Annotated in this window: 97 protein-coding genes and 1 riboswitch (1 of these 98 running past the window's edge); of the genes, 33 read left to right on the top strand and 64 right to left on the bottom strand. The window is 75.7% G+C overall.

Annotated features, from left to right (window positions below; all coding sequences use genetic code 11):
* Positions 1 to 24: the final stretch of a family 78 glycoside hydrolase catalytic domain gene (locus tag SH587_RS02670; RefSeq protein ID WP_320669010.1), read on the top strand. The gene continues 2460 nt to the left of window position 1, outside the view; 24 of the gene's 2484 nt are visible here — the last part of the coding sequence; the start codon falls outside the window, past its left edge; it ends in the stop codon at positions 22 to 24.
* On the opposite strand, the gene SH587_RS02665 is transcribed toward SH587_RS02670, so the two are convergent.
* Entirely contained in the window at positions 14 to 1237 is a 1224-nt protein-coding gene (locus SH587_RS02665; RefSeq protein ID WP_320669009.1) for a cytochrome P450, read from the bottom strand. The two genes, SH587_RS02670 and SH587_RS02665, sit on opposite strands and share 11 nt — an antisense overlap.
* Before the next feature lie 61 nt (positions 1238 to 1298).
* Here SH587_RS02665 and SH587_RS02660 point away from each other — a divergent pair, with 61 nt between their 5' ends.
* Complete coding sequence (locus SH587_RS02660) at positions 1299 to 2273, top strand: helix-turn-helix transcriptional regulator (protein WP_320669008.1); 975 nt, start codon at positions 1299 to 1301, stop codon at positions 2271 to 2273.
* Positions 2274 to 2283: 10 nt separating this feature from the next.
* Here SH587_RS02660 and SH587_RS02655 read toward each other — a convergent pair whose 3' ends face one another.
* The 11 genes from SH587_RS02655 to SH587_RS02605 are packed head-to-tail and all read right to left on the bottom strand — an operon-like array spanning position 2284 to position 18006.
* Positions 2284 to 3495 carry a cytochrome P450 gene (locus SH587_RS02655; RefSeq protein WP_320669007.1) on the bottom strand — a complete coding sequence of 404 codons (1212 nt, stop codon included), beginning with the start codon at positions 3493 to 3495 and terminating at the stop codon, positions 2284 to 2286.
* A 7-nt stretch (positions 3496 to 3502) separates the two neighbouring features.
* The gene (locus tag SH587_RS02650; protein ID WP_320669006.1) at positions 3503 to 4465 is read right to left on the bottom strand and encodes an NHL repeat-containing protein; all 963 of its coding nucleotides are present in this window, start codon (positions 4463 to 4465) and stop codon (positions 3503 to 3505) included.
* Between the two features lie 2 nt (positions 4466 to 4467).
* Positions 4468 to 5685, bottom strand: a complete 1218-nt coding sequence (gene fdhA, locus SH587_RS02645; RefSeq protein ID WP_320669005.1) for a formaldehyde dehydrogenase, glutathione-independent — start codon at positions 5683 to 5685, stop codon at positions 4468 to 4470.
* Positions 5675 to 6871, bottom strand: a complete 1197-nt coding sequence (locus SH587_RS02640; RefSeq protein ID WP_320669004.1) for an ABC transporter ATP-binding protein — start codon at positions 6869 to 6871, stop codon at positions 5675 to 5677. The genes fdhA and SH587_RS02640 overlap by 11 nt, the downstream gene beginning before the upstream one ends.
* Positions 6872 to 6908: 37 nt before the next feature.
* Positions 6909 to 7790 (bottom strand): carbohydrate ABC transporter permease, encoded by an 882-nt coding sequence (locus SH587_RS02635; protein WP_320669003.1) that lies wholly within the window; start codon positions 7788 to 7790, stop codon positions 6909 to 6911.
* A complete protein-coding gene (locus SH587_RS02630) occupies positions 7787 to 8734 on the bottom strand; it encodes a carbohydrate ABC transporter permease (RefSeq protein ID WP_320669002.1) in 948 nt (315 codons plus the stop codon). The genes SH587_RS02635 and SH587_RS02630 overlap by 4 nt, the downstream gene beginning before the upstream one ends.
* Before the next feature lie 22 nt (positions 8735 to 8756).
* Positions 8757 to 10085, bottom strand: a complete 1329-nt coding sequence (locus SH587_RS02625; RefSeq protein ID WP_320669001.1) for an ABC transporter substrate-binding protein — start codon at positions 10083 to 10085, stop codon at positions 8757 to 8759.
* Positions 10086 to 10110: 25 nt separating this feature from the next.
* The gene (locus SH587_RS02620; RefSeq protein ID WP_320669000.1) at positions 10111 to 11547 is read right to left on the bottom strand and encodes an L-fucose/L-arabinose isomerase family protein; all 1437 of its coding nucleotides are present in this window, start codon (positions 11545 to 11547) and stop codon (positions 10111 to 10113) included.
* Positions 11544 to 15500 carry a glycosyl hydrolase family 2 protein gene (locus SH587_RS02615; protein ID WP_320668999.1) on the bottom strand — a complete coding sequence of 1319 codons (3957 nt, stop codon included), beginning with the start codon at positions 15498 to 15500 and terminating at the stop codon, positions 11544 to 11546. The genes SH587_RS02620 and SH587_RS02615 overlap by 4 nt, the downstream gene beginning before the upstream one ends.
* Complete coding sequence (locus SH587_RS02610) at positions 15497 to 16735, bottom strand: cytochrome P450 (RefSeq protein WP_320668998.1); 1239 nt, start codon at positions 16733 to 16735, stop codon at positions 15497 to 15499. The genes SH587_RS02615 and SH587_RS02610 overlap by 4 nt, the downstream gene beginning before the upstream one ends.
* A gap of 29 nt (positions 16736 to 16764) precedes the next feature.
* Complete coding sequence (locus SH587_RS02605; RefSeq protein ID WP_320668997.1) at positions 16765 to 18006, bottom strand: cytochrome P450; 1242 nt, start codon at positions 18004 to 18006, stop codon at positions 16765 to 16767.
* A 184-nt stretch (positions 18007 to 18190) separates the two neighbouring features.
* Between SH587_RS02605 and SH587_RS02600 the strand changes: the two genes are divergently transcribed.
* The 3 genes from SH587_RS02600 to SH587_RS02590 all read left to right on the top strand — a co-directional run bounded on the left by SH587_RS02600 (position 18191) and on the right by SH587_RS02590 (position 21182).
* Positions 18191 to 18769: a TetR/AcrR family transcriptional regulator gene (locus SH587_RS02600; protein ID WP_320668996.1), complete on the top strand. Its 579-nt coding sequence runs from the start codon at positions 18191 to 18193 to the stop codon at positions 18767 to 18769.
* Positions 18770 to 18933: 164 nt separating this feature from the next.
* Positions 18934 to 20199, top strand: a complete 1266-nt coding sequence (locus SH587_RS02595; RefSeq protein WP_320668995.1) for an NADH:flavin oxidoreductase/NADH oxidase family protein — start codon at positions 18934 to 18936, stop codon at positions 20197 to 20199.
* A gap of 8 nt (positions 20200 to 20207) precedes the next feature.
* Positions 20208 to 21182: a PPOX class F420-dependent oxidoreductase gene (locus tag SH587_RS02590; RefSeq protein WP_320668994.1), complete on the top strand. Its 975-nt coding sequence runs from the start codon at positions 20208 to 20210 to the stop codon at positions 21180 to 21182.
* On the opposite strand, the gene SH587_RS02585 is transcribed toward SH587_RS02590, so the two are convergent.
* Entirely contained in the window at positions 21183 to 22580 is a 1398-nt protein-coding gene (locus SH587_RS02585) for an MFS transporter (RefSeq protein WP_320668993.1), read from the bottom strand.
* 69 nt (positions 22581 to 22649) lie between these two features.
* Here SH587_RS02585 and SH587_RS02580 point away from each other — a divergent pair, with 69 nt between their 5' ends.
* Entirely contained in the window at positions 22650 to 23552 is a 903-nt protein-coding gene (locus SH587_RS02580) for a LysR family transcriptional regulator (RefSeq protein ID WP_320668992.1), read from the top strand.
* A 6-nt stretch (positions 23553 to 23558) separates the two neighbouring features.
* On the opposite strand, the gene SH587_RS02575 is transcribed toward SH587_RS02580, so the two are convergent.
* From SH587_RS02575 to SH587_RS02555, 5 genes are all read right to left on the bottom strand, one after another.
* Positions 23559 to 24077 (bottom strand): GNAT family N-acetyltransferase, encoded by a 519-nt coding sequence (locus tag SH587_RS02575; RefSeq protein WP_320668991.1) that lies wholly within the window; start codon positions 24075 to 24077, stop codon positions 23559 to 23561.
* 81 nt (positions 24078 to 24158) lie between these two features.
* Positions 24159 to 25358, bottom strand: a complete 1200-nt coding sequence (locus SH587_RS02570) for a glycerophosphodiester phosphodiesterase (protein WP_320668990.1) — start codon at positions 25356 to 25358, stop codon at positions 24159 to 24161.
* Between the two features lie 72 nt (positions 25359 to 25430).
* The gene (locus tag SH587_RS02565) at positions 25431 to 26696 is read right to left on the bottom strand and encodes a hypothetical protein (RefSeq protein ID WP_320668989.1); all 1266 of its coding nucleotides are present in this window, start codon (positions 26694 to 26696) and stop codon (positions 25431 to 25433) included.
* A gap of 456 nt (positions 26697 to 27152) precedes the next feature.
* Positions 27153 to 27476, bottom strand: a complete 324-nt coding sequence (locus SH587_RS02560) for a DMT family transporter (RefSeq protein WP_320668988.1) — start codon at positions 27474 to 27476, stop codon at positions 27153 to 27155.
* A gap of 15 nt (positions 27477 to 27491) precedes the next feature.
* Positions 27492 to 27560, bottom strand: a riboswitch (guanidine-III (ykkC-III) riboswitch).
* Positions 27557 to 30553, bottom strand: coding sequence for a hypothetical protein (locus tag SH587_RS02555; RefSeq protein WP_320668987.1), 2997 nt, complete (start codon positions 30551 to 30553; stop codon positions 27557 to 27559). Its footprint overlaps the riboswitch before it by 4 nt.
* A gap of 87 nt (positions 30554 to 30640) precedes the next feature.
* On the opposite strand from SH587_RS02555, the gene ettA reads away from it, so the two are divergent.
* The 3 genes from ettA to SH587_RS02540 all read left to right on the top strand — a co-directional run bounded on the left by ettA (position 30641) and on the right by SH587_RS02540 (position 33821).
* Positions 30641 to 32293 carry an energy-dependent translational throttle protein EttA gene (ettA, locus tag SH587_RS02550; protein ID WP_320668986.1) on the top strand — a complete coding sequence of 551 codons (1653 nt, stop codon included), beginning with the start codon at positions 30641 to 30643 and terminating at the stop codon, positions 32291 to 32293.
* A gap of 88 nt (positions 32294 to 32381) precedes the next feature.
* Positions 32382 to 33395 carry a phosphotriesterase family protein gene (locus tag SH587_RS02545; RefSeq protein WP_320668985.1) on the top strand — a complete coding sequence of 338 codons (1014 nt, stop codon included), beginning with the start codon at positions 32382 to 32384 and terminating at the stop codon, positions 33393 to 33395.
* A gap of 33 nt (positions 33396 to 33428) precedes the next feature.
* Complete coding sequence (locus SH587_RS02540) at positions 33429 to 33821, top strand: Rid family detoxifying hydrolase (RefSeq protein WP_320668984.1); 393 nt, start codon at positions 33429 to 33431, stop codon at positions 33819 to 33821.
* Positions 33822 to 33873: 52 nt separating this feature from the next.
* On the opposite strand, the gene SH587_RS02535 is transcribed toward SH587_RS02540, so the two are convergent.
* Genes SH587_RS02535 through SH587_RS02525 form a run of 3 tightly spaced genes read right to left on the bottom strand, consistent with a single transcriptional unit; the run spans position 33874 to position 37857 of the window.
* Positions 33874 to 35139: an MFS transporter gene (locus SH587_RS02535; protein ID WP_320669283.1), complete on the bottom strand. Its 1266-nt coding sequence runs from the start codon at positions 35137 to 35139 to the stop codon at positions 33874 to 33876.
* A 40-nt stretch (positions 35140 to 35179) separates the two neighbouring features.
* Entirely contained in the window at positions 35180 to 35815 is a 636-nt protein-coding gene (locus tag SH587_RS02530; RefSeq protein WP_320668983.1) for a cysteine hydrolase family protein, read from the bottom strand.
* Positions 35816 to 35859: 44 nt separating this feature from the next.
* Positions 35860 to 37857 carry a primary-amine oxidase gene (locus SH587_RS02525; RefSeq protein WP_320668982.1) on the bottom strand — a complete coding sequence of 666 codons (1998 nt, stop codon included), beginning with the start codon at positions 37855 to 37857 and terminating at the stop codon, positions 35860 to 35862.
* A 188-nt stretch (positions 37858 to 38045) separates the two neighbouring features.
* On the opposite strand from SH587_RS02525, the gene SH587_RS02520 reads away from it, so the two are divergent.
* A complete protein-coding gene (locus SH587_RS02520) occupies positions 38046 to 39041 on the top strand; it encodes a LacI family DNA-binding transcriptional regulator (RefSeq protein ID WP_320668981.1) in 996 nt (331 codons plus the stop codon).
* 16 nt (positions 39042 to 39057) lie between these two features.
* On the opposite strand, the gene SH587_RS02515 is transcribed toward SH587_RS02520, so the two are convergent.
* Both SH587_RS02515 and SH587_RS02510 read right to left on the bottom strand, forming a co-directional pair.
* Positions 39058 to 40545: a gamma-glutamyltransferase gene (locus SH587_RS02515; protein ID WP_320668980.1), complete on the bottom strand. Its 1488-nt coding sequence runs from the start codon at positions 40543 to 40545 to the stop codon at positions 39058 to 39060.
* Positions 40546 to 40561: 16 nt separating this feature from the next.
* Positions 40562 to 41839, bottom strand: coding sequence for a cyclase family protein (locus SH587_RS02510; RefSeq protein WP_320668979.1), 1278 nt, complete (start codon positions 41837 to 41839; stop codon positions 40562 to 40564).
* Between the two features lie 137 nt (positions 41840 to 41976).
* Here SH587_RS02510 and SH587_RS02505 point away from each other — a divergent pair, with 137 nt between their 5' ends.
* Positions 41977 to 42681 carry a GntR family transcriptional regulator gene (locus tag SH587_RS02505; protein ID WP_320668978.1) on the top strand — a complete coding sequence of 235 codons (705 nt, stop codon included), beginning with the start codon at positions 41977 to 41979 and terminating at the stop codon, positions 42679 to 42681.
* 51 nt (positions 42682 to 42732) lie between these two features.
* Here the strand turns inward: SH587_RS02505 and SH587_RS02500 are convergent, their stop codons facing one another.
* Entirely contained in the window at positions 42733 to 44214 is a 1482-nt protein-coding gene (locus SH587_RS02500) for a glutamine synthetase family protein (protein ID WP_375341722.1), read from the bottom strand.
* A 73-nt stretch (positions 44215 to 44287) separates the two neighbouring features.
* The gene (locus tag SH587_RS02495) at positions 44288 to 45613 is read right to left on the bottom strand and encodes a Rieske 2Fe-2S domain-containing protein (RefSeq protein ID WP_375341721.1); all 1326 of its coding nucleotides are present in this window, start codon (positions 45611 to 45613) and stop codon (positions 44288 to 44290) included.
* A gap of 143 nt (positions 45614 to 45756) precedes the next feature.
* On the opposite strand from SH587_RS02495, the gene SH587_RS02490 reads away from it, so the two are divergent.
* Both SH587_RS02490 and SH587_RS02485 read left to right on the top strand, forming a co-directional pair.
* Entirely contained in the window at positions 45757 to 47325 is a 1569-nt protein-coding gene (locus SH587_RS02490; protein ID WP_320668975.1) for a GMC family oxidoreductase, read from the top strand.
* Entirely contained in the window at positions 47322 to 48749 is a 1428-nt protein-coding gene (locus SH587_RS02485) for an amidase (protein WP_320668974.1), read from the top strand. Before SH587_RS02490 ends, SH587_RS02485 begins: the two co-directional genes overlap by 4 nt.
* 138 nt (positions 48750 to 48887) lie before the next feature.
* Here the strand turns inward: SH587_RS02485 and SH587_RS02480 are convergent, their stop codons facing one another.
* A complete protein-coding gene (locus tag SH587_RS02480; RefSeq protein WP_320668973.1) occupies positions 48888 to 51329 on the bottom strand; it encodes an aminotransferase class V-fold PLP-dependent enzyme in 2442 nt (813 codons plus the stop codon).
* Between the two features lie 221 nt (positions 51330 to 51550).
* On the opposite strand from SH587_RS02480, the gene SH587_RS02475 reads away from it, so the two are divergent.
* Entirely contained in the window at positions 51551 to 52834 is a 1284-nt protein-coding gene (locus tag SH587_RS02475; RefSeq protein WP_320668972.1) for an MFS transporter, read from the top strand.
* On the opposite strand, the gene SH587_RS02470 is transcribed toward SH587_RS02475, so the two are convergent.
* The 4 genes from SH587_RS02470 to SH587_RS02455 are packed head-to-tail and all read right to left on the bottom strand — an operon-like array spanning position 52806 to position 56614.
* Positions 52806 to 53816: a phosphotriesterase family protein gene (locus SH587_RS02470; protein ID WP_320668971.1), complete on the bottom strand. Its 1011-nt coding sequence runs from the start codon at positions 53814 to 53816 to the stop codon at positions 52806 to 52808. The two genes, SH587_RS02475 and SH587_RS02470, sit on opposite strands and share 29 nt — an antisense overlap.
* On the bottom strand, positions 53813 to 54889 hold the full coding sequence (locus tag SH587_RS02465; protein ID WP_320668970.1) for an ABC transporter ATP-binding protein: 1077 nt from the start codon (positions 54887 to 54889) through the stop codon (positions 53813 to 53815). Before SH587_RS02465 ends, SH587_RS02470 begins: the two co-directional genes overlap by 4 nt.
* Positions 54886 to 55722 (bottom strand): ABC transporter permease, encoded by an 837-nt coding sequence (locus SH587_RS02460; RefSeq protein WP_320669282.1) that lies wholly within the window; start codon positions 55720 to 55722, stop codon positions 54886 to 54888. Before SH587_RS02460 ends, SH587_RS02465 begins: the two co-directional genes overlap by 4 nt.
* Before the next feature lies 1 nt (position 55723).
* Positions 55724 to 56614, bottom strand: coding sequence for an ABC transporter permease (locus SH587_RS02455; RefSeq protein WP_320668969.1), 891 nt, complete (start codon positions 56612 to 56614; stop codon positions 55724 to 55726).
* Between the two features lie 208 nt (positions 56615 to 56822).
* Between SH587_RS02455 and SH587_RS02450 the strand changes: the two genes are divergently transcribed.
* Positions 56823 to 58439: an amidohydrolase gene (locus SH587_RS02450; RefSeq protein WP_320668968.1), complete on the top strand. Its 1617-nt coding sequence runs from the start codon at positions 56823 to 56825 to the stop codon at positions 58437 to 58439.
* Between the two features lie 12 nt (positions 58440 to 58451).
* Here SH587_RS02450 and SH587_RS02445 read toward each other — a convergent pair whose 3' ends face one another.
* From SH587_RS02445 to SH587_RS02415, 7 genes are all read right to left on the bottom strand, one after another.
* Entirely contained in the window at positions 58452 to 60008 is a 1557-nt protein-coding gene (locus tag SH587_RS02445; protein WP_320668967.1) for a GMC oxidoreductase, read from the bottom strand.
* Positions 60005 to 60781, bottom strand: coding sequence for an amidohydrolase family protein (locus SH587_RS02440; RefSeq protein ID WP_320668966.1), 777 nt, complete (start codon positions 60779 to 60781; stop codon positions 60005 to 60007). The genes SH587_RS02445 and SH587_RS02440 overlap by 4 nt, the downstream gene beginning before the upstream one ends.
* A gap of 66 nt (positions 60782 to 60847) precedes the next feature.
* The gene (locus SH587_RS02435; protein WP_320668965.1) at positions 60848 to 62053 is read right to left on the bottom strand and encodes a M24 family metallopeptidase; all 1206 of its coding nucleotides are present in this window, start codon (positions 62051 to 62053) and stop codon (positions 60848 to 60850) included.
* Positions 62054 to 62136: 83 nt separating this feature from the next.
* Positions 62137 to 63294: an extracellular solute-binding protein gene (locus SH587_RS02430; protein WP_320668964.1), complete on the bottom strand. Its 1158-nt coding sequence runs from the start codon at positions 63292 to 63294 to the stop codon at positions 62137 to 62139.
* Positions 63295 to 63399: 105 nt separating this feature from the next.
* Complete coding sequence (locus SH587_RS02425; RefSeq protein WP_320668963.1) at positions 63400 to 64419, bottom strand: phosphotriesterase family protein; 1020 nt, start codon at positions 64417 to 64419, stop codon at positions 63400 to 63402.
* A gap of 59 nt (positions 64420 to 64478) precedes the next feature.
* Entirely contained in the window at positions 64479 to 65930 is a 1452-nt protein-coding gene (locus tag SH587_RS02420) for an aldehyde dehydrogenase family protein (RefSeq protein ID WP_320668962.1), read from the bottom strand.
* Between the two features lie 105 nt (positions 65931 to 66035).
* Positions 66036 to 66479, bottom strand: coding sequence for a cytidine/deoxycytidylate deaminase family protein (locus tag SH587_RS02415; RefSeq protein WP_320668961.1), 444 nt, complete (start codon positions 66477 to 66479; stop codon positions 66036 to 66038).
* Positions 66480 to 66526: 47 nt separating this feature from the next.
* On the opposite strand from SH587_RS02415, the gene SH587_RS02410 reads away from it, so the two are divergent.
* The 7 genes from SH587_RS02410 (at position 66527) to SH587_RS02380 (ending at position 71545) form a co-directional block, all read left to right on the top strand.
* On the top strand, positions 66527 to 67330 hold the full coding sequence (locus SH587_RS02410) for an N-acyl homoserine lactonase family protein (RefSeq protein WP_320668960.1): 804 nt from the start codon (positions 66527 to 66529) through the stop codon (positions 67328 to 67330).
* 74 nt (positions 67331 to 67404) lie between these two features.
* Complete coding sequence (locus SH587_RS02405; RefSeq protein ID WP_320668959.1) at positions 67405 to 67629, top strand: hypothetical protein; 225 nt, start codon at positions 67405 to 67407, stop codon at positions 67627 to 67629.
* Between the two features lie 152 nt (positions 67630 to 67781).
* Positions 67782 to 68789 carry a phosphotriesterase family protein gene (locus SH587_RS02400; protein WP_320668958.1) on the top strand — a complete coding sequence of 336 codons (1008 nt, stop codon included), beginning with the start codon at positions 67782 to 67784 and terminating at the stop codon, positions 68787 to 68789.
* 24 nt (positions 68790 to 68813) lie between these two features.
* A complete protein-coding gene (pcaH, locus tag SH587_RS02395) occupies positions 68814 to 69572 on the top strand; it encodes a protocatechuate 3,4-dioxygenase subunit beta (RefSeq protein ID WP_320668957.1) in 759 nt (252 codons plus the stop codon).
* Positions 69573 to 69588: 16 nt separating this feature from the next.
* Complete coding sequence (pcaG, locus tag SH587_RS02390) at positions 69589 to 70176, top strand: protocatechuate 3,4-dioxygenase subunit alpha (RefSeq protein ID WP_320668956.1); 588 nt, start codon at positions 69589 to 69591, stop codon at positions 70174 to 70176.
* Positions 70176 to 70361 (top strand): hypothetical protein, encoded by a 186-nt coding sequence (locus SH587_RS02385; RefSeq protein WP_320668955.1) that lies wholly within the window; start codon positions 70176 to 70178, stop codon positions 70359 to 70361. Before pcaG ends, SH587_RS02385 begins: the two co-directional genes overlap by 1 nt.
* Positions 70362 to 70372: 11 nt before the next feature.
* A complete protein-coding gene (locus SH587_RS02380) occupies positions 70373 to 71545 on the top strand; it encodes a serine hydrolase domain-containing protein (RefSeq protein ID WP_320668954.1) in 1173 nt (390 codons plus the stop codon).
* 12 nt (positions 71546 to 71557) lie between these two features.
* Here SH587_RS02380 and SH587_RS02375 read toward each other — a convergent pair whose 3' ends face one another.
* A complete protein-coding gene (locus SH587_RS02375; RefSeq protein ID WP_320668953.1) occupies positions 71558 to 72772 on the bottom strand; it encodes a M24 family metallopeptidase in 1215 nt (404 codons plus the stop codon).
* A 124-nt stretch (positions 72773 to 72896) separates the two neighbouring features.
* On the opposite strand from SH587_RS02375, the gene SH587_RS02370 reads away from it, so the two are divergent.
* Both SH587_RS02370 and SH587_RS02365 read left to right on the top strand, forming a co-directional pair.
* Complete coding sequence (locus tag SH587_RS02370) at positions 72897 to 73781, top strand: DsbA family protein (RefSeq protein ID WP_320668952.1); 885 nt, start codon at positions 72897 to 72899, stop codon at positions 73779 to 73781.
* Positions 73778 to 74743: a D-2-hydroxyacid dehydrogenase family protein gene (locus tag SH587_RS02365; protein WP_320668951.1), complete on the top strand. Its 966-nt coding sequence runs from the start codon at positions 73778 to 73780 to the stop codon at positions 74741 to 74743. The genes SH587_RS02370 and SH587_RS02365 overlap by 4 nt, the downstream gene beginning before the upstream one ends.
* Here SH587_RS02365 and SH587_RS02360 read toward each other — a convergent pair.
* The 7 genes from SH587_RS02360 to SH587_RS02330 form a co-directional block, all read right to left on the bottom strand.
* Complete coding sequence (locus SH587_RS02360) at positions 74740 to 76059, bottom strand: M20/M25/M40 family metallo-hydrolase (RefSeq protein ID WP_320668950.1); 1320 nt, start codon at positions 76057 to 76059, stop codon at positions 74740 to 74742. The two genes, SH587_RS02365 and SH587_RS02360, sit on opposite strands and share 4 nt — an antisense overlap.
* On the bottom strand, positions 76056 to 76844 hold the full coding sequence (locus tag SH587_RS02355) for an HAD family hydrolase (protein ID WP_320668949.1): 789 nt from the start codon (positions 76842 to 76844) through the stop codon (positions 76056 to 76058). Before SH587_RS02355 ends, SH587_RS02360 begins: the two co-directional genes overlap by 4 nt.
* Complete coding sequence (locus SH587_RS02350; RefSeq protein WP_320668948.1) at positions 76841 to 77899, bottom strand: M20/M25/M40 family metallo-hydrolase; 1059 nt, start codon at positions 77897 to 77899, stop codon at positions 76841 to 76843. Before SH587_RS02350 ends, SH587_RS02355 begins: the two co-directional genes overlap by 4 nt.
* A 64-nt stretch (positions 77900 to 77963) precedes the next feature.
* Positions 77964 to 78563, bottom strand: coding sequence for a CAP domain-containing protein (locus SH587_RS02345; protein ID WP_320668947.1), 600 nt, complete (start codon positions 78561 to 78563; stop codon positions 77964 to 77966).
* A gap of 96 nt (positions 78564 to 78659) precedes the next feature.
* Complete coding sequence (locus tag SH587_RS02340) at positions 78660 to 79565, bottom strand: SDR family NAD(P)-dependent oxidoreductase (RefSeq protein WP_320668946.1); 906 nt, start codon at positions 79563 to 79565, stop codon at positions 78660 to 78662.
* A 228-nt stretch (positions 79566 to 79793) separates the two neighbouring features.
* Entirely contained in the window at positions 79794 to 81269 is a 1476-nt protein-coding gene (locus tag SH587_RS02335) for an APC family permease (RefSeq protein WP_320668945.1), read from the bottom strand.
* A 113-nt stretch (positions 81270 to 81382) separates the two neighbouring features.
* Positions 81383 to 82255, bottom strand: coding sequence for a GntR family transcriptional regulator (locus tag SH587_RS02330; RefSeq protein ID WP_320668944.1), 873 nt, complete (start codon positions 82253 to 82255; stop codon positions 81383 to 81385).
* 36 nt (positions 82256 to 82291) lie between these two features.
* On the opposite strand from SH587_RS02330, the gene SH587_RS02325 reads away from it, so the two are divergent.
* Genes SH587_RS02325 through atzF form a run of 4 tightly spaced genes read left to right on the top strand, consistent with a single transcriptional unit; the run spans position 82292 to position 87745 of the window.
* Positions 82292 to 83056, top strand: coding sequence for an urea amidolyase associated protein UAAP1 (locus SH587_RS02325; RefSeq protein ID WP_320668943.1), 765 nt, complete (start codon positions 82292 to 82294; stop codon positions 83054 to 83056).
* Complete coding sequence (locus SH587_RS02320; protein WP_320668942.1) at positions 83053 to 83832, top strand: urea amidolyase associated protein UAAP2; 780 nt, start codon at positions 83053 to 83055, stop codon at positions 83830 to 83832. Before SH587_RS02325 ends, SH587_RS02320 begins: the two co-directional genes overlap by 4 nt.
* A complete protein-coding gene (locus SH587_RS02315; RefSeq protein ID WP_320668941.1) occupies positions 83829 to 85853 on the top strand; it encodes a 5-oxoprolinase/urea amidolyase family protein in 2025 nt (674 codons plus the stop codon). Before SH587_RS02320 ends, SH587_RS02315 begins: the two co-directional genes overlap by 4 nt.
* Entirely contained in the window at positions 85853 to 87745 is a 1893-nt protein-coding gene (atzF, locus tag SH587_RS02310; RefSeq protein ID WP_320668940.1) for an allophanate hydrolase, read from the top strand. Before SH587_RS02315 ends, atzF begins: the two co-directional genes overlap by 1 nt.
* Here the strand turns inward: atzF and SH587_RS02305 are convergent.
* On the bottom strand, positions 87676 to 88263 hold the full coding sequence (locus tag SH587_RS02305; protein WP_320668939.1) for a DNA-3-methyladenine glycosylase I: 588 nt from the start codon (positions 88261 to 88263) through the stop codon (positions 87676 to 87678). The genes atzF and SH587_RS02305 overlap by 70 nt on opposite strands.
* Positions 88256 to 89371: a M20/M25/M40 family metallo-hydrolase gene (locus tag SH587_RS02300; protein ID WP_320668938.1), complete on the bottom strand. Its 1116-nt coding sequence runs from the start codon at positions 89369 to 89371 to the stop codon at positions 88256 to 88258. The genes SH587_RS02305 and SH587_RS02300 overlap by 8 nt, the downstream gene beginning before the upstream one ends.
* A 161-nt stretch (positions 89372 to 89532) precedes the next feature.
* On the opposite strand from SH587_RS02300, the gene SH587_RS02295 reads away from it, so the two are divergent.
* On the top strand, positions 89533 to 90636 hold the full coding sequence (locus SH587_RS02295) for an HtaA domain-containing protein (RefSeq protein ID WP_320668937.1): 1104 nt from the start codon (positions 89533 to 89535) through the stop codon (positions 90634 to 90636).
* A 49-nt stretch (positions 90637 to 90685) separates the two neighbouring features.
* Here the strand turns inward: SH587_RS02295 and SH587_RS02290 are convergent, their stop codons facing one another.
* The 9 genes from SH587_RS02290 to SH587_RS02250 form a co-directional block, all read right to left on the bottom strand.
* Positions 90686 to 93499 (bottom strand): aconitate hydratase, encoded by a 2814-nt coding sequence (locus tag SH587_RS02290; RefSeq protein WP_320668936.1) that lies wholly within the window; start codon positions 93497 to 93499, stop codon positions 90686 to 90688.
* Positions 93500 to 93542: 43 nt separating this feature from the next.
* A complete protein-coding gene (locus SH587_RS02285; RefSeq protein WP_320668935.1) occupies positions 93543 to 93956 on the bottom strand; it encodes a PIN domain-containing protein in 414 nt (137 codons plus the stop codon).
* On the bottom strand, positions 93953 to 94177 hold the full coding sequence (locus SH587_RS02280; protein WP_320668934.1) for a ribbon-helix-helix protein, CopG family: 225 nt from the start codon (positions 94175 to 94177) through the stop codon (positions 93953 to 93955). Before SH587_RS02280 ends, SH587_RS02285 begins: the two co-directional genes overlap by 4 nt.
* Positions 94178 to 94230: 53 nt before the next feature.
* A complete protein-coding gene (locus SH587_RS02275) occupies positions 94231 to 94977 on the bottom strand; it encodes a DsbA family protein (RefSeq protein WP_320668933.1) in 747 nt (248 codons plus the stop codon).
* Complete coding sequence (locus tag SH587_RS02270) at positions 94974 to 95459, bottom strand: vitamin K epoxide reductase family protein (RefSeq protein ID WP_320668932.1); 486 nt, start codon at positions 95457 to 95459, stop codon at positions 94974 to 94976. Before SH587_RS02270 ends, SH587_RS02275 begins: the two co-directional genes overlap by 4 nt.
* A gap of 6 nt (positions 95460 to 95465) precedes the next feature.
* Complete coding sequence (locus SH587_RS02265) at positions 95466 to 96287, bottom strand: DsbA family protein (RefSeq protein ID WP_320668931.1); 822 nt, start codon at positions 96285 to 96287, stop codon at positions 95466 to 95468.
* Between the two features lie 127 nt (positions 96288 to 96414).
* A complete protein-coding gene (locus tag SH587_RS02260; RefSeq protein ID WP_320668930.1) occupies positions 96415 to 98169 on the bottom strand; it encodes a copper resistance CopC/CopD family protein in 1755 nt (584 codons plus the stop codon).
* The gene (locus SH587_RS02255) at positions 98166 to 98843 is read right to left on the bottom strand and encodes a hypothetical protein (RefSeq protein ID WP_320668929.1); all 678 of its coding nucleotides are present in this window, start codon (positions 98841 to 98843) and stop codon (positions 98166 to 98168) included. Before SH587_RS02255 ends, SH587_RS02260 begins: the two co-directional genes overlap by 4 nt.
* 134 nt (positions 98844 to 98977) lie before the next feature.
* A complete protein-coding gene (locus SH587_RS02250; RefSeq protein WP_320668928.1) occupies positions 98978 to 99214 on the bottom strand; it encodes a hypothetical protein in 237 nt (78 codons plus the stop codon).
* A 132-nt stretch (positions 99215 to 99346) separates the two neighbouring features.
* Between SH587_RS02250 and SH587_RS02245 the strand changes: the two genes are divergently transcribed.
* Positions 99347 to 100150, top strand: coding sequence for an NlpC/P60 family protein (locus tag SH587_RS02245; protein WP_320668927.1), 804 nt, complete (start codon positions 99347 to 99349; stop codon positions 100148 to 100150).
* Here the strand turns inward: SH587_RS02245 and SH587_RS02240 are convergent.
* Together SH587_RS02240 and murD are read right to left on the bottom strand one after the other, a co-directional pair.
* On the bottom strand, positions 100147 to 101310 hold the full coding sequence (locus SH587_RS02240) for a PQQ-dependent sugar dehydrogenase (protein WP_320668926.1): 1164 nt from the start codon (positions 101308 to 101310) through the stop codon (positions 100147 to 100149). The two genes, SH587_RS02245 and SH587_RS02240, sit on opposite strands and share 4 nt — an antisense overlap.
* Positions 101311 to 101361: 51 nt before the next feature.
* Positions 101362 to 102834, bottom strand: coding sequence for a UDP-N-acetylmuramoyl-L-alanine--D-glutamate ligase (gene murD, locus SH587_RS02235; RefSeq protein ID WP_320668925.1), 1473 nt, complete (start codon positions 102832 to 102834; stop codon positions 101362 to 101364).
* Between the two features lie 125 nt (positions 102835 to 102959).
* On the opposite strand from murD, the gene SH587_RS02230 reads away from it, so the two are divergent.
* Complete coding sequence (locus SH587_RS02230) at positions 102960 to 103733, top strand: hypothetical protein (protein ID WP_320668924.1); 774 nt, start codon at positions 102960 to 102962, stop codon at positions 103731 to 103733.
* Here SH587_RS02230 and SH587_RS02225 read toward each other — a convergent pair.
* The 4 genes from SH587_RS02225 to SH587_RS02210 all read right to left on the bottom strand — a co-directional run bounded on the left by SH587_RS02225 (position 103727) and on the right by SH587_RS02210 (position 109454).
* The gene (locus SH587_RS02225) at positions 103727 to 104224 is read right to left on the bottom strand and encodes an RNA polymerase sigma factor (protein WP_320668923.1); all 498 of its coding nucleotides are present in this window, start codon (positions 104222 to 104224) and stop codon (positions 103727 to 103729) included. The genes SH587_RS02230 and SH587_RS02225 overlap by 7 nt on opposite strands.
* A gap of 72 nt (positions 104225 to 104296) precedes the next feature.
* Positions 104297 to 105544, bottom strand: coding sequence for a winged helix-turn-helix domain-containing protein (locus tag SH587_RS02220; RefSeq protein WP_375341719.1), 1248 nt, complete (start codon positions 105542 to 105544; stop codon positions 104297 to 104299).
* An 88-nt stretch (positions 105545 to 105632) separates the two neighbouring features.
* Positions 105633 to 107102, bottom strand: a complete 1470-nt coding sequence (locus SH587_RS02215; RefSeq protein WP_320668921.1) for a MurL-like N-terminal domain-containing — start codon at positions 107100 to 107102, stop codon at positions 105633 to 105635.
* A 9-nt stretch (positions 107103 to 107111) separates the two neighbouring features.
* Positions 107112 to 109454, bottom strand: a complete 2343-nt coding sequence (locus SH587_RS02210; protein WP_320668920.1) for a molybdopterin oxidoreductase family protein — start codon at positions 109452 to 109454, stop codon at positions 107112 to 107114.
* Positions 109455 to 109514: 60 nt separating this feature from the next.
* Here SH587_RS02210 and SH587_RS02205 point away from each other — a divergent pair, with 60 nt between their 5' ends.
* Positions 109515 to 109967 carry an RpiB/LacA/LacB family sugar-phosphate isomerase gene (locus tag SH587_RS02205; protein ID WP_320668919.1) on the top strand — a complete coding sequence of 151 codons (453 nt, stop codon included), beginning with the start codon at positions 109515 to 109517 and terminating at the stop codon, positions 109965 to 109967.
* Positions 109964 to 110965, top strand: a complete 1002-nt coding sequence (locus SH587_RS02200; protein ID WP_320668918.1) for a cupin domain-containing protein — start codon at positions 109964 to 109966, stop codon at positions 110963 to 110965. The genes SH587_RS02205 and SH587_RS02200 overlap by 4 nt, the downstream gene beginning before the upstream one ends.
* Here SH587_RS02200 and SH587_RS02195 read toward each other — a convergent pair.
* A complete protein-coding gene (locus SH587_RS02195; RefSeq protein ID WP_320668917.1) occupies positions 110893 to 113043 on the bottom strand; it encodes an AMP-binding protein in 2151 nt (716 codons plus the stop codon). The two genes, SH587_RS02200 and SH587_RS02195, sit on opposite strands and share 73 nt — an antisense overlap.
* Positions 113043 to 113966, bottom strand: a complete 924-nt coding sequence (locus SH587_RS02190) for a 1-acyl-sn-glycerol-3-phosphate acyltransferase (RefSeq protein WP_320668916.1) — start codon at positions 113964 to 113966, stop codon at positions 113043 to 113045. The genes SH587_RS02195 and SH587_RS02190 overlap by 1 nt, the downstream gene beginning before the upstream one ends.
* Positions 113967 to 114500: the final 534 nt, after the last annotated feature.

Genomic DNA, 114500 nt, shown 5'->3' with positions numbered 1-114500 from the left:
CAGTTGGAGTTGGCTACCAGCTGACCGGCAGCGCCAGCGCCCGGTAGACGCCGACCTCGGCGCTCTCCAGCGGCAGCCGCTCGACCGGCGCCGCCAGCCGCAGGGTCGGGAAGCGGGCGGCCAGCCCGGCCAGCGCGGCCTGCAGCTCGACCCGCGCCAGGTGCTGGCCGAGGCACTTGTGGATCCCGTGCCCGAAGGCCAGGTGACCGTGGGCGTCGCGGTCCAGCCGCAGCCGATCGGGATCGGGGAAGCGGGCGCCGTCGCGGTTCGCGGTCAGCAGCGAGACCGTCACCCGCTCGCCGGCGCGGATCGTCAGCCCGTCGAGCGCGACGTCGGCGGTCGCGACGCGGGTGAAGCTCTGCTCGACGATCGACAGGTAGCGCAGCAGCTCCTCGCTCCAGCCCTCGATCAGGGTCGGGTCGGCGGCCAGCGCCGCCCAGGCGTCGCCGTCGCGCAGCAGCGCCAGCGTCCCGAGCGCGATCGCGTTGGCGGTCGTCTCGTGGCCGGTGATGAACAGCTCCATCGCCATCCCGGCCAGCTCGTCGTCGTCGAGCTCGCCGCTGCGGGCCAGGTCGGTCAGCAGGTCGTCGCCGGGCTCGGCGTGCTTGCGGGCGACGACCTCGCGCACGTAGTCGCCGAAGGCCCGGAAGGCGTCGGCCATCCGCTCCGGCGTCGCGGCCGCGTCGAGCATCACCTCGGTCGGGTGCAGGAACCGCTGCTCGTCGCGGGCCGGCACCCCGAGCAGCTCGCAGATCACCCGCGAGGGGACGGCCAGCGCGAAAGCCGAGCGGAGGTCGACCGGCGGGCCGGCCCGCTCGACCTCGGTCAGCAGCTCGTCGACGATCGCCGCGATCCGGGCCCGCCGCTCGGCCACCCGGCCGGGCGTGAAGCGGGCGGCGACGGCGCGCCGCAGGCGGGTGTGGTCGGGCGGCTGCTTGAGGCTGACGAAGCCGTCGTCGAGCCCGCCGATCGCCTCGTCGAAGGTCGCGTGGGCGGCCGGGTCGCCGAGCGGCTGGACCATCACCACCGCCAGCCCGCGGTCGCCGACCAGCCGCCGCGCCTGCTCGTGGGCGGTCACCAGCCAGCCGACCTCGCCGTCGGCGTAGTGCAGCCGCCGCGGAGCCCCGTCGGCGGCCAGCGCGGCCAGCGCCGGCGGCGGGTCGAAGACGCTCGCGCGGCCGGTCGGCATCCGCACGGGCGACGCGGCGGCGGCGGTGGTCGGCGGCTGGTTCCCCATCGGCGCTGCTCCTCGTTCGGTTGACGGTTCCCAAGCTACGGTCGATCATGCCCGCGAGGGAATGGATGAACCGTTTCAAGACCTGGACGTTCCGGCGCTGCCGACCGGCGTCGTGCGGCCGGTCGCGGTGCCGGCCCGGCCGCTCGCGCCGTGGCTGCGGTTCGCCCACGCGCTGACCCTCGACGAGGCCCAGCGGGTGACGCGGGCGCCGGTCCGGCGGCTGCTCGACTTCGAGCTGGTACTGCAGCTCGACGGGCGCAGCTGGATCTGGTCGCAGCCCGACGGCGGCAGCGTCGACCTGCTTCCCGGCACGGTCGCCCTGATCCCACCCGGCTTCGTCCACGCCTGGGGCAGCGAGGTCGGGACGACGATCGCCGTCCACTTCGACCTCCACGCGCGGCCGCAGCTAGCGCTGCCGGCCAACATCCGGATGCTCGGCCGGAGCGAGCGGCGGCGACCGCTGGCCGCGATGCCCGGCTTCCGGCTGCGGAGCGACGAGCGCGAGCCGCCGGTCGAGCTGCGGCTGGTGACCGCCGTCGCCGAGCCCGAGCGCTGGCGGGCGCTGCTCGGCGACCTGGTCGAGCTGTGGGACCGGCGCGCCGTCCGCACGCTGGCCGGCGCCCTGCGGGCGACCGAGATCCTCGGCCTGGCGCTGCGGACGCTGGCCGACGAGCGGCCACCGGGACCGCCGACGACCGGCCCCGGCCGCGACGCCGACCCGCGGGTGCTCGAGGTCCTGCGGCGGCTCGGCGGCCCCGACGGCGGCGGGCTCGGACCGCGGCCGCGGGTCTCGCAGCTGGCGGCGCTGGCGCACATGAGCGAGGGCGCGTTCCGGGCCGCCTTCGCCCGCGCGACCGGCAGCAGCCCGCGCCGCTACCTGGAGCAGCGCCGGATGGCCCAGGCCGCCCGGGCGCTGGTCGAGAGCGACCGCACCGTGGCGGAGATCGCCCGCGCCGTCGGCTACGACGACCCGTACCACTTCAGCCGCGCCTTCCGCCGGGTCCACGGCGTCTCCCCCCGCGGCTACCGCCGCTGACCGCCGACCCTCACCACCGCACCGGCAGCGCCGCGACGCCCAGCAGCAGGTGCTCGCCGCCGTGGAAGCGAACCTGCTCGGCGGGCACGTCGAGGGCCAGCCCCGGCAGCCGTTCGAGCAGCCGACGGAGGCCGATCCGCAGCTCCAGTCGCGCCAGGTGCTGGCCGATGCAGACGTGGCGGCCGTGGCCGAAGGCCAGGTGGCCGGCGGCGTCACGGCCCAGGTCGAGCAGGTCGGGATCGGGGAACCGCTCCGGGTCGCGGTTCGCCGCCGGCAGCGAGACGACCACCTTCTCCCCCGCCCGCACTGTCACCGCGCCGAGCGCGACGTCCTCGCTCGCCGTCCGCGAGAAGCTGCCCAGCTGCACGATCGAGAGGTAGCGCAGCAGCTCGTCGACGGCGCCGTCGACCAGCGTCGGATCGGCCCGCAGCGCCTGCCACCGCGAGCGCTCGCGGAGCAGGGCGAAGACCCCGACGGCCAGCATCGAGGCGGTGGTCTCGTGGCCGGCCTCGAACAGCTGGCGGGCGAGGCCGGCGATCTCGGCCTCGTCCAGCTCGCCCGCGGCGACGATCGCGCTCAGCAGATCGTCGCCCGGTTGCGCGCGCTTGGCCGCCGTGACCTGGCGGCAGTAGGCGGAGAACGCGGCCAGCGCCCGCCGCTTGGCCGCGGCGTCGGCGCGCGGGTCGACCAGCACCGCGCTCGGCCGCTCGAACCGCTCGCGGTCGCCGTCGGGGACGCCGAGCATCGCGCAGATCGAGCCCGAGGCCAGCGGCAGCGCGAAGGCCGTGAAGAGGTCGGCCGGCGGCCCCGCGGCGACCATCGCGTCCAGCCGCTCGGCCACGATCCGCTCGATCGCGGCGGCCCGCTCGCGGACGGCGCGGACGGTGAAGTGGCGGGCGGCGGCGCGGCGGACGCGGGTGTGCTGGGGCGGGTCGAGCCCGATCAGGACCCCGGCGCTCTCCGGCATCGCCTGCTCGATCCGCTCGATCTCGGCCAGCACCGCGTGGTCGCCGAGCGGCAGCACCCCGTCGGCGACCCGGAAGCGGGCGTCGACCAGCAGCGCCCGGCCGAGCGCGTAGCCGGTCACCAGCCAGCCGACCTGGCCGTCGGCGAACCGCAGGCGGCAGACCGGCGACCGCTCGCGCAGCGCGGCCAGCGCCGCCGGCGGCTCCAGCGGGTCGCTGCGCGCGCTCGGCAGCTCGATCGGCTCGCCCGCGGTCACGGCGGCCTCAGCCGAGCCGGACCAGGCGCCCGCCGAGCACCCACTCGGCGACGTGGATCCGGCCGTCGCCGTCGACCGCCAGCCCGTGGGGACTGTTGAAGGCCCCCGGCCGCAGCTCGGGGCGGACGCTGCGGCCGTCGCCGTCGAGCGCGTTCGGCCACCCGGGCCGCGCGGTCGCCGCCGCGTCGTCGCCGATCCGCTCGACCACGCGGTCGTCACCGTCGAGGATCGTCAGCCGCGCGTTCAGCTCCGCCACCACCAGCTGGTCGCCGCGCAGGGCCAGGCCGCTGGGCGCCCGCAGGCCCTCCTCGATCGACCGCAGGAAGCGGCCGTCGAGGTCGTAGGCCACGATCCGGTCGTTGCCGCGGTCGGTCACCAGCAGCCGCGGCGCGTCCGGTCGGCGGCGGTCGATCAGCAGCCCGTGCGGGCAGTCGAAGCGGCCGGCGCCCTCGCGGCCGTCGAGCGTCAGCCGCAGCTCGCCGCCGCGCGAGAGCCGGTGGACCAGCTCGGCGCCGTAGCCGTCGGCGACCCAGAGCGAGCCGTCGCCGTCGTCGTCGACCACCACCGTCGTCGGGCGGTAGAGCTGCTCGTCGTAGACCGGCGCGGCCGGGGTCGGCAGGGCGGCGATCGGGCGTCCGTCGAGCGCGAAGGCGACGACCCGGCCGTGTGTCTCGGAGAGCACCGCGTCGTGGACGCCGGCCGCGTCGCGGGCGAAGGTGATGCCGGGGTCGGCGACCCACAGCTCCTCGGCCTCGGGCGGGCCGGCGATCGTCAGCCCGTGGCCCTCGCCGAGGTCGCTCGCCCACTCCCCCACCAGCCGCCCGTCGCGGTCGAGGATCCAGAAGCGGTCGCCGCCGGAACGGAAGCCGACCAGCCGCTGGTCGGCGGTCACGGCCAGGTCGTGGTGGGCCCAGGCGTCGTCGCCGTAGAGCACGACGTCGGCCGCGACCCACTGCTGGTCCCAGGCCATCGTCAGCTCCGGACCATCCCGTGCGGGTCGATCACGTACTTGCGGGCCGCGCCCTGGTCGAAGTCCCCGTAGCCGCGCGGCGCGTCGTCGAGCCCGATCACCGTCGCGTTGACCGCCTTCGCGATCTGGGCCTTGTCGTTGAGGATCATCTGCATCAGGCCGTGGTGGTAGCGCATCACCGGGCACTGGCCGGTGGTGAAGCTGTGCGACTTCGCCCACCCGAGCCCGATCCGGATCGAGAGCGAGCCCTGCTTCGCGTCCTCGTCGACCGCGCCGGGATCGCCGGTCACGTAGAGCCCCGGGATGCCGAGCTTGCCGGCGGCGCGGGTCACGTCCATGATCGAGTTGAGGACCGTCGCCGGCGCCTCGTGGCCGGCGTCGCCGCCGTGGCCGCGGGCCTCGAAGCCGACCGCGTCGATCGCCGCGTCGACCTCCGGCACGCCGAGGATCTGCTCGATCTGGTCCTTCGGGTCGCCGGCCGAGACGTCGATCGTCTCGCAGCCGAAGCTGCGCGCCTGGGCCAGCCGCTCGGGGATCAGGTCGCCGACGATCACCACCGCCGCGCCGAGCAGCTGGGCCGAGTGGGCGGCGGCCAGGCCGACCGGGCCGGCGCCGGCCACGTAGACCGTCGAGCCCGAGGTGACGCCCGCCGTGACCGCCCCGTGGTAGCCGGTCGGGAAGATGTCGGAGAGCATCGTCAGGTCGAGGATCTTCTCCAGCGCCTGCTCCTTGTCGGGGAACTTGAGCAGGTTCCAGTCGGCGTACGGAACGACCGCGTACTCGGCCTGGCCGCCGACCCAGCCGCCCATGTCGACGTAGCCGTAGGCCGAGCCGGGACGGTCGGGGTTGACGCTCAGGCAGACGCCGGTGTCGCCGGTCTTGCAGCGCCGGCAGCGGCCGCAGGCGATGTTGAACGGCACCGAGCAGAGGTCGCCGACCTCGATGAACTCGACCCCGGGGCCGACCGCCACCACCTCGCCGGTGATCTCGTGACCGAGGATCAGCCCGGCGGGGGCGGTCGTGCGACCGCGGACCATGTGCTGGTCGGAGCCGCAGATGTTGGTGGTGACGCACTTGACGATCGCCGCGTGCGGCAGCTGGCGGCCGACGTTCGCCGGGTGGACCCCGGGACCGTCCTGCAGCTCGAAGGTCGGGAAGTCGATGCTGCGGACCTCGACCTGGCCCGGCGCGACGTAGGCGACGCCTCGGTTATCCGGCATGGATCGTCCTCTCGCTCTGGTGCTCGTCGGTGGTCGACCCGCCGAGCGCGAGCCCGCTCTCGGGATCGAAGAACTGCAGCCGGCTGGTGTCGACCGCCAGCTCGACCTGGTCGCCGGGGGCGAGCGGCCGGCGCGGGGCCAGCGCGGCGGTGAACAGCGCCCGCTCGTCGACCAGCAGCTGCTCGTCGCCGGCCTCCTCGGCCCCGACCGCGGCCTCGACGTCGACCCGCGGCGCGTCGACCGGGAAGATCGCGTGGATCTCGTCGCCGAGGTTCTCGACCACCTCCAGCCGCACCGACAGCCGCGGGGCGGCGGGGTCGGCGGCCTCGGCCAGCTCGAACGCCGACGGGCGGATGCCGGCGATCACCGGCGTGCCGTCGGCCGGCCGGCCGCGCTCGGGCAGCGGCAGCGCGTGGCCGCCGAAGCGGAGCGCGCCGTCGGCGACCTCGGCCTGGACCAGGTTGATCGTCGGGCTGCCGATGAACGACGCCACGAACAGGTTGCGGGGCTGATGGAACAGCTCCTGCGGGGTCCCGACCTGCTGGAGGGTGCCGTCGCGCAGCACCGCCACCCGCTGACCGAGGGTCATCGCCTCGGTCTGGTCGTGGGTCACGTAGACCGTGGTCACGCCGAGCCGCTCGTGCAGTCGCGCCAGCTCGGCCCGCATCGCGATCCGCAGCTTCGCGTCGAGGTTCGAGAGCGGCTCGTCCATCAGGAAGGCGGCCGGCTCGCGGACCATCGCCCGCCCCATCGCCACCCGCTGCCGCTGGCCGCCGGAGAGCTGGCCCGGCGTCCGCGACGCCAGCTCGGTCAGCCGCAGCATCCGCATCACCTCGTCGACCCGCTCGATCCGCTTGGCCTTCGGCACCTTGCGCAGCTTGAGCGCGAAGTGCAGGTTCTCGGCCACGGTCATCTGCGGGTAGAGCGCGTAGCTCTGGAAGACCATCGCGATGTCGCGGTCCTTCGGCGGCGCGTGGGTCGCGTCGGCGCCGTCGATCAGGATCCGGCCGGAGCTGGCGTCCTCGATCCCGGCGATCATCCGCAGCAGCGTCGACTTGCCGCAGCCGGACGGGCCGACCAGGACCAGGAACTCGCCGTCGGCGATCTCGAGCGAGATCCGGTCGACGGCGGCCGCCTCGGCCTTCGGGAAGGCCTTGGTCACTTCGTGCAGCTGGATCGAGCCCATGGCGTCTCCCTCGGGGTTGCAGTGGTCGTGGAACGGGTCACTTGATCGCTCCCGTGGTGAGGCCGCGGGCGAGGTCGCGCTGGAAGAAGAAGAAGATCAGCAGCGGCGGGACCATCGACATCATCAGGCCGGCGGAGACGATCCCCAGGCTCTGGTCGAAGTGGGCCTGGAACTGGCCGATGCCGACCATCATCGTCCGCTCGGGCTCCCGCTGGAGCAGCACCAGCGAGTAGAGGAACTCGTTCCAGAGGAACAGGAAGTTGAGCGTCATCAGGGTCAGCAGGCCCGGCCGCACGAGCGGCAGCACCACCGACCAGAGCGTCCGCAGCGGACCGGCCCCGTCGAGCATCGCCGCCTTCAGCAGCTCGCTCGGGACCGAGCGCATGAACGACGCCAGCAGGAAGATGCTGAACGGCAGCTGGAGCGCCCCGTAGGCGAGGATCAGCCCCAGCCGGTTGTTGAGCAGCCCGACGTCGAGCACCGACTTGAAGATCGGGATCACGATCGCCGCCGGCGGCAGCGCCATCAGCCCGGCCACGATCGCCAGCGTCGTCCGCCGGAGCGGGAACTCGAAGTGGACCAGCGCGTAGGCGGCCAGGCAGGACAGCACCGTCAGCAGCAGCACCGACGGCACCACCACCAGCAGCGAGTTGAGCGCCAGCTTGCCGATCTCCATCTCGCTGAAGGCGCGCGAGATGTTGTCGAAGGTCAGCTCCCGCGGCAGCCCGCCGGGCGAGCGGCGGTAGTCCTCGGAGGTCCGCAGCGCCGTCGAGAGCAGGAAGAAGAGCGGGTAGATCGTCGAGGCGGCGAGCGTCGCGAAGATCACCCAGGTCGCCGCCCGCCGGCCGCGGCGGCCGATCCGGGCGGCGGCGCCGGGGACGGCGAAGGTCCGTCCGACCGCCGTCGGCTGGCTGCTCATCGGATCGCCTTCCTGCGTCCCCGCAGCAGCGCCACGGCGAGACCGGACACGGCGCCGATCACGACCACCAGCGCGACCGCGACGGCACTGGCGTAGCCGAGGTTGCCGTTGTCGAACGCCTCTTGGTACAGGTAGAAGTCGACGGTCGCCGTCGAGAATCCCGGTCCACCCTCGGTCAGGGTGTAGATCAGCGGGAAGAACGCCGTGAACGACAGGATCACGATGATGATCGCCCAGAACTGGATCACCGGGCGCATCTGCCAGAAGATCACGTGACGCTGGATCTGCCAGCGCGAGGCGCCGTCGACGCGGGCCGCGTCCTCCAGCTCGCCGTCGAGGTTCGAGAGCGCGCTGAGGAAGATCAGCACCCCGATCCCGAGCGTCCACCAGATCACGATCACGATCACCACCGGCAGCGCGATCCCCGGGTCGTTGGTCCACTCGCGGGCCAGCCCGCCGAGCCCGATCGTCCGCAGCAGCCCGTTGAAGGGGCCGTTGGGGTCGAGGAACATCCCGTAGTAGACGCCGATCACCACCGGCGACAGGACCACCGGCAGGAAGAAGGCGAAGCGGAAGAACCGCCAGCCCCAGATCTTGCGGTGGAGGCCCCAGGCGAGGCTGTACGGGACCGCGATCCAGATCGGCAGGACCGCGATGATGATCAGGTTGTGGGTCAGCGCCTGCGTGAAGCGGTCGTCGCCGACCAGGTCCTTGAAGTTGTCGAGCCCGATCCACTTCGGATCGGAGAAGCCGTCCCAGTCGGTGAAGGCCAGGCGGACGGCCTCGGCGGCCGGGAACACCATCAGCCAGATCAGCAGCGCCAGCGCCGGCGCGAGCAGCAACAGCGGGGTCGCGCGGGTGGCGACGCGGCGCAGGCGGGTGCCCCGGACGGGCCCGCGCAGCGGCGCGGGCCCGTCGATCGATGGGGTTTCCGGAGCGGTCATCGGGTCCGTGGACGGGGTCCGTCTACCGGTTGACCTTGTCGGCCGTCGCCTGGATCGACTTCAGCATGTCCTCCAGCGAGCGCCGGCCCTGGAGCCACTCCTTGGCCTCGGTGTTCATCGTCTGCGTGACCTGGCTGGGAACCAGCACGTCGGTCGCGATGAAGGTCGGCTCGTCGCGGTACCAGTCGCGGATCTGGCGGGCCTGCGGCGGGGCGTCCGCGGGCAGCGGCACGTCCTTGCGGTTGGGGATCTCGCCGGTCAGGTCGAAGAGCATCAGGATCGCCTCCTTGCTCGCCATGAAGTCGATGTACGCCCAGGCGGCGTCCTTGTTCTCGGCGAACTTCGGGATCGACCAGGCCCACTCGGCCTGCATCGAGACGTACTTGCTGCCCGGCGGCAGGAACATGCCGACGTTCTCCTCGCCCAGCGCCTTGTTGAAGTCGCCCCAGTAGGCGGTGTTGGTCGAGCCGCCGAGGACCATCGCGCCCTTGCCGTCGGCGAAGCGCAGGTAGCCGTCGTTGAAGAACGGGGTGGTGAAGCGGTCCTTCTCGAACAGCCCGGCCTTCTGCATCATCTCCTCGGGCCCGAAGGTCCGGGCGACGGCCGGATCGGTGAAGGGCAGCTTGCCCTCGGCCAGCGCGACCGCCTGCTCCTTGGTGTTGAAGGTGGGCCACGCCATGTGCCACCACCACTGCGACTCGTAGCCCTCCTTGTTGCCGCCGGTGAACGGCTGGACGCCGGCCGCCTTCAGCTTCAGGCCCGCGTCGCGCAGCTCCTCCCAGCTCTTCGGCTGGAAGTCGGCGGGCAGGCCGGCCTTCCGGAAGAGCTTCTTGTTGTAATAGAACATGAAGTCGGTCTGGGCGATCGGCACGCCGTAGTGCGGGCCCTCGACCGCGTAGCCCGGGGTGACCGTCTCCCAGCCGCTCAGCTGCTGCTGCATCTCCGGCGTGATCCGGTCGTTCAGCTCCTCAAGGCCCTTCTGGAACTGCCGCAGGCTGCCGGCGTTCGGCATCATCATCACGTCGGGTCCCTGGCGGCCGGTGAACGCCGCCTGCTGCAGCGCCGAGTACTCGCCGAGCGGCTGCGCGACGTGCTCGACCTCGACGTTCGGGTACTTGCGCTTGAACGCCGCGTCGAGCTGCGGAACCGCCTTCGTGTAGCTCGGGAACGACTTGTAGAAGACGTCCCAGACGACGATCTTGCCCTTGACGGACGCCGGGCTCGGCGGGCCGGCCGACCCGCCGCCACCGCCGCCGCCCTTGTCGTCGTTCGACCCTCCGCAGCCGCTCGCGAAGACGCCGAGTGCGCCGACGAGCGCCAATGTGCAGACCCACTTCAGCCAGGTCCTCATGTCCTCTCCTCCATTCGGGTGACCCTCATCGAACTTCCGTGCACGGCAGGTCGAGCAGCTGGGCGATCCGCCGGACGTCCTGCGCCCGGTGGCCGACGCCGAGCGCGACGTGGTGCGTCGGTCCCTCCGCGCACCAGGCCTCGAAGAACTCGGCCGGCGGCCGCGAGAACCGCAGCCGCGAGTTGGTGTTGCCGATCCGGAAGGTGGCGCCGGGCACCGACTCCCCCTCCGCGACCAGCAGCTTCAGGCGGCCGTCGGCCGTCTGCGTGCAGCCGACGATCGTGATCGGCCCGTAGCGCACGCGGCACTCGACCGAGAGCCCGCTGCCCCGCTTGCCGTGGTACAGCTTGAGATTGCGCAGCGTCGGCCGTCCCTCGGCGATCGCGACGTGCGCCGGGCCGTCGTGGCCCATCAGCGTGAACTGCTCGTCGAAGTCGAGCGCGTAGAACTCGGTGTACGAGCCGCCGGCGCCGAGCCGGTCGAGCAGCAGCTGGGCGACGTTGGTCTTCAGGTCGCCCTCGCCGGCGGTCGGGATCCCGCGCGCGGTCAGCAGCGAGTTGCCGACGATCACGCCGGCTCCCAGCCGCTCGGCCTCGTTGCCCCCGACGCCGCGGTAGTAGTAGGTCAGCGCGTCGAGGTCGAAGTCGGCCACCAGCCGGTCGAGCCCGACCGCCACCCGCGCGCTCCAGTCGAGCGCGTCGTCGTCGATCGGCGCCGCGATCGGGTCCGACGACGGGTCGGCCCAGTCGAAGCCGGCCCGGATCTGCTCCAGCTTGGCCGCGACCTCGGCCGGCTCGGCGGCGGCGACGCGGGTCGCCAGGTCGTCGATCTCCAGCACCTCGACGTGGGCTCCGAGGTCGGCGTGGAAGGCCGTGAAGTCCGAGTACATGTCGAGCATGCCGGCGTAGACGTGGCCCATGAATCCCAGCCGCGCGTTGCGCAGCGAGCGGACCACGCCGGCCGCCCGCACCCACGAGCCGATCTTGTCCCAGGCCCGGTCGTCGCCGTCGATCGTGCCCGCGACCGTGTCGTACGGGATCCGGCAGCGGACGCAGGCGCCGGCGATCTCCGGCACGCAGCAGGCGGCGCAGTTGGCCAGCCACTCGGCGGTGCCGGTGTTCTCGTAGTCGAGGCTCGGCGTCGGCTGGAGCCCGGCCAGCAGCACCGGCACCCCGGCCCGCTGGAGGGTCGGGATCACCTGCGACGAGGTCGCGTAGGTGACCGCGTGGCAGATCACCAGGTCGACCCCGGCCGCGGCGAAGGCGTCGCCGGCGGCGCGGGCGCCCGGCGCGTCGTCGACCAGCCCGGCCGAGACGACCTCGGCGCCGAGCTGGCGGACGCGCTCCTCGACCCGCCGCTGGTAGCCCTCGCAGCGCTCGCGGAGCCCCGCGAACTGGGGCCAGTAGGCCGCCAGGCCGATCCCGAAGACGCCGACCTTCGCCGGCTGCGACCTCACGCTCATTCCGCCTCCTCGCGGGCCGCCCCGCCGGTCGCCAGGGTCACGGGGCCGAGCAGCCCCGATCGCGTCTGGCCGGCGAGGACGTAGTGGCTGGGGCTGACCGCGTCGAGGTGCGGCCCCAGCGTGTTCAGGACCAGGATCTCCAGGGTCGAGCCGGGCCCGGCCGCGAACGCGAAGCGGTAGGGCGAGCAGACGCGGACGCCCACCCGCTCGCCGTCGACGAGCAGCTCGGCGGTCCCGCGCACGCGCCCCAGGTCGAGCTCCATCGGGCCGGCCGCGACGTCGTCGGCGAGCGTCCGCCGGTAGCGGACGCCGCCGCTGTGGCTGGTCAGCCCCTGCTGCTGCCAGTCGCCCAGCTCGACCCGTCCGGGGCCGGTCGCGAACCGGATCGGGGCGGCCAGCACGCCGCCGCCGCACAGCCCGGGGGCCGGCGCGATCGCCAGCTCGACGGGCCGCGGACCACGGTCGCCGTCGGGCAGCTCGATCAGCGCCGGCGCCCCGGGGGCGGCCGGGCCGAGCGCGACCGGGTCTCCGTCGACCCGCAGGCCCAGCAGTCGGCAGCCGGCCGCCGGCGCGACCGCGATCCGCCGCGCGCCGGGCGGCGCGGTCAGGCGCAGGCGCTGGGTCGGGCTCTGGGCCGCGATCCGCGCGTCGATCGCCAGGCCGGCGTCGGCTCCGGCGCGGTCCGGCTCCAGCCAGACCGCCTCCGGCAGCGGGTGAGGCCGCTTCCAGAGATGGGTGTGGGCGAGGTCGCCCGACTGCACGTAGTGGCCGTCGCGGGCGCTGATCAGGCCGGCCGGCGCGCGCCGGACCTCGAGCGGGACGGGCACGCCGTCGCGCTCGCCGCGCCAGCCGCGGTCGCTGTGCAGCCGCAGCTCGCCGCTCGCGGTGGTGACGACCAGGTCGGCCTGGGCGGCCGGGCTGACGTGGCCGACGTCGTCGACCTCGATCCGCAGCTCGTGGCGGCCGGCGGTCAGGCCGCCGAGGTCGTAGTAGGCCAGCTCGTCGCGCGGGCCCTCGATCTCCGCCTTGTAGCCGGCGTGGCGGCCCAGCTCGCGGCCGTCGAGCAGCACCCGGCAGGGGCCGCTGCCGCCGATCAGGGCGGTCGCCGCGACGGCGTCCTCGTCCAGCTCGATCGTGCGGCCGAAGGCGACGACCGAGCGCGCCCGGGCCGGGCCGGCGACCCGGATCCAGTCGGGGGTCAGCGAACCGGCGACGTCGGCGACGAAGCCGAAGCTGGCCCGCAGGTCGAGCGTCTCGTCGGCCGTCAGCCGCAGGTCGAGCGGCGTCGGACCGGCGGCGACGGCGATCCGGGCGTGGGCCAGGTAGCCCTCGTCGACCAGCTCCAGCGGCCGGCCGTCGAGCCACGCCCGCTTGCTCGCCACGCCGCCGATCACCAACGTCGTCTCGCCGGCGGTCGCGGCGTGGACGACGGTCCTCACGTGGACCGCCTGGCCGCGCTCGACCGGGCCGAAGCGCAGGAACTCCTCCGGCACGCGGCCGCTGGGGCCGAGCGAGTGGCGGTGGATCGGGTCCTTGCGGATCCCGCGCGAGGGCGACCAGACCGCGTCCCGCCAACCGTCGTGCGGCTCGGTGCCGGGCGCGGGCAGCGCGTCGGGGGCGGCCGGGCCGGTCCAGCGGGCGCGGGCGCCGAAGGTCGCGTGGGCGGGGACCCACTCGCCGTCCTGCTCGTGCTCGAAGCTCCAGGCCTCGATCGGCAGCTCGGCCGGCGGCGCGTCGAGGTCGCCCCACTGGTCCTCGAGCGTCGCCTCCAGCTCGACCTCCCAGGGCCCGTCGAGGACCGCCGGCGCGCCGAGCGCGGCCGGCTCGGCGGGCAGCTCGTCGTCGCGGCCCCAGACCAGCAGCGCGGCCGGACCGTCGTCGAACGGCACCCGCACCCGGACCCCGTCGGCGGTCGGCTCGGCGGCCAGCGGGCGGCGGCGGCCGGAGAACGGCTCCCACAGCTGCGGCGCGCCGCGGACGCCGGTAACGACGATGTCCCGCTCGCGGGCCCAGCGGTCGGGCGCGAAGTCGATGTCGACCGCCAGCCAGTCGAAGACCGGGTCGGGGTCCTCCTTCGCCTTCCCGACCACGCTCGCCCGCGGGAAGACGGCGGGGACGAACAGCACCAGCTCGTCGCCGGCGCGGCGGCAGAGGGTCGGGACGTCGGCGCGGACCGTGGCCGGGGCGTCGGCGAGCGCGGTGGCCAGATCCTCGGCCCGCTCGACCCGGCGGGCGTCGCCGCGGTCGAACCGCCGCCGCAGCTCCGTGACCGGCGCGTCGTCCTCGCGCGCCCCCGCCGCCGACGCCGGCAGCGGGCCGACGGCGATCAGGTCGCCGCCGCCGTCGACGAACTCGACCAGCCGGCGGGCGGTCGCCTCCTCGAGCACGACGCAGGCCGGCAGGATCAGGGTCCGGTAGCGCTCGCCGTGGTGGGCGAGCGTCCCCGCGACGACCTCGGCGCCGGCGACGCTGTCGTCGTCGAGCACGTCGAAGTCGCGCCCGAGCTGGTCGAGCACGCCGGGGGCGGTGTCGAACCAGGTCATCCGGCCGCTGATCCGGTGGTAGACCGCGCAGGCCGCCTCGCCCTCCGCCAGCACCGTCCCGTCCGGGGTCAGCGCCGCCTGCGCGGTCGCCGCCGGGAAGAGCACGGCGACGTCGCAGTCGTGGGTGCCCCAGGAGAGGACGCTGCAGAGACGGGCGACGGCGCGCGCGAACTGCAGGTGGTGGGGCCAGTAGGGCTGGCGCCAGTCGGTCGCCGGCGGCGCCCACTCCCACCAGCCGTGGTGAGTCGAGTAGTAGGTGGCGTGGGGGTCGTAGAGGTTGGCCCCCGCGCCCAGCCACGGCAGCAGCCAGTCGAAGGTCTCCTCCAGCGTGCCGCCCCAGCCGCTGGAGTGGAACGACTCGATCCAGACCCGCTCGTGGCCGTAGGCGTGGGCCATCGACGAGTGCAGCTTGGCGTCGCCGTGGTGGTCGGAACCGGGCACGCTGAACCAGCGGTGGGTCCGCAGGTAGTCGCCGTAGAGCCGGCTCGACCCGGCCGGGTCGCCGTCCCGGGCGCCGTAGTCCTGGTCGAACGCCGACAGCATCCGGTGCTGCTCGTGCCATTCGTGGAGCGGCACGAAGAAGGCCTCCTCGGCCAGCTTCCCGCGCACGTGGTGGAAGTCGCGCCGGACCCGGCCGCTGTCGGGCGCCAGGTCCTCCCACAGCTCGGCCAGCCGCGGGATCAGGTCGTAGCCGGCGATCGCGCGGAAGCGCTCGGGGAAGGCCGGCGACCAGTTCTGGATCGGCGGCAGCTCGTCCTGGAACGAGCCGACGATCACGCTCCCCAGGTACTCCGGCACCCGCTGCTCGAAGCCCGCGAAGGCGACCCGGATCAGCTGCTCGCAGGCCGGTCGCGAGAGGAAGTCGAGGCCGCGTGGCACCGTGTAGAAGAGCATCAGCCGGCCGTCGCCCTCGGCCGACGCGCCGCGCTCGTCCGGCTCGACCGCGCGGACGCGGCCGTCGCGATCCACGAAGGCCGCCGCGACCACCGCGCCGGCCGGCGGGCAGGCGACGGTGCCGCGTCCGTCGACGTCGACGACCACCCGCTCCAGCACCAGCCCGGTCGCGCCCGGGTCCTCGGCGATCACCTCGCCGAGCAGGTTGGCGCCGCCGTGGCCGATCTGGTCGTAGAGCCAGAGCGAGACGCCCAGCTCCTCGGCGTCGCGGCAGACGCCCGTGAAGATCTCCCACCAGCGGTCGGAGAAGAGCGCCGGGTCGTCGCGGGTCTTGCCCATCTCCGGCACGGTCGGGAGCAGGTTCATCACGACCAGGTTCAGCGCCCCGCCGGCCGCCAGCCGCTCCATCTGCCAGCGCAGCCGGGCCGGGTCCAGCCGCTCGCCGCTCCACCACCAGATCGGGGTCGGGAAGAAGCGGCGGTCGGGCGCCTGGAAGCGCTCCAGCAGCGGCGTCATCGTTCCCGCCAGGTGACCGGCAGCGACTCGACGCCGTACATCTGGTGCTCGCCGCCGAAGAAGCGGATCTGCTCCAGCGGCACGGCGAGGTCGAGGGTCGGGAACCGCTCGAGCAGCCCGCGCAGCGCGAGCTTCAGCTCCAGCCGGGCGAGGTGCTGGCCGATGCACATGTGGCGGCCGTGGCCGAAGGCCAGGTGACCGGCGGCGTTGCGGCCGAGGTCGAGCTGCTCGGGGTCGGGGAACTTCTCGGGATCGCGGTTGACGACCGGGATCGAGACGACGACCGTCTCCCCCTTCCGGATCACCACGTCGCCCAGATCGACGTCCTCGTCGGCGGTCCGCGCGAAGCTGCCCAGCTGCAGGATCGACAGGTAGCGGAGCAGCTCCTCGACCGCGTTGCCGACCAGCGACGGGTCGGCGCGCAGCGCCTCCCAGCGGGAGCGGTCGGCGAGCAGCGCGATCACCCCGAGCGAGAGCTGCGAGGCGGTCGTCTCGTGCCCGGCCTCGAACAGCTGGCGGGCGAGGCCGACGATCTCGTCCTCGCTCAGCTCGCCCTGCTGGACCAGGTCGCTGAGGATGTCGGCCTGCGGCGCCGCGCGCTTCTCGGCCACCACCTGGCGGCAGTAGTCGTAGAACGAGACCAGCGCCGCCCGCTTCTGCTCGGCGTCGAGGTGCGGGTCGGCGAGGATCGCGCTCGGCTGCTCGAAGCGCTCGCGGTCGGCGGGCGAGACACCGAGCTGCTGGCAGATGCTGAACGACGAGACCGGCAGCGCGAACTCCGTCACCAGGTCGATCGGGCCGCCGGCGGCCTCGATCGCGTCGAGCCGGTCGGCGACGATCCGCTCGATCGCCTGCTCCTGCTCGTGGACGGCGCGGACGGTGAAGTACTTGGCCGCGGCGCGCCGGATCCGCGTGTGCTGCGGCGGGTGGAGCATGATCAGCACGCCCTGGCTCTCGGGCGTGCTCTGCTCGATCCGGTCGACCTCGGCCAGCATCTCCGGATCGCCGAGCGGCAGCGTGACCGGGTCGACCCGGAAGCGGTTGTCGACCATCAGCGTGCGGGCCAGCGCGTGGCTGGTCACCAGCCAGCCGGCGCGGCCGTCGGAGAACCGCAGCCGCGAGATCGGCGCCCGCTCGGCCAGCGCTCGCAGGCCCGGCGGCGGATCGAGCACGGCGACGCGCTCGGTCGGGTGGTCGACCGGGGTCGTCGCGGCCGCTGCCCACTTGCACTCCATGGCGGTCCTCTCTCCGTCCTCGCTCGCCGTCACCAGGTCACCGGCAGTCGCTTGACGGCGAACGTGACCTCGCCCTCGCCCGAGAAGAGCGGGTCCTCGCCGGGCGCCAGCGCCAGCTCGGGGAAGCGCTCGAACAGCCGCGAGAGGCCGACCCGCAGCTCCAGCCGCGCCAGGTGCTGGCCGCTGCAGACGTGGACGCCGTGGCCGAAGCCGATCTGGCCCTTGCCCCCGCGCCGCAGGTCCAGCTCGTCGGGACGCGGGAACCGCTCGCCGTCGCGGTTGGCGCCGAGCAGCGAGACCGAGACCCACGAGCCCCGCTCGATCGTCACCCCGTCGAGCTCGACGTCGTCGGTCGCGGTGCGGGTCAGCGCGCCGACGTTGAAGACGGTCAGGTAGCGCATCAGCTCCTCGACCGCCGGCTTCATCAGCGTCGGGTCGCTGCGCAGCAGGGCCAGCTGGTCGGGGTGGGTGAGGAGCGCGAAGACGCCGGTCGAGATCATCGACTCGGTGGTCTCGACCCCAGCCACGAACAGCAGCACCAGCAGGCCGACGATCTCCTCGTCGTCGAGCGTGCCGCCCTCGATGATGTCGCTGATCAGGTCGTCGCCCGGCTCGCGGCGCTTGCGGGCCACGACCTCGATCAGGTAGTCGCGGAACTGGCGGGTGGCGGCGATCACCTCGTCGGCGCTGAGCGTCGGGTTGCGGTTGGTCTCGCCGATCAGCTCCAGCATCGGGATGTCGTCCTCGGGCACCCCGAGCAGCGCGCACTGGCTGCGGAACGAGATCGGGGCGGCGAAGGTCCGGACCAGGTCGGCGGGCCGGCCGGCGGCCGCGACGTCGTCGAGGCAGCGACCGACGATCTCCTGCACCCGGTCCTCGAAGAGCTCGACGCTGCGGAGCGCGAAGCGCGGGTTGATCGCGTGCCGGAAGCGGGTGTGCTCCGGCGGGTCCATCGTCAGCATGTCGCCGCGCAGCAGCCCCTCCTCGCGCATCATCGCGATCACGGCGTCGTGCTTCGACGGCTCGACGGTGTGCAGCGGCGGGATCTCCCGCAGCGAGAAGCGCGGGTCCTTCAGCACCGACCGGGCGGCGTCGTAGCCCGTCACCAGCCAGCCGACCTCGCCGCCCTTGAAGCGCAGGCGGTGGAGCGACTCGCCGTTGCACAGCAGCTGCTCGAGCGCCGCGGGCGGGTGGAAGATCCGCTCCCGCGCCATCGAGAGGGTGATCGCGTCGCCCTGCTCTGCGGTCGCGTCTCGTGCGATGCGGCTCATGACGAGCGACCCTATTTCAACGTTTCAATTCGGTCAAGTCTATGGACCAAATTCCGATCGTCGTCGTCGAAGCGAGGGGACCGCGGGCACGGCGCGGGGGCCCCGTGCCCCCGAGAGCCTACCCGCGCCGAAGCCCGTTCGCGACGTTTCCCGACGGCCCTGTGCCTATCCTGGAACGGACGCCGTGCCGAGAACCTCCGACGCCCGCAACCGGATGATCCACGCCGCGGTCCCGCTGCTGCAGCGCTGCGGCGTGCTCGGGACCGCGTTCTCCGACGTGCTCGCCAAGAGCGGCGCGCCGCGCGGCTCGGTCTACCACCACTTCCCCGGCGGCAAGGCCCAGCTCGCCGAGGAGGCGACCAGCCACGCCGGCCGCGCGATCAGCGCCGGGCTGGCGGCGACGCTGGCCGACGACCCGCTGGCCGCGATCGACCGGATCGTCGACCTCTGGCGCGAGATCGCCCGCGCCAGCGACTACGACGCCGGCTGCGCGGTCGCCGCCGGTGCGCTCGACCCCGACCCCGACTCGGGCGCCCGCCCGGCGGCCGCGGCCGCCTTCGCCGACTGGCAGCGGCAGATCGCGGCGGCGCTGGTCGCCCACGGGGTCGACGACGAGTCGGCGGCCGCCTTCGCCGCCACCGCGGTGGCGGCGATCGAGGGCGCGGTGATCCTCGCCCGCGCCGAGCGCAGCGACCGGCCGCTGCGGCAGGTCGCCGCGACGCTGCGGCAGGTCGCCGCCGCGCAGCTCGACGGCGCCCGCTGATTCCCCGCGACTCGTGACGTTCCGGTCGTCCAGCGACCGGAACGTCGCAGGCGAGCGGCGGCGAGCTGCTCGCGATCAATCCCTACCCACCAGTAGGTCACTGTGGTACGTTCCGGCCGCTCCGCTATGTATGCCTCTCTGCATAGAACGTGAAAGGACCCCCCATGGCCGCCACCGTCGGCACCGCCGCCCTGACCGACCCCCTGACCGTCCCCTGCGGCCAGACCATCCCCAACCGGCTGATGCGCTCGGCCCTCAGCGAGGCGCTGGCCGACCCCGACGGCCGGCCCTCGGGTGGGCTGGCGCGGCTCTACGGCCGCTGGTCGCAGGCCGGTACCCACGGCCTGATCGTGACCGGCAACGTGATGGTCGACCGCCGCCACCTGGGCGAGCCCGGCAACGTCGTCGTCGAGGACGACCGCCACCTGGACGCGCTCGCCGCCTGGGCCGCCGCCGGCCGGATCGGCGGCAACCGGCTGTGGATGCAGATCAACCACCCCGGTCGCCAGGCGAGCCCGCTGGTGACCGGCAACCGGTCGGTCGCGCCGAGCGCGGTCGCCTCGAAGCTGCCCGGGTACACCACCCCGCGGGCGCTCTCCCACGACGAGATCGAGGAGATCGTCGGCCGCTACGCCGCCTGCGCGGCGGTCGCCCAGCGGGCCGGCTTCGACGGCGTCCAGCTGCACGGCGCCCACGGCTACCTGATCTCCCAGTTCCTGTCGCCGCTGGTCAACCAGCGCGACGACGCCTGGGGCGGCGATCCGGAGCGGCGGATGCGGTTCGTGCTCGAGGTCCTGCGGGCGGTGCGGGCCGCGGTCGGCGACGACTTCCCGGTCGCGATCAAGCTCAACTCGGCCGACTTCCAGCGCGGCGGCTTCGACGAGCAGGAGTCGATGGCGGTCGTCGACCGGCTCGCGAGCGAGGGCGTCGACCTGGTCGAGGTCAGCGGCGGCACCTACGGCACGCCGGCGATGATGGGCAAGGTCGAGCGCGAGAGCACCCGCCAGCGCGAGGCCTACTTCCAGACCTACGCCGAGGAGGTGCGACGGCGGACCCCGGGCCTGCCGCTGGCCCTGACCGGCGGCTTCCGGACCCGGACCGGGATGCAGGCCGCGCTCGACGACGGTGCCTGCGACCTGGTCGGCCTCGGCCGCGCGCCCTGCGTCGACCCGGACGTCGGCGTCGAGCTGCTGGCCGGCCGCCGCGAGCACGCCCCGGTCGGCGACCGCCGGATCGGCCTGCGGCCGCTGCTCGGCCTGGTCACCGACCTGCGGCCGCTCGACGGCGCGATCGACCTCCAGTGGCACACCGACCAGCTGCACCGGATGGCGGCCGGCGACGAGCCGGACCCGAGCCGCCCCTGGTTCCTGACCGCGCTGCGGATGCTGCGCCGCTTCGGCACGGCCGGCCTGCGCCCGAAGCGCGGGTGACGCGGCCGATGGCCTCCTCCCCCACCACCACCGTCGTCGTCCGGCGCCGGATCGACGCGCCGGCGGCGGCCGTCTTCGCCGCCGCGACCAGCGTCGGCACCTACGCCTCGCTGGCGGCGATCCGGTCGGCCCGGGTCGTCGCCCCCGGCCGCGGCGACGGCGACCTGACCGACGCGGTCCGCCGGATCGACCTGCGGGCGCTGCGCTTCGACGAGCGGATCGAGGAGTGGCGGCCGCCGCAGCGGATGGCCTACCGGATCGAGCGCTCGTGGCCGCTGCCGATCGCCGACCAGCACGGCACGCTGGTGGTCGTCGACCGGCCGGACGGCGCCGAGGTCACCTGGACGTCGAGCTTCCGGCTCGCGGTCCCGCTGCTCGGGCGGCCGCTGACCTGGGCGGCGCGGCCGCTGACGGCGATCGGCTTCCGGGTCGTCCTCGCCCGCGCGGCCCGGCTGGCCGCGGCCGGCGTGGCGCCGACCGCGCGACCGGGCCGCCGCGGCGCGCTCACGCGGCGGCTGCTGAAGGCGGCCAAGCGGCCGATGGACGGCGCCCGCTCGCCGCGCGCCGCGTCGGTGCTCGACCAGCCGCCGCGCCACGACCCGACGTTCGCCGTCCTCGACGGCCGCACACACGCGCTGCTCGTCACCTACAAGCGCGACGGCTCGGCGGTCCCGACCCCGGTCTGGTTCGCGCGCGACGGCGAGCGGGTCGTCGTCTGGACCGAGGTCGGCGCCTTCAAGGCCAAGCGCCTGCGTCGCGACCCACGGGCGCTGCTCGCCCCCTGCGACCCCCGCGGCGCGCCGCTCGGGCCGGCGGTCGCCGCCCGCGGACGGGTCCTGACCGACCCGGCCGAGCGGACCCGCGCCGCGACGGTCGTCCGCCGCAGCTGGAACCTGGGCCAGCGGCTGTTCGAGCGAGCATCGCGGCCGCTGACCGACGTCCACTACCTGGAGCTGGTGCCGGCCGGGCCGGAGGGCGGCTGATCAGGCGGCGTCGCCAACCGTGCAGGCGCTCGTGCGCGGCGCGGGCGGGCGCCGCAGGACGACGGCGATGGCGGCGGCCAGCCCCAGCAGCAGGCCCGCGGCGAGCACGACCGCGATCCGCAGGCCGTCCGCGAAGCTGGCGCCGGCGACCAGCGCCCCGAAGCTCGCGACGCCGAGCGCGCTGCCCAGCTGGCGGGTCGCGTTCTGGAGTCCGGCCGCGGCCCCGGTCGCCGCCGCCGGCACGACCGACAGCAGCACCACCGGCAGCGCCGAGGCGGTGAATCCCGACGCCAGCCCCGCCGGCGCGAGCAGCAGCGCGATCGCCCAGACCTGCAGCTCCGGCGCCGCCGCCAGCAGCAGCAGGCCGCCCGCGCTGCCCGCCGCTCCCAGCGCCAGCAGCCGCGCCGGTGCCGCGCGCCGCATCGCCCGGCCGAAGCTGGCGTTGCCGAGCGGGGCCAGCAGCGCGAAGGGCAGGAAGGCGACGCCGGCCAGCAGCGGCGACAGGCCGTGGCGCTGCTGGAAGAGCAGGCCGAAGGCGAACAGCGCACCGTAGATCGCGACGCTGAAGGCGGCTCCGCCGGCGAGCACGACCACCGCCAGCCGGCTGCGGAGCAGGGCCGGCGGCACCACCGACGCCCGGCCGGCCCGTTCGAGCGCGACCAGCACGGCGATGGCGATGGCCGCGGCGAGCAGCGGCAGCAGCGCCGCGGGCGCGACCGGAGAGCGGTGCCCGGCCTCGACGATCGCCACCGTCAGCAGCGCGCCCGCGACGACGGCCAGCAGCTGCCCGCGCCCATCGATCGCGGCCGGCGAGCGGGGCGTCTCGCGCATCCGCACCGTCGCCCAGAAGGCGAGCGCTCCGGGTAGCACGTTGAGCAGGAAGACCCACCGCCAGCCGAGCCCGCTGGTCAGCGCGCCGCCGACGAGCGGACCGAACGCGATCCCGAGCGAGGCGACGGCCGACCAGGCCGAGATCGCGCGGGCGCGGCGCGCCTCGTCGGGCTGGGTGTGGCGGACGAGGGCCAGCGAGGCGGGCAGCGCGATCGCCGCCGTCGCCCCCTGGAGGACCCGGGCAACGATCAGCGCTCCGGCCGACGGAGCGGCGGCGCAGAGCAGCGAGGCGAGCACGAACCCGGCGATCCCGATCCGGAACGCGCGGCGGGCGCCGATCCGGTCGCTGACGGCACCGGCGGCGAGCAGGCCGCCGGCGAGCGCGATCAGGTAGCCGTCGACGATCCACTGCAGGCCCTGGAGGGAGCCGTCGAGCGCGGCACCGATCCGCGGCAGCGCGACGTTGACCGCGGTCGAGTCGAGGATCACGAGGAAGAACCCGACCGACGCGGCGACGACGGTCAGCGGCTCGGCGAGCGGCGGCGGGGAGGCGGAGCGACGGGCCATGGATCGAGTCTGGGCCGCGATCGGCCGTCCCGGAAATGCCGATCGGCCGCCGATCTATGATCGCCGTGCATGAGCGTGGAGCTGCGGCTGCTGGAGGCGTTCGTCGCCGTCGTCGACGAGGGCACGTTCACGGCCGCGGCCGCCCGGCTGACCCTCAGCCAGCCCGCCCTGAGCCGCCGGATCGTGCAGCTGGAGCGGCTGGTCGGCGGGCCGGTGCTCCAGCGCACGACCCGCGCCACCGACCTGACGGCGGCCGGCGAGGCGCTGCTGCCCCACGCCCGCGCGGCCCTCCGCAGCGCCGAGGCGGGCGCGCTGGCCGCCCGGGCGGTCGCCGGCGGTGGGCGGACGCTGCGGGTGCTGCTCAGCCGCCACGGCGACGGCCGGGTGGTCGGCCTGGCGATGGCGCGCCTGCGCGAGCAGCAGCCGCGGGTCCGGGTCGACGTCGCCCGGGGCAGCTCCCGCGAGGCGATCGACGCGCTCCGTCACGGCCGCGTCGACGTCGCCTTCGCCCGAGCGCTGCCGGAGGGCGACCTCGACGGCCTCGACGCCGAGCTGGTGCTGCGCGAGGCGCTGCTGGCCGTGCTGCCCGCGAGCCATCCGCTGGCCGCGCTCGACGTGGTGCCGCTCGCCCGCTTCGCCGCCGAGCCCGCGGTCTTCTTCAACAGCGACGACCTCTGCAGCCGCCGTACCGTCCGCGAGGTCTGGGGCCAGGACGCGACCGTCCCCGACGTCGCGGTCGCGCTGCGGCCCGACGTCGACGCGATGGTCGACGAGGTGGCGATCCGCGGCGACGCCGTCACGATCGCCTACCCGGCCGACGAGGCCCGCGCCGCCTCGCTCGGCCTCGTCCTGCGGCCGCTGGCGCCCGAGGTCGACCGGCCGCTCTACCTGCTCCAGCGCAGCGACGACGAGCGCCGGCAGGTGACCGCGTTCGTCGCGCTGGTGCGGACGACGGCGGGCCCGCGCCGCTGACCCCGCTCAGCTCTCGGCGGACCGCGGCGCCCGCAGCTCCTCGGCCAGCAGGTCGAGCAGCAGGCCGTCCGCCCACGCGCCGCTGGCCGGGTCGCGCCAGTAGCGGCGCAGCACCCCGACCCGCCGGAAGCCGAGCCGCTCGTAGGCCCGGATCGCGCGCTCGTTGGCCGCGGCCGGGTCGATCACCAGCCGGTGGTGGCCCTCCTCGTCGATCAGGTGGCGGGCCAGCAGGTGGATCGCCTCGGGGCCGATCCCGCGGCCCTGGGCGGCGGTGGCGACGAACAGGTCGAGCCCGGCGTGGCGGAACTCCGGGTCCTCCTCGGCGTAGGCCTGGATCAGCCCGACCAGCTCGCCGGCGACCACGATCGCCCAGGCGCGGGTGCCGTCCTCATCGGTCCAGGCCCACTCGTCCTCGGGCGACCACCAGCGGGCGACCGACGGCTCGCGCACGATCGCCCGCAGCCGCTCGCCGTCCGCCGGCGCGACCGGCCGCAGGGTCACGCGCTCGCCGCCGATGATCGTCATCGCGGCGATCCTAGGCGGCCGCCCCCGCCGCGCGCGACGTTCCGGTCGTCCGGCGACCGGAACGTCACGCGCGGTGGGCGGTCAGCGGCCGCCGCGACCGCGGCCCGGCCGACCGGCCTCGAACGCGCGCACCGCCGCGACCCCGATGTCCGGGTTGTCGGTGAAGACCGCGTCGACGCCCAGCCGCAGGAACTGGGTGATGTAGCCCCGGAGGTCGCCCGGGGTCGCCGGGTCGCTGCCGTTGCGGCGCTCCAGCGGCAGGAACGAGTTCTCGCGCCGGAAGGTCCAGACCACCACCGGCAGCCCCGCCCGGTGCGCGTCGGCCACGAACGAGGTCGGCGGCAGCGAGCGGCCGCTGGCGTCGCGGGGCACGATCCAGGCCGTGTTCGGCGAGACCGCGTCGGCGTAGCGGGCGATCCCGCGCAGGCCGGCCGGGGTCGCCAGGTCGGCGTAGGTGGTCGTCCCGCCGGCGGCCGCGACGTCGGCCGGCTGGCCGCTGGCGTCGAGCAGCTGGACCGTCCGGACCTTCGCGTGGCGGTCGAGCCAGCGCAGGTTGGCGACCTCGAACGACTGGACGATCACCGGCGAGCGGCGGTTGTCGAGCCGGTTGCGCCGCAGCACGTCGACCAGCGCCCGCTCGGGGTCGAAGCCGATCCCGTGGAAGTAGGTCGAGTGCTTGATCTCGGGCGCGATCGCGATCGTGCGGCCGGTCCGGCGGCTGGCGTCGCGGGCGATGTCGATCACCTCCTGGAAGGTCGGCACCTTCCAGCGGCCGTCGTACTGGACGTTCTGCGGCCGCAGCGCCGGCAGCCGCTCCTTGGCCCGCAGCGTCCGCAGCTCGGCGAGGGTGAAGTCCTCGGTGAACCAGCCGGTCACCGACTGGCCGTCGATGGTCTTCGTCCGCTTGCGGTCGGCGAACTCGGGCCGGGCGGCGACGTCGGTGGTGCCCGAGATCTCGTTCTCGTGGCGGTCGACGAGCACGCCGTCCCTGGTCGACACCAGGTCGGGCTCGATCACGTCGGCGCCCTGCTGGATCGCCAGCTCGTAGGCGCCCTCGGTGTGCTCGGGCCGGTAGCCGCTGGCGCCGCGGTGGGCGTAGACGGCGCGCTCACGGAGGCTGCCGAGGTTGCCGCCGCTGTGGGCCCAGCGGTCGCCGCCGTCGGCGTCGGCGGAGGCGGCGCCGACCGCGGTCACCGCGAGCGAGACGAGGACGGCGCCGACCGCGGCCAGGGAGCGGCGGCGGCGCGGGGACGGGTGGGGGATGGCGATGGAATCACGCACGCCGCCAGTGAACCGCCGCGCCGGCGGCCTGGTGTGACCCGCGGGTGAAGGCCGTCCGCCACCGGCTGCCGCTCAGCCGGCGGTCGCCTGCAGCTCGCGCGGGGTCCGCCCCCGCAGCCGGTCGCGCAGCTCGCGGACCTCGCGGTCGGCCGGCGCCAGCTGCAGCGCCCGCTCGCAGGCCTCGAGCGCGTCGGTCGTGCGGTCGGTCCGCGCCAGCGCGTGGGCGTAGCGCGCCCAGGCCCGCGCGCGGAGGCCGGGATCGACCTCCTCGGCGTCCGCCAGCTCGGTCGCCTGCTGGCAGGCGTCGACCTGGCGGCCGAGGTCGCCCGACAGGTGCGCGGCCAGGGCCAGGTCCATCAGGCCCTCGACCGTCGGCTCCAGCGCCCGCGCCCGCTCGAGCGCGTCGAGCGCCCCGGCGCGGTCGTGCAGCCGCAGCCGCAGCCGGCCGAGCCGCGCCCACGCGGCACCGTCGCGCGGGGTCAGCCCCACCACCCGCGCGGCCGACTCCTCGGCCTGGATCGTCGCTCCCTGGGCCTCGTAGATCCGGGCCGCGAAGCGGTGCGGACCGGGGCGCTCGCCCTCGACCCGCAGCCAGTCGCGGACCGCGCGGCCGGCGGCGGCCAGGTCGTCGGCCTGGAGCAGCGCGACGGTCAGCAGCCGCAGCACGACGGTGTTGGAGGGATCGGCGTCGCGGGCGTAGAGCAGCCGCTTGGCCGCGACCGCGAACTCGCCCTCGGCCAGCGCGTGCTGGGCCGCAGTCAGGAACCGCTGGACCCGCTCGGCGCCGGGGTCGGGCTTCGAGAAGTCGACGAACTGCAGGGTGCCGGCCGGAACGGTGCGGATGCCGAGCTGGAACGCGACCCGCGCGAACTGCTGGATGTCGTCGCCCTCGCCCGTGAAGTAGACGCCGCTGACGCTGCCGACGCCCCACTCCGGGTACGAGACGCAGCGCGCGTAGCGGTGCACGACCGAGTGGTCGGGCATCCGGCTGCCGAACGGGTCGTGCTTGGCGCGGTCGGCGGCGGCCTGCGCGGCCTCGTAGGCGCGGCGGCCCTCCTCCTCGCGGGCGGCGCGGGCGGCGGCGGCGTTGACGCGGACCGCGTTGGCGGTGATCGTGCCGCCGCGCGACTCCTCGGCCAGTCGCTCGAGCCGGTCGGCCGCCTCGTTGACCGCCTTCAGGTGGCGCTCGTGCTCGAGCTGCCGGCCGGGCGGGGCCAGGTCGGGGTGCCAGCGCTTGGCGAGGTTCCGGCGGGCCTGCTGGACGTCTCGCTTGTCGAACGGCGGGGTGAGCTCGAGCAGCCCGAGCCCATGCTCGATGTCGAAGACGGAAGAGGCCATCCCACCGAGGTTAGCGGGCCGCGCCGGAGCGACCAACGGGCGCCCGCCACCCGCGGGCGGCGAGCGCCCCGGACACGGTCGGCCCGCCACCGGGACTTGCAATTTCTCTAATTCTGATCTACTTTCCAGGTATGGCCGATTCGCCGCCTGACGCCACACCGCTCCGGGAGTGTCGCCGGCGATAGCCGTCCCGCTTGGTCGCCGTCGTCTGCGTGGGCGGGCGACCAAGGCCCGCGCGTCCTCCTGTCCCTTTCCTCTCCCGGGTGGGGCGCGCGGGACCTGGCAGTACCGGGGGTGGCAGCCCCCGCCGTGGGTGGCGTGCGTCGCCCGGTGGACCGGCCGTCTCGTGCGCCGGCCGGTCCACCGGGCGCGCGCGCCGCGCCCGGCATCGCGGGTCGCCGAGGCGGTCCCGACCCTCGTCCGCGCGCCCGGCCCCGCCGGGCGCGCGGCTCGTCGTCAGTGGGTCGTCGAGCTGAGGGCCAGGCCGACGATCCCGATCGCCACCAGGCCGAGGCTGGCCAGCCGCGCCGGGTTGACCGCCTCGCTCAGGAAGACGATCCCGACGGTGGCGGCGCCGATCGCGCCGATCCCGGTCCAGACCGCGTAGCCGGTCCCGACGGGCAGGTCGCGCAGCGCCTGGGCCAGCAGCCAGAAGCTGGCCACGGCGGCGACGACGAAGATCGAGGTCTCGAGCGGCCGGGTCAGGCCGTCGCTGTGCTTCATGGCGATCGCCCACACCACCTCGAGCAGGCCGGCGGCCGCCAACATGATCCAGGACATGAGGTCCGTCCTCCGCGAGCGCCGTCGTCGTTCCGGGTACGGCGCGCCCTCTCGTCCGGGAGGCGCGGGTGATCGCGCCATCAATTGGAAGGTAGCACGGCGCCCCGCGCGTGGCCACGCCGTCGCCGGGCCCGGATCCGCCCGCCCGTCGGACGTGCCCCGCCGGCCAGCCGCTCGGCCAGCACCCCCGCCCCCGCGGCCCCCGCCACGGCCAGCAGGCCGGTCGCCAGCAGCAGGCCGACCATCGTCGCCGGCGCCAGGGCGCAGACCACGATCGCCGCCAGCAGCACCCGCGCGAGCCGGCGGCGGACGGCGGCGACGACGCTCAGCAGCACCAGCGCCACGATCGCCGGCACCCGCAGGCCGGGGCGGCGGACCAGCGCCTGCAGCCAGGCGATCGCGTGCAGCGGCGCGTGCTGGGCGATCGTCGTCGTCGGCAGCGGCCGGCGGGCGGGCTGCGGCCGCGGCGGGCGCGAGGTCCGGCCGGGGTCGGCGGGCGGCGCCGGCCGCTGCCCGTCCTGCTCCTCCCGCATCCGCTCGACCGCGTCGCGCCAGGCGCCGGCGACCGCGTCGCGGCGACCGGCGTCGACCCCCTGCAGCGTCCGCCCCTGGATCCACCGCGCCCACCACCGCGAGCCGAGCAGCGCGCTCGGCAGCGGCCGCTCGCGTCCGGCCTGCGCCAGCCACCGCTCGAGCAGCCAGCGCTGGCGGGCGGCGTCGCCGGGAGCGGTCGCCCGGACCCGGATCGCGGCGGCGTTGCGGGTCCGCGGCTCGCCGGGCGGGGCACAGAGCGGCCGCAGGTCGGGGTCGAGGCCGCGCGGGCAGGGAACCTGCTCGACCGCCGCGACGTAGCGGGCGAAGGGCGCCGACGCGTCGATCCGCAGCGGTCCGCCGGCCACGTCCCAGCGGTCGATCGCGACCAGCCCCAGGGCGCAGGCCGGCAGCGCGACCAGCGCCACCGTCGGCGCCGCCCGCCGGCGCAGGCGGGCGACCAGCAACGCCACCGCGACCACGGCCAGGATCGCGACCGCGGTCGTCCCGGCGACGTGCAGCAGCGCCACCGACAGCAGCCCGCCGGCGGCCAGCGAGCGGCCCGGACCGGGCCGGCGGGCGGCCAGCAGGAACGCGCCCAGCGCGGCGGCGGTCGCCACGCTCGAGACACCCGCCAGGTGCTCCTGGAGCGCGCGGTCGGGATCCCAGCCGACGATCGCCGCCGCCACCACCGCGGCCCAGACCGGCGCCCGCAGCCGCCGCGCGGCCAGGTAGGCGAGCAGCGCCGTCAGGACCCCGATCAGGTGCTCGACCGAGACCACCGCCAGCGGGCCCAGCTGGAGCAGGTCGGCGGTCCGCGACCAGAGCGCGTGGGCCGGCGGGTCGATCAGGTCGGACCAGAGCCCGCTGCGCCCCTGGTCGAGGGCGGCGATCGCGCTCGTGCGGTCGTCGATCGCCGGCCGCAGCGCCAGCGTCGTCGCCAGCCGCAGCACCGCGGCGCCGGCCAGCACCACCAGCAGCGCCGGCGGGGCGGCGGCGACCGTCGTGCCCGCGCGCCGCAGCGCCGCGCGGGCCTGGCCCCGGCCCCACGCCCGGCGGGCGCGGCGCAGCAGCTCGCGGGTCCGCTGCGGCACGCCCAGCGCCTGGGCCGCCAGCAGGCCGGCGGCGACCGCCAGCGGCGCGGCCGGCACCGCGTAGCGCGGGTTGTAGAGCTGGATCGCCGCCGAGCCCGCGATCAGGACGAAGGCCGCGCCGCCGAGCAGCGCGATCGGCCGCCGGCGCCCGCGGGTCCGGAACAGCGCCAGCAGCACCAGCAGCGCGGCCGGCAGCAGCGCCCACGGCGGGACCCGCACCAGCGCCTGGATCCGGGCCGCGGCGACGACCCCGCCGTCGCTGCGGTGGTAGCGGCCGCCCCAGCCGTGCTCGGCGAGGACGCGCAGCGCGCCCTGCTCGGCGTAGGCCCACCGCAGGTCGGCCGGGAACTCGCCGTCCGGCCCCTCGATCTGGGCCGCCCGCCGGCGGGCGAAGGCCGGCCACGCCTGGCGGATCGCGTCGCGCATCCGCAGCGCCATCGCGTCGGCCCGCTGGCGGGCGTTGACCGCCGCCGCCATCCGGTTCAGGGTCGCGTCGCCGCGCGGGGCGCCGCCGAACTCGCGCAGCGCCGGCGAGCGCTCGGGGTCGAACCAGTAGGCGCGGACGTCGGGCCGGCGCGCGGCGCCTCCCGGCTCCGACTCGCAGAGCCCGGCGGCGTCGGCCGGGACGGCGATCCGCGAGCACTCGGCGATCTGCGCCACCCGTCCGTAGGCGCTCCAGCCCGCGGTCGGCGAGAAGCTGAACGAGCCGGTCACGTGCTGGCGGTGGAGCAGGTAGGGCCCGAGCACGGCGACGACGCCGATCGCCGCCGCCGCGAGCACCGCCGCCGACCGCGGGGCCGGACGGTGCGCCAGCAGCCACAGGCCGACGACCGGCAGCAGCAGCAGGCCGACCGTCCGCACGATCACCGCCGCGGCCAAGACCGCGCCGAGCCCGAGGCCGACGGCGACCAGCCGCCGCGGCCGCGCGCGGACGGCGGGACGGACGGCGAGCGCGGCCAGCAGCGTCGCCGCCGCGAGCAGGAACAGGAACGGCGTCTCGCTGACGTAGGTGTGGGCGAGCACGACGACGTCGCCCGAGCAGGCGGCGACCAGCGCCACCCCGGCCGCCACCCAGCGCGCGCCGCCGAGCAGCCTGACGGCGGCGTAGAGCATCGCCGCCGCGGCCAGGCCGAGCAGGTGCTGGAGGACGGTGACCGCGGTCGCCGAGCCGAGCAGCGCGAAAGCCGCGTGCAGGAACAGCGGGTAGCCCGGCGGGTGGAGGGCGTCGCCGACCGTCGACCCGGCCGCGCCCAGCTCCAGGAACGAGACCGCGTCGGCGTTGTTCAGCAGCGCCGGCGAGGCGGCCAGGAAGAGCGCTCCGCGCAGCAGCGCGCCGAGCGCGAGCACCGGTCCGAGCACGGCCAGCTCGTGCCGGGCCCGCTTGCCACGCAACGGCGAGGGCCACGACCGGACGGCCGTGGCCCCGCGCCCGCTCCTCCAGCCTGGACGCATGTCCGGGACCGTACCAGCGAGTGGTGGACGCCGTCCTCGGCGCCACCGTGCCGGGGTCGGTGCAGGCGTCCCGCTACCGTCTGTCGGGTGAGCAGTCAGTACGTCTACACGCTGCACCGGGTGACGAAGAAGCACCCGCCGGACAAGACGGTCTTCCAGGACCTGTCGCTGTCCTTCCTCCCGGGCGCGAAGATCGGCGTGCTGGGCTACAACGGCGCCGGCAAGTCGAGCCTGCTGCGGATCATGTCCGGGCAGGACAAGGACTTCGACGGCGAGGCGCAGCTGGCCCCCAACGCCACCGTCGGCTTCCTCCAGCAGGAGCCGCACCTGGACGAGACCAAGACCGTCCACGAGAACGTGATGGAGGGCCTGGCCGAGCTGAAGGCCCTGGTCGACCGCTTCAACGAGCTGGCCGTCAACTACAGCGACGAGACCGCCGACGAGTTCGCCCGGCTGCAGGCGGAGATCGACGCCGCCGACGCCTGGGACCTCGACAACAAGGTCGAGTACGCGATGGACGCGCTCCGCTGCCCGCCCGGCGACTGGGCCGTGACCGACCTCTCCGGCGGCGAGAAGCGGCGGGTGGCGCTGGCCCGACTGCTGCTCTCGGCCCCCGACCTGCTGCTGCTCGACGAGCCGACCAACCACCTCGACGCCGAGTCGGTCCACTGGCTGGAGCGGCACCTGGAGAGCTACAAGGGCACCGTCGTCGCGGTCACCCACGATCGCTACTTCCTCGACAACGTCGCCGGCTGGATCCTGGAGCTCGACCGCGGCCGCGGGATCCCCTTCGAGGGCAACTACTCCGGCTGGCTGGAGGCGAAGGCCAAGCGGATGGAGATGGAGAAGCGCACCGACGTGGCCCGCCAGCGGCGGATCAACGAGGAGCTCGACTGGGCCCGCAAGAACCCCAAGGGCCGGCAGACGAAGCAGAAGGCGCGCCTCAACAACCTCGACGCGCTGATGGCCGAGCAGGCCTCGCTGCGGCTCGACGAAACCCGGATCACGATCCCGCCCGGGCCGCGGCTGGGCGGCACGGTGATCGAGGCCAACGGGCTGACCAAGGGCTTCGGCGACAAGCTGCTGTTCGAGGACCTCTCGTTCACGCTCCCGCCCGGCGGCATGGTCGGCGTGATCGGCCCCAACGGCGCCGGCAAGACCACGCTCTTCAAGCTCCTGACCGGGCTCGAGCAGCCGGACGCGGGCACGATCAAGCTCGGCGAGACGGTCGACCTCAGCTACGTCGACCAGTCGCGCGACGCGCTCGACCCGGAGAAGAACGTCTGGGAGGAGATCTCGGACGGCCTCGACTACGTCAAGGTCGGCGACCGCGAGATGAACTCGCGCCAGTACGTCGCGTCGTTCAACTTCAAGAAGGGCGACCAGCAGAAGAAGGTCGGTTCGCTCTCCGGCGGTGAGCGCAACCGCGTCCACCTGGCCAAGCTGCTGCGCCGCGGCGGCAACGTGCTGCTGCTGGACGAGCCGACCAACGACCTCGACACCGACACCCTGCAGGCGCTCGAGGAGGGCCTGCTCGGCTTCCCCGGCTGCGCGGTCGTGATCTCCCACGATCGCTGGTTCCTGGACCGGATCGCGTCCCACATCCTCGCCTTCGAGGGCAACTCGACGGCGACCTGGTTCGAGGGCAACCTGCAGGCCTACGAGGCCTACCGCCGCGAGCTGCTGGGCGACCAGGCCGACCGGCCCCACCGCCTGACCTACAAGAAGCTCACGCGGTAGCCGGCGGCGGACGGGGTCCGCCACTCGGCATTGTGGATACAAAACTCCGGGGGTAGGATCCAAGGATCCATCCGACCCCCGGAGACCCATGTCCGACGTCGTCCAGTCCGTCACCGGCCCGATCGGGCCGGACGAGCTCGGGATCACGCTGCCCCACGAGCACGTCTTCGCGAACCTCCACCCGACCGAGCCGCGCGACGGCTTCCTGACCGTCTGGGACGAGCGGCAGGCGGACATCGAGGCCTTCCGGGCCGCCGGCGGCCGGACGCTGCTGGACGTCACCAACGGCGAGCTGAGCCGCTACGCCGCGCCGATCTACTTCTCCAAGGACCCGGCCGACCAGGTCCAGCACCCGATCACCGGCTCGCGCTCGGTGGCCAACGTGCTGGCGACCAAGGCGATGGCCGAGGCGACCGGGGTCAACGTCGTCCTCGGCACCGGCCACTACTTCCACCACTACTGCGACGCCGAGTGGTTCGACCGCAACTCGACCGACGCGATCGCCGAGTTCCTCGTCGCCGACCTCGAGCACGAGATCCCGGGCACCGGCGTGCGGGCCGGCTTCATCGGCGAGGTGGCGTCCGACCTGCCCTACGTGACGGCGCTCGAGGAGCGCTCGTTCCGGGCCTCCGGCCGGGCCGCCGCCCGCACCGGCGTGATGGTCACCACCCACGCCCCGACCTTCCCGACCGCCGAGACCCAGATCGACATCCTGACCCAGGAGGGCGTCGCGCCGGAGCGGATCGTGATCGGCCACACCGACACGGTCAAGAGCCTCGACTACTCGATCGACCTGCTGAAGCGGGGCGTCTACGTCGAGTACGACTGCATGATGGCGGTCAAGATCGCCGGCGTCGTCGTCGAGCACGAGCTGCGCCGGCGCGTCGAGTACCTGCGGGCGCTCGTCGACCAGGGCTACGGCGACCGGATCCTGCTCTCGCAGGACGTCAGCCAGCGCTCGCACCAGGCGGCCTTCGGCGGCCCGGGGCTGACCTTCGTCTTCGACGAGTTCGCCGACGCCGCCGTCGCCGCCGGCATCGACCGCGCGACCCTCGACCGGATGTTCACCGACAACCCCCGCCGGCTGCTCTTCGGCCGCTGAGCGCCCGACCCCGACCCCGACCCCGGAGACCCCATGGCCAGCGACCGCCGCCCGATCACCGCCCCCGACGCGCCCGCCGCGATCGGCCCCTACGTCCACGCCGTCGCCGCCGGCGGCTTCGCGTTCTGCTCCGGCCAGGTGCCGCTCGACCCGGTCAGCGGCGAGCTGGTCGGCACGACGCCCGCCGAGCAGGCCGAGCAGGCCCTGCGCAACCTCCAGGCGGTGGTCGAGGCGAGCGGCGCGACGATGGCCGACGTCGTCCGCGCGACCGTCTACCTGACCGACATGGCGGCCTTCGCCGAGGTCAACGAGGTCTACGCGCGCTGGTTCGCCGCCGACCCGCCGGCCCGCGCCGCCGTCGGGGTCGCCGCGCTGCCGAAGGGCGCGCAGGTCGAGGTCGACGCGATCGTCGCCCTCCCCGCCTGACCCCGTTCGGGCGTCATCCCACCCCCACCCCGCCGAAGGTGGGATGACGCCACTACGCCGGGTCCGGGGCCGGGACCGCCGTGAGCGGGCGGCCGAGGCCCCGCCGGCGGAGCACCAGCAGCGGCAGGTAGGCGCCGACCGCGACCACCGCCGAGCCGGCCAGCGCCGCCTCGGTCGAGCTGAGCGAGACGACCAGCCCGCCGAGCAGCGCCCCGCCCCCGAAGGCGACGTCCATCGACCCGATGTAGAGCCCGAGGCCGGCGCCGCGCTGGGCCGGCGGCACCGCCTCGGCGACGATCATCGAGAGCGCCGGGTAGGCGAGCGCCAGCCCGCAGCCGCAGAGCACCGCCGCGACCGCCGCGACGGCGAACGACGACGCGAACGCGAAGACGACGTAGCTGGCGATCAGCGGCACGACCGCGGCGAAGGCCACCGGCATCGCGCCGATCCGGTCGCAGAGCCGCCCGCCGAGCATCCGCCCGAGGAAGGTCGCCACCGCGATCACCGTGAAGATGCTGGCCGCGCCGCCGATCCCGCCGCCCTGATCGAGCCCGCGGCCGCCGAGGTGCAGCACGCCGAAGCTCTCCAGCACCGCGTGCCCGAACGCGGCCAGCACGAAGACCAGGCCCGGCAGCAGCGCCCCGTGCGGGACCCCGGCCCACCAGCGCCGCAGCCGGCCGCCGGCCGCCGGAGCACTGCCGGCGGCCACCGCGGCGATCTCGCCGGGCGCCGCCCCGCCGCCGCTGACGCCGTCGGCCGCCGGTCCCGCCGCGTCGGCCGCGTGGGCGACCCGCGCCGGCTCGCGCAGCAGCAGCAGCGTCAGGCCCGAGGCCAGCCCCAGCACCGCGCCGCTGGCCCAGACCCAGCCGAACCCCCACTGGTCGAGCACGGCGACGCTCCACTGCGGTCCCAGCGCCAGCCCGAACCAGATGCTCATCCCGTAGGCCCCGAGCGCGCGGCCGCGGCGGTGGGCCGGCACCACGTCGACCATCCAGGCCATCGTGACGACGGTCAGGGCCGCCTCGCCGGCACCGATCAGCATCCGGCCGAGCACGATCACCGGCAGCGAGCCGGCCGGCACCAGCAGCGCGCAGCCGGCGGCCATCACCACCGCCCCGGCCAGCGCCGGCCGCCGCCGGCCGCCGCGGTCGCTGAGCGCGCCCGCCCACGGACGCAGCAGCAGCGCGACGGCGGCCGTCGCCCCCATCGCGATCCCGACCGCGGTCGCCCCCGCCCCGACCTCGTCGCGGACGAACCGCGGCAGCACGGCGACGTGCGACCCGATCGCCAGGAAGCAGAGCGCCGTGGAGAGGACCAGGACCCAGACGGTCCGCCGCTCGGCGGCGCTCGCGGCCGGCTCAGCCGACGTCGACAGGGAGCCCCTCGATCTCGATCGCGCCGTCGGCCAGGTCGGCCAGCACCTGCTCGCTGGTGACGTGGCTGTCGCGCTGGAGGTAGCGCATCGCCTCGAGCGCGGCCTCGTGCGCGGCGGTCGAGGAGCCGCCGACGCAGTCGGTGATCACCCGGATCCGGTAGTCGTGCTGGTGGGCGTCGACCGCGGTGTAGTGGACGCAGACGTCGGTCAGCCCGCCGACGAGCAGGACCGTGGTGGCGCCGTAGGAGCGCAGCACCAGGTCGAGCTCGGTGGCGAAGAAGGCCGAGTAGCGGCGCTTGCGGATCAGGTACTCGTCGCCGACCGGCTCGAGCCCGGCGACCAGCTCGGTCGACGGGTCGCCCTCGAGCGCGTGGACGCCCTCGGCGCCGTCCAGCTCGCGACCGAAGTCGACGCCGTTGCGCTTGTGGACCTCCTGGATGAAGACGACCGGCACGCCGGCGTCGCGGGCGCCGGCGACCAGCCCGCGGATCCGCTCGATCCGCTCCAGCCGTGCGGCGACGGGGCCCATCTTCGGGATCCCCAGCGGGTCGGCGGTGGTGGTGCCGCCCTGCACGTCGATCACCACCAGCACGGAGCGCTCGGGAACGGTGACGCTCATGATCTCGATCCTCGTTTCGTGATTTCCGGCCGTCCGACTCGCCGTCAGTGGCAGCAGGAGCCGCCCTCGGCCCGGCGCGGACGGTCGACGTCCATCGTCGGGTTGCGGTCGAAGAAGCCGTCCGGCTTCAGCGTCAGGTGGATCGCGTCGACCGGCATCACCGGCCACTCCTCGGGGCGGGTCACGTGGTGGGTGCCGAGGATCGGCCACAGCACCAGCCGCTCGCCGTCGATCGAGCGCTGCTGCCGCTGCCAGGCGTGGACCCCGTCCTCCCCCGGCTCGGCGTGGTTGGGGTACTTGCCGCCGACGTACTGCTCGTCGCGGTCGTAGGGGGTGGCCCAGAGGTGCTGGTGGATGAACGGCGCCCGCCGCGCCATCACGCTCTCCGGGTCGCAGAACGAGCGGGTGGTGTCGGCGATCTGGAGCCGGTAGGCGGTCGGCTCGCCGTAGCGGTTGGTCCGCTCGGCGCTCTCGATCCGCCAGTGCCGCATCGTCGCCGGGTCGTTGCGCTGGGCCGCCTCGCGCTCGTTGCGGAGCGGCGTCCGGACCGTCCGGACCGCGTTCCCGTACGGGTTGCGGGCGGGATCGGTCTCGGCCTCGGCGTGGACCTCGACCAGCCGGTTGCGGTCGCCGTCGATCGCCGGGTCGAGGCGGATGCCGAAGTAGTGCTGGTGGGTCGGGGCCTGGACGTGCTCGGCCACCCGCCGGCCGTAGGGCACCGGGTCGTCGGCCTCGACGCCGGAGACCGACAGCATCCCGGTCAGCTTGACCTCGAGCTCGATCCGTCCGTCCTGGTAGAGCGACCAGTAGAAGCCGTAGTCGTAGTTGGCGACGGTCTGGAAGTTCGAGATCACCAGCCGCCGCGAGCGGCGGACCTCGCCGACGTCGCGGCGCATGTCGGTGTGCTTCCAGAGCACCGAGTAGTCCTCCTCGTGCATGCAGACCGCGTGCTTGATCGTGCGCGCGGCGCCGTCGCCGCCGAGCACCGTGCCGTCGAAGTAGTGGATCACGCCGAGGCAGTCGCAGCCCAGCTCGAGCGAGTTCGTCAGCGGGCCGGCGCCGTACTCGCCCCAGTCGAAGAAGTTCTTGCGGTACTGGGTCGAGCTGGAGTCCAGGTAAGGGACGTACATCTCGTTGGCCGCGGCCCGCCGCAGGACCGAGCGACCGAGGAACGAGAGGTCGTGGAGCACCAGGCCCTCGCGGTGGGTGAAGCCGACGCGCAGGTCCCAACCCTGCCAGCGGACCCGCCAGCCGTCGACCTCGAACCCGGGGCCCTCGGGCTGGACCACGTCGAGCGGCGCCAGCGCCGGCGTCCGCGCGGTGCGGGTCGGGTCGGTCGCGCCGTCGCCGTCCTCGGGCCGCAGCGGGCGGTCGGCCGGCCACGAGCCGGCCTCGATCGGGCCGGCCTCCTGCGACATCGGCACGACGCCGTGGTCCTCGACCTCGACGACCTCCATCGCGTCCATGTCGATGATCGGCACCACGCCCTGGACCGGCCGGGCGTAGCCGTTGTCCTCGACCGAGGTCTTCTGCCAGACGGTGCCCCAGGTGACGCGGCGGTCGCCGTAGCCCTCGGGCTCGAAGCCGCCCATCGACTCGGCGTCGATCACGACCAGCGACATGTCGCTGATCCCGCGCTTGGCCAGTGCGGCCTGGAAGGCGGGGCTGTCGCGGCAGGCCTGGGCGGCGGCGCGGGCCTCCTCCGAGGTGATCCCGGGACGGCGGTGGTCGATCGACCGCCAGGCGAGGGCGCGGGCGCTGCCGCCGCCGGTCGCGACGGCGACGTCGATCTCCCAGCCGCTGCGGTTGGCGCTGTCGACGGCGATCAGCTCCAGCCGCCGCTCGCCCGCGTCGCCGTCGCCGGCGGCCACGGCCCGCGCGTGGTCCTCGTCCAGGTACGCGCCCCAGAAGCGGACGCGCTCGGAGAGCCGGCCGTCGGCGCGGACCGCCGCGACCGCGGCGTCGATCTCGGCCGGTCCGAGCGGGTCGAGCGGATGGCTCGTCCCGGTCTCGTTCCCGTGCGTGGGGGCGTAGGTGCTCACGAGAGGGTCACTCCTCGGTCGAGGTCGGATGTCGTTGCGCGGTCGCGGTGGCCCGCGTCCATAAATCGATTTATAGTGCGTTCGGCGGCCGCCGTCCAGTCGATCGCCGCCACGCCGTCGCCATCGCCGGCATCATCAGCCCCGTGCCGCCCGCCCCACCGTCCCCCGAGCGCCCCGACGGACGTCGCGTGACGATCCGCGACGTCGCCGCCGCCGCGGGCGTCTCGCCGGCCACGGTCTCGCTCGCCCTCAACGGCCGCGGGACGATCAGCGCCGCGACCGCGGCCCAGGTCGCGGCGATCGCCGAGCAGCTCGGCTACCGGCCCAGCCGCACCGCGCGGGCGCTGCGGACCCGGCGCGCGAACACGCTGGCGATCGTGCTCTCGCCGCTCGAGACCGCCACCGTCGGCGACGGCGTCACCAGCATCGAGTACCCGATGCGGGTGCTCCACGCCGCGGTCCTCGCCGCCACCGCCGCCGACCAGCGGCTGCTGGTCTCGCCGCCGCTGCGGACGACCGAGGACCTGGTCGAGCTGGACGGGATCATCGTCTGCGACCCGCCCGCCGGCGACCCGCAGCTGGCGCTGGTGGCGGCCGCCGGGCTGCCGGTCGTGACCGTCGAGCGCGACCCGGCCCGCCCCGACGACCGCTGGCACGTCAACTGCGACAACGGCGCCGCGATGCGGGCGCTGCTCGACCACCTGGCCGCCGCCGGGGCCGAGCGGATCGCCCTCGTCGCCTGGGAGTGGGACGTCGCCTGGACGACCGAGTCGGTCGACGCCTACCGCGCCTGGTCGGCCGAGCGCGGCCGAGCGGCGGCGGTCCACTACACCGCCGACGCGCGCCGCGCCCACGGCACCGCCCGCGAGCACGTGGCGACGCTGCTCGCGGCCCGCGAGCGGCCGGACGCGATCGTCGCGATGCCCGACCACTACCCCGCCGCGATCGTGCAGGCGGCCCGCGAGAGCGGCCTCGACGTGCCCGCCGACCTGCTGGTGGCGGCCGCGATGGACGGCACCGCGGCCCGCACCAGCGACCCGCCGGTGACCGCGATCGACCTCCGTCCCGGCGACGTCGGCGCGGCCGCCGTGGCGCTGCTGCTGCGGCGGATCGAGGGCGACCAGGAGGCCGGCCCGACGATCCTCGAGAGCACCCTGCGCCCGCGCGCCAGCACCCGCCGCTGAGCGGTCGCCGAGCGGCTCACCCGCGGACGACCGCGGCGGTGCCGTCGGCGCGCGGGTCGGCCGCCGCCTCGACGCCGGCGCCGTCGACGATCCGCGCCAGCTGGACGTGCCCGCAGAGGTCCTCGCGGGGGTTGCCGGCGGCGACCGTCAGCCCGCTGCCGGCCACCGACGACGGGACCGCCGCGCCCGGCTCGGCCAGGACCGTCTCGACCGCGAAGCCGATGTCGCGGTCGCCGACGACCCAGCGCGGCGCGGCGAGCGTGGCGACCGGATCGGCGACCGGATCGACCGCCCCGTCGGCGACCTGGGCCAGGATCAGCGGCTGCGCCCGTCCCCCCTGGCAGCCGAGCGCCAACCGCAGTCCCGGCCCCTCGGCCAGCAGCGGGCAGAGCGTATGGGGCGGCCGCGAGCCGGCCCGGATCGCGCCCGGATGGCCCGCTTCGAGCAGGAACGAGGAGCCGCGGTTGTGGAGCACGATCCCCGTCCCCGGCTCGAGCATCCCGGCGCCGAAGGTCTGGAAGTTGCTCTGGATCAGCGCCACCGACCAGCCGTCGTCGTCGATCGCGGTCACGGCGACCGTGTCGCCGGCGTGCCGCGGCGGCGCGGCGGTCAGCTCCTCGACCGGCACGGGACGGCGCAGGCGCTCGATGTCGATCGGGCCGCTGCGGGGGTCGCCGAGCAGCCGCTGGCGGGCGTCGTGGGCGCGGCGGGCCCGCTCCAGCAGGTCGCCCGGCTGGTCGAGGTCGAGCATCGCCAGCGCGACCGCGCCCTGCGACGGCGGCGGCGCGGCCCACCAGCGGACGCCGGCCCGCTCGAGCGTCAGCGGTGCGGTCAGCTCCGCCCGATGGGCCCGCAGGTCGGCGATCGTCAGCGGGCTGTCGAGCGCCCGCAGGCCGTCCGCGAAGCGCTCGGCCAGCGGCCCGTCGTAGAGCGCCAGCGGCCGCTCGGCGATCGTCCGCAGGGTCGCGGCCAGGGCCGGCTGGCGGAAGCGGTCGCCCTCGCGCAGCGGCACGCCGCCGGGCGCCAGCACGCCCCGCAGCCCGGGATCGAGCGTCACCGCGTCCGGCCGCGAGGCGATCGCCCGCGCCAGGCCGGCGACCACCGGGGTGCCCTCCTCGGCCAGCCGCGCGGCCCGCTCGACCGGTGCCGCCAGGCCCAGCTCGGCGCCGAGGTCGGCCAGCGCCGCCCAGCCGGCGGTCGCGCCCGGGACGGTCACCGCCTGCGGGCCCTGCCGCGGCATCGCCGGGCCGCCGGCGCGCAGGCGGCCGACGTCGACCGCCGCCGCGGCGGCGCCGAGCGAGAGCAACGCGACGACCGAGCCGTCGGGGCGCCGGACCAGCGCGGTCAGGTCGCCGCCGACCCCGCACTGGTGCGGGTAGGTGACGGCCAGGACCGCGGCCGCGGCGAGCGCGGCGTCGAGGGCGTTGCCGCCCGCACGCGCGGCGGCCTCGCCGGCGGCGGTCGCGTCGGCGTGCGGGGCGGCGACGGCGACGGTGCGGGTCATCGGTGCGCTCCGGGGCTCAGGCCGCGAGCGGGCGGAGGAAGGCCGGGCTCGGAGCGGCCTCGGCGCCGCGCAGCTTCAGCGGCAGGCAGACCAGCTCGTAGACCCCGGCCGCGATGTCGGTCAGGTCGAGGCACTCGACGATCGCGATGTCGCGCGGGCAGAGGATCAGGTGGGTGTCCCAGGTCTCGTCGCGGGTCGGGCTGTCGATCGTCAGGAAGTCGATGCTGACCAGCCGCACCCCGCGGTCGGCGAGCAGCTGGGCCCCGTCCGGCGCCAGGCCGATCCAGAAGTCGGGCTTCTCCGTCTCGCGCAGGGCGGTGGTCGAGTTGCGGGTCTTCAGCAGCACCCGCTCGTCGTCGCCGAGGCCGGCCCGCTCGAGGTCGGCGGCGGTGATCTCGGTCTCGACGAAGGTCAGGTCGAGCACCCGCGCCGGCCCGATCAGGACGTCGAGCGGGTACTGGTCGATCGGCCCGCGGGCGTCGTCGAAGTGCAGCCCGGCGTCGGTGTGGGTGCCGGTGTGGGAGCCGATGTCCCAGCGGGTGACGTTGCAGCGGTCGCCGGCGGCGAAGCTCTCGACCTCCTCGCGGACCGGCCGCCGGCCCCAGTGGAGCATCCCCGTGTGGACCGGGACGGTGACGTCGATCGGCGCCGCCGGCGGCCCCGCGGGCAGTGGCCGCAGGACGGCGCGGGCCGGGGCCGCCTCGGCGCCGCGGATCGGGATCGGCAGGCAGATCAGCTCGTGGACGCCGGCCTCGGCGCCCGACAGGTCGACGCACTCGACGGTGCTGACGCCGGCCGCCGACAGCACGTAGTGGGCGTCGAAGGTCTTGTCGCGACCGGGCGACTCGACGGTGTAGAAGTCGACGCCGACCAGCCGCACGCCGCGCTCGACCAGCAGCCGCGCCCCGTCCGGGTGGAGGCCGACCCAGCGGGCCGGCGGCGTCTCGCCCTGGAGCGGCCCGGCCGAGTTCGTGGTCCGCAGCAGCACCCGCGGCTCGTCGCCGAGCCCGGCCGCCTCGAGGTCGGCGGCGGTGATCTCGCTCTCGACGCCGGTCAGGTCGAGGACCCGGGCCGGGCCGACCAGCAGCTCGAGCGGCAGCGCGTCGATCGGCGCCCCGTCGGGCTGGGTGTGGAGCGGCGCCTCGACGTGGGTCCCGGTGTGGGCGCCCATGTACCAGCGGGTCACGTTGCCGGGATCGCCGTCGACGATCCGTTCCATGTAGCGCATCTCCGGCTGACGGCCGGGATGCAGCATGCCGTTGTAGACGGGGACGGAGAGATCGATCACGGACACGGGCGGCTCCTTTGGATGGATCCGAGACTATCGCATGTGGATCCAATCTTCGGAAACTTGTGCCGAAATCCACTCGATGTCCGCCCTGCTGGATACACTGCGCCGAGTTCCCGTCCCTGCTTCGCCCCGCACCGCCGATGACCGACGCCCCTCCCGCCCGCAGCCCGCTCGTCGACGAGATCGCCGCGGCCATCCGCCAGCGCATCATGACCGGGGAGATCGCCATCGGCGCGCAGCTGCGCCAGGCGGAGCTCGCCAACGAGCTCGGCGTCAGCCGCACCCCGGTCCGCGAGGCGCTCCGCCAGCTGCAGACCGGCGGCCTGATCGAGGTCGTCCCCCACCGCGGCGCGATCGTGCGGGTGCCGGTGCCGTGGGAGGTCCGCGAGGCCTACCAGGTGCGGGCCGAGCTGGAGGGCTTCGCCTGCGCGCTGGCCGTCGACCGGATCTCGCGCGCGGAGCTCGACGTGCTGCGCGAGGCGAACGCCGCGATGCGTGAGGCGACGACCAACCCGCAGGAGCTGGCGCCGGGCGAGAAGCCGCCGACGACCCACGTCAACGACGTCTTCCACACGACGATCCACCAGGCCGCCGGCAACCAGCGGCTGGCGCGGACGATCAGCGAGCTGAACGACACCTTCCCGCGCAACGTCTCGTGGCTGGTGCTGCGCGGCGACCAGCGCCACCGCGAGCAGAACGTCGAGGAGCACGAGCGGATCGTCGAGGCGCTCGCCGCCGGCGACGCCAACGCCGCCCGGCGCGAGATGCAGCGCCACGTCGACAACGCCGGCGAGCAGCTGGCGCGCTGGTACGAGCGCCGCTCGGCGACCGTCTTCACCGGCTGAGCCGGCCGGTCCGGCGACGGGGGCGGCGGACCCGCGCCCGCCGCCGGCCGCTCACAGCAGGCCGAAGTACTCGCGCTGCTCCCAGTCGGAGACGTGCGCCAGGTAGCGGGCGACCTCGGCCCGCTTGAGGGCCAGGTACCACGCGACGACGCCCTCGCCGAGCGCGGCGGCGAACGCCCCGTCCGCCGCGAGCGCGTCGAGCGCCTCGGCCAGCGACGCCGGCAGCCGCCGGGCCTCGGCCGCGTAGGGGTTCTCGGTCGGCTCGCCCGGATCGAGCTCGCGGTCGATCCCGTCGAGGCCGCTGACGATCTGCGCCGCGACGTACAGGTAGGGGTTGGCGGCCGGCTCGCCCGAGCGGTTCTCCAGCCGCGTGGCCGGATCGCCGACGCCGCCGACCGCGCGCACCATCGCGCCCTTGTTGTCGATCCCCCAGACGATCCGGTCGGGGGCGAGCGAGAACGGCTGGTAGCGCTTGTAGCCGTTGACCGTCGGGGTCGAGAAGGCCGCCGCGGCCGCCGCGTGGTCCAGCAGCCCGGCCAGCCAGCGGCGACCGGTCAGCGAGAGGACCGGGAACGGCGGCGCGTCGGCGGCCGGCGCCGGCGGCACGAAAGCGCTCTCCCCGCTCTCGACGTCGCGCAGCGCCTGGTGCAGGTGCCAGCCGGTCGAGGCGGTCTCGGCCCCGGCCGGGCGCGACATGAAGGTCGCCTGGAAGCCGTGGCGGCGGCAGATCTGGCGGATCGCCGAGCGGCAGAGCGCGACGTGGTCGGCGGCGGTCAGCGCGTCCGACGGCGCCAGCGTGACCTCCATCTGGCTGGGGCCGAACTCGAGCTCGATCGAGCGCAGCGGAAGGTCGAGCCGGGTCAGGCCGTCGCTCAGCGCGTGGACCAGCTCGTCGAGCCCGTCGAGCGCCTCCTCGTGCAGCAGCTGGGCGCCGGGCGTGGTCGGGCCGACCGCCGCGGCCCGGCCGGGGCGCCCGGGCGCGCCGACCCGGTCGTCGCTCAGCCCCTCCTCGGTCGCGCGGAAGACGTGGAACTCCAGCTCGACGCCGACGGTCATCGCGAAGCCGCGGTCGGCCAGCCGGGCCAGCGACCGGCGCAGGATCGAGCGCGGGCAGAACGGCACCTCGGCGCCGTCGGGGAAGCGCAGGTCGCAGAGCATCCAGCCGCTGCCCGGCGACCACGGCAGCAGCCGGAAGGTCGACGGATCCGGCACCAGCACCACGTCGCCGGCGCCGCTGAAGCCGTCGACCCCGACCCCGACGTCGGCCGAGAAGACGGAGAAGACCGAGCGCCCGGAGGTGTCCTTCAGCAGCAGCGACGAGGGCGCGGTGATGCCGTCGCGCAGCGCCCCCGGGAGCGCGTCGACGGTCAGGGTCTTGCCGCGCAGGATCCCGTGCTGGTCGACGAAGGCCAGCCGCACGAGCGTGACGCCGACCTCGTCGACCACGCGCCGGATCTGGCCGGCGGCGGCGTACTGGGCCTCGCTCCAGAGGTCGTGGCGGTCGACGAAGCCGCCGCGGTCGGCAGCCAGCATCGGCCGCGCGCTGGCCCCGCCCCCGCCCTCGGCGACCGGCCGCTCGTCGGCGTTGCGATCGGCGCTGCGCACGTCAGCTCACCCGCTCGGTGCGCCCGGCCCACGGCGACCGCTCGCGGCGCTCGGCCTCGCGCTGCTGCCAGTGGTCCTGCCAGCCCTCGGTGGGGGCGATCGTGTCGACCGCGCGCGGCCCGACCAGCGCCCGCGCCGCCTCGTCGTCGGCCGCCCGGCCGGGCGTCGGCTTGCCGGCCTCGAAGTCCTCCAGCGCCCGCAGCAGCAGCCGGCGGTTGGCGGTCACCGCGCGGTCGGAGACGCCCAGCCGCTCCTGGGTCCGGTCCTGGATCGGCCCCATGCTCTCGACCGCCCACTGGTCGTGGACGTTGATGTCGAGCCCCATCCCGGTGTAGGTGACGTCGCGCTGCTCGGTCGCGTCGAAGCCCCAGTCGTTGGCCCGGTTGCGGACCGGCCGGTAGTCGGGGAGCGTGACCTCCTTCAGCCGCTGGGCGAGCAGCGTCTCCTTGTCGGTCTTCTCCTCGAAGTCGTAGAAGATCATGTACCAGTAGTGCGAGTGGTCGTCGACGGGGACGTGCCACTGGGTGAAGACCTTGCCGTTGCCGAACGGCACCACGAACGCGTTGGGGAACATCAGGTTCGTGATCCGGACGTGCTTCATCTGCTCGGTCAGCTGGCGGATCGCGAAGACCCGCAGGCCGTGGTCGACGCGCTCGACCTCGATGTCGGGGCGGTAGGCGTCGCCGACCAGCTTCGAGAGCTTCTGGCCGGTGCCCTCGACCTCCTCGGCGAACTGCTGGCCGTAGGTGTCGCGCGGGTCCTCGTCGACGAACCGGTGCAGGAACGAGACGTGCGACGGGTCGATCCCGCCCTCGACGCCCTGCAGCCAGTTGCACTCCCAGAGGCCCTTGAAGGCGAAGGTGTACTCGTCGGGCGCCTTGAAGCAGTCGTAGTCGGGGAACGGCGGCGGGTCGCCGGCGCCGAGGTAGGCGAAGACGATCCCGTTGCGCTCCTCGCACGGGTAGCTGGAGATCCGGATCTTCTGCGCGAAGCGGGAGTGCTCGGGCTCGGCCGGCTGGGCCATGCAGCGACCGTCGGGACCGTAGAGCCAGCCGTGGTACAGGCAGCGCAGCCCGCCGTCCTCGAGCCGACCGTACGAGAGGTCGACGCCGCGGTGGGCGCACCAGCGGCTGATCAGCCCCCAGCCGCCGCTGTCGCGACGGAAGAGCACCAGGTCCTCCCCCATCAGCCGGACCGCCTTCACCGGCCGCTCCTCCGGCATCTCCGAGACGAGGGCGGCCGGCTGCCAGTAGGCGCGCATCAGCCCGCCGAGCGGGGTGTCCGGCCCGGTCTGGGTGAGCTTCTCGTTGTCGGCCTGCTTCAGCACGAGGGTCCTCTCCACGGGGGTTCCGGCGACCGTGGATCCGATCAACCGCTTGATGGATCCAATCTTGCCACAGTCGGCGCCCGGCGTCCAACCGGCCCACCGGAGAGTGCATCCAATCTGTCGATGCTAGGATCCAATCCCTGATGGCGGACCCGCACGCTCCCACGCCGCCCGCCGAGACCGACGTCGTCGTGGTCGGCGGCGGGACGGCGGGCGCCGCGGTCGCGGCGCGGCTGGTCGAGGCCGGGATCGAGGTGGTGGTGCTCGAGGCCGGACCCGACCTGGGCCCGCACGGCGACCCGCGCTGGCCGGCCGACCTGCTCGACGCCGCCCGCCTGGGCCACTCCCACGACTGGGGCTACGACTCCGGCGACACCTACCCCGACCAGCGGCTGCGGTTCGAGCGCTCGCGGGTGCTGGGCGGCTGCTCGACCCACAACGGCGCCGTCCAGACCTGGGGCCACCGCGCGGACTACGACGGCTGGGCGGCCGCCGGCAACCCGGGCTGGGGCGCCGACGACCTGCTGCCGCTCTTCCGCCGCGCCAGCGAGCGGCTGGCGGTGCGGACCTACCGCCACGACGAGCTGACCCCGTGGCAGGCGCTCTGGCACGACGCCGGCGCGGCGGTCGGATTGCCGCCGCTGAACGACCTCAACGACCTCGACGAGACGGTCGGGTTCGCGCCCGAGTCGGTCAACGTCACCGCCGACGGGGTCCGGTTCAACAACGCGTTCGCCTACCTCGACCCGCTGCGCGACGACCCGCGGCTGACGATCGTCGGCGACGCCAACGTCGACCGGGTGCTGGTCGAGCGTGGCGTCGCGGTCGGCGTCGTCGTCGACCACGCGGGCGCCGCGCACGAGCTGCGGGCCCAGCGGGTGGTGCTCTGCGGCGGCGCGTTCGGCAGCCCGGCCGTGCTGCTGCGCTCGGGGATCGGTCCCGCCGCCGCGCTCGCCGAGCTGGAGATCCCGCTGGTCGAGGACCGGCCGGGCGTCGGCGCCAACCTCCACGACCAGCCGTTCCTGCTGCTCTCGTGGGAGGGCAGCGAGGAGATCGACCGAGCGATGGCGGCCGCGGGGCCCTGGACGCCGGACGAGCAGACGATGGCCAAGGCCCGCTCGTCGCACGACCCCGACCTCTTCGACCTGCACCTGCTGCCCTACAGCCCGACCCACCTGTCCGGCGACGGCCGCCGCACGTGGCACGCCGGCGTCGGGGCCCTGCGGCCGCGATCGCGGGGGACGGTCCGGCTGCGCAGCCGCGACCCCGAGCGGCTGCCGCTGGTCGACCACGGCTTCTACGGCGATCCCGAGGGCCACGACCTGCGGGTCCTGGTCGAGGGCGCGGCGCTGCTGCGCGAGATCGCCGCGCTGCCCGCGCTGGCCCGGGTGCTGGGCCGCGAGGTCGCGCCCGGCCCCGCCGGCCTGACCGACCCGGCCGAGCTGCGGGCCTACCTGCGCGCCCACGTCGACAGCTACTGGCACCCGGTCGGCAGCTGCCGGCTGGGCCCGGCCACCGATCCGGCCGCGGTGGTCGGCCCCGACGGCCACGTCCACGGCGTCCGCCACTGCCTGGTGGCCGACTGCGCGCTGATCCCCGAGGTCCCGCGCGCCACGACCGCGATGCCCGCCACGGTGATGGGCGAGCGGATCGCCGAGCTGCTGATCGCCGAGCGCGCGCCCCGTCCGACCCGAGAGAAGGAGTCCCGATGAGCCCGTCCGACCTGCCGCTGCACTGGTGGAGCGCGCGCGACCTGGCCGCCGCGATCCGCGAGCGGCGCGTCTCCGCGGTCGAGGTGATGACCGCCTTCCTCGACCGGATCGACGCGATCGACGGGCAGGTCAACGCCATCACCACCCGGGTCCCCCGCGCGCAGGCGCTGGCGATGGCCGCCGACGCCGACGCGGCCGTCGCCCGCGGCGACGCGCTGGGGCCGATCCACGGCCTGCCGATCGCGGTCAAGGACCTGATGGACGTCGCCGGCCTGCGGACCACCCAGGGCGTGCGGGCCTTCGCCGACGCCCCGCCGGCCGCCCACGACAGCGTCCTGGCCGAGAAGCTGCGCGCCGCCGGGGCGCTGATCATCGGCAAGACGAACACGCCCGCCTACGGCCTCGGCACGGTCACCTTCAACCCGCTCTTCGGGCCCACCCGCAACCCCTGGGACCTGACCAAGAACGCCGGCGGCAGCTCCGGCGGGGCGGGCGCGGCGGTGGCCGCCGGGATGCTGCCCTTCGCCGACGGCTCCGACTCGGGCGGCAGCATCCGCTACCCGGCGGCGTTCGGCAACCTGGTCGGGCTGCGGCCGACGCCGGGACGGGTGCCGACCGGCCGCCGCGGCGACGGCTGGGCGCCGCACGGGGTGCTGGGGCCGATCGCCCGCGACGCCGCCGACGCCGGCCTGCTGCTGTCGGCGATCTCCGGCCCCGACCCGCGCGCGCCGCTGTCGCTGGCCGAGGATCCGGCCGCGCTGGCCGACGTGACGCCGCGCTCGCTGGAGGGGTTGCGGATCGCCTGGTCGCGGACGGGCGGCGGGCTGCCGGTCGACGGCGAGGTGCTGCGGGTGCTGGACGCCGCGCGGGCGACGCTGGAGTCGCACGGCGCGATCGTCAGCGAGCTCGACGACGGCTTCTGGGACGGGGCCGACGAGTGCTGGCAGATCGTCGAGATGCTCGGCTTCCTCGACTCCTGCGGCGAGGACGTGGCCGCCCACCGCGACACGATGCCGGACGACCTGGTCCGCAACGTCGAGGAGGGCCGGGCGCTGTCCGCCGAGCGGATCGTCCACGGCCTGCGGCTGCGGACCGAGCTGTTCCGCCGCACCGAGCGGGTGCTGGCCGACCACGACGTGATCGCCCTGCCGACGACGCCGCTGATCGCGCTGCCCGCCGACGAGACCTGGCCGCGCGAGGTTGCCGGCGTGGCCTTCGACCGCTACTTCCTGTGGCAGCGGCTGGCCTGCCGCGTGACGGTCACCGCCCACCCGGCGGCGTCGGTGCCGGGCGGCTTCTCGGCCGACGGCCTGCCGGTCGGCCTGCAGCTGATCGGCCGCCACCGCGGCGACCGCGAGCTGCTCGACCTGGCCGCCGGCCTCGAGACCGCGACCGGCTGGGGCGCGCGGCGGCCGCCGCTGTAGGACGGTGGCGGGGCGGCGCGGCCGGGGAGGGGCGAACGTCACTCACCCCCGGCCGCTGCCGCGGCCGTGTCACGAACGCCGCCGCGGGCGGGGGCGTCCGTGACACGGCGGGCCGGGACGGACCGCCGTGCGACGTTCTCAGTCGGCGGCGACGACCTCGCCGGCGAGCATCGCCGACGGGTCGAGGAAGGCGACGTCGGGCCGGGGGACGCCGGTCACGAGGTCGGCCAGCGCCTCGCCGACCGCCGGGCCGAACTTGAACGCGTGGCCGGAGCAGGCGGCGCCGACGAAGACGCCCGGCCGCTCGGGCACCGGCCCGATCGCGAACCGGTTGCGCGGGGCCATCGTGTAGCGGCAGGCGATCGCGTCGACGACCCCGCCGTCGGCCCCCGGGACGAACCGCCGGGCGAGCGCGTGCAGCCGCTCGACCTCGGCCGGCGTCACCGGCCGGCGGGGCGCGTCGAGGTCGTCGTCCGGTCCCTCGTCGAGGCCGACCTTGAGGCCGTCGCCGTCGAACGCCGGCAGGCCGAACAGCAGCCCGACGTCGGGCACGTCGACCGAGAAGAGGCCGAGCTGCGGCGGCGCGGTCCGCGCCGGGTCGGTCGCGGCGACGTTGATCGTCACGATCCGGATCACCCGCAGCAGCGCCGCGAACTCGGGCAGCAGCCGGCCGGTCCAGGGGCCGGCGCAGAAGACGACGCGGTCGGCGAGCACGCGCCCGGCCGGCGTGTGGAGCACGAAGCCCTCGCCGTCGGCCTCCCAGTCGAGGACCGGGGCGGCCTCGCGCCGCTCGACCCCGGCGCGGTCGCCCGCACCGCGCAGGGTCCGCATCGCCGCGGCGGCGTCGATCACGCCCGCGGCCGGATCGTGGATCACGTCGAAGCCGGGCTCCAGCCGCAGGCCGGGGAAGCGGGCGGCCGCCTGCTCGACGTCGACCGGCTCGCAGCCGGGGCCGCGGAGCGCGCCGCCGAGCGACGAGGGCCGCGCGTAGAGGCCCCCGAAGACATTCACCAGCGGCACGTCGGCGTCGGCCTGCAGCGCGCTCCAGGCGGCGTAGGCGCGGTCGACGAAGCCGTCCCAGACCGGCGCCGGGTAGGCGCGGCGGATCATCCGCGTGCGGCCGTGCGACGAGCCCTCCTGGTGACCGGGCCGGAACCGCTCGAGGCTGACGACGTCGACCCCGCGGCGGGCCAGCTGGAGGGCGGTCGCGGCCCCGTGGACCCCGTCGCCGACGACCACCACCTCGGCGTGGCGCGGCGTCCGCAGCGCCCAGGCGTGGCGCGGCGCCTCGTTCTCGTCGTCGGGCGCGGCGGCCCGCTGAGCCATCCCGTCGGGGCCGACCGGCGTCGCGACGACCCGGCGGCCGGCGGCGACCGGCGCCCCGCCCCGCAGGGCCTCCTCCAGCGCGTCGATGTCGTCGACGTCGTTGTAGACGTGGAACGACGCCCGCACGACCGCCTCGACGCCGCGGTGGCCCAGGTCCCACTGCCCGTGCGACGCCGGCACCACGACCACCCGCAGCCCCCGCTCCTGCAGGCGCGACTGGGTGACGCGCGGATCCTCGCCGTCGCGGACGAAGGTCACGATCCCGCCCCCGGCGGCCGGCGGATCGACCACCCGCACGCGCGGGATCTCGGCCAGCCGCTCGCGCAGCAGCCGGCCCAGCCGCTCGATGTGGGCGCTGACCGCGGGCACGCCGAGCGCCAGCGCCTCGGCCAGCGCGACGCCCATCCCCAGCCGCAGGGCGTGCGACGCCTCCCAGGTCTCGAACCGCCAGGCGGTCGGGTGGAGGTCGAAGGCGCGCTCGGCCGTCCAGACCGCGCCGCGGACGTCGGGCGCCGGCGGCCGCAGCCGGTCGCGGATGCCGGGGGCGACGTACAGCAGCCCGGTGCCGCGGGGCCCGCGGAGGAACTTGCGCCCGGTGGTGAAGAGCAGGTCGCAGGCGATCCGCTCGACGTCGACCGGCAGCTGGCCGACCGACTGGGTCGCGTCCAGCAGGTAGGGCACGCCGGCCGCGCGGGCCAGCAGGCCGACCTCGGCGACCGGCTCGACCAGCCCGGACGAGGTCGGCACGTGCGAGACGGTCACCAGCGCCGCCGGCCGGCGGAGGGCGGCCTCGAGCCGCTCGAGGTCGATCCGGCCGCCGTCGTCGGAGGGGACGATCTCGATCTCGATCCCCCGCACCCGCTCCAGCTCGAGCAGGTTGAGGGCCGAGCTGACGTAGCTCGACCGGCCGACCAGCACCCGGTCGCCGGGGGCCAGGTGGAGGGCGTCGATCGCCCGCTGCCAGGCGACGGTGGCGCTCTCGACCTGGGCGATGTCCTCTGCGCGCGCGTTGAGCAGCGCCGCCGCCTGCGCGTAGACGCCCTCGATCCGCGGGCGGACCGCGGCGGCCGCCTCGTAGCCGCCCATCCGCGCCTCCAGCCGCAGGTGGCGGATGACGGTGTCGAGCACCGCCTCGGAGGCGAGCGCGGCGCCGGCGGCGTTCAGGTGGTGCCCGTGGGCCGCGCCGGGCGTGCGGCGGCGCTCGGCCGCGACGTCGATCGGCGGCAGCTCCGCGGGAGGCACGGCGTCGCTCACCGCGGGCTCCCGCCGTCACGCGCCGGGCCGACGGGCCGCCCACGGCGGCCGTGGCCCTGACGAGGCCTATGTCGTCGCGACGGAGCGCTCATCGGATCCGAACTCTACCACTTTGGATACAACCTTTGGAGATCGGGACCCGCACACCCGGTCCGTCCGGGGGCGAATCGAGGCCCTTCCGGTGGTTGGATGCAGACACGTTGTGATTGTATCCGTTTCAGGTGAGCGCATCGGCCCCTTCTCCGTCCCGCCGCTGGTCGCCCGCGGCGCTGACGCCCGCCACCACGATCGGGGCGGCGTTCTGGCCGGTCTTCGCCGCCTCGCTGCTCTCCTGCCTGGCCAACGGCGCCTCGACCCCGGTGCTGCCGCTGTTCGTGCGCGAGGAGCTGGGCGGCAGCGCCACCACCGTCGGCCTGGTGGTCGGCGCCGGCCCGATCGTCGCCGTCGTCCTGCGGCCCGTGGTCGGGGTGCTGGCCGACCGCTGGGGCCGCCGCCGGGTGACGATCGCCGGCGCCGTGATCAGCGTGGTCGGGATGGGGGTGCTGCTGGTCGCGGCCTCGGCCGTCGGCGGCGCCGCCGGGCGCGTGCTGCACGGGATCGGCGGCGCGGCGATCAACCTCGGGACGATGGCCTGGCTGGTCGACACCGCGCTGCGGCACGCGCGCGGGCGGGTCCTCAGCATCTTCGGCCTCAGCATCTGGATCGGGCTCGCGCTCGGCCCGCCGCTCGGCGAGACGCTCCGCCACGAGCTCGGGTTCTCGGCCGTCTGGACCGCCTGCGCGCTGCTCTCGGCCGCGGCGCTGCTCTGCGTCGTGCCGCTGCGCGAGCCGCCGCGGCCGGAGGCCGACCACGGGGCGCGGCCCGGCGCCTGGCGCGACGTGCTGCGGCCGGTCGCCCGCCCCGCCGGGGTCGCGGCGATCGCCTTCGCCGGCGAGTCGGTGATCCTGACCTTCCTCGTCCTGCACCTGCGCGGCGAGGGGCTGCCCGAGGGCGGCGTGACCGGCGCGGCCAGCGTCTACACGATCTTCGCCGCCAGCGTGATCGCCGCCCGGGTGCTGCTCGGCGGCCTGCCCGACCGGATGGGCCCGACCCGGACCGCGACCGCCTCGCTGGTGCTGCTGGCGCTCGGCCTGGCCGTGCTCGGGCTCGCGTCGACCTGGGGCGTGGCGGCGCTCGGGGCGGCGCTGGTCGGGTTCGGGTTCTCGCCGCTCTACCCGTCGCTGGTGATGCTGGCCACCGACGGCCTCCATCCCGCCCAGCGCGCGGCGGGGATCGGCGTCTTCGCCGGCTGCATCGACCTCGGGATCGCGCTCGGGGCGCTGCTCGGCGGCGTGATCGCGGCCCACTGGGACGAGGGCGCCGTCTTCGGGGCGGCGGCGCTCGTGCAGCTCGCCGGGCTGGTGCTGCTGCGGCGCGGCGGCGACGCGCCGCGACCCCCGGCCGGGCCGCCGGTCGCGGCCCCGCCGCTGCCGCCGGTCAGCGATCCAGCAGCCGCGCCGGGTTGACGACCAGCATCCGGTCGATCGCGGCCTGCTCGACGCCGCGCCGGCGCAGCTCGGGCACGATCCGCCGCAGCAGGTGGTCGTAGCCCATCCCGCCGTAGGCCCGCAGCTGGGTCTTGGTCCAAACCGAGCAGCCCATCACGCAGCGGTCGACCAGCGCCGGGTCGGCGGCGAGCATCGCGACGAAGAGGTCGAGCCGCTCGGCGTCGGTCGGGTCCTTGTAGCCGTCGCGATAGTAGGCCTCGTTGCCGAAGCACCACTCGAGCGTCGCGCCCGCGGCCGCCAGCTCGCCGAGGTAGCCGGCGTCGAGGAACTCGTCGACGTTGCCGAAGATCACCTGCTGCGCCGGGCAGCCGGCGGCGAGGACCGCCTCCAGCACCTCGGGCCCGCGGCGGGCCGCCGGGTCGAGCCGGATCGTCAGCGGCGCGCCGGTCGCGCCGGCCGCCGCCGCGGTCGCCCGCAGGACCCGCGACTCCGAGGGCGTGATCGGCTCGCTGGTGCCGACGATCCCGACGATCCCGGCGCGGAAGCCGGCGTCCTCCAGCTCGTCCTCGAGCGCTGCCACGAAGCGGGCGGCGAGGGCGTCGTCGTCGAGCCCGGCGACCCACGACGGGTGCGGCCGGTCCAGGTACATCCCGACCCCGGCGACCACGTGCATCCCGCTGCGGCGGGCGATCTCCGGCAGCCGCCGCGGATCCGCGCCGAGCCCCCACGAGGTCAGGTCGACGACCGCCCGCTGGCCCAGCTCGGCGGCGTGGCCGAGCTCGCGGACGGCCAGGTCGGGGTCGTCGAGGACCAGGTTGTCCTCCAGCCCGAGCAGGTTCCAGCGCAGGAAGCCGAGCGTCTCGATCGAGACCGTCGTGCCCGGCGGGGTCTCGTCGCGGGCGGGCGAGTGGAGCACCCGGGCGTCGCTGACCAGGTGCTCGTGCATCGAGGTCGGCCCCAGCTCGTCGGGCGCGATCGGCCCGAGCACCGTCTCGATCATGCGCTGGCGATCATCGGTACCGCGGCGTCCGGCGACGGCGGCCGCTCCTCGGCCAGCACGTGGATCGCGTCGACCGTGCGCAGGCCGAGGGTCACCATCGCCCCGGGCGCCAGCGACGCCGCGTCGGCCCACGAGGGCAGCGTCGCGATCAGCCGTCCGAGCGTCTCGTGCTCGACGTCCAGCCGGTAGCGGGTGCCCTGGTAGCTGGCGGTCAGCACCCGCACGCGCAGCGTCGGGGCGCCGGCCGGGGCGTTCTCGGCCAGCGCGAAGTCCTCGGGACGGACCACGGCGGTCCCGCTCCGTGCCTCGACCGGGGCGTCGAAGCCGACCATCCGCCCGTCGCGGACCTCGACCAGGTTCGCCTCGCCGAGGAACTGGGCGGCGAAGATCGTCTCCGGCCGCCGGTAGAGCGTCTCGGGATCGGAGAGCTGCTCGAGCCGGCCGTCGCGCATGATCGCGACCCGGTCCGACATCGTCAGCGCCTCGGTCTGGTCGTGGGTGACGGCGACGGTGGTGACGCCGACCTCGGCCTGGATCCGCTTGATCTCCAGCTGCATCGACTCGCGCAGCTGCTTGTCGAGCGCGGCCATCGGCTCGTCGAGCAGCAGCACGCTCGGCGACGGGGCCAGCGCCCGCGCCAGCGCGATCCGCTGCTGCTGGCCGCCGGAGAGCGACCGCACCGGCCGGTCGGCGGTGCCGCCGAGCTGGACCAGCTCCAGCATCCGCTCGACGATCGCCCGCCGCTCGGCCTTGGCGACCTTGCGGGTCATCAGCGGGAAGGCGACGTTCTCCCCCACCGTCATGTGCGGGAAGAGCGCGTAGGACTGGAAGACCAGCCCGATGTCGCGGTCGTGCGGGGGCCGCTTCTCGACCGACTCGCCGCCGAAGCGGACCCGCCCGTCGACCGTCGGCACCAGGCCGGCGACGACGTTGAGGGTGGTGGTCTTGCCCGACCCGGAGGGGCCCAGCAGCGTCACGAACTCCCCCGGGGCGACGTCGAGCGAGACGTCGTGCAGGATGTCGTTGCCGCCCAGGCTGACCCGGACCTCCTCCAGCTCCAGACGGACGCTCATGCGGCGCCACCTCCTCGGGACGGCGCCGCCATGCGACGCATGATCAACGAGCCGATGCCCAGGACGGCGATCGCCAGCAGGGTGATCATCGTGGACACGGCCGACAGGGTGGGCGCGATCGACTCGGACGCCTCGCGGAAGATCTGCTGGGCGAGGGTCACCTCCTCGACCGGCGAGAGGAAGATCGCCAGCGTCGCCTCGTCGAAGCAGGTGGCGAAGGCGAAGATCCAGCCGCCGAGGATCGCGACCCGGATCAGCGGCAACTCGATCTTCCAGAGGATCGTCGGCCAGCGCGCGCCCATCGTCGCGGCGGCCGCGGTCAGCCGCTGGTCGACCATCGAGAGCGCCCCGGCCACCACCACGTAGACGAGCGGGAAGGTGATCGTCGCCTGCGACATCGCCAGCGGCAGCGTCGAGTCGGCCAGCGGCTCCGGCATCCGCAGGAACAGCTGGTAGACGCCGAGCGCGTAGGAGACGTAGGGCAGCGCCAGCGGCAGGATGAAGAGGCTGCGCATCACGTTGGTGCTGCGCCCGACCGCCAGCCGCCGCATCCCGAGCGCGGTCGCCGTGCCCATGATCGTGGCGAGGATGCTGGCCTGGAAGCTGATCTTGACCGAGGTCCAGAACGGGCCGGTCCAGGTGTCGTCGGCGAAGGCCTGCTCGTACCACTGGAGCGAGAAGCCCTTGGGCGGGAACTCGAGCAGCTGGTCGGAGGTCCACGAGGTCGGGACCACGATGATCAGCGGCACGAGCATGAAGAAGCCGAGGACGATCCCCAGCACGACGAACGGCCGCCGGGCGTAGCCCAGGCCGATGCGGATCTCGTCGCCCATCTCAGCCACGCCCCCACTGCTCGCTGACCTTGAACACCCGGTCGGCGACCGCGTAGATCACCAGCACGATCACCAGCAGGAAGATGCTCATCGCCGCGGCGAGGCCCTCCTCCCCCGGGGTGTTGAACGCCCCGCCGATCAGGCCCGAGACCATCGGCGCCGTCGGGCTGCCGAGCAGCTGCGGCGTGACGTAGAAGCCGAGCGACATCACGAACACCAGCACGGCGCCGGCCATGATCCCCGAGCGCAGCTGCGGCAGCACCACCGACCAGAGGACCCGGAACGGCTTCGCGCCGAGCACCCGCGCCGCCCGCAGGTGCATCGGGTCCAGCTGGCGGACGGCGGCGAAGACCGGCAGCACCACGTAGGGCAGCATCACGTGGACCATCGCCGGATAGGGCGCCAGCGTCGTCTGGAAGACGTCGAGCGGCGCCTCGCGCAGGCCGATCGCGTGGAGCAGGTCGTAGAGCGGCCCGCTCGGCAGGTAGAGCAGGATCCAGCCGTAGGACCGCACCAGCAGCGAGGTCCAGAAGAGGGTGAAGAGGCAGATCAGCAGGATCACCGCCACCCACTTCGGCGCCACCGCCAGCGCGATCGCGTAGATCGTGCCGAAGAAGAGCGTCAGGACGGAGATCGTGAAGGCCAGCAGCACGGTCCGCAGCATCGACTCGCGGAAGACCGTGTCGTCGATCGCCTTGCCGAAGCCGCCGCCGTCGATCGCGACGTAGAGCAGGAAGCCCAGCGGGACCACCAGCATCAGGATCAGCAGCGTGATCGGCGGGATCAGCAGCCAGAGGGCGCCGCTGCCGCCGAGCGCGCCGCGCAGCCGCCGAGCGGGCGCACCGGGAGCCGGGGCGGGGGCCGCGGCCGGCGAGGCGAGCGCTTCAGCCATGGGCACGCTCGGATTTCGGGAGCACGCGCGTGAGGGACATGGGATCGTTCGGGTCGGGGTGACGCGGCCGGTTCATTGGATCCACGTTGCGTCTTCATGGATCCAAGCAAGCAGCAAGGTACCGCGTGCGGGGAGGGGTTTCAAGCGTGACGCCTCCGGTCGACGGTCATGGGTATGCAATCTGGCTCAGATTGGATACGTTCGACGCATGGCTGCTGCTGCTCTGGTCGTCACCGGCGATCTCGTCACGATGGATCCCGCCCGCCCCCGCGCCCGCGCGGTCGCCGTCGTCGACGGGCGGATCGCCGCGGTCGGGACCCGCGACGAGGCGCTCGCCGCGGTCCCGGCGGGGACCCGCGAGCTGGCGCTGCCGGGGACGGTCCTGCCCGGGTTCATCGACTCGCACGTGCACATGCTGTGGGGCGGCCGCGAGGCGGACCGGGTCGACGTCTCCTCCTCCCGCAGCGTCCCCGAGCTGCTCGACCGGATCGCCGCCCACGCCGCCGCCCACCCCGGCTCGGGCTGGCTGGCGGGCTCGGCCGGCCTCGATCCCGAGGACCTGGCCGAGGGCCGCTTCCCGACCCGCGACGAGCTCGACGCCGCCAGCGGCGGCCGGCCGCTGTTCCTCGACCGCCGCTCCCACGACGCGCTCGTCAACGGCGCGGCGCTGCGGGCGGCCGGGATCGACCGCGACGCGTCCGACCCGGTCGGCGGCGTGATCGAGCGCGACGCCGCCGGCGAGCCGACCGGGTTCCTGGTCGAGCGGCCGGCGGCCGAGCTGGTCGAGCGGCTGCTGCCGACGCCCGGCGCCGACGACCGCGCCCGCTGGCTGGCGGCGATCCAGCCGCGCTTCCTGCGGGCCGGGATCACCAGCATCGTCGACCCGGCGCTGCTGCCCGAGGAGCTGCTGGCCTACCGCGCCGCGGCCGAGGACGGCCGGCTGACGGTCCGCACGACCGCGATGCCGCTCGGCGACGGCGAGGTGCCGCCGGTCGAGCGCGAGCGCGCGTTCCTCGACGCCGGCCTGGCGCTCGACGACCGCGACGGCGACGTGCTGCGGATCGGGCCCTGGAAGCTCTTCCTCGACGGCGGCGGCTCGCTCGGCACCGCGCTGCTCGACGAGCCGTGGCCCGGCACCGACGGCTACCACGGCAACCAGACCACGGAGACCGCGGCGCTGCGGGCCTACGCGCTGCGGGCGGCCGAGACCGGCCAGGGGCTCGGCGTCCACTGCGTCGGGACCGCGGCGATCGAGCTCTGCCTCGACGCCTTCGCCGCCGCCGACGCCGTCCGTCCGATCCGCGACCTCGGGTTCACGCTGATCCACGCCTACCTGTGGCCGACCGCGGCCCAGATGGCCCGGACCCGCGAGCTGGGCGTGCTGGTCGCCACCCAGTCGCTGCTGCAGTACTCGTTCGGCCCCGGGCTGATCCGGCGCTGGGGCGAGGAGCGGACCGGCCGCGCGCACCCGCTGCGCAGCTGGCTGGAGGCCGGCGTCACGGTCGGCGGCGGCTCCGACGGGCCGGGCAGCGACGCGATCGACCCGCTGGTGGCGTTCTGGCAGATGCAGCGGCGGACGGTCGCCGGCCGCGACGACCCGATCGGCCCCGACGAGGCGCTGAGCGCCGAGCAGGCGGTCTCGCTCTTCACCACCGGCGCGGCGACGATCGCCCGCGCCGAGGACCGCGGCCGGCTGGTGCCCGGCGCCGTCGCCGACCTGGTCGCCTGCGACGTCGACCCGCTGACCGCCAGCCCCGAGGCCTGCCGCGACGGCGCCGTGCTGGCGACGCTGGTCGGCGGCCGGATCGTCCACGACGCCCGCTGAGGGCGGCGCGGCTCAGCCCTCCCGCAGCAGCGCGGCCCGCCGCCGAGCCGCGCGCCAGGCCAGCGCCTCGATCGTCTGCGTCGGCCCGCGGCCGCCGCTGGTCGGGAAGGTCGACGACCCCAGCACCACCAGCCCCGGCGCGCCGTGGGCGACGCCGTGCCCGTCGACGACGGCCGTCGCCGGGTCGGCGCCCATCCGCGTGCCGCCGTAGAGGTGGGTGCCGAGCGGCTGCGGCGCCGGTGGGGCCGCCCAGGTGCGCGCGGCGCCGGCGGCCCGCAGCCACTCGGCCATCCGCGCCATCAGGAACGCCGCCCGCCGCCGGTCGTCGTCGGCCAGCCCGTGGTGAATCAGCAGCACCGGCCGCCCGAGCGGGTCGCGGCGGCGGCCGTCCAGCTCCAGCCGGTGGTCGTCGCGCGGCAGCTGCTCGGGCTGGGCCCAGACCGTCCCGATGCTCGCGCCGTGACGGTCGATCCCGTCGCGGGCCCGCAGCTCCGGCGGCGCGTCGGGATCGGCGAGCGAGGCGGCGACCCCGGTCCGCCACGCCATCCCGCGCGGGCCGCTCATCGCCGCCTGCACGATCGACCCGCCGAGGAACCCGAGCCCGGCGTGGTCGAAGCGGTCTCCGTCGAGCTCGGCGACCGCCGTCGCCTCGGCCGCGGTGCCGGCGTCGCGGCCCAGGTCCTCGCCGGGGAACCAGCCGTGGACCGCCAGCAGGTTGTGGGCCATGAAGTGACGGCCGAGCGCCGCGCCGCCCGGCCCGCCCGCGGTGGCGGCGAGCAGCAGCAGGCGGACGTTCTCCGGCACCCCGCCGGCGAGCACGACGGTGCGGGCGCGGTGCTCGCGCTCGACGCTGCCGCGGCGGACCCGGACCCCGACCACGTCGCCGTCGGGCCCGAGCAGCAGCGCGGTCGCCGCGGCGCCGGTCTCGACGGTCAGCTGGTCGCGGCCGCGGACCGGATCGAGCAGGCCACGGGCGTCGGGCGTGCGGGTCGCGGGGGCGGCGAACGGCCGCCAGCCGCGGTCGCGGGCGGCGTCGGCCATCCGCGCGGTCCAGTCGCCGCGGGCCCGCGGGGGCGCCAGCGGCGGAGCGTCCCGCTCGTCCGGGGCGCGCTCGCCGTCGACCTCGAGCAGCGCCTCGATCCGGTCGTGGAAGGGCGCCAGCTCGGCGGCGGCGAGCGGCCAGTCGGCGACCGTCGAGCCGGCCGGCAGCGCGTCGCGGCCGTAGCGGCGGAGGCTGGCGCTGCGGGCGACGTGGGTCCACGGGTCGAGCCGGTAGCTCTGGGCCGCCGCCAGCTGCTTGGCCCCGCCGACGGCGTTCAGGCCCGCGGGCGGCCCGGGCGCCGGGCGGTCGGGCCGGCCGGCGATCGTCGGCGCCGGGGCGACGAGCGCCGAGCGGCTGGTCGCCCGCCGCGGATCGGCCGGTCCGGCCTCGAGCGCGTGGACGCGGAGCCCCGCGGCGGCGAGCACGCGGGTGGCGACCAGGCCGGCCGGCCCCAGGCCGACCACCAGCACGTCCGGCGCCGACGCCGTGCGGCGCCGCACCGGCTCCGCGGGCGAACCGGCGGTCACGCCGCGCCGCCGACCTCCAGGCCGAGCAGCCGCGCCATGTTGCCGCCCTCGACCAGCGCGCGGTCGGCCGGATCCTCGATCGCCTTCGCCAGCTTCATCCGCTCGAGGTCGAAGTCGTGGCCGGGCCACTCGGTGCCCATCACGATCTGGCGCGGCCCGAGCCGCCCGTAGGCGCGGCGGACGTCGGCCAGGATCGTGCACGAGGTGTCCAGGTAGACGTGCTCGTTGCGCTCGGCGACGATGATCGCCTCGGGCACGTTCCAGGTCGCGCCCATGTGGGCGATGATCGTCGGCACGCCGGGGAAGTGCTTGGCGACCTCCTCGATCGCCAGCGGCGCGCAGAAGGCGTCGTCGAGCGCGTTGATCAGCACCATCAGGCCGCGCTCCTCGCAGACGCGGAAGAGCGGGTCGAGCAGCCCGTGGTCGGCGACGTGGTAGCCGTGCAGCGAGGGGTGCAGCTTGAGCCCGCGGAGGCCGTGGTCGGCGATCCAGTGGACGGTCGCCTCGGCGTCGTCGTCGGCCGGGTTCACCTGCCCGAAGCCGAAGAAGCGGTCGGCGTGGGCGGCGGCCAGGTCGGCGATGAACTGGTTCTCGATCCGCTGGGCGAGCGAGCAGATCATCGCCATGTCGACCCCGGCCGCGTCCATCCGGGTCAGGATCCGCTGGGGGTCGAACGGCACGTGCTCCGGCGGCGGATCGCCGCGACGCGCCCCGGTCAGGAAGTCCGATCGCCCGCGGACGTTCTGGGTCGTGTTGTACGCGTCGATGATCACGGATCGAGGATACACATCCGCGAAGATTGGATCCACATCACCGGATCCGGGACCGCGCTCCGCGGCTCACCACCAGCGCGCCGGGCAGGACGCGGTCAGCACCTCGTTGTGGTGCTCGTGGACGATGATCGCCTCCTCGTGGCTGATCCCGCCGCTCTCGGGCGTGCCCATCACGATCTCCAGCGCCAGCACCTGGCCGACCTCGATCGGCGCGGTCGACCCGGCGGCGACGAACGGGCCCTCGGTCGTCAGGCCGAGCTGGTGGCCGAACATCGGCACGAAGCCCTCGAAGTACCCGTGGGGCGGGTGCCCGCGCTCGGTCAGGAAGGCGGTGCCCGCGTCGTGGACCTGCGCGTGGGTGACGCCGGGCCGGACGGTCGCGATCAGGTGGTCGATCAGGTCGACCGCCTGCTGCAGCACCTCCGCCTGGGCGTCGGTCGCCGGCTGGCCGACGGAGGCCGAGCGCGCCAGGTCGCAGTAGTAGCCGAGCACCGGGCCGAAGCCGTCGACCCGGATCAGGTCGCCGGCGGCGAGCGGCCGGCGGGCGTCGAACGACGGGATCCCGCGCGGCGCGTTCGGCCGGCAGGGCAGGCCGGAGCCGATCACGACGTCGTCGGGGAAGCCGCCCCCGGCCAGCAGCACCGGCAGGCCGATCGCCACCAGGTCGGCCTCGGTCCGGCCCGGCTCGGCGGCCTCGACCATCGCCCCGATCCAGGCCGCGCCGACCCGCGACGCGTGCCGCAGCAGCTCCAGCTCGGCCGGACTCTTGACCCGGTGCAGCGGCTCGACGATCCGGTCGGCCGGGGCCCAGGTCACCGGATCGGCCGCGCCCAGCGCGGCCTCGATCGCGCGCCGCTGGCGGTCGAGGAACGCCCCCTCGCCGGCGATCCCGACCCGCTTGCCGGCCAGGCCCGCGTCGCGGAGGGCGGCGGCGACGCCGGCGGTCACCGACTCGACCGTGCGGGCGTCGGCGACGTTCAGGTCGCTCGGCGGCACCCGCTGGTCGAGGACCAGGATCGGCTCGCCGTCGACCGGCAGCACGAGGGCCGAGAAGCCCTTGTCGCCGAACGGCGCCGCCGCGGCGAAGCCCGACTGGTGGTCGGCCAGCCAGCGGGCCGCCCACGACCAGTTGACGCTGCCCCACGCCAGCAGGCCGTCGAGGCCGGCGGCGGCGATCGCCTCGCGGGTGCGGGCGCGACGGGCCGCGAACTCCTCCACCGGCACCGGCGGCGGCGCGTCGTGGACGGTCGGGGCGATCGGAGCTCGGAGCATGGCGTGGCCCTCCGGGGCCGGAGCGGAAGCGGGCGGGCGGGCAGAGCGCGGCTCCCGGACCCCGGTCCGGGAGCCGCCGAAGCTCAGGAGAAGAGCTTCTTGTTGTCGTCCAGCAGCGCGGCCTCGTTGTCGGCCAGCCACTGGATGTCCGGCTTGGCGACCGTGCGACCGGGCGCGTTCGGCAGCGCGTCCCGCTCGGCCGCGGTCAGCAGGTCGAAGACGCGGTCGTCGGTCGGGCCGTAGGTGGTCCGCTTGCAGAACTCGGCCTGCAGCTCCGGCTGGGCGCACCAGGCGGCGAGCGCCAGCACCGCGTCCATGTCGGGCGCGTCCGGCATCACGTTGGCCGAGTTCGGCTGCAGGATCGGCACCATGTCCCAGAGGATCTCGGTCTTGACGCCCTTCAGCGCCAGGCCCTTCCACATCCCGTTCGGGCCGAACGAGATCGAGACGCTCTTCGAGGTCAGGAACGACTGGGCCTGGGGGAACTGGTTGTAGATCAGCAGGTCGGGCAGGATCGACTTGATCTTGTGGTGGGCCCGCTCGATGTCGAGCGGGTACAGCTCGTCCGGGTTGACGCCGTCGGCCATCAGCGCGGCCTCGCGCGTGCCCGGGGTGTAGGAGACGCCCGGCCACGAGCGCTTGCCCGGGAACTTCTTGGTGTCGAAGAAATCGGCCCAGGTCCGCGGGCCCTCGCCCTTGAAGGTGCCCGGCAGCGTCGCGGGGACGTAGCCGACGTAGAACGACTGGAAGTTGTACGGCTGGTACTTCGGGTCGAGCGACGGCGCGTAGGCGATCTCGGGGATCTTCGGCAGCGGCTTCTTGCCGCTCTCGAGCGCGGTCAGCGCCTCGGCCGGCGAGCCGTGGAAGGCGTCCCACTTGGCCGGCGTCTTGCCCGCCAGCTGGTCGTTGCCGAGGTTGCCGGGGATGTCGACCGGCACCACGCGGACGCCGGTCCGCTTCTGGAACGTGTCCCAGAACGCCGCCTTGCGCGCGTCCTCGGTGGTGCCGCCGTACTGCCCCCAGACGACCCTCTTCGAGGTGATCTTGTCGAGCAGCGCCTTCAGCTCGGGCGACTCGTTGCCCGCCGCCTTCGCGGCCGTCCCGGTCGTCGACGTCTTGCTGTCGCCGCAGGCGGCGAGCAATGGACCCGCGACGAGCGCCCCCGCGCCGATCCCGGCGCGCTTGAGCAGGCTGCGACGAGAGATATCGCCGAGCCCACCCGCGAGATGTCGGTCAGTCATGTGCACAGCTTCCCATGTCTTGGATGCGATTTGGACTTTTTTGGATGCGATCTTGGTCGAGTATCCCGCGCGCCGGCGATCGGCCGCTTGTCCGGCCGTACAGACCTAGGGCCGATCGAGCAGCCGCCGCGGCGTGTCGACCAGGATCCGTTCGACGGCCGCCTCGTCGCCCCCGCAGTACCAGGTGATCGCCGGCGCGACGCGGCGGAACAGGTGCTCGTAGCCGGCCCCGCCGTTGTGGCGCAGGTTGGCCTGGGCCCAGACGTCGCAGCCGAGCACGATCTGGTCGGCGTAGCCCGCGCTCAGCAGGTGCTCGAGCGCGTCCAGCCGCTCGACGTCGGTCGGGTTCCGGGCCCGGCTCAGCGTCGAGTAGAAGAACTCCGAGCCGAAGGTGTCGAGCTCCAGCACCGCGCCGGTCTCGGCGACCGCGTCGTGGTAGCCGCGGTCGATCCGCTCGTCCATGTGGCTGAGGATGATCCGGTCGGCCGGCATCCCCTCGGCGGTCAGCCGCGCGACCACGTCGAGCCCGTCAGCGCCGCGCCAGGAGAGGTGGACGTTGACCGCCGCGCCCGACTCCGCGCCGGCCCGGCCGGCCCCCTCGACCACCCGCCACTCGTCGACGGTCGGCGGGTGGTTGGTGCCGATCTCGCCGATCAGCGCCGGCCGGACCCCGGTCCCGTCGAGCCCCTCGTCGAGGTCGCGCAGGATCGACGCCGCGATCTCGTCGACCGACATCGTCCGCAGCTCCGGCGGGTGCAGCTCCTCGACGTAGAAGCCGCAGCCGACCGCGATCTGGACGCCGCTGCGGCGCGAGACCTCGATCAGGTCGGCCGTCCGCCGGCCCATCCCGGTGACGGTCAGGTCGACGACCGTCCGCCCGCCCGCGGCGTGGACCGCCCGCAGCTCGTCGACCGCCACGTCGGGGTCGTGCAGCACCAGGTTGTCCGGCGTGTGGAGGCCGTTCCAGCGCAGGTGCGCCTGGGCCTCGGCCGTGATCGGCCCCTCCCACGGCTCGCCGCCGTCCTGCTTGGCCCAGACCCGCAGGTCGGAGAAGACGTGCTCGTGCATCGACGTCGGCCCCAGGTCCTGCGGGTCGATCGGGCCGAGGACGGTGTGGATCGGCATGCGGGCGCCCTCCTTCGGGCGGGTGCGGATCGACGGCCGGGCACGCCCGGCCGCGGTGGTCAGAGGGCGATGACGACGCTCTTCGGCTCCGTGAAGCCGAGCAGCGCGGCCTCGCCGAGGTCGCGGCCGAGGCCCGAGTCGCGGAGGCCGCCGAAGGGCAGCGCCGGATCGAAGACGTTGTAGGTGTTGACCCAGACCGTGCCGGCGCTGAGGCGGTCGGCCAGCACGTGCGCGCGCGAGAGGTCGCGGGTCCAGACCGCGGCGGCGAGGCCGTAGCTGGTGTCGTTGGCGATCGCCACGGCCTCGTCGTCGTCCTCGAACGGGATCACGCCGACCACCGGGCCGAAGATCTCCTCGCGCGCGATCCGCATCCCGTTGTCGACGCCGACGAACAGCGTCGGCTCGACGAAGAAGCCCGGCCGCTCGGGCACGCCGCCGCCGACCGCGACCGTGGCCCCGTCCTCGCGCCCGAGCTCGATGTAGCGCAGGACCTGCTCGCGCTGCTCCTCCGAGACCAGCGGGCCGACCGTGACGCCGCCGTCGAGGCCGTTGCCGAGGGCCACCCGCGCGGTCGCCTCGGCCAGCCGCTCGTGCATCTCGTCGAGGATCGACCGCTGGACCAGCAGCCGGCTGCCGGCGGTGCACATCTGCCCGGAGTGGCCGAACGAGGCCCGCATCGCGGTCACGGTCGCGGCGTCGAGGTCGGCGTCGGCGAAGACGATGTTCGGGCTCTTGCCGCCCAGCTCCAGGGTCAGCCGCTTCATCGTCGGCGCGGCGGCGGCCATCACCTCGCGCCCGACCGCGGTCGAGCCGGTGAACGAGACGACCCCGACGTCGGGGTGGGTGGTCAGCGCCTCGCCGACCCGACCGTCGCCGGTCAGCACGTTGACGACGCCGTCCGGCACCCCGGCCTCGCGGCAGATCGCCGCCACCCGCAGCGCGGTCAGCGGGGTCTGCTCGGCCGGCTTGATCACCGTCGCGCAGCCGGCGGCCAGGGCCGGCGCGAGCTTGAAGCAGGCCTCCATGATCGGGAAGTTCCACGGCAGCACCAGCGCCGCGACCCGGATCGGCGAGCGGCTGGTGTAGACGTGGTGCCCGGCGGCGATCGGCAGCACCTCGCCGGTCAGCCGCGCGGGCGCGCCGGCGTAGTAGCGGAAGGTGCGGGCGCTGAGCAGCGTGTCGGCCCGCGAGCGCTCGATCGGCTTGCCGTTGTCGAGCGTCTCGAGCACGGCCAGCTCCTCGACCCGCTCCTCCAGCAGCTCGGCGATCCGGTGCAGCACCCGGGTCCGCTCGTCCGGGGCCAGGCCCGACCAGCGGCGGTCGTCGTGGGCGGCCGCCGCGGCCGCCACCGCGGCGTCGACGTCGTCATCGTCGGCCTGGACCACGTGGGTCAGGACCTCGCCGGTCGCCGGGTCGAGGACCGCGAACCGCTCGCGATCGTCGGGGGCGATCCAGGCGCCGCCGACGAACATCGGCTCGACCGCGGTCAGCGTGGGGATCGGGTGGCTCATGAGACTCCGGGCGCCGCGAGACAAGGGACCGGCGGGCGAGCGGCTGGGGGCCCACCCGCCGGTGGATTGGATCCTACACTAGACGAAGTGGATCCACTGAGGGGATCAATGCGCCGCCCAGCGGCGCGTGGTCTTGGCCGGGAGCAGCGTCCGCACCGGCACCCGCTCGACCGCGCCGGCGTCGTAGTTGACGACGTGGGCGTCGGGGCCGTAGTCGCTGATCAGCTCGCGGCAGAGACCGCAGGGCGTCACCACCCGCCAGCCCCCGTCGTCGGTCCGCAGGACCGCCGCGCAGGTCTCGATCTCGCGCTCGCCGTGGGCGACCGCGGTGCCGATCGCCACCCCCTCGGCGCAGATCGACGCGCGGCCGATCGAGCTCTCGACGTGGATCCCGAGGTAGACCCCGCCCGAGCGCATCCGCACCGCGGCCGCGACCTCGTGGCGGCCGACGACGGCCCGCTGCTCCAGCAGCGCGACCGCCTGGGCCACCAGCGCGGCGTCCTCGGGCGCCAGGTCGTCGACGGAGGGGGGAACGGACGGCGACGGCATTGGGCACAGTTTGCCTCAAATTGGATCCACCGTCACACTGGCCCGCCATGAGCGCCGACGACCGCTGCGACCGCCTGATCGGCCTGACCCTCGGATGGGAGCACTGCGCCCGCCGGATCTCGATCGAGGACGGCGGCGACGAGCGGCTGCGGCTGCCGGTGATCGCGTTCCTCGCCCACGGGCCCGGCGGCTGGACGCTGCTCGACTGCGGCCTCTCGCCGACGATGCGCGACCGCGAGCGGGCGGCGCGGATCTACCCCGGGCCGCCGCCGGAGTTCCCCGGCGAGGGCGACCCGCTGCTCGACGCGCTCGACGCCTGCGGGGTGCCGCTCGACGCGATCACGACGGTCGCCGTCAGCCACCTGCACGTCGACCACAGCGGCGGACTGGCCCACGTCGCCGACGGCCGCCCGGTCGTCGTCCAAGCGCCGGAGCTGGCCTTCGCCGCGACGCCCGCCGCCGCGGCCGCCGGCTACGTCGCCGAGGACTGGGCCGCGCCCGGCCTGGCCTGGCGTCCGATCGCGGGCGACGCCCCGATCGCGCCCGGGATCGACGCCGTCGCGACCCCCGGGCACACGCCGGGTCACATGTCGTACCGCGTCCGGACCACCGCCGGCCCCTGGCTGCTGGCGATGGATGCGATCGACCTCCAGGACGGGATCGACGAGGACCGGCCGATCGGCTCGGCCGCCCGCCCCGAGGACGACCCGCTCCGCCGCCGCTCGCACGACCGGCTGCTCGCCCTCGCCGCGGCCGAGGGCGCCCGCCTGGTGCCGGGCCACTGCCCGCGCACCTGGCCCGCCTTCCCCGGCCCGCCGGCCGGCGTCGCGCTGCCGCCCGCCGGCGGCTGAGCCGGGGTCCAACCACGTCGGCCGGGGCCGACGCGTGAGACCGGTCACGCAAGGGGCTCTAAAACGGTTTTTGTGTGACGGCGATCACCGCTTTGTACAGCTGGATGACCGACCTTGGCCCTATGTACATGTTCCCGACCCCCCACACGCTCGACGCCCTCCGCCCCCGGACCGACGTGCAGGACTCGCTGGCCGCCGAGATCGCCGAGATCCGGCGCCTGCAGATCGCCGCCACCCCCGAGCCCCGCCGCGCCCGCCCGGCGCGCCGCTCCGCGCTGACGCTGCTGCTCGGCCGCTGAGCCGGGCCCTCGCGCCACCCGCCCGCCGGGCTGGCGCACCGGCGTGATGGATCCAATCTCTTCCATTTAGGGTCCAATCACGCTAGAACTCGTCGGGTGCGCGCCACGTCCGCCCACCCGTTCCGCGACCGGCCGCCCCGAGGAGGCGGCCGGTGATCGAGACCGTGCTCGGGCCGATCGCGCCCGAGGACCTGGGCCCGACCTCGATGCACGAGCACCTGCTCTGCGACGTCCGGGCCCTGGCCGCGCCGGCCACCGAGCCGGCGCCGTCCGACCCCCGGGTGCGCCAGGAGAACCTCGGCTTCCTGCGCTTCAACGCGCTCGCGCTGGCGGACAACCTGGTCCTCGACGACCCCGACCTCGCCGCCCGCGAGCTGGCGCGGGTCGCGCCGCTCGGCCAGCGGACCGTCGTCGACCCGACCGTCTGGGGCTTCGGCGGCCCGGCCGCCGCGCTGCCGGCCGTCTCCCGCGCGAGCGGCGTCCAGATCGTCGCCGGCGTCGGGGCCTACCTCGGCGTCACGCGCCCCGACTGGCTGCGGGCGCTCGACGTCGACGCGCTGACCGAGCGCTTCGTCGGCGCGCTCCGCGACCGGCTGCCCGGCTGCGAGCACCGGGCCGGCGTCGTCGGGATGATCGGCACCAGCCACCCGCCGACGGCCGAGGACGAGGTCGTGCTGCGGGCCGCGGCGACCGCCACCACCACCACCGGCTCGGCCCTGATCGCCCGCACCGACCCGCGCTTCCGCGCCGGCCCCGAGCTGGTCGCGCGGCTCGAGCGCGAGGGCGTCGCCCCCGAGCGGGTCGTCCTCAGCAACATCGACGGCTACGCGCCCGACCTGGCGCCGCTGCGCGAGCTGGCCGCCACTGGCGCGACCCTCAAGTGGTGCTTCGGCTACGAGGCGCCGCCCCGCGTCGGGCTGACCTCGGCCACCGACGCCCAGCGGATCGACGCCCTCGTCGCGCTGCTGGAGGAGGGCCACGAGCGCCAGGTGCTGGCCTGCGGCGTCTGGACCAAGCACGCCCTGCGCGCCTACGGCGGCCCCGGCTACGACCACCTGGCGCTGCGGATCGTGCCCGCCCTGCGCGAGCGCGGCCTCGACGACGACGCCGTCGCCGACCTGCTCGTGGGCCAGCCCCGCCGCCTGCTCGACCGTCCCTGACCGGCCACCGACCGGAGTCCGCCGATGCCCCCCGCCCCGCTCCCGACCACGCCACCGCGCACCGCCTCCGGGCTCGTGCTCCCGCGCTGGCGCGACAGCGACCCCGGCACCCACCCGCCGCTCGACAGCCCCGAGTACCGGTCGACCGCGCGCCGCCACCCGCTGCGCCAGCTCGACCGGATGCCGCAGACGCTGACCGAGGTCACCGGCCCCCGCTTCTCGTTCCGGACCGTCGCGCCGGGCGAGGAGGACCTGACCGCCCAGCACCAGGGCGAGCCGCTCGGCGAGCGGCTGATCGTCCACGGCCGCGTGCTCGACGGCGACGGGCGACCGGTCCCCGACACGCTGGTCGAGATCTGGCAGGCCAACGCCGCCGGCCGCTACGCCCACTCCGGCGACCGCCACCCCGCCCCGCTCGACCCCAACTTCACCGGCGTCGGCCGCTGCGTGACCGACGCCGAGGGCCGCTACCGGTTCGTCACGATCCGGCCCGGCGCCTACCCGTGGGGCAACCACCCGAACGCGTGGCGGCCGGCCCACATCCACTTCTCGCTGCTCGGGCGGGCGTTCACGCAGCGGCTCGTGACGCAGATGTACTTCCCCGGCGACCCGCTCTTCGTCCACGACCCGATCTTCAACAGCGTCCGCGACGAGCGCGCCCGGGCGCGGATGGTGAGCGCCTTCGACCTCGACGCCACCGTCCCCGACTGGGCGCTCGCCTTCCGCTGGGACATCGTCCTCCGCGGCCCCGAGCAGACCCCGCCCGACGCCGACCACCGCTGACCGGAGCAGGCTCCCCGTGCCCACCACCCCCTCCCAGACCGTCGGCCCCTACCTGCACCTGGGGCTGCCGTGGCCCGACGGGCCGCACGTCGTCCCGCCCGACACCGCGGGCGCGATCGTGCTCCACGGCCAGGTGCTGGACGGCGACGGCGCGCCGATCCCCGACGCGCTGGTGGAGAGCTGGCAGGCCGACCCCGACGGCGGGTTCGCCCACGTCGACCGCGACCCGCGCGGCAGCGGCGACGACGGGCTGCCGTTCGGCCCCTTCCGCGGCTTCGGCCGCTCCGCCACCGACGCCGACGGCCGCTACGCGATCACGACCCTGAAGCCGGGCCGGGTGCCGTGGCCGGAGGCCGGCGGCGACGGCGCGCCGCCGCTGCAGGCGCCGCACCTGGCGCTGTCGGTCTTCGCCCGCGGGCTGCTGCACCGGGTCGTCAGCCGCGCCTACTTCGCCGACGAGGCCGCGGCCAACGCCGACGACCCGCTGCTGGCCCGCGTCGATCCGGCACGGCGGGCGACGCTGGTGGCGGTGCCCGACGAGCGCGGATACCGGCTCGACCTGCGGCTGCAGGGTCCCGACGAGACGGTCTTCTTCGACCTCTGATGGTGCCGCTCGCGCACGTCGCCGGGCTGCCGGTCGAGGAGCTGCTGCCGGCGCTCTACGGGGCGACCGGGGTGGTGGCCGTGCTGCGGCTGCGGGCGCTGGCGCTGCTGCCCGGGCGCCGCCGCCGGCGGCCGGCGGCGCCGCGCCGAAGCGGCCCCGACCGTCCCCCGCCCCCGGACGCCTGAGCCCGCCCGCCGTGCCGTCGCCGCCCGATGATCTCCTGGCCCCGCGGCCGACCGCCGATCCGCCCCCGGCCGTCGACCGCGCCGCGCTGGCCGCCGCCGTCGACCTGGCCCGGTCGACCGAGCCGGCGCTGCCGCGGGCGATGGACCGCTGGCTGGCGGCGACGCTCGCCGACGAGCCGTGGCCGCACGTGATGGGGCCGCTGCTGGACCGCGGCGGTCCCTCCGGACTGGTCGTCGTCGGCGGTCGCGTCGTCGCCCGCTGGGGCGATCCCGACCGCCGCGAGATGACCTTCTCGATCGCCAAGTCGGCGCTCTCGCTGGTCGCCGGCCTGGCCTTCGACGACGGGCTGCTCGTCGACCTCGACGAGCCGGCCGTCGCCCGCGTGCCGCTGGCGGCGCTGGGTGGGACCGTCGCCGGCGGCGGCCTCCCGCTCGACCCCGCCGCCGCCCGCCGGATCAGCTGGCGCCAGCTGCTGACCCAGACGAGCGACTGGCGCGGCACGCTCTTCGACCTGCCCTGGTGGGCCGACCCGCAGGGCCGCCAGCCGCCCGACGAGCCGGCTCACGGCGCGGGCGTCCGCTTCGCCTACAACGACGTCCGCACCAACCTGCTGTCGCTGGCCCTGACCCACCTCCACGGCCGCGGCGCCGCCGAGGTCCTCGGCGAGCGGCTGCTGGCGCCGATCGGCGTCGCCGACGGCTGGCGCTGGCACGGGCTCGACCAGATGCGGACCACCCTCGCCGATGGCCGCCGCGTCCCGGTGGTGACCGGCGGCAGCCACTGGGGCGGCGGGCTGTGGCTGACCGCGAGCGAGCTGGCGCTGCTGGGCCTGCTGGTGCTCGCCGGCGGCCGCTGGGGCGACGACCGGCTGCTGAGCGAGCGCTGGCGCGCCCTGGCCCTGGAGCCCTGCCCGCTGCGGCCGGCCTACGGGCTGATGTGGTGGCGCAACCCGTGGGCGGGACGGCCGCGGGGCAGCGACGCGCCGCCGCTCGGCGCGGTCGCCGACCACGACGCGTTCCACCCCGGCTCGGGCGTCCGCGGGTTCGCCGCCCACGGCACCGGCGACCAGGTCGTCTGGTGCGACCCCGACCGCGAGCTGGTGGCCGTCGTCCGCTGGACGACCGACCCGAACCCGGTCCTGGCCGCGATCACCGCGGCGGTGTCGCCGCGGTCCGGCCCCTGACCGCGGCCCCGCTCACCACCACCGCTGGGGGCAGCCGGCGGTGATCACCTCGCTGCCGGTCGCGGTCACGATCACGCACTCCTCGTGGCTGATCCCGCCGGTCTCGGGCGTGCCGAGCACGATCTCCAGCGCCATCACCTGCCCGGCCTCGATCGGGTCGCGCTCCTCAGCGGCGACGAACGGCCCCTCGGTGGTCAGCCCGATCTGGTGGCCGAAGGCGGGCCAGAAGCCCTCGAAGTAGCCGTGCGGGGCGTAGCCGTGGTCGGTCATCCAGGCCGTCCCCAGGTCGTGGACCTGCTCGTGCGTGACCCCGGGGCGGACCGCCGCGACCAGCGTGTCGATGAAGCCGACGGCGTGCTCGAGCACCGTCCGCTGGGCGTCGGTCGGCTCGGCCCCGACGCACGCCGACCGGGCCAGGTCGCAGCCGTAACCGGCGACCGGCCCGAAGCCGTCGATCCGGATAAGGTCGCCCCGCTCCAGCGGCCGGACCGCGTTGAACGAGGGGATCCCGCGCGGCGCCTGCGGCCGGCAGGGGTTGCCCGACCCGGCCACCACGTCGGCCGGGAAGCCGCCGCCGGCCAGCAGCACGGGCAGCCCCGCCGCGACCACCTCGGCCTCGGTCCGGCCGGGCTCGATCGCCTCCATCATCGCCCGCATCCACGCCGCCCCGACCGCCGAGGCGTGCCGCATCCGCTCCAGCTCGACCGGGCTCTTGACCCGGTGCAGCGGCTCCAGGATCGCGTCGGCCGGCCGCAGGTCGAGGGTCGCCCCCAGCCGCTGCTCGACCTGGCGCCGGTGGCGCTCCAGCATCACGCCCTCGCCGGCGAGCCCGAGCGGGCGTCCGGCGAGCCCGGCGTCGCGCAGCGCCCCGGCCAGCCCGCGGGTGATCGACTCGACGGTGCGGGCGTCGGCGACGGCCACGTCGCCCGGGCCGACCCGCTGGTCGAGGACCAGGATCGGATCGCCGTCGACCGGCAGCACGAGGGCGCTGAAGCCCTTGTCGCCGAAGGTCGGCGACGCGCCCTGCTGCTGGAAGCCGGACTGGTGGTCGGCCAGCCACTTGACCGCCCACGGCCAGTTGCGGCTGCCGAAGGCGACCAGCCCGTCGAGGCCGGCGGCGGCGATCGCGGCCCGCGCCCGCCGCTGGCGCTCGCCGAACTCGTCCGCGGACGGGGCCGGCGGCACGTCGCGGGCGGTCGGCACGGCCGGGAGCGCGGGGTCGGGCATCTGATGGATCCTATTCCTGTCGATTTGGATCCTCAAGCGCGGTCGGGAGCGGACCGCGGACCGCTTCGCCCCCGATCCGCCCGTCCCGACGGGGTTCGCGCCGCCGCCCGCTAGCGTGCCGGACGTGTCGATCGTCGACGTCACCACCTACACCGATCCCGCTTGCCCGTTCGCCTACAGCGCCGAGCCGATCCGCTGGCGGCTGTCCTGGCGCTACGGCGACCAGCTGCGCTGGTCGCTGCGGCTCGTCGGCCTCTCGAAGGACGGCGCCTCGTACGAGCGGATGGGCTTCACGCCCGAGCGCGCCGCGGCCAGCCTCCGCCACTTCGACCAGTTCGGCCAGCCGCTGGCCACGGTCGCGTCGCGGCCGGTCGGCGGCACCTGGAGCGCCTGCCGCGCGATCGTCGCCGTCCGCGAGCACGACGGCGTGCCCGCCGCGGTCCGGCTGCTGCGGGCCCTCCACGTGCAGGCGCTGGCCCTCGCCCAGGAGCTGGGGGCCGAGGAGACGATCGCCGCCGCCGCGGCCGACGCCGGGATCGACGCCGCGTCGCTCGCCGCCTGGCGCGAGGACCCGGCCGTCGAGCGCGCCTTCGAGGCCGACCTCTCCGCCGCCCGCCGCCCCTCGCCGGCCGCGCTGGCGCTCGACGGCAAGCTCGCCCCCTCCGGCGACGACTGGACCGGCGACGCCGACGGGGCGGTCGCGCCGCGCCGCTACACCTGCCCCAGCTACGTCGTCGCCAGCGACGGACGGACGCTCGAGGCCCCCGGCTTCCACACCGCGCTGACGATCGAGACGCTGGTCGCCAACCTGGCGCCGCAGCTCGACCAGCGGCCGTGGGCCGAGGACCCGATCGAGGTCCTGCGCTGGGCCGGTCAGCCGCTGACCACCCAGGAGGTCGCCGCCGTGCTCGACCTCGGCGAGCAGCGCGACGAGGCCCGCGAGCGGCTGGTCGCCGGCGGTGCCGTCGAGCGGCCGGCCGGCAACGACGCGCTCTGGACGCTGGCTTGAGCGACGGGCCCGTCCGCGTCGCGATCCTGGACGACTACCAGGACGTCGCCCGCGAGTTCGGGCCCTGGGAGCGGCTGGCCGGCCGCGTCGAGCTGACCGTCTTCGACGACCACCTGGCGGACCCCGAGCCGCTGGCGGCGCGGCTGGCCGGGTTCCCGGTGGTGGTCGCGATGCGCGAGCGGACGCCGTTCCCGGCCGCGCTGCTGGCGCGGCTGCCGGCGCTGCGGCTGCTGGTCACCACCGGCGCCCGCAACGCCTCGATCGACGTCGCCGCCGCCCGCGCCCAGGGGGTCGTCGTCTGCGGCACCCGCGGATCGGCGACGGCGGCGGCCGAGCTGACCTGGGCCCTGATCCTGGGCCTGCTGCGCCACGTCGCCGCCGAGGACCGCGCCGTCCGCGAGGGCCGCTGGCAGCACACCGTCGGCGGCGACCTGGCCGGGCGCCGGCTGGGCGTGCTCGGCCACGGCCGGCTCGGCCGCCAGGTGGCCGCCGTCGGCGTCGCCTTCGGCATGGACGTGGTCGCCTGGAGCCGCAGCCTGACGCCCGGCGCCGAGGTCGCTCCCGGCGTCCGCGCGGTCGCGCTCGACGAGCTGCTGCGGAGCGCCGACGTGGCCTCGATCCACCTGCCGCTCGTGCCCGGAACCCGCGGGCTGATCGGCGCCCGCGAGCTGGAGCTGCTGGGCCCGCAGGCGCTGCTGGTCAACAGCTCCCGCGGGCCGATCGTCGACGAGGCCGCGCTGCTCGCCGCGCTCGCCGACGGGCGGCTCGGCGGGGCCGCGCTCGACGTCTACGACGTCGAGCCGCTGCCGGTCGACCATCCGCTCCGCCGCGCCCCGCGGACGCTGCTGACCCCGCACGTCGGCTACGTCACCCGCGGCAGCTACGCGACCTTCTTCGCCGACGCCGTGGAAGACGTCGAGGCGTTCCTCGACGGCGCGCCGCTGCGGGTCCTCGAGGCCTAGGGCGCCAGCGCCCGCAGCAGCGCGACCTCGGCCTGCGCCGCCCGCCGCAGGTCGCCGAGGTCGACCGACTCGTCGCTGGCGTGGATCCGCGAGCGGTCGTCGCTGGCACCCCAGAGCACGAACTCGGCGTCGGGGTAGATCCGGGCCAGGTCGGCGCAGAGCGGGATCGCCCCGCCGGTGCCGATCCGGGTCACCGGCGCGCCGTAGCCGGCCTCCAGCGCCGCGGCGGCGGCGGCCGCGACGGGACCCTCGCCCGCCAGCAGCGCGCCCGGCGCCAGGCCGCTGACGTCGAACTCCAGCTGCGCCCCCCACGGCGCCGCCCGTCGCACGTGGGCGACGATCGCGTCGGCCGCGGCCTGCGGGTCCTGGGTCGGGGCCAGCCGCGCGCTGAGCTTCGCGCGGGCCTCGGGGATCAACGCGTTGCCGGCCTCGCGGACGGTCGGCGCGTCGATCCCGACCGCGGTGATCGAGGGCCGGGTCAGCAGCCGCTCGGCCAGCGGCCCCTCGCCGACCAGCGCCACGCCGTCGAGCACGCCCGACTCGCGGCGGAAGCCCTGCTCGTCGATCGGGGCGCCGTCCCACGGCAGCCGGTCGAGCCCGGCGACCGCGACGTTGCCGGCCTCGTCGTGGAGGCTGGCGATGATCCGCGACAGCGCCACCAGCGCGTCGGGCGCGCCGCCGCCGGCGACGCCCGAGTGGACGAAGTCCTGGAGCGTGCGGACGGTCACCTCGACGACCGCGAAGCCGCGCAGCGAGGTGGTCATCGTCGGCTGGCCGGTGGCGACGTTGCCGCCGTCGGCGATCACGAAGGCGTCGCCGCGGAACCGCTCGGGGTCGGCCGCGACCAGCTCGGAGAGGGTCCCGAGGCCGGTCTCCTCCTCGCCCTCGATCAGGACCTTGACCCCGACCGGCGGCCGGCCGCCGAAGGCCCGCAGCGCCGCCAGGTGGATCGCGATCCCGCACTTGTCGTCGGCCGTCCCGCGGCCGTAGAGGCGCCCGTCGCGGACGGTCGGCGCGAACGCGGGCGAGGTCCAGGCGTCCTCCGGCCCGGCCGGCTGGACGTCGTAGTGGGCGTAGAGCACGACCGTCGGCGCGCCGGGCGGGGCCGGGATCTCGGCGAAGACGGCCGGGGCGGCGTCGGGCACGTCGATCTGGGTCACGCCCTCGAGGCCGGCGTCGGCCAGCAGCGCGGCGGTCAGGTCGGCCGCCTCGCGGACCGGGGCGGGCGGGAAGCCGGGGAAGGCGACCGACGGCAGCCGCACCAGCCGCTCGAGGTCGTCCTGCAGGCGCTGGGGGTCGACGGTGAACTCGCTCATGCGGCGCTCTCCTGGGGGTCGTCGAGGATCGGATCGCGGTCGCCGTCGATCAGGCCCAGCACGGCCCGCCGCAGCTCGGCGGCGTCGCGGGCGACGGCGTCCGCCTGCCGCAGCTCCTCCGGCGGGTGCGGGCCGGTGGCGACGGCGACCACCGCCACCCCGTCGTGGCGGGCGCAGGCGATGTCGCGCGGGGTGTCGCCGATCACCAGCGTGCGCGCCGCCGGCCACGGCGACCCGTCGGCCCGCAGCGCCGCCCCGGCGCGGGCGCGGGCGATCGCCGGCAGCCGCTCGCGCTGCTCGTGGTCGGAGCCGAAGCCGCCGCCCCAGCGGGCGTCGAACCAGCGGCCGATCCCGGCCGCGTCGAGCTTGCGCCGGGCGACCGGCTCGAAGTTGCCCGTCACCAGCGACTGGACGACGTCGTCGCGCCGGTGCAGCTCCTCCAGCAGCGCGGCGATCCCGGGGCTGACGAAGTCGACCAGGTCCTCGGGGGCGTAGAGCGCGCAGGTCAGCTCGCGGACCGCGTCGGCGTGCTCGTCGATCGTCGCCGGCGCGACGCCGAGCGCGAGCAGGATCTCGCGCGCGATCTGGCCGTCGGTCTTGCCGGCGCCGCCGCGGCCGCTGCCGGCGGCCAGCGCCGAGCCGTCGACCCCGTGGACCTCGATCAGCGCGTCCCAGACGGCCCGCGCGTGCGACCCGGACGCCCGCAGCAGCAGCGTGCCGTCGATGTCCCACAGCAGCAGCCAGCGGTCGTCGACCGCCGGCGCGGTGTCGGCGGCGACGCTCACCGTCGCAGGTCGACGCTCGCGTCCAGCCGCCGGGCGAAGGCCGCCAGCAGCCGGGCGGTGTCCAGGACGTCGCTGACCTGCACCGTCTCGACCGACGAGTGCATGTAGCGCAGCGGCACGCTGACGACCGCGGTCGGGATCCCGTCGGCGGCGATGTGGATCGCGTCGGCGTCGGTGCCGGTGGCGCGACCGACGGCGCTGATCGTGTGCTCGATCCCCTCGGCCTCGGCGACCTCGATCAGCGTGTCGGTGACCCACGGGTGGAGCGGGGTGCCGCGCTCGATCACCGGGCCGGAGCCGAGCGGGTGCTCGCCGATCTCGTTGCTGTCGACCCCGGGCTGGTCGCTGGCGAAGGTCACGTCGACCACGACGGCGATCTGCGGCCGGACCCGGTGGGCGGTCGTCTTGGCGCCCGAGAGGCCGGTCTCCTCCTGGGTCACCGCCCAGCCCTGGACCTCGCCGGGCGCGCCGCCCGCCTCGGCCACCAGCCGCGCGGTCTCGTAGGCGACGAACGAGCCGACCCGGTTGTCGAGCGAGCGCGACGCGACCCGCCCGCTGCGCAGCTCCAGCGGCGCGACATCGATCACCGCGACGTCGCCGACCCGGACCACCTCGAGCGCGTCCTCGCGGTCGCGGGCGCCGATGTCGATCGTCAGCTCCTTCAGCTTCGTCGCGCGGGTGCGGTCGTCCGGCTCCATCAGGTGGATCGGCTTCTTGCCGACCACGCCGGAGATCTCGCCGCCCTTGGCCAGCAGCCGCACGCGCTGGCCGACCAGCTGCTGCGGGTCCCAGCCGCCGACCTGGGCGACCCGCAGGAAGCCGCGGTCGTCGACGTGGGTGACGATCAGGCCGATCTCGTCGATGTGGCCGACGACCGCCAGCGACGGGACGCCCTCGGTCGTCGCCGGCACCCGCGCCACCGACGACCCGACGACGTCGTGCTCGACCTCCGCGAACGCCCCCGCGTGGCGCCGCCAGACCGCGGCCGCGGCGGCCTCGCGACCGGACGGGCCGGGCGTGGTCAGCAGCTCGCGGAGGACGTCGGGCAGGCTCATGCGAGGACGGTATCGCGCGGCGGCCTCGGGCCCGCGGCCGCGCCCGCCGCCGCGACGCGCGCGTTCACCGGTGCCAGGCGGTGACCAGCGCCCAGGTCGCGCCGGCGCCGCTGCCGCCGAAGCCGGACGAGCCCTTGCCCGACCAGGCCAGGCCGACGTCGCGGGCGCTGCGGCCGAGCACCACCTCGCGGTGGCCGGCGTGCGAGGCGAGCCAGCGGAGGATCGTGGCCAGCGGCGTCGCGTTGCCGCCACGGCCGGCCCCGAGCGCCTCGCCGCCGCCCCAGCGGTGGCCGCGGCGGACGTAGCCGGCGCGCCGCAGCCGCTGGTCGAAGCTGCCGCCGATCCCGTGGTCGAGCCGGCCGGCGGCGACCGAGCGGTCGACCTGCCGGCGCGCGACCCCGACCAGCTTGCGGTTGCTGCGGAGGGCAGGCCGGTGGGCGTCGCGGCGGGCCTCGTCGACCAGGCAGCGGAGCAGCCGCTCGGCGGGCTTGGCGGCGCGCTGCGGCTGGTCGGCGCCCGGGCAGGCGGCGAGGAAGCGGGCGGGGCTCGGGTCGGCGGCGGCCGTCCCCGCGGGCAGGGCGATCGCGAGCAGCGTCGCGAGCAGGGCGATGGCGCCCCGTCCGCCGCGACCGCGCAGGGAGAAGCGACCGGCGTGCGCCGTCATGGAAGACCTCCGTCGTGCTGGACCCAGGAGCCGGCCCGACCGGCCGACCCACCACGGCGATCGTACTCGTCGATCGCGGTCGCGACCAGGCGGCGGTCAGCCGCGGGGCGGGGCGCCGCGCCGGACCTGGCGCGAGATGCCTCCGGTCTGGAGGCCCCAGAGGACCCAGCCGGCGCGGCCGGCGGTCGCCCCGCGGACGCCGCCGGCGGGCAGGTCGCGGCCCTTCTGGAGGTCGCCGGCGGTGAGGATCTCGATCACGGTCGCCGGTCCGGCGGGCGCGCCCGCGGCCAGCCGCCGGCCGGCGCGATCGGCGATCACCTCGCCGACCTGCTCGGCGGTCGCCATCCACGGCGCGGCGTCGGCCCGCGAGCGGGTGGTGACCGGGCCGAGCACGTAGGACTCGACCTGGATCCCGAAGCCGGACTCCTCGGCGGCCAGCACCTGGGCGGCCATCAGCTCGCCGGCGGCGATCGTCGAGACCGCGCCCGATCCGGGGACCGGGTAGCGGGCGGCGGCGCCGTTGATCATCACGTAGCCCGCGCCGCGGCGGTCGCGCAGCAGCGGCACGAACGCCCGCACGGCCAGGTGGTGGCTGCGGAGCCCGTCGTGGAAGGTCCGCTCCCAGTCCTCCAGCGGCAGCTCGGCCAGCGGCGGTCCAGCGTCCCAGCCGCCGAGCGCGGCGACCACCAGGTCGGGCGGGCCGGCCAGCCGCTGGACGTCGGCCGCCAGCCGCCGGGCCGCGCCGTCGCCGGCCGAGAGGTCGCCGATCACCGGCACCAGCCGCTCGGCGGGGGCGCCGGCGTCGGTCAGCCGCTGCTCCAGCTGCTGCAGCCGCTCGGCCCCGCGCGAGGGCACCACCACCCGCGCGCCGGCGGCCAGCAGCGCCGCGACGATCCCCTCGCCGACCTCGCCGGCGCCGCCGCAGACGACCGTGGTGCGACCGTCGAGCCGCGCGGGGGCCGCGGGCGCGCCGCGGCCGGGGAGGTGATCGAGCAGCGCCATCGGGGCGAGGCTACCGGTCTCGCCGCCGGTGTCCGCGGATCGCCCCGGATGCCTCGTGGCCCGCGGCGCCCGCCGTCGCGCGAGCACCGTGGGCCACGAGGTGGAGGAGGGGGGCGGCCAGGTGGGCCGGCCGCCCCACCGATCAGGTTGCCGCGGCGGCCGCCGTCGCGACATCGCCAGCCGGCGCGACGGACGGCGACCGCTTTGGCCGCTCGTCCAGCCCGCCGCTCAGCGCGCCCCCTGGCCGACTGCCTCCGGCGCCAGCCGCGCGGCCGGCGCCGGCCGCTCGCGGCGACGAACGGCGCCGTCGACGACCACGCCGAGCAGGGCGATCACGCCGATCATCAGGATCGAGCCCCACTCGACGTACCAGGCCGCGCCGATCTCGCGCGGCCAGGCGATGTTGACCACCTCGAAGCTCAGCCAGGCCGCCGCGGCGACGTTGACCAGCGTGCCGCGGACCCGGCCGAGGGTGAACGGCCCGGGCTCCCAATCGCCGCGGATCCGGGTGATCAGCAGCGCCACGACCGGCAGCGCGAAGGCGACGTAGAAGCCGGCCGTGGCCAGCGCGATCAGCGTGTCGTAGAGCTCCAGAGCGACCGCGCCGACCAGCAGCAGGGCGGAGATCGCGGCGGTCACGACGATCGCGTTGATCGGCAGCCCCTCACGGGCGGAGAGCGCGCTCAGCAGCCGCGGCGCCGGCAGCTCGCGGTCGCGCGCCATCGCGTAGACGACCCGCGAGACCGCCGCGCCGATCGCGACCATGCCGGCGGTGAAGCCGGTGCAGACGACGATCATCATCGGCCGCACGATCCACGAGCCGAGCTCGGCCGAGAGCGTCGCGGCGATCGGGTCCTCGACCCGGCCGGCGAGCACGGCGGGCAGGTCGGGGATCGCCAGGATCAGCGCCAGGCCGGCGTACATCACGATCGACGCGACCAGCAGCAGCGACCAGATCAGGGCCTTGGGCACGTTGCGCTCCGGCTCCTCGACCTCCTCGGCGACGTCGGCCGCGCTCTCGAAGCCGATGAAGGCCCAGCCGACGATCGCGACCGCCGCCAGGAACGGCCCGAGGGCGAACGATCCCTCGCCGCCAGCGACCCCCGTGAAGAGGTCGCCGAGGCCGGTCTCGCGGTGGAAGACGAGCAGGATCGTCCCGATCACCACGCTGCCGATCAGCTCACAGCCGATCGAGACCAGCACGAAGATCTTCAGCGGCCGGCGGCCGACGACGTTGGCCAGGGTGGCGAGCGCGATGAACCCGAGCGCCAGCAGCAGCCGCAGCTCGGTGCTCGGGTCGTCGATCCCGAGCGCGGCGGCCGCGAACGGGCTGGCGGCGTAGGCGGTCGCGACCATCAGCGCGATCAACGTCCAGATGTAGGCCCAGCCGGTCGCCCAGCCGTAGGTGCGGCCGAGCATCCGCCGCGACCACTGGAAGAGCCCGCCCTCGATCGGCCAGCGGCTGGACAGCTCGCCGAGGCTGAGCGCGACGAGCAGCTGGCCGGCGAGCACGACCGGGAACGCCCACCAGAAGGACGCGCCCGAGGTGCCGAGGCCGAGGGCGAAGATCGCGTAGAGGGCGATGATCGGCGAGATGAACGCGAACGCCAACGAGAAGGCGGAGCGGAGCGTGAAGTCGCGCCGGAGCGCGTGGGGCGCCGCTGGTGGCCGCGCGGCGGAGGCCGCGCCGGAGGGACTGGTCATAGGTATGACCATAGGTTCGGCCGATTCGTCCGACCTTCGACGCTCGTCCAAGCGCCGGGCCCGGGCGACCGGCCGGGGGGACAAGCCGGATGGCGGGTCGCCGCTCGCCGCGATCAGGTGTCGCGACGGATCAGGGAAAGCCGCGCGCGGGACCCGTCCACGCGCACGCGCGAGAGCCCGACCACGTCGTGATCGCGCGAGAAGTGCGTCTCCAGCAGCTCGATGTAGGGCTCGCCCTCGGCCACCAGCAGCCCGGCCGGCTCGCCGTCGCGGGCGACCCGGGCGACGATCTCCGTCGCCGAGTAGTCGACCGGCATCCGGCAGCTGCGGGCGACGAACTCGAACGTCGACTCGCCCAGCTGCAGCTGCTCCAGCGGCACCGCCAGCCAGGCCACGGGGACCACGTCCTCGACGGTGATGACCGGCTCCTCGCCGGCCAGCAGCAGCCGGTCGACGTGGACGCACGGGGCCTCCTCCGCGATCCCGAGCACCCCCGCGGCCGCGCCGGCGGGCGCGACGCGGTGCGACTGGCGGACGCCGGGCTCGTGCCCCTGCTGGGCGATCAGGGCGGTGAACGGAACCAGCCGGTTGAGCCGCATCGCCGAGCGCAGCACGTGGCGGTTGACGAACGTCCCGAACCGCCGGCGGCGAGTCAGAAGCCCGTCCGCCTCGAGCCCGTGCAGCGCCGCCCGCAGGGTCGTGCGGCTGACCCCCAGCTGGACGGCGAGCTCGGCCTCGGGCGGCAGCCGGTCGCCGGCGAAGGCCCCGGCGTGGATCTGCTCCAGCAGCGCCTGGCGGGTGCGCTCGGCCAGCGAGCGGGCCCCGTGGCCCGCCGGCTCGACCGGCGGCGCGGCGCTGGCGCGCGGCTCTGAGGGGTCGTCGGCGATTCCCGGATCGTACTTCCGCCCGTCGACGGGGCCCGCCAGCCGGCCAATCGCCGGGGCGAGGTTCTCGCCAGCCGTCCAAGGTCGCGCCCCATTGGTCATACCTATGCTCGGCGAGCCCCCTCCCGAGGAGCCCCGATGCCCCTAGCGCCGCCCCGAGCCGACAACCCGACCCCGCTGCTGGAGACCACGATCCCCGGCGGCTGGACCTGGTCCTCCGCGGTCCCGCGCGGCAACGCGATCCGCCTGACCGACCTGGAGGGCGGAGCCAACGTCGCCCTCACCGCGCTGCGCCTGGCCGACCCGGCCGAGCGCTACTGCATGGGCGACACGCTCAAGCCGCAGCACAGCTCGCGGCTGACCGCCGGCGACGCGCTCTACTCGGACATGGGGCGGATCCTGCTCTCGCTGACCGAGGACGAGGTCGGCGGCCACGACCCGTTCGGCGGCCTCGGCGACGACCGCCTGCTGGACGCCCGCCACGGTCCCCAGGACTACCAGGGCCAGCGCAACGACCGCTGGCGCAGCGGGCGCGAGGCGCTGACCGTCGAGCTCGCCAAGCACGGCCTCGGCCGGGCCGACCTCGGCGACGTCGTCAACCTCTTCAGCCTCGTCGACGTCGCGGCCGACGGCACCACCGCGCTCCGCGAGGACCACTCGCCGGCCGGGGCCGGCGTCGTGCTGCGCGCCGAGCTGGACCTGCTGGTCGCGCTCTACTGCGGCCCCCACCCCCACGCCGGGTCGGGGCCGTGGGCGCCGAAGCCGGTCGCGCTGCGGATCGACCCGGTCGCCCCGCCCGCCGCCGACGACCTGGTCCGCCGCCGCTGCCCCGAGAACGCCCGCGGCCTGGCCGCCAGCGAGCAGGCCGCGCGACTCGCGGCGCCGACCCGGAGCCGCCCGTGAGCACCACCGCCCCCGCCGCCGACCCGGTCCCCGGCGTCCGCACCCGCGAGAGCCCGCTCGACCCGGCCGCCGCCCGGCTCGACGTCACCGTCCCGGCCGGCGACGGCTGGCTGCACCGGCTGGAGCCCGGCGAGGTCCTGCGGATCGTCGACCTCCACGGCAACCAGGCCGTCGACACGCTCTTCTACGACGCCGACGACGTCGGCCGCCGCTACAGCGCCGCCTCGACGATCCGCACCAACGGCAACGTCTACCTGCGGGCCGGCTCGACGCTGGTCGACGGCGAGGGCGGCGCGCTGGCGACGATCACCGGCGACACCTGCGGCCGCCACGACACCCTCGGCGGGGCCTGCTCGCAGGAGTCCAACGTCGTCCGCTACGGCGAGCGCACCCGCCACATGCACGCCTGCCGCAACACCTTCCTGCGGATGGCGCTGGAGCACGGCGAGCCGCTGACCAAGCGCGACCTGGCGGCGAACGTCAACTTCTTCATGAACGTCCCGCTGACCCCGGACGGCGGGCTCGAGTTCGCCGACGGGATCTCCGCCCCCGGCCGCTACGTGCAGCTGCGGGCCGAGCGGCCGACGCTGGTCCTGATCAGCAACTGCCCGCAGCTGAACAACCCCTGCAACGGCTACGACCCGACCCCGGCGCGGCTGCTGGTGTGGGACGCCGTCCATGCGGCGGCCGGCGACCCCGACGCGCCGGCGGCGGCCCCCGGGACCCTGCCCGCCCGCTGGCGCGCGGGCGACCCCCGGCCCGGAACGGCGCGATGAGCTGCGCGGCGACGATGCGCGCGCTGCTGCGCCAGGTCGACGTCGTCGCCCCGGGGCTCCAGACCTCGGTCCAGGACCTGCCGGGACGGATCGGCCTCTGGGAGGTCGGCGTCCCGCCGTCGGGCCCGATGGACGAGCGCTCGGCCGCGCGCGCCAACGCGCTGGTCGGCAACCCCGAGGGCGCGGCGCTGCTCGAGGTGACGCTGGCCGGCCCGACGCTGCGGTTCCCCGGCGGTGGGCTGGTGGCGGTCTCCGGAGCCCCGGTGGCGCTCGCGGTCGACGGCGTCCCGGTGCCCCACGACGTCGCGCTGCCGCTGCGGGCCGGGGCCGAGCTGGCGGTCGGCGCGACCCTCGGGGCCGGGGTCCGCGCCTATCTGGCGATCCGCGGCGGGCTCGACGTCCCGCTCGCGCTCGGCAGCCGCTCGACCTTCCTCGCCGGCGCGATCGGCGGTCACGAGGGGCGGGTGCTGGCGGCCGGCGACCGGCTGCCGATCGGTCCCGATCCCGGTCGCGACCACCCCGCCCCGCTCGCCGTCGACGAGCCGCGGGACGGGTGGAGGCCGGCGCGGGCGATCGACGGCGACTGGACCCTGCGCGTGCAGCACGGCCCCCACGGCGCGCCCGACCTGCTGACCGCCGCCGGGCTCGACCGCGTCCTGACCGGCGACTGGGTCGTGCACGGCCACGCCGACCGGACCGGGATCCGCCTGACCGGGGTCGCGATCGAGCGGTCCCTGTGGGCCCGCCGCGACGGCGGCGACGCCGGGCTCGACCCCTCGAACGTGATCGAGACGCCCTACGCGCTGGGGGCGATCATGCTCAGCGGCGGCACCCCGATCATCGTCGGCCCCGACGGCCCCAGCCTCGGCGGCTTCTGCTCGCCGCTCTGCGTCGTCCGCGCGGACCGCTGGAAGCTCGGGCAGCTGAAGCCGGGCGACCGCGTCCGGCTGACCCTCGACGCCGCGTCGGCGGCCACCGCCGACGGTCCGCCCGCCGCTGCCGCGCCCGTCCGCCGGGCCGCCGCGGCGGTGCCCGCCGCCCCGGCGGTCCTCGCCGAGCTGCCGGGACGGGAGGGCGCGCCGAACGTCCGCTTCCGCCGCGCCGGCGACGAGAACCTGGTCGTCGAGTACGGCGACCCGTCGATCGACCTCGGCCTGCGACTGCGGGTCCACGCGCTCCAGCGGGTCCTCCGCGAGCGCGCGATCCCCGGCGTCCACGACCTGACGCCCGGCGTCCGCTGCCTGCAGGTGCGGTTCGACCGCCACCGGCTGGCGTTGCCGCGGCTGCTCGACGCGCTCCAGCAGGTCGAGGCGGAGCTGGCCCCGATCGACGCGCTGACGATCCCCGCCCGCGAAGTCACGATGCCGCTCTCGTGGGAGGACCCGGAGGCCGTCCGGGCGATGCGCCACTACCAGGAGCACGTCTTCCCCGACGCCCCCTGGTGCCCGGACAACATCGAGTACATCCGCCGGATCAACGGGCTTCCCGACCGCCAGGCGGTGCAGGACGTCGTGCTCGCCGCGCGCTACGTGGTGGTCGGGCTCGGCGACGTCTACCTCGGCGCGCCGGTCGCGCTGCCGCTCGATCCCCGTCACCAGCTGGTGACGACCAAGTACACCCCCGCCCGCACCTGGACGCCCGAGAACGCGGTCGGGATCGGCGGGGCCTTCCTCTGCGTCTACGGGATGGAGGGCCCGGGCGGCTACCAGCTGTTCGGCCGCACGGTCCCGGTCTGGATGCGGCGGTTCGCCGACGGCGCCGGCGGCGGCCGGCTCTCGCCCGACCGGCCGTGGCTGCTGGACCACTTCGACGTGCTGCGCTTCGAGCTCGTCGACGCCGACCAGCTGCGGCGGCTGCGGGCCGCCGCCAAGGACGGTCGCAACGTCGTCTCGATCCGCGAGCGGAGCTTCTCGCTCGCCGACCGCCGGGCGCTGGAGCGCGATCACGCGCCGGAGATCGCCGCCCACCACGACCGTCGCCGCAGCGCCTTCGACCGCGAGCGGGCCTCGTGGGCCGCGTGATGTCCCCGCCGCGACCGGTCGGCCTGGGCCCGGCGCTGGCCGCCGTCCGCGGCGGAGCCGCCGACCCGCGGCAGCGCGCCCGCGCCGCCCGTGACCGGGCCGCCGCCGACCCCGGCCCGAGCTGGATCGCGCTGCTCGACGACGCGACCCTCGACGCCCACGCCGCCCGCGCCGCCGCGGCCGGGCCGCAGGCGCCGCTGGCCGGGCTGACCTTCGCGATCAAGGACAACATCGACCTGGCGGGCACACCGACGACCGCGGCCTGCCCGTCGTTCGCGTTCGTGCCCGAGCGCTCGGCGACGGTCGTCGAGCAGCTGATCGCGGCCGGCGCGGTCCCGGTCGGCAAGACCAACCTCGACCAGTTCGCGACCGGCCTGGTCGGCACCCGGTCGCCGCACGGCGGCCCGCGCAGCGTCGCCGACCCGGACCGGATCAGCGGCGGGTCCAGCTCCGGGTCGGCGGTCGCGGTCGCCCGCGGCGACGTCGACTTCGCGCTCGGCACCGACACCGCCGGATCGGGCCGGGTGCCCGCCGGCTTCAACGCGATCGTCGGGCTGAAGCCGACCCGCGGGCGCCTGAGCACGGCCGGCGTGCTGCCCGCCTGCGCGTCGCTGGACTGCGTGTCGCTCTTCACCCGCGACGTCGACGGCGCCGCGACGGTGCTCGACGCCCTCACCCGCGCGACCCCCGGCGACCGCGCCGACGGCCTCGCGGACCCGCGCGATCCGTGGTCGCGGGCCCGGCCCCGCGGGTGGGACGCCGCCACGCGCCGGCTGGCCGCCCGCGACCGCGACCGCGACCGGCGGCCGTGGCGGATCGGCCTCGCGAGCGGCGCGCTCGACGAGGACGGCGACGAGCAGACCCGGGCCGCCTGGCGCGCCGCGGTCGACCACGCCGGCGACGTCGGCGAGGTCGTCGCGGTCGACCTGGCCCCCTTCCTCGAGGCCGCGCGGCTGCTCTACGAGGGCCCGTTCGTGGCCGAGCGCTACGCCGCCGTCGGCCCGTTCCTGGAGCGCGATCCGGCCGACGCCGACCCGGTCGTGCGCGCGATCGTGCTCGGCGGGCGCGACCTGCCCGCCCACGCGCTGTTCGCCGCCGGTGAGCGGCTGCGGGCGCTGCGGGCCGCCGCCGCGGAGACGCTGGCCGGGATCGACGCGCTGCTGGTGCCGACGGCGCCGATCCACCCGACCGCGGCCGAGGTCGCGGCCGACCCCGTCGGCGTCAACGCCCGGCTCGGGCGCTTCACCAACGGCGTCAACCTGCTCGACCTCTGCGGACTGGCGCTGCCCGGCCCGCCGCGTCCGGACGGCGTCCCGTTCGGGGTCACGCTGCTGGCGCCGGCCTGGCACGACGAGCTGCTGCTGGAGCTCGGCGCCCACTGGGAGCGGGCGCTGACCGAGCCGGCGCCGTCGGGGCGGCTGGAGGTCGTGGTCGCCGGCGCCCACATGGCCGGCCTGCCCGCCAACCCGCAGCTGGTCGAGCGCGGCGGACAGTTCGAGCGCGCGACCCGGACGGCCGCCGGCCACGCCCTGCGGCTGCTGCGGACGCCCGTCGGTCCGCGGCCCGGCCTGCTGCGCCCGGTCGGCGGCAGCGTCGCGGCGAGCGGCAGCGGTCAGATCGAGGTCGAGCTCTGGTCGATCCCGGAGAGCGAGCTGGCGGCGCTGGCGGCGGTCGTGCCCGAGGGCCTGGCGCTCGGCGCCGTCCGACTGCTCGACGGCAGCGCCCGGCTCGGCTTCGTCGCCGCCGCGACCGGGCCGTTCGACCCGGCCGAGCTGCTGCCCGGCGGCTGGCGCCAGCAGCTCGCCGACGGCTGGGGGCGCGCTCAGTCCGCCGCGCAGTGGCAGCCGGCGACGTGGTCGTCGACCACGCCCATCGACTGCATGAAGGCGTAGGCCACGGTCGGGCCGACGAAGGCGAACCCGCGCCGCTTCAGCTCCTTCGCCATCGCCTTCGAGGTCGCCGTGACCGCGGGCACGTCGGCGAAGGTCGCGGGCCGGCCGGGGCGCTCGGCGGCGGCCGGCTCGGCGAACGACCACAGCAGCGCGTCGAGCCCGCCGTCCTCGCGCAGCGCCACCGTCGCCCGCGCGTTGGCGATCGTGGCCGCGACCTTCGCCCGGTTGCGGACGATCGCGGCGTCGGCCAGCAGGCGGGCGGTCTCGCGCTCGCCGTAGGCGGCGACCCGCTCGGGATCGAAGCCGTCGAAGGCGGCCCGGAAGCCGTCGCGCTTGCGCAGGATCGTGATCCAGGCCAGGCCGCTCTGGAACGCCTCGAGCGTCATCAGCTCGAACAGCGCCCGCTCGCCGTGCAGCGGCCGGCCCCACTCCTGGTCGTGGTAGGCGCGGTAGAGCGGGTCGCCGGCGCCCCAGCGGCAGCGCGCGAGGCCGTCCTCGCCGACGACCAGGTCAGACACCGCTGCCCTCCGCGGCCGCCCGCCGGACCAGGGCGCGGAGGGAGGCCAGGCCGCGGGCGATCGGCGGGATCGCCACCCACTCGCTGGTCCGGTGCATGTCGCCGCCGTGGGTGATGCCGACGCAGACCGTCGGGATCGCCAGCGGGAAGGCGGCGTTGCACTCGGTCGATCCGGCGTCCTCGCGGGCCGGCGGCAGGCCGACGGCGGCGCGCGCCTCGCGCGCGGCGCGGACGAGCGGATGGTCGTGCGGGGTCCGGCCGGCGGGGCGGTGGCCGACCTGCTCGACGGTCGCGTGGATCCCGCGCGGGGCGGCCTCGAGCGCCCGCCGGACGAGGGTCGCGGTCCGCCGCAGCCGCTGGTCGTCCTCGTCGCGGAGGTCGACGAGCAGCCGCGCCTCGGCGGCGATCGCGTTGACGGTGGTGCCGGCCTCGACCACGCCGACGTTGACGTGGCGGCCGGCGGGCACGGCCCGCAGCGCGGCGGCGCCGGCGGCGAGCAGCGCGTGGGCGGCGCTGGCGGTCCCGCGGTCGCCCCACGAGTGGCCGCCCGGGCCGCGGTAGCTGGCCTGCAGCCGCAGCGCCCCGATCCCGCCGACGACGAGGTCGTCGAGCAGGTGGCCCTCGACGGCGACGAAGGCCCGGGTCGGGACGTGGCGCAGCAGGTGCTTGGCGCCGCGCAGGTCGCCGAGGCCCTCCTCGCCGACGGTCGCGGCCAGCACCACCGCGGTCGGTGGCGGCTCGGCGACCAGGTCCTCGGCGAGGGTCAGGAGGGCGGCGAGGGCGACGGTGTCGTCGCCGATCCCGGGGCCCAGCAGCCGGTCGCCGTCGCGCCGCGGTTCGAGGGCGACCTCGCGGCCGAAGACGGTGTCGAGGTGGGCGGAGACGACCAGCGCCGGCGCGTCGGGGTCGGCGGGGCGGCCGCCGGCCAGCGGCATCCGGGCGACGACGTTGCCGACCGGGTCGCGCTCGGGCGTCAGGCCGAGCGCCCGCAGGCGGCGGTCGACCTCGTCGGCGCGGGTGCCCTCGTCGCCGGTCGGGGCGGGGATCGCGGCCAGCTCGAGGGTGGTGGCGACGAGCGAGGCGACGGAGGGATCGAGCGGAGCGAGCACGGCCTGGGGATCGCGGGCGGACGACCCGCCGGGCGGCCTGAACCCTAGCGCCGCCGGGCCGTGCGGCGACCCGGCGGTGCGCGACCGGCCCATGGTTCGCGCCCAGGCGGCATCCTGTGTGCTTACGGGTCACGCACCCGCGTCGTCCGAAGGGGGTCTGCATGCCGCACCGTCACCGTCCACGTCGCCCGTTCGCGCGGGGGTTCGCGCCCGCGGCCACGGTCGCGACGCTCGCGTTCGCGCTCGTCGTGCCGGGCGTGGCGAGCGCCGCCTCGACCGCGCCGTCCGTGATCGGCGGCGGCACGACGACGATCAGCTTCAGCCCGGCGGGCAAGCGCAACCTGCGGCGGGCGGGGATCACGGTCCGGGCGCTGCCGACGGCGACCACGCTCTCGACGGGGCAGTTGAAGCTGCCGGTCTCGCGGGGGCTGATGCGGCCGAAGAGCCTGACCGCCAAGGTCGACCACCTGGGCGGCGGGATCGAGTTCCGGCGCGGCGACCGGGTGCTGACGATGACCGAGCTGCGGATCACGATCGGCAAGCGCACGATCCGCGGCTCGGCGGTCCTGGAGGGACGGCGGACGAGCCTCTTCCGGGTGCTGCTGAAGGGCGCGCGGATCCGGGCCACGAAGCGCTCGCTGATCGTCGAGCGAGTCCAGATGCGGGTGGCCTACGCGCTGCTCCAGGCGACGCGGAAGTACCTGCGGACCTCGAAGCTCCAGCGCGGCTCGCTGGGGACGATCAAGCTCGAGGCGACGGTGGCCCCCTCGACCAAGGCCCAGCTGACCTTCGGCGGCGGGGCGACGACCCTGACCTTCAACGACGGCGTCGAGGGGGGCCTGGCCCAGAAGGGCGTGACGGTGACCCCGCAGGGCCCGGCGACCACCACCGGCCGCGGCGCCTACGCCTTCCCGATCACCAGCGGCGCGATCAACAAGACCACGTTCCGCGGCCTCTTCCAGCACAGCGGCGGCCTGACCTTCGCCGCCGGCTCGACCGCGTTCACCCTCGAGGACCTGGAGATCGTCCTCGACGGCAGCCAGCCGCACGTCAACGCCCGCGTGGCGACCGATCGCTTCGCCGTCTTCAACCTCAACCTGCGCCGGATCAAGGGCGCGGTCGAGGGCAACCCGGTCCGGATCGAGGGCGCGGTGGCGACCCTCACCTCGAACGCCGCCTCGGCGCTGAACAAGGTCCTCGGCACCACGACGATCACGAAGGGCACGCCGATCGGCCGCTTCGACATCGTCGCGGTTCGGCGCTGAGAGGGTCGGCGGGCCTTCCCGGGAAGGCCCGCCGACCACCCGCGGGAACTCAGCCCGCCGCCACCAGCTGGCGCAGCACGTAGAGCAGGATCCCGCCGTGGCGGTAGTAGTCCGCCTCCTTCGGCGTGTCGATCCGGACCCGCGCCTCGAACGTCTTCTCGCCGGCCGTGACGGTGACCGTCTTCGGCAGCTCGCCGGCGTTGAGGGCGTCGGCCAGGCCGGAGATCGAGAACGTCTCGTCGCCGGTCAGGCCGAGCGAGTCGGCGCTCTCGCCGTCGGGGAACTGGAGCGGGAGGACGCCCATGCCGACCAGGTTCGAGCGGTGGATCCGCTCGAAGCTCTCGGCGATCACGGCCCGGACGCCGAGCAGGTTGGTGCCCTTGGCCGCCCAGTCGCGCGACGAGCCCGAGCCGTACTCCTTGCCGCCGAGGACGACCAGCGGAGTGCCCTCGGCGATGTACTGCTCCGACGCCTCGTAGATCGAGGTGACCTCGCCGTCCTTCTTCGTGACCCCGCCCTCGGTGCCCGGCGCCAGCAGGTTGCGGAGGCGGATGTTCGCGAAGGTGCCGCGGATCATCACCTCGTGGTTGCCGCGCCGCGAGCCGTAGGAGTTGAAGTCGGCCGGCTTGACGCCGTGCTCCTCCAGGTAGCGCCCGGCCGGGCCGTCGCGCTTGATCGCGCCGGCCGGCGAGATGTGGTCGGTGGTCACCGAGTCGCCGAGCTTGGCCAGGACCTTCGCCCCGGCGATGTCGGTGACCGGCGCCGGCTCGGCCGGCATCCCGTCGAAGTACGGTGCCCGCCGGACGTAGGTCGAGGCGTCGTCCCAGGCGTAGCGGTCGCCGGTCGGGACGTCGAGGCCCTTCCAGTTCGCGTCGCCGTCGAAGACCTGGGCGTAGCTGCTGCGGAACATGTCCGCCTGGAGCGCGTCCTGGACCGTCTGGGCGACCTCGTGCTCGGTCGGCCAGATGTCGCGCAGGTAGACGTCGCCGCCGCGCTCGTCCTGGCCGATCGGGTCGCTCTCGAAGTCGAAGTCCATCGTCCCCGCGATCGCGTAGGCGACCACCAGCGGCGGCGAGGCCAGGTAGTTCATCTTCACGTCGGGGTTGATCCGGCCCTCGAAGTTGCGGTTGCCCGAGAGCACCGAGGTGACCGCCAGATCGCCCTGCTGGACCCCGGCCGAGATCTCCTCCGGCAGCGGCCCCGAGTTGCCGATGCAGGTGGTGCAGCCGTAGCCGACGAGGTTGAACCCGAGCGCGTCGAGATCCTCGGTCAGGCCCGCGCGGTCGAGGTAGTCGGTGACCACCAGCGAGCCCGGTGCCAGCGACGTCTTGACCCACGGCTTGCGGTTCAGGCCGCGCTCGCGGGCCTTGCGGGCCACCAGGCCGGCGGCGACCATCACCGACGGGTTCGAGGTGTTGGTGCAGGAGGTGATCGCGGCGATCACCACGTGGCCGTGGTCGAGCGGGAAGCTCTGCCCGTCGTAGGTCACGTCGACCGCGGTGTCGGACTCGGCGACGGCGGTCCCGAGCTCGGTGTGGCCGGCGGTCGCCTCGGCCGGCGGCGGCGGGAAGGCGCCCCCGTTCGGCTCGGCCGCGGCGGTCGGGTCGCTGGCCGGGAAGGTGTTCGCCAGCGCCTTGTCGTAGGCCCCGGGCTCGCCGGCGCCGTCGTGGAGCAGGTCGCCGAGCGAGGTCCGGAAGGCCTCCTTCGCGACCCGCAGGCCGATCCGGTCCTGCGGCCGCTTGGGACCGGCGATCGACGGCTCGACGTCGGCCAGGTCGAGCTCGACGATCTGGCTGAAGGTCGGCTCCTCCTGCGGGTCGTGCCAGAGGCCTTGGGCCTTGGCGTAGGCCTCGACCAGGTCGACCTGCTCGCGCGGGCGGCCGGTGAAGGTCAGGTAGTCGAGCGTCACCTGGTCGATCGGGAAGATCGCGCAGGTCGAGCCGAACTCGGGGCTCATGTTGCCGATCGTCGCCCGGTCGGCCAGCGGCAGCCGGCTGACGCCCTCGCCGAAGAACTCGACGAACTTGCCGACGACGCCGGTCTTGCGCAGCAGCTCGGTGACGGTCAGGACCAGATCGGTCGCCGTCGCGCCCTCGGGCAGCTCGCCCTTGAGCTTGAAGCCGATCACGTTCGGGATCAGCATCGGGATCGGCTGGCCGAGCATCGCCGCCTCGGCCTCGATCCCGCCGACGCCCCAGCCGAGCACGCCGAGGCCGTTGACCATCGTCGTGTGGGAGTCGGTGCCGACGAGCGTATCGGGGTAGGCCTGGCCGGTCTTCTCGTTGACGAAGACCGCCCGCGACAGGTACTCGAGGTTGACCTGGTGGACGATCCCGGTGTCCGGCGGGACGACCTTGAACGACTCGAACGCCTCCTGGCCCCAGCGCAGGAACTGGTAACGCTCCTTGTTGCGCTCGAACTCCTTCTCGGCGTTGATCTGGAACGCCTGCGGGTTGCCGAAGGCGTCGACCTGCACCGAGTGGTCGATCACCAGCTCGGCCGGGACCAGCGGCTCGATCTTCGACGGGTCGCCGCCGAGCTCGGCCATCGCGTCGCGCATCGCGGCCAGGTCGACGACCGCCGGCACGCCGGTGAAGTCCTGGAGGACGACCCGGGCCGGCGTGTAGGCGATCTCCTTCGAGGGCTCGGCCTTCGCGTCCCAGGTGGCCAGGGCCTCGATCTGCTCCTTGGTGACCGACCCGTCGCCCTCGTTGCGCAGGAGGTTCTCGAGCAGGATCTTGAGCGAGTAGGGCAAGCGGGCGACGTCGTACTGCGACTGCAGCGCGTCGAGCCGGTAGATCTCGTACGAGCGGTCGCCGACGGACAACGTGTCCTGGGCGCCGAAGCTGTTCGTGGTCGTCATGCGCGGGTCCTTCGGGTGTCGGTGAGGGGCGGGGAGCCGGGGTTCAGGCGTCGGCGGGCAGCAGGGTGAAGGGCTGACCGTTGCGGTCCGTGACCGCGCGGAAGTGCTGGAGGTCGAGGGTCGCGATCCGGGTCGTGTGCAGCCGCGCCGCCAGCGCGACCAGCGACGCATCGGTCAAGCCGATCTCCGGGCGTCCACGGGCGACTGCGATCGTGTCGCGCAGGCCGTCCGCCCACCAGCGGAGACCGTAGACGCCGGCGTCGAAGTCGTCCCAGACCAGCTGCTGACCGTCCGGGCCCCCGACGCGGGCGGCGAAGTGGTCCATCTCGGCCAGCGCGAGCGGGGTCGTGACGAAGTCCTCATCGGTCGCCTGGAAGTAGGCGGCGACCTCCGCGTGGGCGTCGTCGCGCCGATCGGTCAGGGCGACGAAGAAGCTCGTGTCGAGGACGATCGTCACTCGCCGAAGCCTGTCTCGGCCAGGAACTCGTCGACGCGCGAGGAGAGGTCTCCGCGCCCGCTGCTGAAGGCCCCGATCGACCTCGGCAGCTGTCGCTTGGGCCGCACCGCCCCGCTCAGCGTCCGACGGATGAACTCGGCCTTGGTGATGCCCTCCTCGGCGGCACGGAGGGCGAGCGCCTCGTCGAGCTGGTCCTCGATGTAGATGCTCGTCTTCTTCACGACTACGTAGGGTATCACCCTACGTACCCGACCTTCAGGGTCGGAATCGCCGCTCAGGGCTGCAGCTCGGCGACCGCGTCGCCGATCCGGCCCGCGCGTCCGCCGAGCGCGCTGCGGCCGATCTCGCGGGCGTCCCGGCCGCCCCGCGCGCCGACGAAGTAGCTGGGCGTCCCGCCGACGTCCCAGCGCTTGGCGAGGGCGTCGGTCTCGGCCATCAGCCGCCGGCCCCCGGCGTCCTCGCGCACGCTCAGCGGCAGCCCGGCCAGCCCCGGGCCGACCTCGCCGATCCGCCGCAGCAGCCGGTCGTCGATCCAGTTCCCGCCCTCCGGGCCCTGGTTGAAGAACAGCATCACCGCGAGGTTCCAGGCCCGGCCGCGGGCGGCCAGCGCGTCGACCGCCATCCGCCCCTGCTGCGAGTTGGGGGCCAGCCGGCCGAGCAGCCGCAACTCCAGGTTCGCCTTGCCCGGCCGCACCTGGTCGTCGATCAGCGTCCGCAGCTCGTCGCCGGTGACGTCGCTGCGGCAGAAGGGGCAGTGGAGGTCGGCGAAGAGCGTGATCGTCGCCGGGGCGTCCGGCCGCCCGAGCACCAGCCCGCGCTGGGGCACGCCGCGCAGCAGCGCCTGCGTCTCCTTCGCGCCGCGGATGCCGTTGGCCGAGCGGGTGCCCTTCTCCCCGCCCCCGCCGAGCGCGCCGCCCGCGATCGCGATCCCGAGCAGCACCACCAGCGCCAGCAGCGCGACGCCGAGCAGCTGCCAGCGCCGGGCCCGCAGCCGGTCCAGCTCGGCGTCGTCGAGGCTCATGCCCCCGCGAGCTCGCCGTCGTCGGACGCGGCGCCGTCCTCGTCGTCGTCCGCGTCGAGGGTCGCGACCGCCAGCCGGTCGGGACCGCGGACGAAGCGGGCGGCGCTGATCAGGAAGAGCAGCGTCATGCAGACCGCGCTCGTCGTGCAGAAGGGGCAGAACGCCTCGAGCGTGATGTAGGCCCGGTACATCAGGTAGAGCGAGAAGAGGAAGCCGCCGCCGGTGGCCACCACCAGCGCCAGCCGCGCCGTCTCGCCCCGCAGGCTGAGCGTGCCCAGGATCACCACGTAGCCGGCGATGCCCAGCACCGACACGGGGATCCCGAACAGCTCGGACCACTTCGACTGCTGCACGATGGTGCAGCCCCCGCTGACCCCGCAGACGCCGCCGTGGGCGTACTTGGAGTACGTCAGGTAGCCGGCCGCGCCCAGGCCGATCAGGGCGATGACGAAGCTGGCGATGCGCAGCCGGCGGTCGAGCATGGGGGGCTACTTCGCCTTCTTGGCGGCCTCGTCGACCGCCTTGGTGATGTCGTCGATGCTGGTGAAGTTCTGCACCGGCCGGTACTCGCGCGTGCCGCGGGCCTGGACGAAGAGCGACGGGGTGCCGGTGGCGCCCAGGTCCTCGAACAGCTTCTGGTCGGCGGCCTGCGCGTCGCGGTTGGTGGCGGTCAGCCGCGAGGAGATCTGGCCCTCGGGGACGCCGACCGCGAGCGCGATCTCCTTCAGCTTCTTGTCGGTCGCCCAGCTCTCCTGCTCGGCGCCCTGGTTGTAGTAGGTCGTGTGGACGAACGCCCAGTACTTGTCCGTCGTCAGCAGGTTGTTGGCGACGGTCCGCGCGCGCTCGCCGTCGACGGTGCCCATGTTCGGATCGATCACGTTGACCAGCCGGACTTCGAGGTTCGCCTTCCCCGTCCGGACCAGGTCCTTGATGATCGTCGGCTGGTTGGTCAGCTCGTGCTCCTTGCAGATCGGGCACTTGAGGTCGGCGAACTCGATGATCGTCGCCGGCGCGTTCGGCTGGCCGAGGCGGTTGCCCTTGACCGGGATCCCCTTGAGGAGGTCGGTCGTCTCCTTGACGCCGGTGACCGTGCCGCCGCCGGGGACGTTCGTCTTCGTCCCCTTGTCGGCGGGGTCGTCCTTGAAGACGCCCGCGGCCAGGACGATGCCGACGACGACGACGATCGCGAGGACCGCCGCGCCGAGGATCCCCAGCCGCTTCTTGCGGTCGGCGGCTGCTCGTTCGGCTGCTTCGCGCTCCAGCCGCGCCTTGCGCGCAGCGTCCTGCTTGCTCTTCGATCCGGAGGGCATGCGCGGCATTCTGGCGCATTCGCGGGCGCGAGCCCTGAACCGACGGTAAAGGGTTCCTCAGGATCGTTGCGGACGCAAGCGCCGACGGCGACGATTCGGAGCCGCCGGCGTTCCCGTCGCGGCCCGCTCAGCGCACCCGCACGGGCAGCTCGACCTCGATCTGATCGAACGCCGAACGGCGCAGCTCGACGCTGATCCGCCAGCCGCCGCGGGTGGCCAGCGGCACCGCCGGCGCCAGCCAGTGACCGGGACCGGCGGGCCGCGCCGGCACGTCGAGCGGGGTCCCGCGGTTGGGCGGCAGCGCCCGCACCCGCAGCTCGGCCACCCGCGCCAGCGGCCGCCCGCGGCGGTCGAGCACGTACAGGTGGAGCGCGTTCGGTCCGCGGCGGGCCGGGTCGACCACCAGCTGGACCTCGAGGTCCTCGACGTCGCGGGTGACGGCGACCGGGCCGCTCGTGGTCGCCTTCGGCGGGGCGTAGCCGGCCAGCGCGCCGGTGGTCACGAGGACCGTGGCCAGCAGCGCCAGCTCGGCCCGCAGCGCCGTCCGCACGTGGCGGCCGGTGGCGGCCGGCGGCGCGTCGCCCTCGCCGTCGTCCCCCTTCCCCGCGGCCAGCCGCCGCAGCCGCGGCAGCAGCAGCTCGCGCTGGAGCGCCGCGATCCCGATCGCGACCGTCAGCAGCGTCGCCTTGATCAGGATCGCGCGGCCATAGGCGCTGTCGGTCAGGTCGTAGAGCGTGGTCAGCTGGAGGATCGCCAGCGTCGTCCCGGCCACGGTCAGCGCCGCCACCGAGACCAGCGCGACCGGCGAGAAGCGCAGCAGCACCGCGGCCAGCAGCGCCGTCCGCGGCTGCCCGGTCGGCAGCGCGCGGGTCGCCCGCGGCAGCACCAGCAGCAGCGCCGCCAGCCCGCCGACCCAGGCGCCCATCCCGGCCACGTGGACGATCTCGACCGGGATCAGGACCGCCGCCGGCGACGACGCGGCCGCGTGGCCGCCGAGCGCCGGAGCCACCACCAGCAGCACCAGCAGCGCCCCGGCGGCGACCGCCAGCGGCCCGCGCGGAGCCCGCACCAGCCGTCCCGCCAGCCCGGCGAGCAGCGCGAAGGCCGCCGCCGAGAGCGCGAACCAGATCCCCGTCCGGGTCCCCAGCACGTCGCCGAGCGCCCGCGGACGGAGCGCGTCGAGCAGGCCGGTCCCGCCGGCGTTGGCCGTCTGCAGCACCAGCGCCGCCAGCGCCCCGACCGCGCCGACGATCGCCGCGCCGCGCAGCAGCCGCCGGGCCGCGCGCGCGAACGGCTCGCGGGCCGGCTCCTGCACCCGGCCGGCGGCGAGCAGCGGCCGCCAGACGGCCAGCAGCAGCACCAGCAGGCCGACGACGGCGCCGATCCCCAGGTAGCGGACCGCCCGCGCGACCGCCAGCCCAGTCCCGATCCCGGCCGGCGCGCTGGCCGCCGCGGCCTGGGTGCGGACGTCGAGCGGGACCGCGGTCACGCCGCGTCCGACGGTGAAGGTGATCCCGCCGCTGACCGGGTGGCCGTCGGCCGAGACCACGCGGTAGGTGGCCGTGTAGGCCCCGCGGCCGGTCCCGCTCCGCAGCCCGACGGCCAGCGCCGAGCCGCCGTCGGTCCGCGTGACGTGGCCGTCGTCGACCCGGCGCCCGCGCTCGTCGACCACCCGCAGCGCCCCGAACGCGCCCTCGACCTGCTCGCTGAAGCGGAAGACCACCCGCTCCGGCGCCCGCTCGACGACCGCGCCCGAGGCCGGCTGCGAGCCGGTCAGCGAGGCGTGCGCGCCCGCCACCGCCGGCAGCGCCAGCGCCACCAGCAGCGCCAGCAGCGCCAGGCGCAGCGCCCGCCCTGGCGCGGTGCGGGCGGCGGGGCTCACCACGCGTCCTCCCGCTCGGCGACCCCGCCGTCGGCCGCCCGCCGCCGGCGTACGACCACCACCGTCGCCGCCGCGGCGACCAGCAGCACGGCCAGCGCGACGATCGCGGGCAGCGGCACGGAGCTCTCCTCCTCGGGGGTCCAGAAGAGCGTCCCGTCGATCGCGGCCGGACGACCGTCGACCCGGATCGGGACCTTCCAGTCGTAGACCTTCGTCCGCCGCCCCGGATCTGTCACCTGCGGCGGTCGCTTGGCCCCCATCCAGTGGATCCGGTGGTCGTGGAACTCGATCCGGCCAGCGCGGTCGATCGTCCGCCAGACCGGATCGGCCTTCGCGTCGGCGCTGGCCGGCACCGTCGACCGGCCCTTCGGATCGTCGTTGAGGTAGGCGGCCGGGCTGCGCTCGTTCTCCTCGACGGCGCCGTTCGGCAGCAGCCGCAGGTAGGGCTCGTCCTGGTAGCCGGGGATCTCGATCAGGTGCGGCCCGCCGTTGCGGAGCGCCAGCCGGTCGCCGCGGTCGAGCACGGACACCTCGAGCCCGGCCGCGGCCGGGCGGACGCCGGTCAGGACCGAGTCGTAGTCGGGGTCGGCCTGGTGGGCGGCGGCGGGCGCGGCGGCGACGGCCGCCAGCAGCAGCGCGATCGGGACGGCCAGGGAACGGCGGAAGCAGGGCACGGGGACCTCGGGGTCGCACGGACGATGACGCCTGGGCGCGGACGCTGCCGGCCGGCGTGCGGGGACGGGCGCGCGGGACGGGGTCCGTCCGGCGACGCTCGCGGGTGGCGGCGCTCGCGGCGGGCGAGCGCGGGTCAGGCGACGACGAGCGGCGGTCCGCGCGACGAGCGGGCACCCCAGGCGGTCCGCCCGTGCGGGTCGCGACGGCGCTCGGGCCGCGGCGAGGAGATCCGTCGATTGCCGGCCGGAAGACGGCGGCGAGCGCGGCGCCGGGCCGCCCGCAGGATCCGCTCCTCGCCCGGCAGCCAGCCGGCCAGCACCAGCGCGCCGACCAGCAGCGCCGGCAGCAGCAGCAGGAGCGCGTCGAGCACCCGCGCAAGGCTACCTCCCCCCGGCTCGCGTGGCGGATCGGCCCCGCGCGCCGGGGGTCAGCCGCCACGCGAGGCCGGGCGGGCGAGCCGGGCGGCCACGCGAGGCGCGAGGCCGGGGTATCGTGGGCGACGATGGACGCGGAGCCCACAGCCCCCCGCCCCTGGTGGCGCCGGCGCGGCCCCTACGCCGTCGCGGTGGCGGCGGTCGCGATCGGCGGCGGCGTCGCCCTGGCCGGGGCTGGCGGGTCGAGCGGGCCGCACGCCGAGATCCACGCCTGGGCGCTGCACGCGCCGGCGCTGCCGATCCCGGTCGAGGAGCCAGTCGGCGCGCCCGACCCCGCCCCCGCCAGCCGCCAGCGCGAGCGGGCCGCGGCGCCGCCGGCCGACGAGCAGGCGCCCGACACGCTGCCCTCCGGCGCGCCGTCGGACGAGCAGGTGGCCGAGGAGTTGGAGCGGGCCCTCAGCGGCGGTGGTGGGGACGGCAAGAAGGCCCGCACCGCCCGCACGCTGATCAGCGCCGCCACGGTCGACGGCAACGGCATGGCCTCGATCCCGCCGGACGCGCCGAACCGGGTGGTCCAGATCATCCAGGCCGCCAACGCCGTCGCCCGCAAGCCGTACGTCTACGGCGGCGGCCACGGGCGCTTCGCCGGCTCGATCTGGTCGGACACCGCCTACGACTGCTCGGGCTCGATCAGCTACGCGCTGGCCGCGGCCGGGGTGATCGACGCGCCGATGGTCTCGGGCGCGATGGCCGAGGAGTTCGAGCCCGGCCCGGGCAAGTGGGTGACGATCTACGCCAACGGCGGCCACGCGTTCATGTTCGTCGCCGGCCTCCGCTTCGACACCTCGGGGCTGCGGCAGACCGGGTCCCGCTGGCAGTCGGCCACCCGCGGGGTCGCCGGCTTCCGCGAGGTCCATCCCCGCGGGCTCTAGCGCAGCTCGAGGACCTGCCCGCCGACGGTGCCGACCAGCACCCGGCCGCGGGCATCCTGCAGGTAGGCCGACTGGCGGGGGACCTTCGCCGGCTCGCGCCGCATCGGGTGGTGGCGGCCATCGGCGGCCACCGACCAGGTGACGCCGTTGCAGAAGTCGCCGAAGACGTAGCGGTCGGCGAGCGCCCGCGGGGTCGCCGAACGACCGTCGCCGCGGCGGACGACGACGCCGCCGGTCACCGAGCAGGCGCCGCCGCGGTGGGCGTACGAGGCGACCGGCCAGGTCAGCCGGCCGGCCGGGTTCAGGTCCTTGCCCTGCTGCCGGCGGCTGCCCTCGAACGCCGCCCAGCCGAAGTTGGTCGGCGGGTCGAACCGCTGGGTGCGGGCGTAGGGCAGGCGGTCGATCTCCTCCAGCGTCTGCTCGCCGACGTCGCCGATCCAGAGGTCGCCGGTCCGCGGATCGACCGAGGTCCGCCACGGGTTGCGGAGGCCGTAGGCCACGATCTGCCAGCGGGGACGGGCGGCGGCCGGGTCGTAGCGCAGCAGCTTGCCCAGCTGACTCTTCAGGTCCTGGCCGTTCTGGCGCGGGTCGAAGGCCGAGCCGCCGTCGCCCAGGCCCAGGTACAGGCGGCCGTCGCGGCCGGTCACGATCGCGCCGCCGTTGTGGTTGGCGTAGGGCTGCTCGACCTGCAGGATCGTGCGGCCGCTGGTCGGGTCGACCCGCCCGCCGCGGAGGGCGTAGAGCGCGACCCGGGTATTGCCGTCGCGGTCGCTGTGGTGGACGGCCACCCGCTGCGGCTGGCCGCCGCGGCGGGGCAGGAAGGCCAGCCCCAGCAGCCCCTGCTCGCCGCCGAACTTGACGATCGGCCGCAGGTCGAGGAACGGCGCGCCGGCGGCCGGACCGTCGCCGTCGAGCCAGCGCGCGGTGCCGACCTGCTCCAGCACCAGCGTCCGCCCGCGGCGGCCGGGCTCGCTGACCAGGCCGGTGACGGCGCGGAAGCCGCGGGCCAGCGGACGCGCCTGGACCCCGGTCGTGGCGGCCACCTGGCGGGTCGGCCCGGCGCCCTTCGGCGCCCGGTCGCGGGCGGCGTCCGCGGTCTCGTCGCCCCCGCAGCCGGAGAGCGCCACCGCGACGGTCAGGAGCACGGGGATCGGAAGCACGCGCCACGCCATCGACGTTCGAGCATACGGACCGCACCGTCCGGCCCGCCGTCAGCCGGAGGCGGCCACCGCGTCCGCGAACCGCGCTCCGCGGTCCTCGAAGTCGCGGAAGAGGTTGTGGCTCGGGGCCGCCGGCGACAGCAGCACGGTCGCCCCGGCCGGCGCCAGCGCGCGGGCGGCGGCGACCGCCTCGGCCATCACCGCTCCCGGGTCGACGCCGTCGACCTCGCGGACGGCGAGCGCGGCGCCGGCGGCCTCCGCGGCGGCCCGCACGGCGGCGGCCAGCGCCGGGCCGGTGCCGGGCAGCGTCACCAGCCCGGCCAGCTGGATCGCGGCGTCCGGCTCTCCGGCCGCGCCGGTCGCCACCCGCCCGGCGACCAGCGCCGCCACCAGCTCGTCGTAGCGCTGGTGACGGTCGTCGCCGCCGGCGATCAGGACCAGCGGGCCGGGCGCGAACGCGGCCAGGGCCGAGAGCGCCGTCTCCGGCGTGGTCGAGATCGAGTCGTCGACCCAGGTCCGCCCGTCGCCCGAGGGGACGACCTGCTGGCGGTGGGGCAGCGGCCGGAAGTCGCGCAGCGCGCCGGCCACGTCGGCGATCTCGTAGCCGAGCGCGCGAACCGCCTCGAGCGCCGCCGCGACGTTGCGGGCCCCGGTCGCACCCCGCAGCGGCAGCTGGTCGAGCGGGCTCAGGAGGCGGGCGCCGTCGCGCAGCGCGCCGTCGGCCACGTGCAGCCCGTCGGGCCGGTCGACCCACAGGATCGGGACCGTCGGCAGCCGCTCGGCCGCCGCCCGCAGGCCCGGGTCGGCGTACGAGAGCACCGCCAGCCGCGGCCCGTCGCCGGCGGTCAGGATCCGCAGCTTGTCGGCGTGGTAGGTCGCCTCGTCGCCGTGCCACGGCAGGTGGTCGCGCATCAGGTTGGTGACGACGGCGACGGTCGGCGCGCGCGGCAGGTCGGCCAGCTGGTAGCTCGACAGCTCGACCACCCACGCCTCGGGCGGGTCGGCGGGCCGCAGCTGGTCGAGCAGCGGGCGGCCGATGTTGCCGGCCAGCACGCTGCGGACGCCGGCCTTGCCGAGCAGGTGGTGGAGCAGCGACGCGGTCGTGCTCTTGCCCTTGGTGCCGGTGATCGCGACCACCGTCTCGCGGTCGCCACGCTCGGCCAGCCAGAGCGCGGTCCCGGAGGTGATCGTCGCCCCGCCGGCGCGGACGGCGTCGGCGTCGGCCCCGCGCACCGGCACGCCCGGCGAGCGGATCACCACCTCGCAGCCGGCCAGCGCCGCGATCCCGGCCGCGCCGACCACGACCGCCGGCGGACGGCCGTCGGGCCCGGCCGGCAGCGGCGGGGCGTCGGCCGCGGGCGCGCTCGCGCTGGCGACGACGACGGTGCTGCCCGGGGCGTGGGCGGCCAGCGTCCGGATCGCCGCCGCGCCCTCGCGTCCCGCGCCCCAGACCCCGACGCGACGGCCGGCCAGGTCGCCGATCCGGAGGTCGGCGGGCGGGAGGGGAACGGTGGCCGGGGGCACCGGCGGAGGGTATCCGCCAGGCCCCGCGCGACGATCGCCGCGGGGCGGGAAGAAGCGGCCGCCCGCCGGCGTCCTCTCCGGTAGACGCCCGCTCGCCGGGTCCCGCTGTGATACCTCCTGTGCCGATGCCCCAGCCACCGTCGAACCCCGGCCCGGACGAGCTGCTCGAGCTCGCCGCGCTGGCCGACGGCAGCCTCGACCCAGCGCGGCGGCCGGCGCTGGAGCAGCGGATCGCCCGCTCACCGGAGCTGCAGGCGGCGTTCGAGCGCCAGCGGCGGGCGCTGACCGCGGCCGCCGCGCTGCGCTACGAGCCGCTGCCGGAGGCGCTGCGGGCGACCGTCGCCGCCCAGGCCGCGGCCCGCCGCGCGCCGTCGCGGCCACGGCGGCGGCTGCTGCCGGTCGGGGCCGCCGCGGCGCTGGTCGCCGCAGTGGTGGCGGTGGTGCTCGCGGTCGGCGGCTCGACCGCCGATCCGGCGGTCGCCGACGTCGCCCGGGTCGCCGCCCGCGCCGTGCCCGGGCCGCCGCCGGCCGCCCGTCCCGGGGGCGAGCTGCTGGACGTCGCCGCCGGCGGGATCGACTTCCCCGACTGGTCGCGGCTGGGCTGGCGGGCCCGGGGCGTCAGCCGGACGACGGTCGACGGGCGGCGGGTGACGACCGTCGCCTACGGCCGCGGCCGGGCCCGGATCGGCTACGCGATCGTCGACGAACAGGCGCTCGACGAGCCGCGCGGCACCGTCGTCCGGCGCCAGGGCATCGCCTACCGCGGCCTGCGGGTCGACGGCCGCTCGACCGTCACCTGGCGCCGCGCCGGCCGCACCTGCGTGCTGACCGGCGAGGCCGACGTCGCCGAGCTGCTGCGGCTGGCGTCGTGGCGCGACGGCGGTGCCCTCGCCTACTGAGGGGGATCCTCGAGCGCCCGCGCCAGCCGGTCGCGGGCCCGCGACAGCCGGCTGGCGACGGTGCCGGGCGCGACGCCGAGCAGCCGCCCCGCCTCGTCGTAGCCGAGCCCGACCACGTCGACGGCGACGAAGGCGTCCCGGAACGGCTCGGGCAGCGCCGCGACCGCCCGCCGCAGCTCACCACCGGCCAGCCGCGCGGCCGGATCGGCGAGCGGGTCGGCGACGGCCAGCTCGTCGGGCAGCTCGGCCGTTCGCGGCCGCCGATCGCGGGTGCGGCGGGCGCTGATCAGCGTGTTGCGGAGCGCCCGCAGCAGGTAGCCGAGGTCGTCGCCGCGGACCAGCCGCGGGCGGGCCAGCAGCTGGGCACAGGTCTCCTGGACCAGGTCCTCGGCCTCCTCGCGCGAGTCGGTCCAGCCGCGGGCGGCCCGGTACAGGCGCGGCAGGTGCTCGACGACCCGCTCCGGATCGAGCCGGTGCGGCCGTCCGCTCACCCGTCCCCGTCCCCCGACGTCCGCACGGCGAGGACGGTAGCGGGAGCGCGGGCCGCCGGGAGCGGGCCGTCGCTAGCCGACCGCGCGCGCCAGGGCCGGCGCCAGGTCGCCGCGCGGCTCGACCGCGACCCCGTCGAGCCCGAGCCAGCCGGCCATCGACCGCAGCTCCGCGGCCAGCTCGCCGGCCACCCGCTGCTCGTCCCAGCCGCGCTGCTCACGCTCGCCGTGGGCGGCCTGGACCCGCAGCGTGCCGGCAGCGCGGTCCGCCTTCAGGTCGACCCGGCCGACCAGCTGCTCGCCGAGCAGGAACGGCAGCACGTAGTAGCCGTGGACGCGCTTCTCCCGCGGGACGTAGATCTCGATCCGGTAGCGGAAGCCGAACAGCGCCTCGGTCCGCGTGCGCTCGAAGATCAGCGGGTCGAACGCCACCAGCAGCGCACGGGCGTCGACCCGCCGCGGCCGCCGCGCCTCGGCGTGCAGGAAGGCCGGGCGCGACCAGCCCTCGATCCGCGCCGGCAGCAGCTCGCCGGCCGCGACCAGGTCGGCGATCGCGGGCCGCACCTGGCTCGGGCGGAGCCGGAAGTAGTCGCGCAGGCACTGCTCGGTGGCGACCCCGTGGGCGCGGGCGGCGATCCGCACCAGCTCGCGGATCGCGTCCTCCGGCGCCGGGTCCGGGGCGGCGGCGACCGCCGGCGGCAGCACCCGCTCGGGCAGGTCGTAGCGGCGCTCGAACTGCGGCGTCCGCCCGGCCGAGGTGACCCGCCCGCAGAAGAACAGGTACTCCAGCACCCGCTTCGCCTGCGACCAGTTCCAGCCGTAGCCGTTGCCCTCGCGGGCGCTGACCTGGTGGTCCTCGGTCAGCCGCCGCTCTAGCTCGACGGCGGTCAGCGGGCCGTGCTCGGCGATCTCGGCCTCGACCACCGCCACCAGCTCGCGGTCCTGGCCGGCGCGGCGGATCCCGCCCCATGCCTCCTCCTCGACCCGCGCCATCCGCCAGCGCAGCAGCCGGTGCGTCTCCGGCGGGACGAACGACGCCTCGTGCGCCCAGTACTCGACCAGCCGCCGCGGCCGGCGACCGGCGGCGCGGTCGAGCAGCGCCAGGTCGTAGGGCCCGATCCGGCTGAAGAGCGGCAGGTGGTGGGCGCGGGTGAGGACGTTGACCGAGTCGATCTGGAGCAGCCCGACGCGGTCGATCACCCGCTGCACGTGGGCCATCGTCACCCGCGCCGGGGGCCGCCGGTGGTGGCGGTCGGCGAACCCCTGGGCGGCGAGGGCGATCCGACGGGCCTGCGCGGTGCTGAGGTCCATCGCGGCGATCATCGCAAGCGCCGCGGACCGAACGCCTGTTCGCCCGCCGCCGGTCACGTTTCGGACGCTCAGCGACCGGAACGTGACCGGCGGCGGAGCGTCACGCGCCGAGGATCGCCGCCGCGGCCGGCGTGACGTCGTCCGGCAGCGCCACCCGCTCGTCGAGCAGGAACGGGGCCAGCAGCGCCGCCGCCTGGGCCGGATCGTCGTCGAGCGGCGCCAGGTGCTCGGCCCGCAGTCGCCGCACCACCGCGTGGCCGGCCCAGGGGCTGGGGCCGCCGCGGGCCCCGGAGACCGCCTCCTGCCCCGCGACCGGGCCGCCGTCCGGACCGCCGGCGATCAGCCGCATCGCGGCAAGCGACTCGGCCTCCTCGCCGACGCACTCGAAGGGCTTGTGCTCGCGCAGGCCGGCGAGGTCGCAGAAGCCGTCGTACTGGGCCAGGTCGTCGAGCATGTCGACGCCGAAGATCGCCCGCAGCGCCGGCGGGTCGAGCCACGGCGCCAGCGCCAGGAAGACGAACCGGCACTTCGGGCAGTCGCCGCACCAGTTCGAGCGCCGACGGGCCGGGTCGAGCCGGAAGACCGCGTTGCAGGACGTGAAGTGCGGGTGGTACCGCTCCAGCCGGCTGAAGGCGCGGGCGATCGCCAGCTCGCTGGCCGGCCGCAGCAGCGACCGGTAGTCGAGCCCGGCGACGACCTCGGTCGCCAGCAGCTCGCGGAAGCCGGCCTCGAAGGCGGCGCCCTTGCTCCACTGGTGGTTGACCTCGAGCCCGTTCCAGACCAGGTTGCCCTCGGAGGCCGAGCGCTCGTTGGCCATCGCGACCGCGTCGGCGCCGTGGAGGACCGCCGTCATCAGCGCGATCGTCGAGACGACCGCCGTCACCGGCACGTGACCGTTGAGCGCCCCGGCGGCGTTCAGCTCGCCGATGTTCGGCGACAGCGTCCGCAGCGCGACGGCGTGGGGGCGGCCGGAGGCCTCGACGCAGCGGACGATCGGCGTCGCCCGGCCGACCGAGAAGCAGACCGCGTCGCGCCCCGCCCGCTGGACGATCTCGAGCGCCACCACCGAGTCCTTGCCGCCGCCGATCGGGACCAGCGTGCGGCCGGTCGCGGGCAGCGCCGGCGGGCCGTCGTCGCTCGCCGCGCTCGCCGCCGGCGGGAAGGCGACCCGCTCGCGGACGTCGATCCGGTTGGTGTAGGCGAACTCCCCCAGTCCGAGCGTGTAGACCTGCTCCAGCAGCGCCCGCAGCCGCGGCGAGAGCGCGCCGCCGCTCCACCCTGCCCGCGGCTCGATCACCATCGCCGGCGGCACCGCGGTCTTGTAGTACGAGACGCCGGCCAGCAGGTGCAGCAGCCCCGCCAGCCGCCGCAGCGCCTCGCGGCGGGCCGGGTCGGTCGGCCAGTCGACGCCCTCGAAGCGGACCGTCTCGGCGAACGTCACGGCGTCGTCGAGCGCGTAGCGCAGGGTCACGGTGGCGGCCGGCTCGTCGATCTCGACCGCGACGAAGCGGAAGCTGGCGAAGGCGGTGGGATCGAAGCCGGTCGGGGCCGCAGCGCGGGTCTCGGGCACCGATCGAGCCTAGCGACCGCCGGTCGCGGCACCGGCCCCCGCGGCCACCGGCGCCGCGGCCAGCCGCCGCACCGCGACCGCCGCGACCTTGAAGGTCGGCTGCTTCGAGACCGGGTCCCAGCGGGTCGCCGTCAGCTCGTTGGCGGCGCGGTGGTGGCGGCGGGCGTCGTCCTCGGCCAGGTCCCACCAGCCGTAGTGGAAGGGCAGGAAGACCACCCCCGGCCGGCTGCCGGTGATCCGCGCCGGAGCCTCGACCCGGCCGCGGGCGTTGCGCAGCTCGACCCGGTCGCCCTCGCCGATCCCGAGCGGCTCGGCGTCCTCGGGCGCCAGCTCGACCCAGACGTCGGGCGCGGCGTCGCGCAGCTCCGGCACCCGGCCGGTCTTGGTCCGGGTGTGGAAGTGGTGGACGGTGCGGCCGGTGGTCAGGAGCAGCGGGTGGGCGGCGTCGGGCGGCTCCGGCAGCGGCACGACCGGGCAGCTGCGCAGCATCGCCCGCCCCTCCGGGTTCAGCGCCCGGTAGCCGTCGGCGCCGAACGACTCGCCGTTCAGCAGGTCGCGGCCGTAGCTCTCGGCGTCGTCCGGCGCGGCCCGGAAGCGGCCGTCGGCGTAGAGCCGCTCGCCGCCCCACTGGATGCCGCCGCGGGCCCGCAGGTCGTCGTAGCCGATCGCGCTGTAGTCGCAGGGGCGGCCGGCCGAGCAGCGCTGCCAGGCGCGGTAGGCCTGCTCCGGCGTCGTCCAGTCGATCAGCGGCGCGCCGTCGCGGTCGCGCAGGTCGAGCGCCCGCGCGAAGGCGAGGAAGATCTCCAGGTCGCTGCGGGCCTCGCCCGGCGGGGCCACCGCCCGCTCGCTCAGGTGGACGGTGCGGTCGGCGTTGGTGAAGACGCCGGTCTTCTCGCCCCAGGTCGCGCCCGGCAGCACCACGTCGGCGAGCGCGGTGGTCTCGGTCGGGAAGATGTCCTGGGCGACGACCAGCAGCCGCGGGTCGCCGAGGATCCGCCGGATCCGCGCCGCCTCGGGCAGCGAGACCGCCGGGTTGGTGGCGCTGATCCACAGCAGCCAGATCTCGCCCTGCTCGCAGAGGCGGAAGATCTCCATCGCGTGGGTCGGCGGGCCGTCGTGCGGGATCCGCTCCGGCTCGACGTTCCAGATCTCGGCCAGCTCGGCGACGTGGCCCGGGTTGGCCCAGTTGCGGAACCCCGGCAGGTCGCCGTTGGCTCCGGTCTCGCGGGTGTTCTCCGCCGTCGGCTGGCCGTTCATCTGCAGCACCCCGCAGCCGGGCCGGCCGAGCATCCCCCGCAGCAGGTGGATGTTGTTGACCTGGCAGGCGGACGCCGTCGCCTGGTGCGACTGGTAGAGGCCCTGGAGGACGGTCGAGGTCAGTGCCTCGCAGGTGCCGAGCAGCTCCGCCGCCGCCTCGATCGCGCCGGCGTCGACCCCGCAGATCGCGGCCGCCCGCGCCGGCGACCAGCCGATGGTCGAGCGGTCCAGCTGCTCCAGGCCGATCGTGTGGGCGGCCACGTAGCGGTCGTCGATCCAGCCGCGGTCGAGCAGCCGCCGGACCAGCGCCAGCAGCAGCGGCAGGTTGGTGCCGCTGCGGACCGCCAGGTGGACGTCGGCGGCCTGCGCGGGCAGCGTCCGGCGGGGGTCGACGACCAGCAGCCGCGGACGGTCGGGGCCGGCCAGCCGGTCGCGCATCCGCATCCACAGCACCGGCTGGGTCTCGGCGACGTTGTGGCCCCAGAGCGCCAGCGCGTCGCAGTCGAGGACGTCGTCGTAGGACCCGGGCTGCCCGTCGCAGCCGAACGACTCCTTCAGCGACTCGCCGGCGGTCGCGGTGCAGAGCCGGGTGTTGCCGTCCAGGTGCGGCGTGCCGATCCCGGCGCGGGCGATCGTGGTCAGCGTCCAGTACTCCTCGGCGAACAGCTGGCCGCTGGTGTAGAAGCCGATCCCGCCCGGACCCTGCTCGCCGAGGATCGCCTGGCAACGGTCGACGATCGTGGCCAGCGCGTCGTCCCAGTCGGTCGGCTGGAGCCGGCCCCCGCGGCGGACCAGCGGTCGCGTCAGGCGGTCGGGCGCGGCGTTGGCCTGCCAGCCGAAGAGGTCCTTGGGGCCGAGCCGTCCGCGGTTGACGCGGTCGTCGGCGCGTCCGCGGACACCGACGATCCGCCCGTCGCGGACGGCGACCTCCATCGCGTCGCCGTTCGAGTGCAGCAGCGACGCCGCCGGCGTCCAGCGCTCGACGTCGGCCTCGGTCAGGCCGTCGGCCAGCTGCAGGTCGACCCGGGCGGGCCACGGCGCGCCGCGGGCGATCGGGGTGACCGGGCCCCAGGGATCCTCGATCCGTTCGCGCACGCCCGTTCGCTACCCGCCGGCCCGCGGCGGCAAACGGCGTCCGCGGTAGGGTCGGGCCCGATGCGGATCGCCGTCTCGTCCGACTCGCTCGACGGGGTCGCCGGCGCCCTCGCCGACGCCCTCCGCGACCGCGGGCACGTGGTCGCGGCGACCCACGGCGCGCTCGACCCGCGGGAGCGCGACGACTGGGCCTGGGCCTCGGCCGCCGCCGCCCGGGACGTCGTCGCCGGCCGCGCCGACCAGGCGGTGGTCGCCTGCTGGACCGGCACCGGGGCCTCGATCGCCGCCAACAAGCTGCCCGGGATCCGCGCGGCGCTCTGCGGGGACGCGGCCACCGCCGCCGGCGCCCGCCGCTGGAACGACGCCAACGTCCTCGCCCTCAGCCTGCGGACGGTCTCGGCGCCGCTGCTCGACGAGATCCTCGACGCCTGGTTCGCGACCGCCGCCAGCGACGAGCCGGACGACCGCGCCAACGTCGCCCACCTCGACGCGCTCCCGGAGGAGACCGAATGACGCTCGCCGGCCCCGACGACCCGCCGATCCACCTCGACGACGTCCCCGAGCAGGGCTGGGAGGTCGGCGAGCTGCAGGCCACCCGCCGGCGGCTGGGCGCGGCGGCCGGCGCCCACCGGATCGGGGTGGCGGTGATCGACGTCGCGCCCGGTCGCCGCTCGACCCCGCCCCACAGCCACGCCGACGAGGAGGAGATCTTCCTGGTGCTGGAGGGCGACGGCCTCAGCTGGCAGTCGTCGGGCCGGGCCCCGGCCTGCTACCCGATCGCCGCCGGCGACGTCCTGGTCCACCCGGCGAACGGCCCCGCCCACACCCTGATCGCCGGTGAGCGCGGACTGCGGGTGCTGGTGGTCGCCGAGGGCTCGCGGACCAACATCACCTACCTACCGCGCACGAAGCAGTTCTGGCTCGGCCCCCGCTGGTCGCCGGCCGAGCGGCCGCATCCGTTCCAGGCCGACGCCGAGGCCGGGCCGCTGCCGCTGCCCGAGCCGACGGCCGAGCGGCCGCCGTCGATCGTCGCCCTCGCCGACTGTCCGCTGGAGACCGGCGGCGAGGGCCGCTTCCGCTGGGCGACCCGCAACGGCGGCCGCGTGGCCGGCGCCCGTCAGCTGGTGCTGGCGACCGACGAGCTGCCGCCGGGCAGCGTCAACAACCCACGCCACTGGCACACGATCGCCGAGGAGTGCTTCTACGTCCTGGGCGGCGGCGGCACGGCGGTGATCGGCGAGGCCCGCCACCCGCTGCGGCCGGGATCGTTCTTCCTGCGCCCGCCGCGGTCCGGGGTCGGCCACCGGATCGAGGCCGGACCGGAGGGGCTGGAGTACGTGACGATGGGCGACCTGATGCCGGGCGACGTCTGCGTCTACCCCGACAGCGCCAAGATCGCGGTCCGGCCCGGCGTCTTCCTGCCGATCCCGGCGCTCGCCTACTTCGACGGCGAGCCGGACGCGGCGGTCGCGCTCGACCCGCCGCCGGCGCCCCCGCCGACCGGCGCCTGATCGTCGCCCGCCAGCTCGCGGCGGAGGATCTTCCCGGTCGCGCCGCGCGGCAGCGCCTCGTGGAAGTGGACGTCGCGGGGCACCTCGAAGCGGGCCCGGTGGGCGGCGACGTAGGCCCGGACGCCGTCGGCGTCGAGCGTCGAGCCGTCGCGCGGGACCAGGTGGACGGCCAGCCGCTGGCCCCGCTCGGCGTCGGGCACGCCGACCGCGGCGACCTCCTCGACGTCGGGGTGGTCGGCCAGCAGATCCTCGATCCCGCGCGGGTGCACGTTCTCGCCGGCGGAGACGATCATATCGTCCTCGCGGCCGAGCACGAACAGCCGCCCGAGGTCGTCGAGGTAGCCGATGTCGCCGGTCTCGGTCAGGCCGTCGACCTGGGTCAGCCGGCTGCCGTCGGTGTAGCGGTCGTTGACGTTGGTGCCGCCGACCAGGATCCGGCCCGGCCGGTGCGAGGGCAGCGGCACGTCGGCGTCGTCGTAGATCCGGACCGCGGCGCCGAGCGGGACCCGGCCGGCGGTGCCGGGGGCCGAGCGCAGGTCGACCGGATCGGCGATCGCGGCCCAGCCGACCTCGGTCGAGCCGTAGAGGTTGTGGAGCCCGTCGCCGAAGGCGTCCATCCAGCGCAGCGCCAGGTTGCCCTTCAGCGCCGAGCCGGAGCTGGCCACCGTCCGTAGGCTCGACAGGTCGTAGGTGGCCCGCTGCTCGGGGTCGACCTCGAGGATCCGCTGCAGCATCACCGGCACCGCGATCAGCACGTCGACCCGGTGGCGGGCGATCGCGCGCAGCGTGTCCTCGGGATCGAAGCGCCGCTCCAGCACCACCGTCGCGCCCAGCAGCAGCGCCATCAGCAGGTTGACGTAGCCCCAGGCGTGGAACAGCGGGGGCGCGACCAGGAAGGTGCTGCCGTCGCGGTAGGGCAGCCGGTCGAGCAGCGCCACCGGGGCGTCGATCGGGATCCGGCTGCGGCGGCTGCCCTTCGGCGGCCCGGTGGTGCCCGAGGTCAGCAGCACCACCCGTCCCGGCGCGCCGGGGTAGCGCAGCCGGCGGCCGGCGCCCTCGACGATCAGCTCGTCGATCGAGCGGACGCCGCTGCGCGGGCGGTGGTCGTCGTCCCAGGCCGAGACGACCCGCGAGAGGGTGCCCGGGGCGCTGCCGCGCGCCTCGTCGATCACGCCCAGCAGGTCGGCGTCGCAGATCACCGCCGTCGGCCGCTCGCGGTCGATCACCGCGCGCACCTGCGGGGCGGCGAGGCCGGTGTTCATCAGCAGCGCGTCGGCGCCGGCCTTGCTGACGGCGATCAGCGCCTCGACGAAGCCGCGGTGGTTGCGGGCGGCCAGCGCCACCCGGTGGCCCTCGCCGACGCCGCGGTCGCGCAGCGCCACCGCCAGCGCGGTCGAGCGGGCGTCGAGCTCGGCGTAGGTCAGCGCCCGCTCGCCGTCGACGATCGCCAGCCGCTGCGGGTCGCGGACGGCGGCGGCCGAGTAGGCGCCGGCCGGCGTCGCGCCCCAGCGCCCGATCTGGCGAGCGATCGTGACGTACTTGTCGGGCCGCATCGGGCGGAAGACCCCGGCCCGCGCGAAGACCTGGACCGAGCGGGCGGCGGTCTCGGCCACCCGCACCGGGTTCGGCAGCCGCCGCGGCTCCGGCTCGTCGAGCAGCTGGCGGCCGAGCGCCCGCAGCATCTCGCGGGTCCGGCGGCGCATCTCCGGCAGCGCGATCACCCCGGCCAGCGCGCCGGGCACGCCGCCGGGCGGGTTGTAGCCGAGCCGGACCACGATCCGCGCGCCCTCGTCGTGGGCGCGGACGCGGATCCCGACGTGGAGGTCGATCCCGGTGACGCCGGTCGCGACCAGGTCGCGGCCCTCGACCAGCTCGGTGACCTCCAGCTCGCTGCCCAGCTCGGCCGCGCCGACCCGCAGCACCGTCCGCACGCGGGTGCCGCGCCGCAGCGGCCCGCCGCCGAGGACCTCGAAGACCTCGAGCCCCGGCATCGCGCGGCGGATCACGCGCGGGTCGATCGCCGCCCGCCAGGCGCGGGCGGGGTCGACGGGCAGGTCGATGCGCTCGGTGACCCGCATCAGCGCAGCACCGAGGGCCGTCGCCGGCGTCGCAGCTCCTGGCTCATCTCGTCCATCGTCCTCGACACGTGGGCGTGCACCGCCGCCGGGTCGGCGTCGGGCCCGAACCGGGCGGCGACGTCGATCGGCGGCAGCAGTTGGACCACCAGCCGGTTCGGCAGCGGCAGGTGCTCGAGCGCGCCGACCAGCGCCCGCGGCGGCCCGGCCGCGGCCAGCCGGCCGAGCGGCCCGCCGCCCAGCCGCCGCGCCAGCCCGCGCCCGCGGGCGGGGATCAACGAGGTGCCCTGGCCGCCGATCGAGACCACCGGCACGATCGGCACGCCGGTCTCCTGCGCCAGCCGCACGTAGCCGGCGGCGCTGCCGGCCGCCGCCGCGGCCCGCGGGTCGTCGCCGATCGCGGGGTGGGCCAGCACGCAGGCGCCGGCCGAGAGGGCGGTGCGGACGGCCTCGGCGTTGGCGGGCAGCATCCCCAGCCGCCGCAGGAAGCCGAGCCCGGGCGAGGTCGCCACGCGGTCGTCGACCAGCACGTGCAGCGGCCGCTCGGGCCCGAAGTGGCTGGCGAAGGCGAGCACCATCACGAAGCTGTCCGGCGTCAGGTTGCCGCCGTGGTGGTTGCCGACCAGCAGCACCGGGCGGTCGTGGGGGACGTGGTGGAAGCCCCGCACGTCGGCCCGGAACCAGAGGCTGGCCACGATCCAGGCGACCGGCATCAGGTCGCGGAGCAGGTAGCTGTCGCGATCGTCCAGCTCGTCGCTGGCCGAGCGCCGGCGGCCGCCCGCGCCGGGGACGCCGGCCCGGACCGGGGTCAGCGCCAGCCGGCCGACGGCGCCCGCGGCGTCGGCGATCTGCCCCAGCACGCCGGCGGCGACCGCCTCGGGCGACGGAGCGACGGCGGCGTCGGGAGGAGAGGAGGTTTCGGCCATGCGGAGACGACCGCGTCCGCTCGCCCGACGGGGGTCGGACGGGGCGCGGCCTCGGGAGCGTACCCAGCCGTTCCCGGCCCGTCGACCGTTCGCCCCGCAACGAGCAGCCCCGGACGGGGCCCGGTCGCAGAGGGGGGTAGCGGCCAGGCCCCATGCCCGGGGGATCGGGGGGGGTGTGGCGGCGCCGGAGCGACGGTGTGCCGCCCGTCGCTCCGGCGCCGTCCGCGGTGCACCGCCCGACCTCCATCGGATGGGACCACGGATGTCGTGGCCGGCCGGCGCTCCGCATCGGTGCCAGGGCCGTCGCACGCGACGACCCGACGTGGGCTACAACGGCCGAGCGCCCGGCGAATCAGGATCGATCGCGAAAGTTGGCGCGTTGCCACTCATCGCTTGCCGTGGGGACCGCCGCGCGGCCCCTTCCCGCCCTGCGGACCGCCGCCCGCCGGCCGGGAGCCCGCCGCCGGTCCGCCGCCGCGGCGACCGCCGCCGCGAGAGCCGGCCACGCCCGGCGCGCCGCCGGGCCGCGGACCG

Source organism: Patulibacter defluvii (assembly GCF_034096925.1).
Taxonomy (GTDB): domain Bacteria; phylum Actinomycetota; class Thermoleophilia; order Solirubrobacterales; family Solirubrobacteraceae; genus Patulibacter; species Patulibacter defluvii.
This window is presented reverse-complemented; position numbering and strand designations above follow the sequence as displayed.

Excerpts from the sequence above, each read along its gene's own strand:
- SH587_RS02665 (WP_320669009.1), bottom strand. The coding sequence starts at position 1,237 with ATGGGGAACCAGCCGCCGACCACCGCCGCCGCCGCGTCGCCCGTGCGG.
- SH587_RS02660 (WP_320669008.1), top strand. The coding sequence starts at position 1,299 with ATGGATGAACCGTTTCAAGACCTGGACGTTCCGGCGCTGCCGACCGGC.
- SH587_RS02650 (WP_320669006.1), bottom strand. The coding sequence starts at position 4,465 with ATGGCCTGGGACCAGCAGTGGGTCGCGGCCGACGTCGTGCTCTACGGC.
- fdhA (WP_320669005.1), bottom strand. The coding sequence starts at position 5,685 with ATGCCGGATAACCGAGGCGTCGCCTACGTCGCGCCGGGCCAGGTCGAG.
- SH587_RS02640 (WP_320669004.1), bottom strand. The coding sequence starts at position 6,871 with ATGGGCTCGATCCAGCTGCACGAAGTGACCAAGGCCTTCCCGAAGGCC.
- SH587_RS02635 (WP_320669003.1), bottom strand. The coding sequence starts at position 7,790 with ATGAGCAGCCAGCCGACGGCGGTCGGACGGACCTTCGCCGTCCCCGGC.
- SH587_RS02630 (WP_320669002.1), bottom strand. The coding sequence starts at position 8,734 with ATGACCGCTCCGGAAACCCCATCGATCGACGGGCCCGCGCCGCTGCGC.
- SH587_RS02625 (WP_320669001.1), bottom strand. The coding sequence starts at position 10,085 with ATGAGGACCTGGCTGAAGTGGGTCTGCACATTGGCGCTCGTCGGCGCA.
- SH587_RS02620 (WP_320669000.1), bottom strand. The coding sequence starts at position 11,547 with ATGAGCGTGAGGTCGCAGCCGGCGAAGGTCGGCGTCTTCGGGATCGGC.
- SH587_RS02615 (WP_320668999.1), bottom strand. The coding sequence starts at position 15,500 with ATGACGCCGCTGCTGGAGCGCTTCCAGGCGCCCGACCGCCGCTTCTTC.
- SH587_RS02610 (WP_320668998.1), bottom strand. The coding sequence starts at position 16,735 with ATGGAGTGCAAGTGGGCAGCGGCCGCGACGACCCCGGTCGACCACCCG.
- SH587_RS02605 (WP_320668997.1), bottom strand. The coding sequence starts at position 18,006 with ATGAGCCGCATCGCACGAGACGCGACCGCAGAGCAGGGCGACGCGATC.
- SH587_RS02595 (WP_320668995.1), top strand. The coding sequence starts at position 18,934 with ATGGCCGCCACCGTCGGCACCGCCGCCCTGACCGACCCCCTGACCGTC.
- SH587_RS02590 (WP_320668994.1), top strand. The coding sequence starts at position 20,208 with ATGGCCTCCTCCCCCACCACCACCGTCGTCGTCCGGCGCCGGATCGAC.
- SH587_RS02585 (WP_320668993.1), bottom strand. The coding sequence starts at position 22,580 with ATGGCCCGTCGCTCCGCCTCCCCGCCGCCGCTCGCCGAGCCGCTGACC.
- SH587_RS02580 (WP_320668992.1), top strand. The coding sequence starts at position 22,650 with ATGAGCGTGGAGCTGCGGCTGCTGGAGGCGTTCGTCGCCGTCGTCGAC.
- SH587_RS02575 (WP_320668991.1), bottom strand. The coding sequence starts at position 24,077 with ATGACGATCATCGGCGGCGAGCGCGTGACCCTGCGGCCGGTCGCGCCG.
- SH587_RS02565 (WP_320668989.1), bottom strand. The coding sequence starts at position 26,696 with ATGGCCTCTTCCGTCTTCGACATCGAGCATGGGCTCGGGCTGCTCGAG.
- SH587_RS02560 (WP_320668988.1), bottom strand. The coding sequence starts at position 27,476 with ATGTCCTGGATCATGTTGGCGGCCGCCGGCCTGCTCGAGGTGGTGTGG.
- SH587_RS02555 (WP_320668987.1), bottom strand. The coding sequence starts at position 30,553 with ATGCGTCCAGGCTGGAGGAGCGGGCGCGGGGCCACGGCCGTCCGGTCG.
- SH587_RS02545 (WP_320668985.1), top strand. The coding sequence starts at position 32,382 with ATGTCCGACGTCGTCCAGTCCGTCACCGGCCCGATCGGGCCGGACGAG.
- SH587_RS02540 (WP_320668984.1), top strand. The coding sequence starts at position 33,429 with ATGGCCAGCGACCGCCGCCCGATCACCGCCCCCGACGCGCCCGCCGCG.
- SH587_RS02530 (WP_320668983.1), bottom strand. The coding sequence starts at position 35,815 with ATGAGCGTCACCGTTCCCGAGCGCTCCGTGCTGGTGGTGATCGACGTG.
- SH587_RS02515 (WP_320668980.1), bottom strand. The coding sequence starts at position 40,545 with ATGACCCGCACCGTCGCCGTCGCCGCCCCGCACGCCGACGCGACCGCC.
- SH587_RS02505 (WP_320668978.1), top strand. The coding sequence starts at position 41,977 with ATGACCGACGCCCCTCCCGCCCGCAGCCCGCTCGTCGACGAGATCGCC.
- SH587_RS02500 (WP_375341722.1), bottom strand. The coding sequence starts at position 44,214 with ATGCTGGCTGCCGACCGCGGCGGCTTCGTCGACCGCCACGACCTCTGG.
- SH587_RS02490 (WP_320668975.1), top strand. The coding sequence starts at position 45,757 with ATGGCGGACCCGCACGCTCCCACGCCGCCCGCCGAGACCGACGTCGTC.
- SH587_RS02485 (WP_320668974.1), top strand. The coding sequence starts at position 47,322 with ATGAGCCCGTCCGACCTGCCGCTGCACTGGTGGAGCGCGCGCGACCTG.
- SH587_RS02470 (WP_320668971.1), bottom strand. The coding sequence starts at position 53,816 with ATGATCGAGACGGTGCTCGGGCCGATCGCGCCCGACGAGCTGGGGCCG.
- SH587_RS02465 (WP_320668970.1), bottom strand. The coding sequence starts at position 54,889 with ATGAGCGTCCGTCTGGAGCTGGAGGAGGTCCGGGTCAGCCTGGGCGGC.
- SH587_RS02460 (WP_320669282.1), bottom strand. The coding sequence starts at position 55,722 with ATGGGCGACGAGATCCGCATCGGCCTGGGCTACGCCCGGCGGCCGTTC.
- SH587_RS02455 (WP_320668969.1), bottom strand. The coding sequence starts at position 56,614 with ATGGCTGAAGCGCTCGCCTCGCCGGCCGCGGCCCCCGCCCCGGCTCCC.
- SH587_RS02450 (WP_320668968.1), top strand. The coding sequence starts at position 56,823 with ATGGCTGCTGCTGCTCTGGTCGTCACCGGCGATCTCGTCACGATGGAT.
- SH587_RS02435 (WP_320668965.1), bottom strand. The coding sequence starts at position 62,053 with ATGCTCCGAGCTCCGATCGCCCCGACCGTCCACGACGCGCCGCCGCCG.
- SH587_RS02430 (WP_320668964.1), bottom strand. The coding sequence starts at position 63,294 with ATGACTGACCGACATCTCGCGGGTGGGCTCGGCGATATCTCTCGTCGC.
- SH587_RS02425 (WP_320668963.1), bottom strand. The coding sequence starts at position 64,419 with ATGCCGATCCACACCGTCCTCGGCCCGATCGACCCGCAGGACCTGGGG.
- SH587_RS02420 (WP_320668962.1), bottom strand. The coding sequence starts at position 65,930 with ATGAGCCACCCGATCCCCACGCTGACCGCGGTCGAGCCGATGTTCGTC.
- SH587_RS02415 (WP_320668961.1), bottom strand. The coding sequence starts at position 66,479 with ATGCCGTCGCCGTCCGTTCCCCCCTCCGTCGACGACCTGGCGCCCGAG.
- SH587_RS02410 (WP_320668960.1), top strand. The coding sequence starts at position 66,527 with ATGAGCGCCGACGACCGCTGCGACCGCCTGATCGGCCTGACCCTCGGA.
- pcaH (WP_320668957.1), top strand. The coding sequence starts at position 68,814 with ATGCCCCCCGCCCCGCTCCCGACCACGCCACCGCGCACCGCCTCCGGG.
- SH587_RS02385 (WP_320668955.1), top strand. The coding sequence starts at position 70,176 with ATGGTGCCGCTCGCGCACGTCGCCGGGCTGCCGGTCGAGGAGCTGCTG.
- SH587_RS02375 (WP_320668953.1), bottom strand. The coding sequence starts at position 72,772 with ATGCCCGACCCCGCGCTCCCGGCCGTGCCGACCGCCCGCGACGTGCCG.
- SH587_RS02360 (WP_320668950.1), bottom strand. The coding sequence starts at position 76,059 with ATGAGCGAGTTCACCGTCGACCCCCAGCGCCTGCAGGACGACCTCGAG.
- SH587_RS02350 (WP_320668948.1), bottom strand. The coding sequence starts at position 77,899 with ATGAGCCTGCCCGACGTCCTCCGCGAGCTGCTGACCACGCCCGGCCCG.
- SH587_RS02345 (WP_320668947.1), bottom strand. The coding sequence starts at position 78,563 with ATGACGGCGCACGCCGGTCGCTTCTCCCTGCGCGGTCGCGGCGGACGG.
- SH587_RS02340 (WP_320668946.1), bottom strand. The coding sequence starts at position 79,565 with ATGGCGCTGCTCGATCACCTCCCCGGCCGCGGCGCGCCCGCGGCCCCC.
- SH587_RS02335 (WP_320668945.1), bottom strand. The coding sequence starts at position 81,269 with ATGACCAGTCCCTCCGGCGCGGCCTCCGCCGCGCGGCCACCAGCGGCG.
- SH587_RS02330 (WP_320668944.1), bottom strand. The coding sequence starts at position 82,255 with ATGACCAATGGGGCGCGACCTTGGACGGCTGGCGAGAACCTCGCCCCG.
- SH587_RS02325 (WP_320668943.1), top strand. The coding sequence starts at position 82,292 with ATGCCCCTAGCGCCGCCCCGAGCCGACAACCCGACCCCGCTGCTGGAG.
- SH587_RS02315 (WP_320668941.1), top strand. The coding sequence starts at position 83,829 with ATGAGCTGCGCGGCGACGATGCGCGCGCTGCTGCGCCAGGTCGACGTC.
- atzF (WP_320668940.1), top strand. The coding sequence starts at position 85,853 with ATGTCCCCGCCGCGACCGGTCGGCCTGGGCCCGGCGCTGGCCGCCGTC.
- SH587_RS02295 (WP_320668937.1), top strand. The coding sequence starts at position 89,533 with ATGCCGCACCGTCACCGTCCACGTCGCCCGTTCGCGCGGGGGTTCGCG.
- SH587_RS02290 (WP_320668936.1), bottom strand. The coding sequence starts at position 93,499 with ATGACGACCACGAACAGCTTCGGCGCCCAGGACACGTTGTCCGTCGGC.
- SH587_RS02275 (WP_320668933.1), bottom strand. The coding sequence starts at position 94,977 with ATGAGCCTCGACGACGCCGAGCTGGACCGGCTGCGGGCCCGGCGCTGG.
- SH587_RS02270 (WP_320668932.1), bottom strand. The coding sequence starts at position 95,459 with ATGCTCGACCGCCGGCTGCGCATCGCCAGCTTCGTCATCGCCCTGATC.
- SH587_RS02265 (WP_320668931.1), bottom strand. The coding sequence starts at position 96,287 with ATGCCCTCCGGATCGAAGAGCAAGCAGGACGCTGCGCGCAAGGCGCGG.
- SH587_RS02245 (WP_320668927.1), top strand. The coding sequence starts at position 99,347 with ATGGACGCGGAGCCCACAGCCCCCCGCCCCTGGTGGCGCCGGCGCGGC.
- SH587_RS02230 (WP_320668924.1), top strand. The coding sequence starts at position 102,960 with ATGCCCCAGCCACCGTCGAACCCCGGCCCGGACGAGCTGCTCGAGCTC.
- SH587_RS02220 (WP_375341719.1), bottom strand. The coding sequence starts at position 105,544 with ATGATCGCCGCGATGGACCTCAGCACCGCGCAGGCCCGTCGGATCGCC.
- SH587_RS02205 (WP_320668919.1), top strand. The coding sequence starts at position 109,515 with ATGCGGATCGCCGTCTCGTCCGACTCGCTCGACGGGGTCGCCGGCGCC.
- SH587_RS02200 (WP_320668918.1), top strand. The coding sequence starts at position 109,964 with ATGACGCTCGCCGGCCCCGACGACCCGCCGATCCACCTCGACGACGTC.
- SH587_RS02195 (WP_320668917.1), bottom strand. The coding sequence starts at position 113,043 with ATGCGGGTCACCGAGCGCATCGACCTGCCCGTCGACCCCGCCCGCGCC.
- SH587_RS02190 (WP_320668916.1), bottom strand. The coding sequence starts at position 113,966 with ATGGCCGAAACCTCCTCTCCTCCCGACGCCGCCGTCGCTCCGTCGCCC.